The following is a 112,211-nucleotide window of genomic DNA, read 5'->3' on the forward strand; positions in this document are numbered from 1 at the left end:
GCCCGACAGCGTCATCAGGCCGTTGATCATGCCGCCCCATGACGGCATCCACAGCATGATCGAGAACACCATGCCGAGCGTCTGCGCCCAATCGGGCAGGGCGGTGTAGTGCAGGTGATGCGGCCCGGCCCAGATGTAGAGGAAGATGATTGCCCAGAAATGGACGATCGAGAGGCGGTAGGAATAGACCGGCCGGTTGGCCTGCTTGGGCACGAAATAATACATCATGCCGAGGAAGCCGGCGGTGAGGAAGAACCCGACCGCATTGTGGCCGTACCACCACTGCGTCAGGGCGTCCTGAACTCCGGAAAATGCAGAATAGCTCTTCGAGCCGAGAAAGGAGGCCGGCATCGACAGGTTGTTGATCACATGCAGCATCGCGATGGTCACGATGAAGGAAAGGTAGAACCAGTTGGCGACGTAGATGTGCGGTTCCTTGCGCTTCAGGATCGTGCCCAGGAACAGGATCAGGTAGGCGACCCAGACGATGGTCAGCCAGATGTCGACATACCATTCGGGTTCCGCATATTCGCGGCTCTCGGTGATGCCGAGCAGATAACCGGTCGCGGCCATGACGATGAAGAGCTGGTAGCCCCAGAACACGAACCAGGCGAGATCGCCACCGAACAGCCGAGCGNGTCGCGGCCATGACGATGAAGAGCTGGTAGCCCCAGAACACGAACCAGGCGAGATCGCCACCGAACAGCCGAGCGCGGCAGGTGCGTTGGACGACATAGAGAGACGTGCAAAGCAACGCGTTGCCGCCGAAGGCGAAGACGACGCCCGAGGTGTGCAGAGGCCGCAAGCGACCGAAGTTGAACCAGGGCTGAATGTTGAGATCGGGATAGGCAAGCTGTAGCGCGATGACTACCCCGACCAGCATGCCAACCACACCCCAGAACATGGTGGCGATGGCGCCGTAGCGGATTGGACCATCCATGTAGGCGGACGGGTCGATCGGAACGGCACCTTCGAAACTCGTGTTGCGGAGCAGGATGGCGACAAAACCGAGCAGCACAAGAAACAGCACCCACATATGCTGCCGGAAGGGCTCGTCCACTCCGAAACCGGCGGCCACCAGGGCGGCAAAGGTAAAAAGGGCCAAAGTGAAGACTTGCGTGCCGAACTTCATGACCTGTCCCCGACTTCGGATTCCTTGCGCGGACGTCAATCCGCCTGACACCAATCCAGCAGTCACGCGGCTGGCGCCTTGATCCATGTCAAAGCCATTTGATTTTGGATTGGGCAGCGTTGAATTTGCAGAAGATCGGAAGGCTGTCGTTGAACAGGGAGAGGGAGCTGCGATCGTCGCTGTTCGAAACGAGCCGAGACAGGTCGATGCCGATAGTTCGATCTGGGAGAGAAGCAGTCCCGGTTGCGCTCATGAAACGTGCGCATCTGGAAAAGCTGCAGCTCTGCGATGCCTTGGAAAGAATAGCCGACACCCTGCCCAGGGTCGATAGCCTGGCATGCCTGGCTGCGGCAAACGCGATCGTTCCGCTGTTGCGCAACATTCATCAATATGAGGAGACGGTGATCTTTCCGGCCTACGAAGCTGCTTTGACCGGCAGGGATGCCAACCTTGCTTCAACTCGTCGACTGCGCGCCGAGCACGTGGAGGACGAATGCTTTGCCGGCGAGGTGACTGAAATCCTGCTGGCGATCGGCCATGGAGAGACGGTTGAGAACGCCGAGGCTGTCGGCTTCATGCTGCGCGGCTTCTTCGAAAGCTTGCGCCGGCATATCGCCTTCGAACGCGAGCACGTCTTGCCCATGATCGGGGTCGTCGATGGCGGTTAGACGCCGGAGCGGCGTTCCAGCTGGCCCATGTTGTCCACCGTCACGTGCCGACTATTGTCGATCCGGATCACGCTGTCTGTTCGCAGCCTGGTCAGTTGGCGGCTGACCGTCTCGATCGTCAAGCCGAGAAAATCGGCGATATCGGCGCGTGTCAAAGGCAGGTCGAAGGTCGTCGACTGCGCCGCCGGGTCCAGCGTGGGATCGATGTTCCTGGCAATCATCAGGAGAAAGCTCGCCACCTTTTCCGAAGCACTCTTGAGCCCGAGCGTCACCATCCAGTCGCGGGCTTCGTCGAGTTCGTTGAGCGCCTGTTTGAGCAGACGATGCTCGAATTCCGGAGATTCCTTCATCATCCGCTCGATGGCGGCCTTTGGAAACGAACACACGGAAACCGCGGTTGCGGCTTCGGCGTTGATCGCGCTTTCCACCTTGAAGGGCCTGCCCAGAAAATCGGGGGCGAACTGGAGGCCGACAATCTGCTGGCGCCCGTCCGAAAGGCTCTTGGTCAGCTTCACAACGCCGGAAAGCACGTTCGAATAGCTGTCGACGGTCTCGGCGTCGCCAATCAGTTCTGTGCCCGGTTCAACGGTATGCCTCGATGAGGTCTTGGCCAGGCTTACCAATTGGTCGGGACCGAGCGCACCGCAAACGCCGCGGTGCCGTGCCTCGCAAGACTGGCAAAGCACTGGAATGCTGGAACTGTGAACGTCTTGGCGCACCGTCATATTCATCGTCCAGAGATTCCATGTGTCCGGAAGGTAGCATTGGCGGACGAAAGAACCTTGCGGCAGTTTGTCCGCGGGCGGCCTTGACCGAAATCAAGGCCGCTCGCGCCCAATGTGATCAGTGTCGCGCCATGCAAAGGTGATCGGATAGGGACATGCGGCCAGAATTAGTTGCCAGGCTCGGTGAGAACGTTCCACGCTACACGAGCTACCCGACCGCGCCGCATTTCCATCCAGGCGTTGATGCTGCCGTTTGTCGTGGCTGGCTGCAAGCGCTCAACGAGGGCGACGAAATCTCGCTGTATCTGCACATCCCATACTGCGACAAGCTTTGCTGGTTCTGTGCCTGCCATACCAAGCAGACACGCCATTACGAANGCAAAGGTCGTGTGCGTGCCGTCCATTTCGGCGGTGGTTCGCCGACGATGCTCAAGCCCGAAGATATGGTGGCACTGGGAACCGCCCTGCGCAACAGCTTCGGTTTTCTTCCCGGCGCCACGATCAGCGTTGAAATCGAACCCAACGATATGGACGATGCCCGCCTCGATGCGCTTGCCGAAATCGGCATGACCCGTGCGAGCCTCGGCGTCCAGGATTTCGATCCGAAGGTGCAGAAGGCAATCAACCGCGAGCAGAGCTTTTTGCAGACCAAGTCTGTAGTCGACGGTGTTCGTTCGCGCGGGGTCGAGTCCGTGAATCTGGACCTGCTCTACGGCCTGCCGCACCAGACGACGGAGAGCGTCTCCTCCACCGTCGCGCAGGCGCTGACCTTGGAACCCGACAGGATAGCACTGTTTGGCTACGCGCATGTACCGTGGTTCAAGAAACATCAGACGATGATCGACGAGGCCTGGTTGCCGGGTCCNAGAACATGCCTTCAACCAGCGAATATAGACGCATGGTTGATGACGGTGGACTGGCCGCTGTTCGGGGTATCGCCCTTTCCGCCGACGACCGCGTTCGCGGCTGGATCATCGAGCGGCTGATGTGTGATTTCGCCTTCTCGGCGATTGAGCTGGTGGAGCGCTTTGGCGAAGCCGGCCAAAGACTTCTCGTCAAGGCGAGTTCCACGGCCCTCCACGATCCTGCGCGATTGCTTGAGCTCGATGGTGACCGCTTCGTCGTGCCAGCGGAAAGCCGTCCCTTTGTCAGGAGCATCGCGGCGAAGTTCGACAAATATTTCGAAACCGGCAAAGCCAGGCATTCGGTGGCGGTCTGAGCATTGGCTACTGTCAGAATTGTTCGCCGGCCGTGAACGGCCGATGCGGGCGCCTGCCGCGATCGGATAGGGGTCGACCAGCCGATCAGCAAGAACCCCTTTACGCCCTCCAGCGCCGCCAGGACACGCCACGCATGGGCGGGCACGATGTCGCCGTAGTGGACGGTCGAAAAAGTAATGGTCGAAAATAGAGTCCAGTTCGAAATCAGCGAAGATATCAAGCAACCGGTACAGGCCAGCCCAGAGCCAGACCTCAGCGGTCATAACGGCAAAGAGGCCCGTCACCACGCTGATCTTAGCGACGATACGACTGGCCGGGAGGCTCTCGTGCCGGCGCCGATCCGGAGCACTCTCCGGCGGACAATGACGCCAGAGGGGGGTCACAGCCCAGTGCCGCAGCGACCCGTTCCTGGAAATACTGCACTCCCCGCTCATGCCGCCCCGAGAGCGGCCCCGAGCTATAGGCCCCTGCGGCATAGTTGCGATGTGTATCGGCGCAGATCGCGTAGTCCTCGCGTACCACGGCCAAAGTGCCTTGCACAGATTTCGCCCTGTTCTCGGATGCTTCTGCAGCGATATCAGCAAAGAAGAAATGGTAATGCTGGTCTGTATGATGCGGTGAGGTCGGGTTGATCCGGCTAACATTCATGCCACCATCGAAAAGCGACAGCGTCCAGTTCGGCCACATCCAAAGCCATTTGCCGCGATAGAACAGACCGTCTTTCGGCGGTGCGGTCATCCGGACATAACCGGGATGGGCGGTGGTCTGGAAAGCTTCGAAGTCGATGGCAGCGTAGAACGAGGGATGCGTGCCAGGNGACATAACCGGGATGGGCGGTGGTCTGGAAAGCTTCGAAGTCGATGGCAGCGTAGAACGAGGGATGCGTGCCAGGGATGTGGTAGCCTTCGACGAAATTGTCGGTGTAGATCTTCCAGTTCGCCGCAAAGCTGACAGTGGCCTGATCGGTGGCCGCATAGGTCTCCAACGGCTCGTCCGCCAGTTCGGCAGGCAGAGAGCCAAGTTGATCCAGAAGACTTTCCTTCGGGTCAAGTGCCGCGAAGAGCAGCCCGCGCCATTCAGACAACTGCACCGTGTCCAGCGGCCAGTCTTCGGCGATGATCGCGGGATCCTTGCCATACCATGGGGCCTGCACCAGCAGCCCGGTGTCGGCAAATGACCATTTGTGATAGGGACAAACGATCAGCCCACATTTGCCGGCGCCATCGGCCAGAAGTTTCGCCCCCCGATGACGGCAGACGTTCTTAAATCCGCGCAAGGTCCCGTCCCGGCCCCGGATGGCGAAGATCGGCGTGCCGGCGATGTCGATGGCAAGGTATTGACCGGACTTCGCGACCGAGGCGACAGGCCCCATGAACTGCCAAGTGTGCGCGAAGATGTTGCACCGTTCCTGCTGCCAGATATCATCGCGGACATAAAGCGACGGGTCCAAGTTCAGGTATTGCACAGGCGGAGTGTCGAGTGGCCGGTGGTCGGGTCGCAAGGTATCTGGCGTCATAGGCTAACCTCCAGTTGCGGCAATCCTGTCGCAAGCGGGGCGACATCGCAAGCGAATGGGCTCTGCTGCGCACAGCCTGTAAGCCGGCGTGCAATTTGCTTTAACGCAGATTTGCTGCAGTTGCGGTTCAATCGCCGACCTAGTTGTCGACCGCGATCATCACGTCGGATGCCTTAACCGCAGCACAGGTTCCAGGCCGACTTCGAGCCCAGTCCTGGTATCAGAATGGTGCGGTTCGCGCGCGAACGACGCGGATGGTCGGTTGCCGAACGGCAGCTATCCGCGAGCGCGACCGAAACCTGACAGTCAGCAGCCGGCCCCAAAGTTGCCGGACTGGAATGCGCCTGTTTGCGGTCATTCCGAACTGAGGCTCAAGCTCCCAGAAGCGGACTTTGCAATGAGGTCTCTGGCACCGATCACCGAATGCCCCCGTGCGACGAGAGCCTGAAATTCGTCCCGCAGACGGATATGACGGCCCGGGTCTCTGCGAAGGGCTTCCGGTACTTCGTCTCCGTGACGAAATGCTATCCGGGGTGGAACTTCCATTTAAGTCTCGCCACTCAAGATGAGTGTCAGGAATAAACTCAAACCTGTTCGGCGCTGGGACTAACTGCGGCGTCAAACAGATCCACTGGTCGCTTATGACGGCAATTGAGTGAAGGATTAGGTCTTCGCCGTGTGGCAGCCAACCAGAGACATGCCTGCTTTTGCCGCATGAATCATTGGCTGCTTGGTCACGGCAATTGCGGTGGCAGTCGTAGTGGACAAAGCCTGCCGCCAATAGATCCTCTGCGGGCGGCCGGTAAACAACCACGCGCGGCAACGCGCTCACCTCCGCGTAGATGGCCGCTTCCTTTTCCGATGGTGGGAAAGCCATGGTTCCACATTTCGCGGGATTAGAGCTGTTAGATCACTGTCCATCACATTCCTCGCGGTCATCTGTTTATTGTCCCCGCGGGGCCGTTCAGCAACCCGCCAGCCGGTAATCGACCGCGTCACTATCCTCCACATTGGCCATGTCGACCAATGGGAGAAGTGTTATGGTTATCTCACAGTATGACCCGGTCGCTGTACTGCTTGCTACGAGTTCTCGGCACGAGCGACTCAATCGCAGACATGTGTGAGAATTCTTTCGATCGGCGTGGTTCCGGGTTAAGGTTCCTCTCCGAATTAGGGGGCAGGCCCATACGGAATTTGCCAATTCTGTTTCAAACAGTAACTTCTGCTTTGTGTCGCTTTTGGGAGGCGTCTAGGTGGTCATTGACATCTTACTGGTTGCCCCGACCGATCTCCATCGGGTCCGGGACCTAGCCTTGGTCATCTGGCAGGCCCACTATACACCCCTGATCGGCGCAGACCTGGCGGCGGGCATCGTAGCCGATATCTATTCCATGCCCAGTCTCTACGCGGACATGCACGAGCGACGGCAAAGCTATTGGATCATTACGACAGACGGGAAGGACGCAGGTTATGCCTCCGCGTATGTCCAAGGCGGAACCCTGTGGATCAAGAAGCTGTATCTGCTGCCTGAAACCCGAGGGCTGGGATTGGGCAAACTCCTGATCGAGACAGTTCGCAACTACTTCGGCGTAGGCTATCCGCAAGCGCTCTTTGTCGCTGAAAAAAACCAATCCGCGATCGATTTCTACCGTTCCCAGGGGTTTTCGATCGAGCGTCTGGAGCCTGTAATGATGGGTCCACACCAATTCCACGACTACTTGATGACCAGAGCGGGTTCACCGGACGCAGCAGGAAAATAATGGCGCGTGACCCGGCTGGCGGCTATCGGCTTATTAATCCAATATATCTGTGGGCAGGCTCGTGTCCTCCCCTGCCTTGTCCCAAGCTTGCGCCGCAATCTTCCAGTTGCCCTGATCCTTCACCAAAAGCATCATTTCAACCACTCGCTCCAAGTTGATCTCGTTTTCGACATTCTCACAGGCGATAACTGCCACTGCTACATTGCCAAACACCTGTATCTTGCTGCCGAGAACCCTTTCATCAAGCGACAACAGGTCGCTTCCTGCGAGAGAACTCATTCGCTTGATGAACGCGGGGACGGATTGGGGCCGGGCCGGCCGCGATGAAGGAAACATTTGCGCATCCGGAAAAAAATCGGATCGGAATTTCTCCCAGTCGGGCTCGCCCGCCGCCTTCCAACTCATGCTTGCAAACTGGCGCGAGATCAGAGCCCGTATGGCGTTACAGTCGCTCTCAACCGTTGTGTCCATTGCAGAAACCTCCTCAGATCATACTCAGGGGTTAGCAGAGGCTTCCCGGGCCGATTGGAACGCTGCACCCTTTGCGATAGCTGCTCCAAAACCTGGTCCAATAATATGCTTTCCGCAACATCATTGGCATGCCATCCGAAACAGAACCGCTTCCTCCTGTTTTAGAACAAAGTTGCATTACAGCTGATGCCGGAGGGGACAAACGCATCTCTGATTGGATCCCCGCAGGAGGGCAGCTTCGATCTGCCGCCAGCTAACAGTGGACGTTCAGCTCTCGGCCCCAAATTAGTCATCGGCAAAGCTCGATTTGCACTATCCGTGCCCAATCCGGTCAAAATCGGTTTTTGTCACTGATCTATGCTACAGACGTGCTACCTTTGATAAAAATAAGCTAACGAAATCAACCGTTAAGGCGACGGGGCGTTGCGTCTCTTCGGGCGCGCCATTTCCGCCGAAACTGTGATTTCCTGCGATCCGCTAGCCGGTCTTGGGCTCACATATGAAGAGCAGGTCGCGGAACACGTTGCCGAGCACCGCCTCATTCGAGTGCTGGAGAACTGGACGCCGCCTATTCCAGGCTTCTTTAAATATTACCCCAGTCGCCAGCATCAGCCTGCCGCACTAACTGCGCTAATCAACGCGCTGCGGTGTTCTTGAAATGGCCGGTACGTGGGGACTGTTATCTGGGCGCGGCGACGTCAGAACGCTCGCGCGCGCCGCCGCGCAGCAGGCTCACTTTTCTTCCGCTTTCCCGGTCAGGGCCCAATCGGCCTCGCCCCAGCCAGATACCGCTCATTGTCGAACGGCTCGGCGTGGGTGCTGTCCGGGCTCCACATGTGGCGGTGGGTCTCCGTCAGATTGCCGAGATAGACATGCAGCGCGCCCGAGCGGGCGCTGCCGGTGTTGGCGACCGCATGCACCGTATCCGGGTTCATATGCACCACCGCGGGCGCCGCGATGTCGTGGCGTTCCGGCGCATCGATCTCGCTGCCGTCAACGGGATAGATGAAGTTGGTCTCGCTACCCTTGTAGATGCCGATCAGCGCATCCATCAGATGGTTGTGCGGCGGGTACTGCAGGCCGGGCGACAGCGTGATGTGGTAGATGGTCAAGTCAGGGCTGGCATGCAGCAGCACCTCATCGTCGTCTTCCTCATGCGCGAGCACGCCTGATGCATGGAAGCGATCGGTGTGTTCGCGCAGCACCGCCTTGACCCGTTCGAAGGCATGAGCACCTTTGGCTGCGTTGACGATATCGGAGGTTACGGCGTAGAGAGGCGAGTTGGCGGCAAGAGACATTTGTCGTCATCTCCATTGGGAAGCTCAACCAATACAACTGAGATGCTCAGGCTAGCGAATGCCGGCAGACCCGTCAACCGGATGGTCGAAACGGGCAAGCAGACTACGCGGGCAGACCACGCGGGCAGACCAAACGGGCAGGCAGATATGGCTCTTCCGAAATCAGTGTCACCGTCCGCCGTCAAGGCGCCGTCGACCGCCGACATATTGCGCAGCGAGGAAGCTTATGAGCAGCTGAAGAGCGACATCGTCGCCTGCGTCCTGCAACCCGGCGAAAGCCTGACCGAAAAGCAGATCGGCGACCGCTACCAGATCAGGAAGGCGACGATCCGCTCGGCTTTGGCCCGCCTGACGCAGGAAGGGCTGATCAAGAGCGAGCCGCGCCGCGGCTATGTCATCGCACCTCTTAGCCTGCGCGACGTCAACGAGATCTTCGACGTCCGCAGCCTGATCGAACCGGAAGTGTTCCGGGTGGCCGCGGCAAACCTCACCGAACGCGGGCTCGACGACATCAGGCTGGCGGCGCAGAAGGTGCTGAAGCCGGAGACGCTGCGCAGCCATGTCGCCTTTCTGGCGGCCGACCGCGCCTTTCGCCTGGCCCTGGCCGAACTCTCCGGCAATCTGCGGCTGGTTCGCCTGCTCGATCAAACGCTCGACCAGTCGGAGCGTGTCCTCCATCTCGGCTTCAAATCGCGCGACTTCACGCAAGCGATCATCGGCCAGCAGAAGGAGTTGGTGCTTGCCTGCGAGCTGGCCGAAGTCTCGGCCATCGCAAAGCTTGCCCGCTCGCAGTGCCTGTCGCTCAAGAAGCAGGTGCTCGAGGCCCTGCTTGCCGGCTCCAAGCTGCAGGACGCCAATTTGCAAAGCTTCGCCTGAGGCCTTTCCCTTGTGCGATCAGTTGCAGGCGTTCGCCAGTCGCTTTGCTCCGCCTGTTCTGACCCAATCGTCGACCGGGTTGCTTAAAAGCGTTTGAGCTAGGCCGCAAATAGCCGCCGCGCTCAACGGCGCTCATCGTCGAGGCTAGTCAGCGCTACAACACCGCGTTAGGCTTAAGTATGAAGCTAACCGATCTGTTGCCTGGCCAATTTGAGAACTTGACCTTTGATCTTTTGCAAGCGGCTGGCCTTAGAAGCCTTGTTTGGCGAACACCTGGGGCTGATGGCGGGCGAGATATTGAAGGCGTCTTGAGCGCAGTTGATTTCAGCGGCCACTATCAAAATCAAAAATGGTACGTTGAGTGTAAGCTGTATAGTTCATCGCTCGATTGGCCAACCGTCTGGAAGAAAATTGCCTATGCAGAAAGTCGCGGCGCCGATTTTCTTCTGATAGTGACGAACTCCAATCCATCGCCTGCCTGCGAAACCGAGATCTCGAATTGGAATCTGAACAAGAACCGCCTGGTAGTTCGATCGTGGCGTGGCTACGAGCTGCTGCATATTTTGTCGAGCTATCCTGCTGTGGCTGCAAAATACGGTTTACTGGAGAAGCTGACCGAAGCCGAAATTAGCTTACAACCACTTATGGCGGAAGTGATGAAGGCTGCCCAAGCAGCGCATGTTGCTCACCAGTTTGGGCGTTCTTTTTCGATGCCATTGGAGGCCAGTGCAGCGGTCGCTGAGCTGATTTCCATGAGGCAAGACCAACTTCATGTATACGGCAAGATCGTTGCGTCGAGGTCCGCAAGCGAGCCACCCGATTTTGAATGGCTTGAATGGACCGGCGCGGCGAATGGCTGGGAGGACGTCGGTCTCAGGTCGCTATTGACTATGATGAGGTATACCTCTGGATCGAAAAATATCGTTGCCAGAGCCGAGTCCGGTCATCTGCATATGGATATGATCCATCCGCGGTTTGCGCTGACACCTTCGACTAGAAAGACCCTTGTGGAAATCGCTCTCTGGGCAAACATTGAAATAGTGGAACTATCAGACGAAAGTGCAGTTCTTCAAAACCGTAGCTGATATCTATTGCGGGGTAAGTATGGAAAACGAAGAAAAAATGGACAACCTCGACCTAACTCTTCTCGCCAATTTTGTTCATCAGGTTGTCAACCCTCTAAATGGTGTAGCAGGCACGCTAGATAACCTGGCGAATGGTTTAAACGAAGGTGAATCGAGAAGACTGCAAAGATTGAATGCAGCGCGCGCCCAACTTGAGCAGTGCATCACTCTTATACGAAATCTAGCCTTCCTCGCTCAGGGCAGTGGAGGGGTGGCAGACGATGATCGTCGCAAGATCGTAATTCCACAAGTTATTATTGAATCAGCCATGTTCTTCCAAGAGGACGGAAAGTCAAAAGGTATAGAGATAAAATTGAACGATAGAGTTACTCAAAATACGATTAATGGGCACCCGGAGTTAATACGGCAGGTGCTTATGAATATTTTTGACAATTTTATCAAATATGGAAAGAAAGGACATAATGTAGAGATTGACCAAAGAATACAGAAGTCATCCGGCATGCTTATTATCGAGATAAGGGGTATTTCGGAATATCGGATAGACCAAGATGAATTAAAGAAGATCGGTACTCTTGGGTTCAGGGGTCAAAACGCAAAGAAAATCATAGCGTCTGGAAGTGGCTTGGGAATGTCCATATGTAAGAAAATTATAGAGGAGCAGGGCGGGAGTATTTACGTAGAGGCTGGTGCTATGGGCAAGGTTCTATTTGTCGTAAAGCTGCCGGCATAATGGGGGCGATAGAGTGGCAAAGACGACGAAACACGATACGGTGGTCGTAATAGACGACGAGCTGCACAATATGAGCTGGATGATTGACTATCTTCAATCTGAGAAAATTAAAACAATTACTGCCTCAAGTGTAAATGAGTCTATTCTGGTGCTTGATAAGGAGATTTATCGCGCTGTTATTGTTGACTTAAATATACCTGTGCTAGATCCTATGTTGGGTAGCGTGGCAGACCGAGGTGATGTTTACGTAAAGTACCCCGGACTCTATGTGGCATACTATGCTCGGAACAGAGGACACCGAGGTAGACAGGTGGTTATTTACTCGGTCCACAGGGATCCTAGCGTATCCGAGGAGGCAGCAAAGATTGGTTGTACCTATATTATCAAGGGGCGGCCCAAAGAGATAAAGCGGGAGCTTGAAGAAATCTTGAGCTTCGATCCGACGGCAGATTGATGTGCCTAACGCCACCTGCCTTCCTTCGACGCTGTACTCATTCGTCGATGAAGCGGATCTCCGCGTCGGCAAGGCAATAGGGCGCGTAGCGGAAATCGCGGATCTGGCTGACCTTCTCGTCCTGCCAGTCGACCAGCATGAAGCCGCGGACGGCGTCATCTCCCGCCTCCGGGTTGCGGATCAGGATCGCCGCCCTGCCGTCGACGAAGCCGAGTGACAGCGTCCAGTCGCTGACCCGGTCGTAATTGCCGAAATAGTTGGAAACCTGCGCCTTGCCGCGCATGCGGGTGCGGTTGACGACTTCAAGCTGGATGTCCTCGGCGATCAGCGCGCGCACGGCGTCGAAATCGCGCGCGTTGAACAGGTCGACATAGCGGCGCAGGCGCCGCTCGTCCTCGGCGTCGAGTTTTGGAACGGGCGTCTGTTCATCCTGCAGAGCCAGCAGGCGCAGCTGCGCCCGCCCGCGATGCAGCGCCGCTTTGGTCGCGGCCAGTGTCGCGCCGGACACTTCGCAAGTCTCATGCAGGCTGAGGCCAAGCACGTCGACCAGGATCACGGCGCCGCGCTGCGCCGTCGCAAGCTGCATGAAGCTGCGCAGGCTGGCGGCGGTGGCGAGCCTCGCATCGGCGCTGGCGGAGGGGTCTTCGATCGTCGTCATGTCGGTCTCGCTCATGCGCGCCTGCTCCCGCTGGCGCCGGCGCAGATGATCTTGCGCGGCATTGTGGGCTATGCGGAAAAGCCATTGCTCCGGACGCTCGACGGCGGCGTCGCCGTCGATGGCCTGCAGTGCCTTGATCAGTGTCTCCTGGACGATGTCCTCGCCATCGATCACCGAGCCGGCCATGCGGGCGCAGTAGCGGTGCAGCTTCGGTCGCAAGGAGCCGAGCATCGCCTCCAGGGCAACGCGGTCGAGTTTTGCTGTTTTCATCCTGTCCGTTCCCAAAATGCCGGTCTTTGCATTCAAGCCGGCACGACCTCGCCGGCCAGCATACGATAATTGCCGACGATCTTTGCCGGCGATCTGGCAAGCGGCGTCGAGCGGCGTCCGGCATGATCGGCGCTGAAGGCCTTGAAGGCTGCGAGCCCGGTCAGGCCGTCGCCATCCTGGCTGACAAGATGGATGAACTCGCCATTCTCCAGTTCCAGGACGAGGTAGCGCACGGATTGCGGCTTCGTGTCGTCGAGTGCCTCGAACACCTGTGCAACCAGCATACGGTTCTCGGCGATGCTTTCGTCCTTCACGCCGTAGCGGATGAGATTGTAGCCCATTGTCGTCTCCTGTTTTCAACTCTGCACGGAGAAGACGTTTCGCGGCCTCGAAAAGATTCGTCGGCCGGCGAATCTTTTCGATCGTCCGGATCGTCTTTCCCGTGGACGGTTGCGCGGCAGCTGTCGAGGAGCAGGAGAGATCCATCATGCACATCCAGTTTGCCGAATTGCCGGTGTTCGACCAGGACCGCGCCAAGGCCTTCTACACCGGCCATCTTGCTTGCCAGGTGGCGGAGGACCAGCTGATGGGCGACAGCGGCTGGCGCTGGATCGAGCTGACATTTCCCGGCGCCGTCACCAATTTGCATTTCGTCAAACGCCCCGATGACACGCCGGGCACTGAGCCCGTGCTGGTGCTCGTTGATGGCGATGTCGAGGCAACGGTCGCGGGCCTGAAGGCGCGCGGCGTCGAAATCATCACCGAGCCGCAGGAAGCGCCTTGGCAGCCGGGCCGCACGGTCGCCGAATTCCGCGACAGCGAGGGCAACCGCATGGTTGTCGCCGGCAAATGATCGGACCCGGCGCAAAGCCGAACTTTGACATGAGAACAACAGGAGAGATGGACATGACCCCCCAAACGTCGACGCTGAAAGTACCGGGCGCCAGCCTCTATTATGAGATGCGCGGTTCCGGCCCCGTACTGTTGATAATCCCCGGCGGACCGCAGGACGCCGGCGTCTTCGCCGATGTCGCGGGCCACCTCGCCGACCGCTACACGGTGGTCGCCTATGATCCGCGCGGCAATTCGCGCAGCACCTTCGACGGAGAGCCGCAAGAGCAGGACCTCGATGTCCATGGCGACGATGCCGCGCGATTGATCGAGGCGCTTGGCGCCGGACCGGCCTATGTGTTCGGCACCAGCGGCGGCGCCCAGATCGGGCTCAACCTCGCCGCCCGCCATCCCGGCCGGGTTCGTGCACTGGTGGCACATGAGCCGCCCAGCATGATGCTGCTCGACGACCCGTCGCCGTCACTGGCCGGCATGCGCGACCTGCACGACACCTATCGCAGCCAGGGTGTCAAGGCGGCGATGCAGAAATTCTTCAGCGAGAACAGCCTGTCGGAAGGGCCGGGTCAGGATGAAGCCGGGCCGCAGGACGGACCGCCTTCGTTCGAACCGTCGCCCGAGGAGGCCGAGACCTTTGCCAGGGTCAGCGGCAATTTCGAATACTGGCTGGCGCATGGCGTCATGCCGCTGTCGCTCTACCGTCCTGATATCGAGGCGCTGCGCGGCCGCCCGGTCGTGGTCGGCATCGGCGAAGAGTCCATCGGCCAGCCGATCGACGGCATGGGCAAGGCGCTGGCCGACAGGCTCGGCAGCAAGCGCGCCGCCTTCCCCGGCGACCATATGGGCTTTGCGCCCTATCCCGATCGCTTCGCCGAGACCTTGCACCTGACGCTCAGAGGCGCGTGAGATCGTCAGTCCAATAGGAAAGGGCGTCCGCATGCACAATGCGGACGCCCTTCTCCCATGAAATTACCGGCTAAGATTGGTGTATCAGACGGCTTCCCAGCCTTCCTTGCCGCCGGCGCGGAAGATGGCGTCGATGACCTTCTGGTTGAGCACGGACTCCTCCAGCGTGAAGACACGCTCCTTGCCGCCCTGTGCCGCCCTGGCAAACGTCTCTACCTCGCGCCGGTATTGCTGGGTGCCGGGAAAGCGGAACACCTGCGCCTCCGTATGGTTCTGGTTGTGCAGTTCGATGCGGTGATGGTCGTAGAGCCCGGCATTGAACGGCGAGAACACCTCGATGAAACCTTTCTCGCCGTGGAACACCATCACCTGCCGCGCCGCCATCTGCGTCGACAGATAGAAGGACAGTTCGAAATCGCCGAAATCGGCGCGGATCGAGGAATAGATGTCGGTGCCGAATTTCTTGTCGCGCTCGATCGTCGCCTGCACGCGCAGCGGCTCCTTGCCGGTCGAAAACCGCGTCGACACCGTCGGATAGACGCCGATATCAGGCAGCGCGCCGCCGCCGAGATCGAGCTGGTTGCGCATGTTGGTGGGATCGACATTGTAATAGGAGAAGGCGCCCTGCACATGGCGCAGCCGGCCGATGGCGCCATCGGCGATGAGATCGCGCACCTTGATCCATTGCGGGTGGTAGATGACCATGAAGGCCTCGCAGACCAGCACCTTCTTCTGGTCGCGCAGCTTGATCAGCGGCGCGATGTCCTTGGCGTCGAGCGCCAGCGGCTTCTCCACCAGCACATGTTTTCCCGCTTCGATGGCCTTGGCCGTCCATTCGACATGCTGCGAGGTCGGCAGCGGGATGTAGACGCCGTCGACGTCTTTCGAAGCGAGCAGCTCCTCATACGAACCAAAGGCATGTCTGGCGCCGAACCGCTCGCCCAGGGCCTCGGCCTTCGACAGGTCGCGGCTGGCGATCGCGGACAAAACGCCATTCTCGGCCTCGACGATTGCCGGCAACAATTGCTCGCGGCCGATCTTGGCCGTCGACAAAACACCCCATCGGAACATCAGGCTTCTCCTATCGATTTACAGGCGAGGAGGTTTGCCCGAAATTGCGGGAAAAGCCAATGCGGATCGCTGGTCCTGCTAGCCTCGCTTGCCCGTCAGCGTCATGTCGAAATTGACGATATTCGAATAGATCGGCGTGCCGACATCCATGCCGTACCGGGAGCGCAGCACCTTGCCGGTGACGTGGAATTTAATGACGCCACCCTTCAGCCCGCCGAGCTCGGCAGTGAACTTTTCCGCAAACGTCTTGCCGCGCGCCGTCAGCCGGCCGCTGACCAGCGCCGTGGTGTCGCTGGTTCGGGTTACGCTGGTCGAGCGGAACTGGATTTCGGGGCTGTTGGCCACGTCGAACACCGCATCGGAGCGCAGGAAGGCGTCGATGCGGCCCTGGCCGGTGCCGACGCTTTCGGGATAGATGGTGAAGTTGACCGCGGAACGGCCGACATCGCTGTTGTCGATGCGGATGGAGCCCTTGAAGCGGCCAAAGGCGCCGTCGAGGCCGCCGCCACCGACCTTGCCGATGGAGAAGCGAATGCTGGAGCTGGCCGGGTTGACCGTGTAGCTGCCGGCAGCGTCGCCGAGGTCCACAGCGGCGGAGACAGGCATGGCAAGGCAAGCGGCAACAGCCGCCAATCCGAAGATGCGCGCATACATGGGTTTTGTCCTTCTGGGGCAGGCGAAGTGTTGCGCCCTCACTCCAATGAACGAATGCGCGGCGCGCCCTATTCCATGTCCTGATCTGACGAAGGCGTGATCATGCGCGTGAGCACGCTGTCGCGCAGCCAGAAATGATGCCGCAGCGCCGCCAGCGCATGCAGCGCAACCAAGGCAATGCCGGCATAGGCGAGATACCAGTGTGCTGCCGCCCAGAAGTTTTCCGCCGCATCGGACACGCCGAGCGGCAGGTTCGGCATCACGAAAAGGTTGAACGGCATGCTGGGGATCTCCAGCATCGACACCGAAACCAGTGCCCAGCCGGACAGCGGCACCGCGAGCTGGAAGCCATAAAGTGCCAGATGCGCCAGCGGCGCCGTCCGACGCTCCAGGCCTCCGACCGAGGCCGGCAAGGCCGGGGCCGCATTGCCGAGCCGCCAGGCAATGCGCAGGATGAGGAGGCCGAGCAGCAGGAAGCCGAAGGATTTGTGCAGCTGGATCAGCTCGAAGGCGGTGCGCTGGCTGGTCAACCGCACCATGATGAAGCCAAGCATGAACTGGCCGATGAACAGGATGCCGATCAGCCAGTGGAGGACGATCGCCGCCCAGCCGTAGCGGGTTGAGTTGTTGGTGATGAATGCCGGCATGGCTGGTGAACGAATGGCAGCTGGGCTTTCTTCCACCCTCCCCCTTGTGGGGAGGGTCGGCGCGAAGCGACGGGGTGGGGGGTAGCGCCCTACGAAGACTCCCACCCCGATCCGCTACGCGGATCGACCCTCCCCACTAGGGGGAGGTGGCTAAGCACCGACCTTGAAGAAATCAACAAACGCCCGCAGCGCCGGGCGCATCTGGCGGCGGCTGGGGTAGTAGACGAAGAAACCGTCGAAGGGCGGACACCAGTCTTCCAGCACGCGGATCAAGCGACCGTCGGCGAGCGGCGCGCGCACATAATCGTCGAAGACGAAGGCGAGCCCAGCGCCGTCGACCGCCGCCTGGGCGATCAGATGGTCTTCGTCGAGGATCAGCGGCCCTTGCGCCGCGATCTCGATCTCTTCGCCATCCTTCTCGAATTCCCAGCGGTAAAGAATGCCGCTGGAAAAACGGAAGCGGATGCAGCGGTGGTCGGCAAGATCGCGCGGATGGCGGGGTCTTGGCATGGTCGCGAAATAGGATGGCGCGCCGACCACGGCGCCGCGAAGGTCCGGTCCGATGCGCACCGCGATCATGTCGCGCTGCAGGCTCTCACCGAGCCGCACGCCGGCATCGAAGCCGCCTTCGACGACGTCGGTGAAGCGATCCTCGATGACGATTTCCAGCACGATGTCGGGATAGGCCGCGGCAAAGCCGCCGAGCCTGGGCGTCAATGCCAGGTGGGCCGCGGTGCGCGGCACGGTCAGCCGCAGGTTCCCGGCCGGCCGGTCGCGCGCCTCGATCGCCGTTTCCAGCGCCAGATCGATCTCGGACAGCGCCGGCCGCAGCCGTTCGAGCAGCTGCGCGCCCTCCTCCGTTGGTGCCACGCTGCGGGTGCTGCGCGCCAAAAGCCGCACGCCGAGCCGCGCCTCCAGGCTGGACACGGCATGGCTAACTGCCGAGGGCGCGATGGCCAGTTCGCGCGCCGCGCCGCGAAAACTACCGCATTGGGCGACTGTTGCCAGTACAGCGAGTTGAGAAAGATGCGCTCGGTTCATTGCTCTATTTTATAGAACAGCCCGTGCGAATGACAGCCAATTATCGAACGTAAAGCTAGGCGCTATCTCTGTTTCATCGCAACAAGGAGATGCGCCATGAAAACCCGCAAACTTGGTACTGAGCTCGAAGTCTTCCCCGTCGGCCTCGGCTGCATGGGCATGAGCTTCGCATATGGCGGTCAGGCCGAGGTTGACGCAATCGCCACGCTGCGCCGCGCTGTCGAGATCGGCGTGACGTTTTTCGACACCGCCGAAGTCTATGGTCCCTTTGAGAACGAGATCCTTCTCGGCAAGGCATTGAAGCCGGTGCGCGACAGGGTGACGATCGCCACCAAATTCGGCTTCAAGATTTCCGAGGAAGGCTCAGGCCTCGAACGCATGGTCGGCGTCGACAGCCGCCCGGAGCACGTCAAGGCGGTGGCCGAAGCCTCGCTGAAGCGGCTCGATACCGATGTTATCGACCTCTACTACCAGCACCGCGTCGATCCCGACGTGCCGATAGAGGACACGGTCGGTGCCATGGCCGAGCTGGTGCGCGATGGCAAGGTGCGGGCGCTGGGCCTGTCGGAGGTCAGTGCCGCCACCATCCGCCGGGCGCACGCCGTGCATCCGATCGCTGCCGTGCAGAGTGAGTACTCGCTTTGGAGCCGCGACCCTGAAGACGAAGTGTTCGATGTCTGCCGCGAACTCGGCATCGGCTTCGTCCCCTACAGCCCGCTCGGTCGCGGCCTGCTCACCGGCACCATCGCCAAGCCCGAGGCCCTCAGCGACGACGACTGGCGCCGCACCTTGCCGCGTTTCCAGGCCGACGCCATGGCCGCTAATGCCAAGGTCGTTGCGACGCTGGAAAAGCTGGCGGTGGAAAAAGGCGTCACCTCGGCGCAGCTGGCGCTGGCTTGGGTGCTGCACCAGGGCGACTTCATCGTGCCGATCCCCGGCGCAAGAAAGATCCGCCATCTCGAGCAGAACACAGCGGCGGTCGGGATCGAGCTGAGCGCGGCTGAGGTCGCGGCGATTGGAGATGCGCTGTCGCCGGACAAGGTGGTTGGCAAGCGCTACACTGAGGAATTGCTGGCGCTGGTGAATGGGTGAACAAGCGGGGGAGCTTGGCGCCCTGAGAAGTCAGCGCGCGGCACCCCCCTCTGTCCTGCCGGACATCTCCCCCGCAAGGGGGGAGATCGGCTGTCGTCGCTGTTTTCGCCAATCACCAACGTTGCAGAAAGTGCGCCAACGATGAAGCTGCCAATCTCCCTCCTTGCGGGGGAGATGGCCGGCAGGCCAGAGGGGGGTGCCTCGCGCCGCCATTTCGTATTACCAAGGCACCACCGTAATCTCCGGCCAGCACGCCTTCGCCCTCGCCCCCTTGGCCTCATGCGTGCGCCTGTTATCCATCAGCCGGTTGGGCGTGATGCGAAACGCGAAGAGGTCATCCAGCCCGAACGGCGCCACGACCTCAAGCTGCCCATCGGCATCGTATCGCACCCCGACCGCATGCGTCTTCGAGGCGAAATAGCTCACCGACTCGCTGGAACTCGTATAGCGCGGGCAGGGCTGGCCGAATTTCTGCGGATACCACAGATGCACCCGTGCCTGGTTGCGCACCTCGGCCGGCAGAGCCAGCCCCTCGAAATGCTGCGCGGCTCGACGGATGACCGTTCCTCGGCCTCGTAGGACAGGTCGCTGTCATCGAAGTAGAAGAGATCGACATCCTTGATGCCGTAGCCCGGCGGCTTGCCGGTCAGGTGGTTCCAGACGCTGTTGTAGAGCGCGCCGGACACCACCAGCCAGTCCGGCAACGCCAGCGTGCGGGCCCGCTCCAGCGCGTCGCTGACGAGCGCATCCGCCAACACCATGGCGAGAAACGCTTCGCGCTGGGCTTCGAACGGCAGACCGGAATAGCGCAGATGGTCCATCGCCCTTTGGAGAGCGATTCGCAACTGCCGGCAATCCTCAGAAGCAATTCCAGGAAAAGTGTGTAGCGGTTTTACTGGGAAGCGCGCCGCGCTTTCCCTAAGACGCGCTTTCCCTAAGAATTGCCTGAAGTCGAAATACGTAGGGCGGCGTTAGCCGCTCTACGTTCTCAGCATGCCGCCCGTTTGCTTGCCAACATTGTCGACGATGCGCTTGGCCAGCGCCTCGAAATCCTCGTCGGTGAGCGTCTTTTCAACCGGCTGGATAGATACTTCGATGGCAACCGACTTCTTGGCGGTCCCGAGAGATGCCCCCTCGAACACATCGAACACCGAAACGCCGGTGACCAGCTTCTTGTCGGCGGCGAGCGCCGCGCGCACCAGCGCGCCGGCCTCCACCGTCTTGTCGACGACGAAAGCAAAGTCGCGCTTCACCGCCTGGAAGGCGGACAGCTCCAGCTTTGGCTTGGTTTTCGTCGGCTTGGCCTTCGGCTCGGGCACGGCGTCGATATAGACCTCGAAACCGCAGATCGGTCCGGAAACGTCCAACCCCTCCAGCGTCTTCGGGTGGAACTCGCCGAAGGTGCCGAGCACTGTCTTCGGGCCGAGCTTGATCGTGCCGGAGCGGCCGGGATGATACCAGGCCGGACCGCCTGGCTCGATCTGCAGCCTGTCGACCGGCGCGCCGCAGGCTTCCAGCGCTGCAATCGCGTCGGCTTTGGCGTCGAACACGCCGACCGGACCGGAATTGCCGGCCCAACTGCGGCCGGAACCGTCGAGCTTGGCGGTGCCGCGGCGCACACCGGCGGCAACGCGCCGCTGCTGGTCGGGGCCGTCGCCCTCATAGGTACCGGAGACCTCGAACAGCGCGACATCGCCGATCCCCTTGTCGGCATTGCGCTGCGCGGCGACGATCAGGCCGGGCAACAACGAGGGCCGCATATCGGACATGTCGGCTGCAATCGGATTAGCGAGCTTCAGCGCCGTCTGGCCGCCGCCGAACAGTTCGGCGTGTTTGGCCGGGATGAACGACCAGGTGAGAACCTCCAGCATGCCCCGCACGGCGAGCGAGCGCTTGGCAATGCGGGTGCGCACCTGCAGCGTCGTCAGGATCTTGGAATTGACCGCGTCATGAGCGCCGAGCGGCTGCGGCGCGATGTTGTCGACGCCGTGAATGCGCATGACTTCCTCGACCAGGTCGGCTTTGCCATCGACATCGGGCCGCCAGGACGGCACCGCCACATCGACGATGTCGTCCGAGCCCTGCGGCTCGAAGCCGAGGCGCGAAAGGATGTCGAGGCTTTCCGCCTTCGGCACTTCGGTGCCGGTCAGCCGCTTTACTTCCGAGATCGGGAAGGAAACGATCTTAGGCTTGTAGCCGGCATAGCCAATGACCTCGGTTTCCGTCGGCTCGCCGCCGCAGAACTCCAGCACAAGCTTTGTCGCCAGCTCGACGCCGGGCACCATGAATTCTGGGTCGACGCCACGCTCGAAACGGTAACGGGCATCGGTGATGATGCCGAGCGTACGGCCAGTGCGGGCCGTGGTGATCGGATCCCAAAGAGCGGATTCGATCAGCACGTCCGTGGTGCTCTCGTCGCAGCCGGAATGCTCGCCGCCCATGACACCGGCGATCGATTCGACGCCATTATCATCGGCGATCACGCACATCTGCGGCGTCAGCGTGTATTCGCGCCCGTCGAGCGCCAGCACCTTCTCGCCGTCGCGTGCGCGGCGCACGACGAGATTGCCGGCGACCTTCTTGGCATCGAACACATGCAGCGGCCGGCCACGGTCGAAGGTGACGTAGTTGGTGATGTCGACCAGCGCGCTGATCGGGCGCAAGCCGATGGCGATCAGCCTTTGCTGCAGCCATTTCGGCGACGGCCCGTTCTTCACGCCTTTCACCAGGCGCAGCGCGAAACCGGGGCAGAGCTCCGGCGCCTCGATGGTCACCTTGACCGGCGTTTCACCTTTGCCAGGGACCGCTTCGACCGGCGCGGTCTTGAGCCGGCCAAGCCCGCTTGCCGCCAGGTCCCGGGCTACGCCGTAAATGCTGGTCGCATCCGGCCGGTTCGGCGTCAGATTGATCTCGATCACCGGATCGTCGAGATGCGCGTAAGCCGCGAAGCTGGTGCCGACAGGCGCATCGGCCGGCAGGTCGATAATGCCATTGTGCTCATCCGACAGCTCCAGCTCGCGCTCGGAACACATCATGCCATGGCTCTCGACGCCGCGGATCTTGCCGACGGTCAGCGTCACGTCGATACCGGGCACATAGGCGCCGGGCGCGGCGAAGGCGCCGATCAGGCCGGCGCGGGCATTCGGCGCACCGCACACCACCTGGACAGGGGCTGCGCCATTGCCGGTGTCGACGGTCAGCACCCGCAGCCGGTCGGCGTCGGGATGCTGCACCGCCGTCAGCACCTTGGCGATGACGAACGGCTTCAGGCCGGCCTTGTCGTCGACATGCTCGACTTCGAGGCCGATCGAGGTCAGCCTCTCGACGATCTCGTCGAGCGTGGCGTCGGTGTCGAGATGATCCTTGAGCCAGGAAAGGGTGAGTTTCATCACTATGTTCCGTTTTGTCTGTACCCGCCCGGACCTTGTCCATCGGGTCTGGGCACGCTTGTCTTCAAATGGCGCGGCAAGTCGTCGGGCATATGCACGAAGGGCAGCTGCTCGCGCACATAGGCATGGTGCGTCGGCCGGAAATAAGCCGGCATGTCCATGGCGCCCAGCATGAAATAGATGTGGTCTTCCAGCCGCTCGTCGACATAGGCGATAGGCGAGCCGCAAATGCCGCAGAACGAGCGTGTAACCGGGCCGTTCTCGTACATCTTCAGTGCCTTGCCGGTGAAAGCCACCTGCTCGGTAAGGAAGCCGACAAAGGCCGACACCGGCGCGCCGCTGGCGCGCCGGCAATCGCCGCAATGGCAATAGCTGACATGGTGCGGTTCGACCGAGGCCTCGAACCGTACCGCGCCGCAGCGGCAGCCACCGGCGTGCGGCGCCGTCATGCGGAAAGACCTCCGAACAGCGTCGGCATGTCGAGCGGCCGGAAACCGTAATGCGACAGCCAGCGGACATCGGCGTCGAAGAAGGCGCGCAGGTCCGGCATGCCGTATTTCAGCATGGCGATGCGGTCGATTCCCATGCCCCAGGCAAAGCCCTGATATTCGTCGGGATCGAGCCCGCCGGCGCGCAGCACATTGGGGTGGACCATGCCGCAGCCGAGGATCTCCATCCAGTCGGAGCCTTCGCCGAAGCGCACTTCGCCGGGCCACGAGCGGTCGCATTGGATGTCGACCTCGAGGCTTGGCTCGGTGAACGGGAAGAACGACGGCCGGAAGCGCATCTTGACCTGCGGCACCTCGAAGAAAGCCTTGCAGAATTCTTCCAGCACCCACTTCATGTTGGCGACATTGGCCGATTTGTCGATCACCAGCCCCTCGACCTGATGGAACATCGGCGAGTGGGTAGCGTCGGAATCCTGGCGGTAGGTCTTGCCGGGAATGACGATGCGGATCGGCGGCTTCTGCTTCTCCATGGTGCGGATCTGGACCGGCGAGGTGTGGGTGCGCAACAGCTTGCGCTCGCCCTTTTCGTCCGGCTGGAAAAAGAAGGTATCGTGCATCTCGCGCGCCGGATGCCCTTCGGGGAAATTCAGCGCGGTGAAATTGTAATAGTCGCTCTCGACATCGGGACCTTCTGCGATGGCAAAGCCGAGATCGCCGAAGATCGCCGCGATCTCGTCGATGACCTGGCTGATCGGATGGATGCGGCCGCGCTCGGCCGGCGATTGCCGCACCGGCAGCGTCACGTCGACCGTCTCGGCGGCAAGGCGCGCCGTGACCGCCACATCCTTCAGCTCGGCCTTGCGTGTCGTCAGCGCTTCGGTGACGCGGTTCTTCAGGCCGTTGATCGCGGGGCCCTTGACCTGGCGCTCCTCGGCGCTCATCGCGCCCAGTGTCTTCAGCAATTCCGAGATCGACCCCTTTTTGCCGAGAGCCGCGACGCGCACGGCTTCGATAGCAGCCTCATCGGCGGCCGACGCGACGTCGGCCATCAGGGAGTTTTCGAGAGTATCCAAGCCGGTAGCTATGTCGTTCACGGTCAAACTCGCTGTGTTGGGAGTCAACTTTGAGGTGAAAGTCACTTTCAAGTTGAAAGTTCAGCCATAAGAAAAACCCGCGCCAGCCGTGCCAGCGCGGGTTCCCCAATCAGAATTGCGAATGCTGGGAAGCGCTGGGCTCGGAGCCCGATCCCGAAAAGTTGCAGACTTTTCGGAAAGATCGCGCTCCTCGCTAAATTTCCCTGAGCATGATGTTGTCCAAAAAGTCAGCAACTTTTTGGCATCATGCTCTAGGCGACAGCGCTTTCAAAAGCATTCGGGGTGGTGTTCTTCAGATATTCGAGCGCGACCTTGGCCTTGGCCACGAGTGCGGCGAACGCCTGCGGTTCATGGATGGCCATGTCGGACAGGATCTTGCGATCGATCTCGATACCGGACTTGTTGAGGCCGTCGATGAAGCGGCCATAGGTCAGGCCATGCTCGTGCGTCGCGGCGTTGATGCGCTGGATCCACAGCGCGCGGAACGAGCGCTTGCGGTTCTTGCGGTCGCGATACGCATACTGCATCGACTTTTCGACCGCCTGCTTGGCGATGCGAATGGTGTTCTTGCGGCGGCCGTAGAAGCCTTTCGCGGCTTTCAGGACCTTCTTGTGCTTGGCGTGCGAGGTGACGCCTCTTTTTACGCGTGCCATGTCATGATCTCCTTAAACGCTGTTCCTGGAAACCGAATGCTCAGAGGCCGTTCGGCAGAAAATTCTTGATGACCTTCTTGCCATCCGGTTCAGCCAGAACCATCGTGCCGCGGGCATTTCGAATGAACTTGTTGGAACGCTTGATCATGCCGTGACGCTTGCCGGCCGCAGCCGACAGGACTTTACCCGTACCTGTGATCTTGAACCGCTTCTTGGCGGCCGATTTGGTCTTCATCTTGGGCATTTTGCTACTCCGTATTGGTGGCGCACAATCGCGCTTCTTGTTCGCTTCGGGCGGACCAAAAGCCCGAAAAGCAAATGAAACCGCCACGGCATGCCCTGCCGGGCGGTTTTCTTGGAACGGCGGTCCTATACTTCAAAGCGGGCTGGCGCGCAACACCCGAGCGGCTGCGACGCTCTGTCCGCGATCAGGGCAGCCTGAACAGCACCGGCAGAATGCCCGATTGCTGGGCGCCATCGACGGTCTCGAACACCGGCAACGCCACCAGAAACACCAGCCCGTCGAGCAAGGTGGTCAGCAAGAGGCGCGGCTTGAAGCTGCCGGTGTCGCCTTCCTGGTAGAGCGACAGCTGGGGGAAGAAACGCGGCACCCGCGCCAGATAGGCTGTGTAGGGCGCGCCGAGAACCTCCTTGAGATACCGTTCCTCGCGCAGGATGACGATGTGGAAGGCGCCGGCGCACAACAGCGCAAACAGGACGATGCCGGAGAACGAGCCGATCTGCGCCCCGACGCCGGCGGCGGCAACGGTCGAGAACACGTAGAGAGGATTGCGGGTGATCGAATAGGGTCCGCCGGTGACCACTTCGGAGGATTTGCGCCCCCCGATATAGAGTGTCGACCACAAGCGGCCGACGACGCCAAGGAAGATCAGCAGCACGCCGACCATCTCGATCGTTTCATGCACCGGGGTATCGGGCGGGAAGGTCGACTGGCCGAACAGCAGTGCCGCAAACAGCACCACCACCAGCACCGCAAGCACCATCCGGCGCATGTGCTGGTAGCCGCCCAGCTCCTTGATGGGCGCAGGGTTGATTTCATTGGCCATGTCGGGAATCCGATCGTCGAGAAGCTTTGCCGGCGATCGCGGCGTCTGGACAGGAGAATCGGCGTCCCGCCGATCGCCGGGACGCCATGAGACAGGATTCAGGCGGATTTAGAGCGCAACGCCCGAACTGATCTAGCGCGGGGCCAGCACCATCATCATCTGGCGGCCTTCCAGCTTCGGCTCGGCTTCGACCTTGGCGATGGTAGCCGTCTCCTCGCGCACCTTGTTCAGGAGCTGCATGCCGAGTTCCATATGCGCCATCTCGCGGCCGCGGAAGCGCAGCGTCAGCTTGACCTTGTCACCTTCCTCGAAGAAGCGCCGCACGGCCTTCATCTTGGTTTCGTAGTCATGGCTGTCGATGTTCGGGCGCATCTTGATCTCCTTGATCTCGATGACCTTCTGGTTCTTGCGCGCCTCGGCCGCCTTCTTCTGGTTGGCGTATTTCAATTTGCCGAGATCGAGAATTTTGACGACAGGCGGCACCGCATTGGGCGAGATCTCGACCAGATCGAGCCCTGCCTCTTCGGCGAGCAGCAATGCGTCGTTGATGGAAATATCGCCGCGGTTCTGGCCATCGGCGTCGATCAGTTGGACCCGGGGAACCCGGATATCACGGTTGGAGCGCGGGCCATCTTTGGTGGGCGCCGCTGCTTTGAAAGGTCTGCGAATGGTCGTGGTCTCCTTGGCCGTTTCGTTCAGGGTTTCAATCTAGAAATGTTCAGGACGCGCCAATGTGGTGAGCGCGCGGGCGGAGTCAATAGCACAGCGCTGACAGAAAATCACCCTGATCGCAGGCCTGCACCAAACAAAGGATGTCGCGAGCACTTTCCGCCTCGCCTGTGCCTGTGTCAAAAGACCGGCGAGTAAAATCAGGCTCCCGCAATCAGGCCCCCAGAACCAGGATTGATCCACAGCCATGACCGCGACCACCCCAACCCTGCTGGATGTCGACGGCATTGATATCGCGGTTCGCCATTCCTCGGGCGCAACGCCCGGCATCGTCTGGCTCGGCGGCTATAAATCCGACATGCTGGGCACGAAGGCGCAGACGCTATCGGATTGGGCGGCAAGGGAAGGCCGCGCGTATCTGCGCCACGATTATTCCGGCCATGGCGAATCCGGCGGCGCCTTTGCCGACGGCACCATTTCGAAATGGCTTGGCGAGAGCCTCGCCGTCTTCCGGCGTTTCACCGAGGGCAAGCAAATCCTGGTCGGCTCGTCGATGGGCGCCTGGATCGCGCTGCGCATGGCGCAGGAACTGCGCAAGGCGGGCGACAGCAATGTGGTTGGCCTGGTGCTGCTCGCGCCGGCGCCGGATTTCACCGCCGAGCTGGTCGAGCCGGCTCTGACGGAGGAACAGAGGCGCGACCTCCGGGAGAAAGGCTTTTTCGAAGAACCTTCGGACTATTCCGCCGAGCCTTACATCTACACAAGCGCGCTGATCGAGGACGGCAGGGCGAACCGGGTCATGACCGGGCCGATCGATACCCATTGCCCCGTCCACATCCTGCAGGGCCTGGCCGATGCCGATGTGCCGGCAAGCCATGCGCTGAAGCTGGTCTCGCTGCTGCCGGCCGACGACGTCACCTTGTCGCTCATTCCCGACGGCGACCACCGGCTGTCGCGGCCGCAGGATCTCGACATGCTGCTGAGGGCGGTGGGCGACATGGTTCAGCGGGCGGGGTAGGCAAGAATGCGCATTTCCATCCCGATATCCGCCTTTGTCGCGGCAATCGTCGGCTTCGGCGGCACGCTGGCCGTCGTCATTGCCGCCGCCAAGGCGGTTGGCGCCACGCAAGCCGAAACCGCGAGCTGGGTGACGGCAGTGTGCGTGGCGATGGCGATCGAATGCTTGTGGCTGTCCTGGCGCACGAAAATACCCATCATCACCGCCTGGTCGACACCGGGCCTGGCGCTGATGGCGGCATCGAGCGGGTTTACCATGGCTGATGCGGTCGGCGCCTTCATCGTCACCAGCTTGATGTTGATCGCCACCGGCCTGTTCAAGCCGCTGACCCAGCTGATATCAAGGATACCGGCGTCAGTCGCGTCCGGCATGCTGGCGGGCATCGTCGTCACCTTCGCGCTCAATGCCGTTAAGACCATTCCGGTCGATCCCTGGCTGATCCTGCCGCTGATCGCGGCCTTCTTCGTCATTCGCCTGTTCAACCCGGCGCTGTCGGTGCTGGCGGTGCTGATCGGCGGCGGCATCGCCGCATTCCTGACAGGCCGTGTCGGCGGACTGCCGGCGCCGGAACTGTCGACGCTGACGCTGATTGCCCCGCATTTCAGCGCCGCAGCTGTCATCGGCCTGGCGCTGCCGCTCTACCTCGTCACCATGGCGTCGCAGAACCTGTCGGGTCTCGCCGTCTTGCGCGCCGCCGGCTATCACCCCGAACCCGGCCCGCTGATCGGCGTCACCGGCCTGTTCTCGCTGCTGTCGGCGCCGTTTGGCGGCTCGACCACCAATCTGGCCGCGATCTCTGCGGCGATCTGCACCGGGCCGGACGTCCATCCCAACCCGGCCGAGCGCTGGAAGACCGGACCCTTCTATGCACTTGCCTATCTGATTTTCGCGGTTTTCGGCGCCTCGCTGGTGGCTATCTTCGCCGTCCTGCCGCAGAGCCTGATCGTTCTGGTAGCCGGCCTGGCGCTGATGGGATCGCTCGCCAACGCGCTGTCGATCGCGCTCAAGGACGAGGACCAGCGCATGGCCGCCACGGTCACCTTCGTGGTCACCGCGTCAGGGCTGACCTTGTTCGGCGTTGGCGCCGCCTTCTGGGGTCTGGTCGCTGGCCTGGTCGTGCTTTCCCTCGAAGCGCTCAAAAAGCGATAATCATTTCAGGCCCTTGTCCGGTTTTGGCGGACGTTGTCTTGAATCGCCGTTTTTCTCATCCCATTTCGAATCCACGCAGCCACTCTTGGCTGTCTCCAACCGAAGGAATGGGAGAAATGAACACATCCGCATTGATCCGCCCGGCCTGGACGCCGGCGACCATCGCGCTGATGGTGATCGGCTTCATGGTGTTCTGGCCGCTTGGCTTCGCCATGCTCGCCTACATCATCTGGGGCGACCGGCTTGACGGCTTCAAGCGCGACGTCAACCGGGCCACCGACGGCATCTTCGCCGGCTGCCGCCGCGGTTCCGACAAGGCCGCGCGCTGGGGCCACGGTTCGGCCCGCACCGGCAATGTCGCTTTCGACGACTGGCGCGAGAAGGAACTCGAACGCCTCGCCGAAGAGCGTCGCAAGCTCGACGAGATGCTGAGCGAGTTCGATGAGTACGCCCGCGAATTGCGCCGCGCCAAGGACCAGGACGAGTTCGACCGCTTCATGGCCAACCGCAACAAGTCGACGGCGCCTGCGAAAACAGGCTCGGCCGAAACGGCCAAGCCCGCGACCCCCAAGCGCAAGGGCCCGAACCTGCTTGACGACTGAGGCTGCGCGCATGACCCCGAAAATCGAAATCGATTTTCGGAANCGACCCCCAAGCGCAAGGGCCCGAACCTGCTTGACGACTGAGGCTGCGCGCATGACCCCGAAAATCGGAACCGATTTTCGGGGTCATGCGCCGAATTAGAGTGCTACAGCGTCCTTTGCGCGTCAGAGACGCGCGGCGCTGTAGGACAGGCCTTGGCATGATGGACGGCGTCGCGCGAGCGGCGCCGTTTCTTTTTTGTTCTGGTCGTTTTCCTCGAATCGCGTATCGTTCAGCCATGTCCTTCGGCTTTTTCCGCAACCTGACCAAACCAAAACCCTCGCCTGTCGAAGAGCGAGAGCACGTCGTTGCCGGCCGCACACTGCCGCTCAGGATCGTCGAGAGCGCCCGCGCACGGCGGCTGACGCTGCGCATCGATTCGGGCGGCCAGGGGCTGCGCATCACCGTGCCGCCGGGCCTGCGCCGCGGCGAGGTGGAGAAATTCCTTCACCGCCACCAGGACTGGCTGGAGCAGCGTCTGGCCAAGGTCCCGACACGGCCGCAAGTGCGCCCCGGCATCAAGATCCCGATACGCGGCGTCGCGCATCGCATCGTCCACGAACCGTCGAAACGCGGCACCGTCACCGTGTCGCGCGACGAGCGCGGTCCGCTGCTGATCGTCCATGGCGAGCGCATACATTTGCCGCGCCGCATCGCCGATTTCCTCAAGCGTGAGGCCAAGAAGGACATCGAGAAGCTGGTGGTCAAGCATACCGAGGCCATCGGCAAGCGCGCCAAGGCGATCCGCTTCAAGGACACGTCGAGCCGCTGGGGTTCCTGCACTTCCGATGGCAATCTGTCCTTCTCATGGCGCATCATGATGGCGCCGACGCCGGTGATAAACTACCTGGTCGCGCATGAGGTGGCGCATCTCAAGGAGATGAACCACGGCCCGAAATTCTGGAAATTGTGCGATCAGCTCTGTCCCGATACCGACCGCTGCAAGGACTGGCTGAAGCGCAATGGCGGCGCGCTGCAGGCGATCGTGTTCGATTAGCCTGCGCCGGCGCCGCGCTCAATCATCATTGGCCGCATTAAGCTCTTCAGGCCGCAGCCCTTCGTCGCCATGGCGCGGCCATGGCAGGAAATTCTGCTCGAACGCATCGCTGCCGAAATAATCCAGGACCCGGTGCGCTTCTGCCCCGTCGAAGGCGGCCTTTTGCATCAGATGCGCGATGACGTCGCGCGCTTGCGCGATCTTCTGCCTGAGTTCGGCTATGCTCTGGTCGGCCATTCGTCTGCTCCGCCTTGCTTCTCCCATCAATAGGTAGCGCCTTTGGCGTTGCCGGCAAACAGCATGCTTTTTCTCGACTCTTGGCCGGTTTCGTGCCAATCCCCGCGCCATGGCGCTCGATATCAAGATCTGCGGATTGAAGACCGATGATGCAATGGCCGCGGCATTGGCCGGCGGCGCCAGCCATGTCGGCTTCATCTTCTTTGCCAGGAGCCCGCGCTATGTCGAGCCTGCGGCAGCCGGCCGCCTGCGCCAGGCGGCAATCGGCAAGGCCCTGGCGGTTGCCGTGACGGTCGATTCCGATGACGCCTTCCTGGACGAGATCGTCGAAAAGATGCGACCCGACATGCTGCAACTGCACGGCACGGAGACGCCCGAGCGGGTGGCCGAGGTGAAAGCCCGCTACGGCTTGCCTGTCATGAAGGTGTTCTCCGTCAGTGAGGCTGCCGATCTCGAGCGGCTAAAGCCGTTCATCGGCGTTGCCGATCGCTTCATGTTCGATGCCAAGCCACCAAAGGGCTCGCAACTTCCGGGCGGCAATGGCGTCGCCTTTGACTGGCGCATCCTGGCCGGCCTTGACGCCGGGCTCGATTACATGCTTTCCGGTGGGCTCAACGCCGCCAATATCGGCGACGCCCTGATATCAGCCAATCCGCCCGCGATAGACATTTCGTCGGGGGTGGAAAGCGGCCCGGGCGTCAAGGATCCGGCGCTGATCGAGCAGTTCTTCCGGGCCGTCAGGGCCGCGCGCGACGACCGCGCTGCCTGAGGCACTTCTTTCGAACCCGAGCATGTTCCGGAGAAGTGGGAACCGGTTTTCCGATAAGACATGCTCAGAACCAAGACCAGGAGATCGGCGATGAACAAGCCGGCGACACCCAATTCCTTCCGCACGGGACCCGACGAACAGGGCATGTTCGGCATCTTCGGGGGCCGCTTCGTGGCCGAGACGCTGATGCCGCTGATCCTCGACCTCGAGCGGCACTGGAACGAGGTCAAGAACGATCCGGACTTCAAGGCTGAGTTGACCAACCTCTCGACCCACTATGCCGGGCGGCCGTCAAAGCTGTATTTCGCCGAAGGCCTGACCAAACATCTTCGTGAGGTTTCCTCGGCGAAGGGCCTCGGGGGCGGCGCCAAGGTCTATTTCAAGCGCGAGGACCTGAACCACACCGGTTCGCACAAGATCAACAATTGCCTCGGTCAGATTCTGCTCGCCAAGCGCATGGGCAAGAAGCGCATCATCGCCGAGACGGGCGCCGGCCAGCACGGCGTGGCGGCGGCCACAGTCGCGGCGCGCTTCGGCTTTCCCTGCGTGGTCTATATGGGCGCCACCGACGTCGCCCGCCAAAGCCCCAACGTCTTCCGCATGAAGCTGCTCGGCGCCGAAGTGCGGCCGGTCACCGCCGGCCACGGCACGCTGAAGGACGCCATGAACGAGGCGTTGCGCGACTGGGTCACCAATGTCGAGGACACTTATTACCTGATCGGCACTGCCGCCGGCCCGCATCCCTATCCGGAGCTGGTGCGCGACTTCCAGTCGGTGATCGGCATCGAGGCGCGCGCCCAGATCCTCGAACAGGAAGGCCGGCTGCCCGACACCATCATCGCGGCTGTCGGCGGCGGCTCCAACGCCATCGGCCTGTTCCATCCTTTCCTCGACGACAGGCAAGTCCGCATCATCGGCATCGAAGCCGGCGGCCGCGGCCTCGACGGCATCGAGCATTGCGCCTCGATGAATGCCGGCGCGCCAGGCGTCCTGCACGGCAACCGCACCTATCTCCTGCAGAACGCCGATGGCCAGATCATGGACGGCCATTCGATCTCGGCCGGCCTCGACTATCCGGGCGTCGGCCCCGAACATTCCTGGCTGCGCGATTCCGGCCGCGTCGAATATGTGCCGATCCTCGACGACGAGGCGCTGGAAGCCTTCAAGCTGACGACGCGCGTCGAAGGCATCATCCCGGCGCTGGAATCCGCCCACGCCATCGCGCATGCGGTGAAGATCGTGCCTGATATGGACAAGGACCAGATCGTCATCGTCAACCTGTCGGGACGCGGCGACAAGGACGTGCACACGGTTGCCTCGATGCTGGGCATGGAGATCTGATCATGGTGACCCGCATCGACCGCCGCATGGCAAAACTGAAAGCCGAGGGCCGCCCGGCGCTCGTTACCTATTTCATGAGCGGCGACCCGGACTACGACACCGCTTTGTCGATCATGAAGGCGCTGCCGAAGGCCGGCGCCGACATCATCGAAATGGGCATGCCGTTTTCCGATCCGATGGCCGACGGCCCGGCGATCCAGGCCGCGGGCCTGCGCGCGCTGAAAGGTGGCCAGACCCTGGTCAAGACGCTGAAGACGGCGGCTGATTTCCGCGCCACCGACAATGAAACGCCGATCGTGCTGATGGGCTACTACAACCCGATCTACATCTACGGTGTCGATCGCTTCCTCAAGGACGCCATCGCCAGCGGCATTGACGGGCTGATCGTCGTCGACCTGCCACCGGAGATGGACGAAGAACTCTGCATCCCTGCGCTGAAGGCCGGCATCAACTTCATCCGCTTGGCAACGCCGACCACCGACGACAAGCGCCTGCCCAAGGTGCTGCAGAATACGTCGGGCTTCGTCTATTACGTGTCGATGACCGGCATCACCGGCTCGGCTTTGGCCGACACCGGCAAGGTTGCCGCCGCGGTCAAGCGCATCAAGGGCCACACCAACTTGCCAGTCTGCGTCGGCTTCGGCGTCAAGACCGCCGAGCAGGCGCGCATTATCGGCGCCAATGCCGATGGCGTCGTCGTCGGCACCGCGATCGTCAACGCGGTCGCCAATGTGTTGGGACCGAAGGGCGAGAAGACCGCCGACCCGGCCGAGGCCGTCGCCACCCTGGTCAGCGGACTGTCTCAGGGCGTGCGTTCGGCCCGCCTTGCTGCTGCCGAATAGTTTCCCTACTTAGGCCTTGTGCAAGTCGTTATCCCAAAACCGGTTCCCACTTTTGGGCGACATGCACGAGCCAACTCTTCGTCAGGACAGGAGCCGAAGCGATGAACTGGATCACCAATTACGTTCGCCCGAGGATCAATTCGATGCTCGGCCGGCGCACCGACATGCCCGAGAATCTCTGGATCAAGGATCCCGAGACCGGCGAGATGGTGTTTCACAAGGACCTGGAATCCAACCAGTTCGTCATCCCGTCATCGGGCCATCACATGAAGATTTCGGCCAAGGAACGGCTGAAATTCTTCCTCGACGACGGCAAATACGAGCAGCTTGAGAACCCCAAGGTCATGCAGGACCCGCTCAAGTTCCGCGACGAGAAGCGCTACACCGACCGCTTGAAGGACGCCAAGGCCAAGACCGGCCTGGAAGACGCCATCATCAATGCGCTGGGCACGGTCGAGGGCCTGCCGGTTGTAGTGACGGTGCAGGATTTCGCCTTCATGGGCGGCTCGCTCGGCATGGCCGCGGGTGACGCCATTGTGCACGGTTTCGAGGTCGCCTTGCAGCGCAAGCGGCCGCTGATCCTGTTTGCCGCCTCCGGCGGCGCGCGTATGCAGGAAGGCATCTTGTCGCTGATGCAGTTGCCGCGCACCACGATCGGCGTCGATCGGCTGAAGGAAGCCGGCCTCCCATACATCGTCGTCTTGACCAACCCGACCACCGGCGGCGTCACCGCCTCCTACGCCATGCTGGGCGACGTGCATATCGCCGAGCCCGGCGCGCTGATCGGCTTCGCCGGCCCGCGCGTCATCGAGCAGACTATCCGGGAGAAACTGCCGGACGGTTTCCAGCGCTCCGAATATCTGATGGAGCACGGCATGGTCGACATGGTGGTGTCGCGGCTGGAACTGCGCGAGACGATTTCACGGCTGTTGAAAATCCTGCTCAAACTGCCGCAGGAGCAAAAGCCGCTGGAGCCGGAAATCCTGCCGCCGTCGGTCATCCCGACGGAAGCCCGCCCGCAGGCCTGACGCGACATTTCTGGCCGCAAACCGCGATTGCGTGCACCTGCGCGCATGCGTAGGATTCGCTCATGACAACGCTTGCCGCAGATCGTGAAATCGAAGCCCTGATGGCGCTGCATCCGAAAGGCTTCGACCTTTCGCTCGACCGCATCACAAGGCTGCTCGAACGCCTCGGCAATCCGCAGGAGCGGCTGCCGCCGGTCATCCATATCGCCGGCACCAACGGTAAGGGCTCGTGCGCGGCCTTTTCGCGCGCGCTGCTCGAAGCCGGCGGCCACCTTGTCCATGTCCACACTTCGCCGCATCTGGTGAACTGGGCCGAGCGCTACCGACTGGCGGCCGAGGGCGGCGGCCGGCTGGTCGACGACGAGACCTTCGCCGAGGCCATCGCCCGCGTCGCCCGGGCCAATCAAGGCCAGAAGATCACCGTCTTCGAAATCCTAACCGCCGTCACCTTCATCCTGTTTTCCGAACATCCGGCTGCCGCCGCCATCATCGAGGTCGGCCTTGGCGGCCGCTTCGACGCCACCAATGTCGTTGCCCGGCCGGCGGTGTCGGTGATCATGCCGGTGTCGATGGATCACGAAGCCTATCTCGGCGACCGGGTCGAACTGATCGCCGCCGAAAAGGCCGGCATCATGAAGCGCGGCTGCCCGGTGGTCATCGGCGCGCAGGAGAGCGAGACGGCGCTGCAAGTGCTGATCGAAACCGCCGAGCGGCTGGATTGCCCGACCTTCGTCTACGGCCAGGATTTTCTCGCCTTCGAGGAAAACGGCCGCATGGTCTATCAGGATGAGGACGGGCTGATGGACCTGCCGCCACCGCGCCTGCCCGGGCGCCACCAGTTCGCCAATGCGGCGGCAGCGATTGCCGCCGTCAAGGCAGCCGGTTTCGAAATCAGTCATCGCGCCACTGAGAAGGCGATGGCGAGCGTCGCATGGCCGGGCCGCATGCAGAAATTGGCACAGGGCCGGCTGGCGGACCTCGCTCCCAAGGGCGCCGACATCTGGCTCGATGGCGGTCACAATCCGGGCGCCGGCGTGGTGGTGGCGGAAGCCTTGGCCGAGCAGGAGGAAAAGAACCCGCGGCCGCTGTTTTTGATTGCCGGCATGATCAACACCAAGGACCAGAGCGGCTATTTCCACGCCTTCAAGGGCCTGGTCCGCCATGTCTACACCGTGCCGGTGAGCATGAGCGACGCCGGTGTGCCGAATGACGAACTGGCGATCCGGGCGACCGAGGCCGGCCTCACCGCCGAGCCGGTCAGCTCCGTCGCCAGCGCGCTGATGCTGTTGCGCGACACCTGGGACGGCCCGGCGCCGCGCATCCTGATCGGTGGTTCGCTGTATCTCGCCGGTGCGGTGCTGGCCGAAAACGGCACGCCACCGACCTGAGTCCACACTTTCGCGAGGGAGCCGGTGATGATCAAGGTGAAGCAACTCGCCCATGTCTGCATCTTCGCGCATGATCTGGAAGCGACGCGGGCCTTCTACCGCGACGTGCTCGGCCTCGACACGCAGTTCAACTTCCTGCGCGACGGCAAGATCTTCGGCTTCTACCTCAATTGCGGCGATCGCAGCCATGTCGAGGTGTTCCAGAAGGACGGCACCAGCCATAGCGAGCTCAACCAGATCAACCATTTCTGCCTTGAGGTGGAAAACATCGATGCGGCGATCGCCCACATCAAGTCGAAAGGCATTGATATCACGGCCAAGAAGCATGCCTGCGACGACACGTTTCAGGCCTGGATCCGCGACCCCAACGGCGTGAAGATCGAGCTGTTCGAATACACCGCAAAAAGCGCGCAATTCACCGGCGGGGATCGCATCGCCGACTGGTAGTATTTTGGCCCGGGGAATCTATCGGGCGGTTGCCCCTCGGGCAGAAGCCCCGATATGCTTGGCGAAGCATGGAGGCAAGCTCGAATGGTTGTGAAGTGTCTTGTTACCGTCGACAACGACCCGCCGGAGGAGCTGATATTTGAATATGCTCCGCGGGTCGGCGATCATGTGATGTTACCGGGAGCCATCGAGCCACCGCACCCAATTGTTCGAGTGGCCCACAGACCGACGCGCCCCAATGATACATCCGGCCAGCCCAGTGTCGCGTATTTCGTAAGCCGAGAGACGTTTCTCTATCGTGTGTATACGGGCGCTATAGAGGGATATGGGCAGGTCCTGAAGCCCGCGACCGGACGGAAGCCCGGCAAGCCTAGGCAGGCCAAAAAAACCGTGGCTCAAACTAAATAGACATCGGCGGCCGCGGCACCAGTCTGAGGCCTATTTCAGCTCGATCTCGATGAAGGCGTATTCGCCGTCATTGGCGCTGATGACGTCGTGCTCGACGCCTTCCTTGCGGAAGTAGGGCGCGCCCTTCTTCATTTCAGCAAAACTCTCGCCGTCCTTGGTCACCAGCTTCACCTTGCCGTCCATCAGCGGCACCACGACACAGTCGTGGCCGTGGCGATGCCAGCCGGTGTTGTCGCCGGGCTGGAACCGATACTCGGTGACGATGACGCGCTCGTTGTCGATGAAGACGGTGGCCTTGGCGGATCCGGTCATTCTGTCTCTCCTGTCCAGCCTCAAGCAGAAGACATGGAGCCTTCAGGCGCGAGGGCCAGAGAGGTCAGGCGATAACGCCAAAGAAAAGCCCGGCGCCAGGGCCGGGCTTAACTTCAGAAACTCCTATAGGATCAGGCGAGGCTGCCATTGATCCAATGCGACAGCGCGGTCTTCGGCGCGGCGCCGACCTTCATGTCGGCGACTTCGCCGCCCTTGAAGATCATCAGCGTCGGGATCGAGCGCACGCCGAATTGGGCGGCAAGCTCAGGGTTCTCGTCGATGTTCAGCTTGGCGATCTTGATCTTGTCGCCGAGTTCGTTGGCGATCTCTTCCAGCGACGGACCGATCATCTTGCAGGGGCCGCACCATTCGGCCCAGAAATCCACGACGACGGGCTGCGAGGCGTTGAGCACATCCGCCTGGAAATTGCTCTTGTCGACCTTGACGGTGGCCATGCGAAAATCCTTTCGAAATTTATCTCGCACCAAATGTGGTGGTTGAGCAGCCCTTCTTCAAGCAGAACTTGTGTCACGCTCCCGTGAGTCGGGCAAGGGCGTCATCCATCGCCTGCGCCGGCAGTTCGATAAGCCTCGGTGCCTCGGTGAACAGCAGTGCTGCCGTCACCGCGCGGCCGGGGTAAAGCGGCTGGAGCAGCGCGCGGTAGAGCGCCAGCTGCAGTATATAGGCCGGCGGCACCTGGGCCAGGCCTGCGGGCGCCGGCCGGTTGGTCTTGTAGTCGACGATCGATACGCGCTCGGGCGTCACCGCCAGCCGGTCGATCTTGCCGGAGATCGAGCGCAGTCTGCCCTTGACCTCAAGGCTGCCCATCACAGCAACTTCGGCGCGGGACGACGGCGAAAACAGCCCGGCAAAACGCGAATCTCTGAGGATCGCCATCACCGAAGCCAGCGCCTTGTTGCGCTCGGCCTCCGGCCAGTCGGCGCCGGCTCGAATGAGATACTGCGCCGCCGCGCCTTGCCGTTCGTCTTCGGCAAAACCGGGCAGCATCTGCAGCAGCTTGTGCAGCGCCAGCCCGCGCATCACGGCAAAACCGGGCTCCGCTTCGCTGTCCAGCACCGGCGAACGCGTATCGACGACCGCCTCCTTGCCCTCGTCGATCAGCGCCGAAGCGCCAGAGGGCGATAGCGGGCGCGGCAGTTCTTCATAAGGCGGCAAAGGGCGAAACAGGTTTGCCGGCAAGAACGGCAAAAGCGGTTGCGGCAGCCGCGCCTCGTCGGCGGCTGCCAGCGCCACCGGCGGCAGCTTGGTGATGACGAAGCGATGCACCGGCTCGCCGCTGGCGGGATGATGGCGCTCCGTGCTTTCCGGCGCGGCAAGCAGCGCGCGGCTGACAATCGAATGCCAGGTGCCGGTGCTCGGCGAACGCTTGCCGTGATAGCCGCAGACGATCAGCCGGTCCTCGGCGCGCGTCATGCCGACATAGAGCAGCCGGCGGTATTCGTCGTCGGCAAGCTCCCGCGCCCTGGCCGAGGCCGCCTTGGAGAAGCCGTTCGCGACATCGGCGGCCGAGCGCCAGAGATAGCCCTTGCCGTCGAAATTGCGGCCCGAAGCGTCGAACGGCATCAGCCGCGGCAGATGCTGGTCGCTGAACGGCGCCGACCCGCCATCGACCAGGAAGACAACAGGCGCTTCCAGGCCCTTGGCGGCGTGCACGGTCATGACGCGGACCTCGTCGCGCGTCTGGTCCATCTCGCGCTTGATCTCCGGGCCGGTGTTCTCCAGCGTCGCCAGAAAGGCTTCCAGCCCCGGCAGTCCGGTGCGTTCCTCGGCCAGGCAGAAACTCAGGAATTCGTCGAGGATGTCGCCGGCTTCCGGTCCAAGCCGGGCGATCATCTTCTTGCGCAGGCCGTCGCGCGCCAGCACCCCGGCGTAGAATTCGAACACGGGCCGGAACGCCGCCTCGTTGGCCCAGCCGTCGAGCCGGGCAACGACATCGGTCAGCGCGGTATTGTCGCCAGCATGCTGGCGTAGTGAGGCGATCAGCGATGTTCCGGCTGGCCGTCCGGCGCCAAGCGTAAAAAGCGTCTCCTCCGACACGTCGAAAACCGGGCTGCGGAGCACGGCGGCGAGCGACAGATCATCCTGCGGCTGGATGAGGAAATGGCCGAGTGCGATCAGGTCCTTGACCGCAATGTGGCCGGGCAGGCTCAGCCGGTCGGCGCCGGCGACGGGAATATCGCGGTCCTTCAGCGCGCGCGACAGCGCATGGACGAAGCGGTCGCGCTTGCGCACCAGCACAAGAATGTCGCCGGCCCTCAGCCTGCGTCCCTTGCCCTCGATGATCTCGCGGTCCTTGAGCCAGGCCTGGATGGTCGCAGCCACGTGCTCGGCCACCCGCACAGCCGGCGCGCTGGCATGATTGACCGGCAACGTCCAGTCGTCGGGCTCCTCGACGGCGTCAGCGCCGAGCGACGGCCAGACCTCGACATAGCCAGGCGCGTCGTTGCGGATCGCCTTGTGGTCGAGCGGATCGGGGTCGTGGCTGATGCCGCGCCGCACGCCCGGATCGGCAAAGACGCGGTCGACGGCGGCAAGCACGTCGTCGGTCGAGCGGAACGACCAGGTCAGTTTCAGGTCGGCAAACGAAGCATTGGCGGCGTTCACGCGTCCGGAAAACAAGAGCCGGCTGTCGGCGAAGGAATCCGGCGCGGCACCCTGAAAGGAATAGATCGACTGCTTTTCGTCGCCGACGGCGAACACCGTGCGATTGGTCGTGCCGCGCTGGCCGTGGCCGGCAAAGAACTCCTCCGCCAGCCGCTTCACCACCTCCCACTGGTCGGGGCTGGTGTCCTGCGCCTCGTCGAGCAGGATGTGGTCGATGCCCTGGTCGAGCTTGTACTGCACCCAGGGGCCGGCATCCGGCCGCGCCAGAAGGTTAACCGTGCGGGTGATGAGGTCGTTGAAGTCTAGAAAGCCGCGGCCGCGCTTCAGGCGCTCGTAACGCACGATCAGCCAGTCGGCTATGGTCAACGCCGCGACCGTGCCTTCCAGCATTCGGAACAGCGCCAGCCGGTCGGAAACCTCTGATATCGCCTTGACGGCCGCCAGATAGCGCTCGGGAAGGTCGGGCAGCCGCTCGAGCAGCGCCTTCTTGAATGCCTTTGCCGGATCATAGGGGTCGCCATCGGCCTTGAGGAAGGCTTTGCCGAGCATCTGCAGCCGGCGGATCGGGTCCGTCTCGGCAAAGGCCAAGCGGGCATAGGGCAAGAGATTGTTGAGCACGGTGCGGGCGTCGGCGGCCTCGGCGGCACTGGCGAACACTGCAAAGAAGTCCGGCAGGAAACCCGGCAGCGGCCATACCGATGCCGCGATGTCTTCGGCGTTCTGCCCGGGGCGAAAATGGAATTCGTCGAACAGGGCCTGAAAGCTGGCGCCGTCGCGCCGGACCGCATCGATGAAGCCGCGCAGCCCGTCGCGCTTGCGCACGATTTCGGCGAGCAGCGCATCGAGCCCGTGTTCTCCGCCGCGCTCCAGCACGGTGGCAAAGGCCTCGGCCAGTCCGGCGTCTCCGGCTGACGTGCCCGAAATCATGTCGCGGCGGGCGCCGGCAAATAGCGAGGCCTCCATCTGCGGATCGAGCATTTCGAAATGCGCCGGGATGTTGGCCTCCAGCGGAAACTGGTGCAGCACCGATTCGCAGAAGGCGTGTATGGTCTGGATCTTCAGCCCGCCCGGTGTTTCCAGCGCTTCGGCAAACAGCCGGCGCGCCCGGCGCATCGTGTCGCGGTCGGGTCGGCGGTCGTCCACCGCCTCAATCCTTGTGGCAAGCTCGGCATCGCCGAGCGCCGTCCATTCCGAGAGGGTCGAGAACACACGGTTCGACATGTTGGCGGCCGCCGCCCGCGTATAGGTCAGGCACAGGATCTTCGACGGATCGGTGCCGTTGAGCAGCAGCCGGATGACGCGCTGGGCCAGCACATGCGTCTTGCCGGATCCGGCATTGGCCGACACCCAGGCCGAGTTCTTCGGGTCGGAAGCGCGCGTCTGGCTGGCGGCGGTTTCGCTGGGAATGGGATAGGCTTTTTTCATGCCTCCCCCGCCTCGTCATCGCTGTCGCCGCCGGCCGACCATTCGAGCACGCGCGCCAGGTGGTCGTAATCGCCATCGCTCTCGCCCTCGCGAAAAGGCAGCGCCCGCGACAGATAGCCGGTCGTCGGATCGGCATAGTGGACCAGCAGCTTTTCCAACCGCGCCCAAGCCTCCTCGGCGAGGTCTTCGGCGGTCCGAGGCTGGCGGTTGTAGTCGAGGATGGATTCCTCGAACACTTCGCCATTCGGCTTCAGCCGCACGAATGCGAGCTGGGAGGGCTCGCGCGCGCCAAGCCCCTTGAAGGCGCCGCGCCGGAGCAGCGCCCCTTCGAGCGCCAGCTGTGGCGCCAGCAGCGTGTGGGCCTGCGCCTTGGACGGGGACGAGCCGGTCTTGTAGTCGAGAATGTCGGCCATGCCGCCGGCCAAAAGGTCGACGCGGTCGGCATAGCCGGACAGCGTCACGCCGGTGCGGCCGACAGCGGTCTTTTCGGCGCGCTCCTCGGCATGCCGCCGGGCGACGGCGGGAGCGCGGCCGCGCTCCCATTCGATGATGTTGGCGGCAAGCTTTTCGAAGCGCGGCCACCACACAGCCTCGACGTCGGCGGGCAGGGCGATCTCGGCAAAGCAGGTCCGGCCGGCAGCGATGAGGCGTTCCAGAGCTTCGGGCGCGCGGGGATCCGCCACCTCTGTCGAGAACAGATGCAGGATGTCATGAAACAGCGTGCCGCGCTCGGCCGCACCGGGATCGCGGATCACCGGTTCGAGCGGCAGAAGGCTCAGAATACGCCTTGCATAGACCGCATAGGGGTCGCGTCGCAACGTCTCGATCGCGGTCACCGAGAAGTGGGTGGGCCGCATGCTCAGCGGCGGTTTCGGCTGCGGTCGCGGCGCGAAATGCTGCCGCTCGCCGGCATCGAGCGCGCGCGCCCAGGCAAGCAATTCGTCGCCGCGCCCGCGCAATGCGGCCGCCGGATCCTTGCCGATGAAGGTGAGGATGCGCTGCAGCCAGCGCGACGGCACCGCCGGTGCGTCGCCGGCTCGGGCGGAGCGCGTCAGCACCACCTTTTTCGCCCCCATCGCCATCTGGAAGTCGTGGGCGGCAAGGNACGGCGCTCCGGCGGCTCGAGATCGATGCCGGTCTTCATCAACCGCGACATGAAGCGATCGCTTTCCGGCTTGCGTGGCCACACGCCTTCGTTCAGCCCGCCAATGACAAGCGTGTCGACGCTCTGCAGCCGTGCCTCCAGCGCGCCCCATATCGCGATGTTGCGGTCTGTGCCTTGCCCCGGCTTGACCGTTTCCGGTGCTACCAGCGCGTCCATCACATCAGGCCATTCGTCGGCCGGGAAGTCGAACGATGCAGACGCGGCGACCACACCGCGCAGCAGCTCGGCGAGTTTCTCGCCGGCGTCGCCGGCATAAAGTTCAGCCAGGCTGCCCTCCGCCGTGCGGCCGAGATTTTCCAGCGCGGCGACGCTCGCTTTGGTCAACGCGACGAGATCGGCATTCTCTTCACCGCGAAAGGCAGTCAGCGGCGCCAGCGCCGCCACAAGCCGGCTCAGCATGTCGCGGGCATTGTCGATGCCGCGCACGCTCAGGCGCGAAAACCAGAAGGGCTGGCGCTTGTCCCCGCGCAGCCCGGCGAGACGCTCCTCGAACAGTGCTGGCAAAGAGGCGATGTCGGGGCGTCCGGTGCCGCCGCGCAGCGCCACGAGTTCGATGAGCTCGGCGGCATGGCGCACGCCTGTGCGCTCAAGTCCGAGCCCGAGCAGCGGATGCTTGAGCAGCGACAAAAGGCCGACGGGATCGCCGGGCCGGAATACCGCTTGAAGTGTGAGCCGCAGCAGGCTGGCGGCAGGCGTGTTGGCGAGCGGCGTGCCGCCGGAATCGTCGGCGATCACGCCGAAGCGCAACAGCTCGGCCGAGACGCGCCGCGCCAGCCCGCGGTCGCCGGTAACGAGCGCTGCCCTTAGTCCCGGCTGTTCCACGGCGGTTTTCAGCGCGATGGCGATCGCCGCCGCCTCGTCGCGTTCGCTGGCGGCTTCGACCAGCGTCACGTCGGCGAAGGCCTCGGCGATGTCTACGGCGTTGAAGCGTATGCGGGTCTCGGCCCATAATTCCGTGGTCTCGGCCGGCCGCAGCGCCTCGCCGACAAGGGCCGCGCGGAGCGCCAGTGCGGGCTCGGCGGAGACCACTTCCTCAACATCGCCACGCAGCACGCCAATCTTGCCGATCAGCTTGGCCATGCCGTATTGCGGGTGGCCAAGCAGTGCCGGCCGCGCACCGGGCGCCCCAATCGCGGCAAAAGACGGTTCGTCCAGCATCCCATCGAGCCCGGGCAGCACCACGGCGCCGTTGGGCAGGCTGGCGACCGTGGCAAGCAGTTCGGCCGTGGCGGGAATAGAGCCCGTCGAGCCGGCGGCGATCACCGGGCCTTTGGGCGGGTTGCGTTCCAGCCGCTTCGCCTCGCGCCGGATCAGCGCATTGCGGTGCGCGGCCGGGTTGGACCGGTCGCGCTCCTCCAGCAATTTCGGCCAGGCCTCGGTGACGATACGGAGGAAATCGAGCGTCACAAGCCACCATCCGGCAAGATTGCCGGTGACCAGATCGGCAAGCCTGCTCCAGTCCGTGCCTTCGGTTTCGATCTCGTCCATCAGCCGGGCGAGGTCACGCGCTAGCCAGATCGCATCGGCGGCGGAGGCCGGCACGACGATCTCTTCGTTGAACATATCAAGGACATGCGCCGGCAAGGTGCGCTTCCAGGCCTGCACCAGCGGCGCCAGCAGCAGCAGGCGTTCGATGGCTGCGATCGGCGGCGCCATTTCAAGCTCGGTCGGCGTGCCGGCGTCGAAGGCGGCTTCGTCCTCGTCGAACTCTCCGAGCGGGCGGATGACCGGCAGGATCGCCGAACGGCGGCTCCCTCCCGGTCCCGAAAGCGCGTCGACAAAAGCGCCGCGCAGCGCACGGGCCGCGCGCCGTGTCGGCACATAGATGGTGACATCAGCCAGCGCCAGCGGATCGCCGTCGAACCGGAAGCCGGGCACCAGCCGTCCGGCCAGCAAGGCCTCGGCCAGAGTCGGCAGGAATGGCGCTCCGGGCGGGATCGAAAGAACGCGGCGCGCGCCGCTCATACCACCTTCGCGAGAGCGTCGGCGACCGCCGCTTCCGCCTGCGGAATGGNGCGGCGCGCGCCGCTCATACCACCTTCGCGAGAGCGTCGGCGACCGCCGCTTCCGCCTGCGGAATGGCGTCGGGAGTGCCGACGGTGATCCAGCTTCCGCGCATCTGCATGCCGAACAGACGGCCAGAGGCGATTGCCTTGTCGAAATAGATGTTGAGCGAATGCGCCCCGGCCGGCGCATCCCTGAAGATGGCGGGATTGACGATTGCCGCTCCGGCATAGATCAACCCGGCCGGATCGCCTTTCGAGCGCCGCAGGCCGCCATCCGGCGCCATCAGGAAATCCGTGCCGACACCGTGTCCGGTGGCCGAGTCGAGATCGGTAAGCATCAGCAGAATATCCATTTTCGCGCCGTCCCATGCAAGGGCAAGGCGCTCGAGGCTGGGCTGCCCGCTGTCGATCCAGAACGTATCGGCGTTGATGATGTAGAAGGGGTCGCTGCCCAGCAGCGGCAATGCCTTGACGATGCCACCCGCCGAATTCAGCAGTGCGTCGCGCTCGTCGGAAATGACGATCTTTGGCGCCCGCCTGTGGGCTATATGGGCGACGATCTGGTCCGGCAGATAGTGCACGTTGACGATGGCTTTCTCGACGCCGGCCGCTTCGAGACTGTCCAGCCCCCAGTCGAGCAAGGTCCTGCCGGCGATCCGCACCAGCGGCTTCGGCATGGTGTCGGTGATCGGCTGCATGCGCTTGCCAAGACCCGCCGCCAGCACCATCGCTGTGGTCAAGGTCACGGGAGCCGTTCCTCCAGCAGGCCATGTGCCATGTAAAACTCCTTCAGCTGAGCCAGCGCCGGGTGCGCCAGCGCCCGCCTGAGATAATCGCGGATGCGCGGCAGGTGTCGGAGATAATAGGGCTTGCCGTCGCGCTTTTCGAGCCGCACGAAAATGCCGAGGATCTTTGAATTGCGCTGCGCCGCCATGATCGCATAGGCCGCGCGGAAGGCGTCCTCATCGAAGCCGACGGCGGCGTGGCGCGCAGCGACATAGGCGTCCACGGTCCGCTGCTCGATATCGGGCGAAACGGTGACGCGGGCATCCATGGCCAGCGACGCAACATCATAGGCCGCCGGACCCATCAGCGCGTCCTGGACGTCGACGATGCCGAGGCGGTCGTGGCCTTTGCGGTCACCGCGCCAGATGATGTTGGGCGAATGGAAGTCGCGCAGCATCAGCGTGTATTCCTGTGTGTCCAGCCGATCGAGAACCGCGTTCCATTCCCTGTGATAGCCGGCGCGTAAAGCCTCGCTTGCCGGGCTGCCGGTCACCATCGGCACATACCAATCGACCAAGAGATCGGCTTCGATCAGCATGGCGTCGCGATCGAAGGGCGGCACCTCGTGGAAGACGCCTGGGACGGCTTCCATGCGCGGCAGCCAGGTCTTGCCATGCATCATGGCCAGCAATTCGGCTGCTGCCGCGTAGCGCTCGGCCACCGGCTCACCATTGCCGTCGAGAAAACCTTCCGAGCCCAGATGCTCCAGCAGCAGAAACCCTTGCTCGAGATCCTCGGCATGGATTTTTGGGACACTGACACCTTGCGCCAGCAGCGCCTTGTCGATGGCGACGAAAGCGGTGACCGACTGCGCCGTGTGGGCGATCACGGCATAGGGCTTGCCGTCGCGCACCGGCGGCCCCAGCACCAGCCTTGGCGAATTCATCAGCACGCGCGGCGCAAGGCCGGCGAGCGAAACAATCTCGTAAGAGCGCGCCGAGGCGTCGCCGACGAAATGGCGCCGCGCGGCGTCGCCCCAACCGGCCGTTTTGAGGAAATCGCGCATCGCCAGCGATCGCGCCACGCGTTCGAAGGCAACGCCTTGGCCCGATAGTTTCGCCAATCGTCCTTCGTCCTGATGGACGAGTTCGATCCAGATCGACGTTCTCGGAAGAGCGGCCTCCGCCCGTTCCGGCCACTCGACAAGGGCAGCGCCCTGCAGCAGCGCCTCGTCGAAACCCAGCTCGTCCATCTCGCCGGCCGAGGACAGGCGATAGAGATCGAAATGGTGCACGGGGATGCGCGTGTCGTAGCTTTGCACCAAGGTGAAGGTAGGGCTCGGCACATCGAGGCCGGCATCATCGGCCAGCGCCCTGATCAGGGCCCGCGCCAGCGTCGACTTGCCGGCGCCGAGATCGCCCTTGAGCGCCAGCACGTCGCCCGGCCGCAGCGCCATGGCCAGGTCTTCGCCGAGCCTTGCGGTCGCAGCCTCGTCGGCGAGAAAACGCTCCAGCACAACAACAGTCATCGAGCGCGCTACTCGGCCGCGGCGCGGATGCCCGACGGTGCATCGGGGAAGGTGCAGATGACGGTGGTGCCCTTGTCCTTGCCGGTCTCGATGCGCACGCTGCCGCCGTGCAGCTCGACAAAGCTCTTGACGATCGACAGGCCTAAGCCCGCACCGCGCCGGCGCCCGCCATTGGTGCGCGGCTCGAAGCGGCGGAACACCGAATCGAGCAGGTCCGGCGGCATGCCGGGGCCGTTGTCATGGACGGAGAATTCCACACCTTGCTCCAAATGCCGGCAGGCAAGCGTGATAGTGCTCGCCTCCGGCGCGTAATTGGCGGCGTTGCTGAGCAGATTGTAGAGGATCTGGCGAACCCGGGTCTCGTCGCCGTGAAAACTCTTCGGCGCCGCAGCGGCGTCGATCCGGAGCTTGATCGAATGCTCTTGCAGCCGGTCGGCGACCAGTTCGGCCGCGGCCTCGATGGTGCGCTCGACGCTTACTTCCGAAATGTCGAGCTGCATGATGCCGGCGTCGACGGTGGCGAGGTCGAGTATGTCGTTGACGATGGTGAGCAGCACCGAGGATGACGAGCCGACATGCTCGACATATTCGCGCTGCTTTGGGCTGAGCGGCCCGGTCGCCGGCAGCGACAGAAGCTCGGTGAAGCCGATGATGTTGGTCAGCGGCGAGCGCAGCTCGTAGGAGACATGCTGCACGAACTCGTTCTTCAGCTGGTCGGATTTCTGCAGCGCTTCGTTCTTGTCCTTCAGCGCGCGCTCGACATTGACGCTGTCGGTGACGTCCACAAAGGTCATCATCACCTGGCCGTTGGGCAGCGGGATGACGGCGTAGCTGAGCACTGTGCCGTTCTTCAGTTCGGTCTGGCCATGGCGGTCGCGGCGCTCGTCGTCGAAACCGGTGATGGCGGCGACGAACCCGCCCCACGGGCTGTCGACGGCGCGCTGGTCGCTGAGATCGCGGATCGCCGAGACATGGACGTTGGGCTTGATCACATCCTGGCTCAGTCCCCACAGCGCGACAAAGGCCGGGTTCGACAGGCGCAGCCGCCCATCGGGACCGAACACGGCGACGCCTTCGGCCAGATTGTCGAGCGTTTCGCCCTGGACCCGCACCGCCGTCTGGTAGCGGCTTTCGAGGTCCATCTTCTCGGTCAGGTTCTCGAACACCCAGGTCACGCCGCCCTTCGGCTGCGGGTTGGCCACCACGCGGATGGTCTTGCCATCGGGCAGATGCCACCAATGCTCTTGCGATTCCACCGCGCGGTAGGCGCCAAGCAGGCCTTCTTTCCAGCGCCGCCATTCCGGCTGCTCGGCGATCTTGCCTTCGCTGCGCAGCCGGTCGAGCAGCAGCGCATTGTCGGGCGCGCTGTGCAGGAAGCCCGGGTCCAGCCCCCACAGTTTCTGGAACGCCTGGTTGAAGAAGCGCAACTTCTCGTTGGCATCGAAGATCGCCACCGCCGTGTTGAGCTGGTCGAGCGTGTCGGCATGGCTGCGCACCGTGCGCTCATATTCGCCGCGAATGGTTTCGGTGGCGCTGGTGTCGCAGGCAAGACCGGCCGAGCCGTCGGCACCGGCGAAGTCGGTGACGGCGAACACCCGGCGGTCGCCCTCGATCACCGTCGACAGCGTCTGTTCGAAGATCGGGCGCGATTTGTGCTGCGCGGCGATCTGTTCGCGCGCTTGGGCGCCGAGGAATTCCTTGGCTTCGCGCACCGCGGTCTCGGCGTTCGGTGCCTCGACCGCTCCGGCATAGGCACGGTTGACCCATTTCAGCCGCCCGTCGGTGGCGCGCAGCCAGGCCGGCATCGGCAAGGCGTCGAGCAGGCCGATCATCGTCTCGTAGTCGGCGGCCAGCCGCTGGTTCTCGATCTTCAGCCTGGCCTGGCTTCGCTGCGTCTCCGACAGCGAGACGAAGCGCACCAGCACATGCGCGGCGCTCTTGCGGCCATGCACTTCAAGCGGCGCCCCGGCCTGCGATTCGATCACGAGATCAAAGGGTTTCGCTTTCTCGCGCAGACCAGCGACGGCATTTTCGAGCGCCGCCGCCGAGCGCGGCATCAGCCAGCGGCCGAAGGCGAGGAAGGCTGCACGGTCGTCCGGCGCACCGCTTTCCAGCGGCAGCGTGCCGATCAGCTCCGGCTTCTTGTTCTCCGACGCCCAGACGATGACGCGCTGGTCACGCAGATTGAGCAGCGCCTCGGAGCGCTGCAGCGCCGCATTGATGTCGGCAATGCGGGCTCTGAGTTCGACATTCTGCGCCGAGGTGCGGGCTCTTTCGCGGATCAGGAAGATGGCCGAGACCAGTGCCGCGCCCATGACGCCGACGAACATGGCGAGCTGGATGACTTCGACCGCGCTGACCGACAGTCCGGCCTTCTGCGCAATGGCCGGCTCGGCATGGGCGGCAAACGAGGTGAGCGGGCCGGCAAGAGCTGAGGTGGCAAGAAAGCCGGCGGTGCGGGCGCCAACGCGCCTCTTCAGGCCACCGCCTGTCGTGACGGAGCCATTGCTATCGGAATCGTCATGGCCGCCGGAAACGGCCGATCCCGCGCGAGGCGGGTTTTCCCCCGGCATGCCTTGGTCCTCTTCGCCGCCTGAATGCAAGACCGCCTAGATCAGGATCACGTTTGATGGAAACGCCCTTCTGACCTAACTCTTTTCTAAAGGGCATGATCTTTTCCGAAAACCGCTTCCCACTTTTCGCTGACGCGGTCCTTCGGTTCGAATCATGCTCTCGATGCGTACGCCGGCCTCGTCCCCGGCCCACGAATCAGCACAATAGCGCGTGCTGGAATCGGCGTGAAGAATCATCCGCGCAAAAAAGAAGCCGGGCGAAAAGTCAATCGCCCGGCTTCAATATCTAGTGGTAAACGCCGCTTTGGCTAATAGCGGTAGTGTTCCGGCTTGAACGGACCCTGCGGGGTCACGCCGATATAGGCGGCCTGTTCGCCGGAAAGTTCGGTCAAGCGGGCTCCAAGCTTGTCGAGATGCAGACGCGCCACCTTCTCGTCGAGGTGCTTGGGCAGCACATAGACCTGGTTCTGGTACTGGCCGGGCTTGGTGTAGAGCTCGATCTGCGCCAGCACCTGATTGGTGAACGAAGCCGACATCACGAAGCTCGGATGACCGGTCGCGTTGCCGAGGTTGAGCAGGCGCCCCTCGGACAGCAGGATCATCCGCTTGCCGTCCGGGAAGGTTATCATGTCGACCTGCGGCTTGACGTTGGTCCATTGCAGGTTGCGCAGCGACGCGACCTGGATCTCATTGTCGAAGTGGCCAATATTGCCGACGATCACCATGTCCTTCATCGAGCGCATGTGGTCGAGGGTGACCACATCCTTGTTGCCGGTGGTGGTGATGACGATGTCGGCGGTCGGTGCGGCATCTTCCAGCGTGACGACTTCAAAGCCGTCCATCGCCGCCTGCAGCGCGCAGATCGGATCGACTTCGGTGACCTTGACGCGGGCGCCGGCGCCCTTGAGCGAAGCCGACGAGCCCTTGCCGACGTCGCCATAGCCGCAGACGACCGCAACCTTGCCGGCCATCATGGTGTCGGTGCCGCGGCGGATGCCGTCGACCAGCGATTCCTTGCAGCCATATTTGTTGTCGAACTTCGACTTGGTGACCGAGTCGTTGACGTTGATCGCCGGGAAGGGCAGCAGGCCCTTCTTCTGCAGCTGGTAGAGTCGGTTGACACCCGTGGTCGTCTCTTCGGTGACGCCGCGGATGGCTTCCTTCTGCTTGGTGAAAAAGCCGGGCGAAGCCTTCAGGCGCTTCTTGACCTGGGCGTAGAAGTATTCCTCTTCCTCGCTCTGCGGGTTGGACAGCACGTCCTCGCCGGCTTCGGCGCGGGCGCCGATCAGTATGTACATCGTGGCGTCGCCGCCATCATCGAGGATCATGTTGGAGAGGCCGCCATCGGCCCACTGGAAGATCCTGTCGGTGTAGTCCCAGTACTCCTCGAGCGACTCGCCCTTGACGGCGAACACCGGGATGCCGGCCTCGGCGATGGCCGCGGCCGCATGGTCCTGGGTCGAGAAGATGTTGCACGAGGCCCAGCGGATATCGGCGCCAAGCGCCTTCAGCGTCTCGATCAGCACCGCCGTCTGGATGGTCATGTGCAGCGATCCGGTGATGCGCGCACCTTTCAACGGTTTCTTGTCGCCGAATTCCTCGCGGCAGGCCATCAGGCCCGGCATTTCGGTTTCGGCGATATCGAGTTCCTTGCGGCCCCAGCCGGCAAGCGAGATGTCGGCGACCACATAGTCCTTGCTACCTGTCATGGCAGTGCTCCGGTGTGATTTGTCTTCAGAATGCGCCTGCGCCACACGGCGCGTCGAAGGGCGCGGAATGCCGGCCTGACTAGCAGATCGCCGCCAAGACGACAATGGGATATAAAGAAATCTTTATGCGCGTATGTGTTTACGGGGATGCATGCCGCCCAAAAGTATCCGGCGGTTTTGGGACAACGGCGTCCAAAGCAAAAACTTCAGCACTCTTCGCCGAAGCGCGAGGCGACCAGCTGCTCCAGCGCGTCCATCGCCGCTGCGGCTTCAGCGCCGCTGGCGGTGACGCGGATCGAATAACCGGGGCTCGCCGCCAGCATCATCAGCCCCATGATCGAGGTGCCGCCGACCTTGAGACCATCCTTCTCGACATGGACGGTGGCGTCGAAGCCGCTGGCGACCTGGACGAACTTCGCCGAGGCGCGCGCATGCAGGCCGCGCTGGTTGACGATCGGGAACTCGCGCACGATCTCACCGGGCGACAGCGCGTTCATTTGCTGCTCAGCAGCTGACTTGCGACGTTGATGTATTTGCGCCCCGCGGCCTGCGCCTCGTCGAGCGCGGTCGCCATGTTGTCGCCCTTGCGGATCGACGACAGCTTGATCAGCATCGGCAGGTTCATGCCGGCGATGACCTCGGTGCGACCGGATTCCATCACCGAAATGGCGAGGTTGGAAGGCGTGCCGCCGAACATATCGGTCAGAACGATGACGCCGGTCCCGGTGTCGACGCGGCCGACGGCGTCGACGATATCGCGCCTACGCTGCTCCATATCGTCGTCGGCGCCGATTGCCACGGTTTCGAAATTGTCTTGTGGCCCCACGACATGTTCCACGGCATGGCGGAACTCGGCGGCCAGTTGACCGTGCGTTACAAGCACGAGTCCGATCATTCTATGGTGGCTCCCGTCATCGCCGCTTCACAGGCGCTTTTTATGCTCGCCGGCCATCCCAGGCGGCGGGAGCGCTATCTTGTCGACGCGCGGCGCGTTGACAAGCCCAAAATTGCGTCGGCCATGGCCAATTTGACGCATTGCAGCAAAAAACCGGCGGCGGATCATACGAAAGGCGCAATCGCCAGCCGCGCCATTACCGCCGGCAAAGCCGCAGTGACGTTGCGCTGAACGAGGTCGATGCGCGGCACCACACAGTCGGCAATGGTCGCGCTCGACTCTTCCTGGAAACGCGCGATCGCGTCTGCGGAAACCATCCGGATTGCCAGGTCGATGACCCCCACAGGTTGGAACAAAAGCGGCTTCGGACCAAGCCCGGGCACCTCTGTGAGGCCGGCAATGCTGGCGGGCGCATGGCAGACCAGCCGCCCGAAACGCGCCGCGACAAACAGCTGGTCGTCGCCGATCAGCCGCGCAAACAGCCCGAGCCGGCTGAAATGGTCGATGAGCGCCAGCGCCAGCGTTGTCTTGCCCGAGCCGGACGGCCCGGTGATCAGGACGCCCCGCTCGCCAATCAGGACTGCGGTGGCATGGATGTTCTCGGGTTCCGCGGTGGGATCGGGCATGCGCAGCCGCGATCAGCCTTCGGCCGGCAGCGTAACGACGAAGCGCGCGCCCTTGATGTCGCCGGGCTTGGTGCCGGGGATGTTCTCGGCGGTCAGCGTGCCGCCATGGGCTTCGACGATCTGCCTGGATATCGACAGGCCAAGCCCCGAATTCTGGCCGAACGCCTCGCCGGCCGGGCGGTCGGTGTAGAAGCGCTCGAAGATGCGGTCGATGGCGTCGGCGCGGATTCCGGGGCCGTTGTCGTCGACGGTGACGATGTTGACCTTGCCGGAGCGTGCCAGGGAAATGGCGATATGGCCGTGGTCCTCCGGCACGAAGGAGCGGGCATTCTCGATCAGATTGGTGATGACCTGGCCGATCCTCAGATCATGGCCGGTGACGAAATAGCCTTTGACGCCTTGCGGCAGCTTGGCGGCCTTGAATTCGATCTCGACAGCCTTTTTGTTGCGCGTCGCTTCGCGCGACACGGCGACGAGATCGGTGATGAATTTCTTCAAATCGACCGTGGCGGCATCCTCACGCGCCAGTTCGGCGTCTAGGCGCGAGGCATCGGAAATGTCGGTGATCAGCCGGTCGAGACGCCGGACATCGTGCTGGATGATCTCCATCAGCCTGCCGCGTGAATTGTCGTTCTTGGCAAGCGGCAAGGTCTCCACCGCGCTGCGCAGCGAGGTCAGCGGGTTCTTCAGCTCGTGCGAGACATCGGCGGCGAAGCTTTCGATCGCCTCGATGCGGGCATAGAGCGCATTGGTCATGTCGCGCACCGCGACCGACAAATTGCCGATCTCGTCCTGGCGGTCGGAAAAGTCGGGGATCTCCTCGCGGCTCTTGACGCCGCGCCGCACCCGCACTGCCGCCGCCGATAGCCGGCGCAGCGGATTGGCGATGGTGGATGCGAGCAGCATCGACAGGATGGCGGTGACCAGGGCGGCGATGCCGAACACGCGCAAAATAGCCTTGCGCTCGGCGGCGACGATCTTGTCGATGTCGCCGCCTTCCGTCGACAGCATCAGCACGCCGAGAACGGCGCGGAAGCGCTGGATCGGCACCGCCACCGAAACGATCTGCTCGCCCTGTTCGCTCACCCGCACGATCGTCGACGGACTGCCGGTCAGCGCCTTGACCACTTCCGGGAAGGCCGCACCGTTGCCGCCGGGCTGCTCATGGTAGACGGGCAGGTCCTTGTTGCGGAAGAAGTCGAAGACGAATTTCTGCACGCGCTCCAGCATATCCGGCTGCTCGTCCTCGACCGGAGGCAGGTCGTAGCGCAGGATCTGGCCGCGCGAGTAGAGATGGCGCGAATCGAGCAGCAGATTGGCGTCGCGGTCATAGATGCGGGCCCGGGTGCGCGTCGGCGAAATCAGCCGCCGCAGCACCGGCGCGACGCGCTCGGGGTTGATCGGGAAATCCAGATTGTCGAGCTGGTCTGAGCCCGGCCCCAGGCTTTCACCGGCCTGCAGTTCGAGCAGTTTTTCCGGATCGATGCTGATCGAATCGGTCTCGACCGTTGCCGACGCGGCAATGGCGCCGGCGATGATCTCGCCCTGCGTCATCAGGCTTTCGACGCGGGCGTCGATCAGCCCGTCGCGGAAGGTGTTGAGATAGAGGATGCCGGTGACCAGCACGGCGAGGCCGGCCAGGTTGAGGAACAGGATGCGCCGGGTCAGGCTGGAAAAGATGTGGTGGCCGAGGAAGCGGCGCATCGGCACCGTCAACCTCGACAGGAATGCGGGCAGAATCCGCGACCGCCTGACAGCGCTCGTTCGTCTGCTCCGCTGTACATCCACTGCCATCGAATAGCAGCTCCCGCCTAGTCTTTGGTTTTATGCATGTCGTCGTCCCAAAAACCGCGACCACTTTTGGGCGACATGCATCAACTCAAGCTTCGCGGAACCGGTATCCGACTCCGTAAAGGGTTTCGATCATTTCGAAGTCGTCATCGACGGCCTTGAACTTCTTGCGCAGCCGCTTGATGTGGCTATCGATGGTGCGGTCGTCGACATAGACCTGCTCATCATAGGCGGAATCCATCAGCGCATCACGGCTTTTTACCACGCCTGGGCGCTGCGCCAACGAGTGCAGGATGAGAAATTCGGTGACCGTCAGCGTCACCGGCTCGCCCTTCCAGGTGCAGGTATGGCGTTCCTGGTCCATGACGAGCTGGCCGCGTTCCAGCGAACGGGCCTGCTGGCTGGGCGCCTTTGCCGCAGCTTCGCGGGCGCTGGCGCGGCGCAGCACGGCGCGCACCCGCTCGACCAGCAGGCGCTGCGAGAACGGTTTGCGGATGAAATCGTCGGCGCCCATCTTGAGGCCGAAAAGCTCATCGATCTCATCGTCCTTCGAGGTCAGGAAGATCACCGGCAGGTCGGACTTCTGCCGCATCCGGCGCAACAGCTCCATGCCGTCCATGCGCGGCATCTTGATGTCGAGGATGGCGAGATTCGGCGGCCGCGCCGCCAGGCCTTCCAGCGCCGACGCACCATCCGTGTAGGTCTCGACGCGATACCCCTCGGACTCGAGGGCGATCGACACCGATGTCAGAATGTTGCGGTCGTCATCGACAAGCGCGATTGTTGCCATTTCAAGCGGCTCCCTCATGAGCTGTCCCTTCTGTCGTAGAGAAGGGGCTTTTGCAGGACAAATTAGGTACAAAATGTGGCATAGGCTCCACCCGCTGTCGCGGACGGCTTGCCGGCGGCCCCATCGGAACCTCTACACGGGTTGGACGAACACTGTGTGCCAATCCTTTGGGCAACCACCGTGATTTTTTGCACATATAAACGATTTAAACAACTTTCAAAATTTTTAAATCGATTAATGATTTGATATCATTCGAGTTTTCTGGTTCTCACCGTCTCAGCCCCTAACGCGGGCTCGCCGGAAACGCGCCGGCAAAGTGCGGCGAATCCAGAAGAAGGGACCCTTGATGTCGGAAGTCGGCAAACGCAATTCTGCTTGCGCGATCGATCGTATCGGCCTGAAAACCACCGGCACGGTGCATTATAATTTTGGTGCGGCCGCCCTTTATGAGGCAGCGATCCGTCGTGGCGAGGCCCGGTTGACCGCCGGCGGCGCGCTGCTTGCCGAGACCGGCCAGCACACTGGCCGCTCGCCCAAGGACAAGTTTGTCGTCCGCGATGGCGCCACCGAGCCCCATGTCTGGTGGGACAACAACAAGGCGATTTCGGCGGGCCAGTTCGAAATGCTGCTCGCCGATTTCCTTGTCCACGCCGCGAATAGCGATCTCTATGTGCAGGACCTCGTCGGCGGCGCCGATGCCGAGCTGAAGCTGCCGACGCGGGTCATCACCGAATTCGCCTGGCACTCGCTGTTCATCCGCAATCTTTTGATCCGCCCGCAGGCCGCCGAGCTTGAGGATTTCGTGCCGGAGATGACGATCATCGACCTGCCGTCCTTCCGCGCCGATCCGGCCCGCCACGGCAGCCGCACCGAAACGGTGATTGCGGTCGATCTCACCCGCAAGATCGTGCTCATCGGCGGCACTTCCTATGCCGGCGAGATGAAGAAATCGGTGTTCACCATGCTCAACTATCTGCTGCCGGAAAAGGGCGTCATGCCGATGCACTGCTCGGCCAATGAGGGCCCGGCCGGCGACGCGGCGATCTTCTTCGGGCTTTCCGGGACGGGCAAGACGACGCTGTCGGCCGATCCGTCACGTACGCTCATCGGCGACGACGAGCACGGCTGGGGACCGCACGGCATCTTCAACTTCGAAGGCGGCTGCTACGCCAAGACGATCCGGCTGTCGGCCGAGGCCGAGCCGGAGATTTTCGCCACCACGCAGCGCTTCGGCACGGTGCTGGAAAATGTCGTGCTCGACGCCGACCGCGTGCCGGACTTCAACGACGGCCGGCTCACCGAAAACACGCGCTGCGCCTATCCGCTGGATTTCATCCCCAATGCCTCGAAGAGCGGACGGGCCAGCCACCCGAAAAACATCATCATGCTGACCGCCGATGCCTTCGGCATCATGCCGCCGATCGCACGGCTGACCCCGGCGCAGGCGATGTATCACTTCCTCTCCGGCTACACCGCCAAGGTGGCCGGCACCGAGAAGGGCGTTACCGAGCCGGAAGCGACCTTCTCGACCTGCTTCGGCGCCCCGTTCATGCCGCGCCACCCCAAGGAATACGGCAATCTGCTGCGCGAGCTGATCGCCCGCCACGGCGCCGATTGCTGGCTGGTCAACACCGGCTGGACCGGCGGCGCCTACGGCACCGGCAAGCGCATGCCGATCAAGGCGACGCGCGCCTTGCTGGCCGCAGCGCTTGACGGTTCGTTGAAGGCGTCCGGTTTCCGCACCGACGCCAATTTCGGCTTCGAGGTGCCGGTTGCTGTGCCTGGCGTCGACAGCGCCATTCTCGACCCGCGTTCGACCTGGGCTGACAAGGCAGCCTATGACCGGCAGGCAGCGCGATTGGTCGGCATGTTCGCCGTCAACTTCGAGAAATTCGAGAGCCATGTCGATGCCGTCGTGCTCGGCGCAGCACCCCGCCTGCAGGAAGCTGCGGAATAGTCGAGGCGTCTTCACCGAAGCATCCTTGAAAGGCGCGATCTCGATCGGGCCTTTTCTTTTTTGGTCCGCCGCGCCATGACTGCGGCATGCCTATCGACGACATCATCATATCAGACGAAGCCGTAATCCATCCGGGCGACCTGCACGAGGATTTCATCCGCTCGTCGGGTCCCGGCGGCCAGAACGTCAACAAGGTGGCGACCGCCGTCCAATTGCGCTTCGACGCCGCCAATGCGGCTGGCCTGTCCGAACGCGTGCGCGCGCGCACGATCAAGCTCGCCGGCCAGCGCGCCACCAAGGACGGCGTCATCGTCATCGAGGCCGGCCGCTTCCGCACCCAGGAGCAGAACCGGGCCGATGCCCGGGTAAGGCTGACGGCGCTGGTCGCCAAGGCCGCGGAACCGCCGCCGCCGCCGCGCAAGAAGACCAGGCCGTCGAAAGGCTCGGTGGAGCGGCGGCTGCAAAGCAAGGCAGGGCGCGGCACGATCAAAAAGCTGCGCGGCCGGGTAGAGAACGACTAAGGACCGTGCCGACTGCGTGCATAAAGCGGCCTTCCCTTCGGAGCCGCAGCCGCAAGGTTTCACCATTGCCACAGAAAGGGAGACCGACAACGGTGGCTTTCGGGTCGCTGTTTCTGATTGGCGGTGGCATGGTTTCAGTATCAACCGGAGGCGAAGTCATGCTCGTTCTGCCCAAAGGCGTCCGCCATATGCCCGGCTATCTGTCCCGCGCGGCGCAGGAAGCGCTGGTGGAAGAGGTGAGGACCATTGTACAGCGGGCGCCGCTGTACGTGCCGGCGATGCCGCGGACCGGCAAGGAGATGAGCGTGCGCATGACCAATTGCGGCTCGCTCGGCTGGGTCACCGACAAGGAGCTGGGCTATCGCTACCAGCCAACGCACCCACTCACCGGAGAGCCATGGCCGCCGATCCCGGACGCGCTGCTGCAATTGTGGCGGGAGGTCGCCGCCTATCCGAATCCGCCGGAGGCCTGCCTGGTCAATTTCTATACGCAGGACGCCAAAATGGGTCTGCACCAGGATCGCGACGAAGCCGATTTCTCGGCCCCAGTGGTCTCGGTGTCACTTGGCGATGATTGCCTGTTCCGGGTCGGCCAAGTGACGGGCAGGGGGGCCACACGCGACGGCGGTACCAAATCGTTCCGCCTGAAAAGCGGCGACGTCGTCGTGCTCGGCGGCGAAGGCCGGCTCTGCTTCCACGGCGTCGACCGCATCTATCCGTCGACCTCGGCGCTGCTGAAGAATGGCGGCCGCATCAATTTGACGCTGCGGCGGGTCAACCGTACCCTGGAGCAGTAGAGGTATTCTTCGACTTACTGTTTGTTAAAGTATAGGTGCGACACAAAGGAATGTTCTCAAAAAGATTGGGGCCGTTCCTATGGCTTCTTCTGAAATCGTGCAAAGTCCATCGCATGTGGACCGGTTTCCCGCATGGCTCGCGCGTGAGGGCCGCCGCAGTGCAATGATCTTCGCATTTGTCGTGTTGACCTTTCTCATCGCGACAATCAGGGGCGATTCGATCCTGCCCCATATTGTTGAATATACCGGTCGAATTGTGCGCTTTTTGCCTTTGCTGGGCTCTATCCTTGTTGCCGTGGTTGGTTCCTGCGCGCTCGTTCAGGGTCGCCATGGGTCACCAGTCAGCATCGCGGTCGCTTCCCTCGGAGGCATGTCGAATACCCTTGCGCGGGGTTTCTGCGCTAGCGTCGTGTTGGCTCTCTTCATGGCGGCATTCCTCTACAACAAAATGATGATTCCGATTGTCGCCCCCTTCCAGTGGGACGAAACTTTCTCCCACTGGGATGCAAATCTCCTGGGTGGGAATCAGGCGTGGCAAATCATTCAGCCGGTCGTCGGCATGCCTTGGGTAACTCGCCTGTTGGACATAGTGTACACTCTGTGGATGCTGCTGGTGTTCTTGTTCTGGGTGGGGTTGCTTGTCAGTCCGCGCGTGCCTGAGCGGATCCGCCTTCGCTACTGGCGGGCGACGGTCATTTCGTGGATCCTGATCGGCCTGGTCATAGCAACGTTGTTCTCCTCGGCAGGACCTTGTTACTTTGCGGAAATGGTGCCGGGCGCACCCTCGCCATATGCCGATCTGATGCGCTATCTCGACGAGGTTGCCTCGATCTATCCGCTGTCGTCATCCTTGACACAGGATTTTCTTTGGGAGGTCTATACTGGCCGTGTCGATTTGCCCGGTGGCATTTCGGCCATGCCCAGCATGCACAACGCGCAGGCGGCGCTGTTTGTGGCTGTCGCGTACTCAATTGATCGCAGGTTCGGTCACGCCATGCTGGCCTTTGGCGTCTTGTTGTTCTTCGGCTCGATTCACCTCGGGTGGCACTATGCCGTGGACGGAATTGTCGGCATTGCCGCGGCGCTCGCCATCTGGTGGGGCTGTGGCAAATTGGGGCTGGCGAATGACGACACTTTCTTGAGCGAGCGCGTCCTCGCACAGCACTAACCGATTCTACAGATTTTCCTTATAAAGTGCCCGGGCATTGCAACGTCGGCTCGGGACAATGACAAAGAGCAGTGTGGTTTTCCGTCAGTTGTGGGCAGTCATCAAACAAGCGATCCCGCTGATTCGCCGGGATTCAGGCGTTTATCTGTTCATCGTCGTCTACACATTGGCCGGACTGGTTTTTCTGTATGCAATAGGCGCGGCCGACCGCAGCGCGTATTCGATATATTTCGGGCGGTGGATATTGTTGAACGGCCTGATGCTGCCGACCTTCGCCATTATTGTTGACATAAGCCTGCTTATACATCGCACCGACATCAGGCGCCGTCTGGCGGCGAAATATGTGTTCTCGACATCGCGGCTGGCATATTCGCTCTCGGGTCTATGCCTCCTCATGGCGCTCATGATCTTTCAAGGCACATTCACCTCGGTGAAGAACGGAATGCCGGTCTGGCAGGACGGCTTTCCATTTGACGTGCTGCATGCCGACATCGATGCGTTCCTGCATTTCGGCGCCGATCCGTGGCGCTGGCTCTATCTGGTGGCCAAAAACGATTTCGTGCGGGCTGCCATCGAGTGGAATTACAACGTATTCTGGTTTGTCCTCAATTTTGGCGCCTTGTTCTTCGTCGCGACATCGCCCCGGACGGCGTCGGTTCGAACGCGCTATGTCATCTGCTTCATGGTGGTTTGGATCGTCGTCGGCAACATATTGGCTGGACTGTTCCTGTCGGCTGGTCCGGCGTTTTACGGGATGGTCACGGGCGACACGGCGCGGTTTGGCGAACAGCTCGCATTCCTGGCCCGCGGCGCCGAATCCTCCAATTCCGCTGTTTCCTACCAGCAATATTTGTGGAGGCTTCATGAGGCCAGGCAGACCGGTTTCGCGTCAGGCATCTCGGCCTTTCCCAGCGTGCATGTCGGCTTGGCGATGCTCAACGCACTTTTTGCATGGGAGTACAATCGCCGTCTCGGCGCTGTAGCGTTTGTCTATGTGGCCTTTGTTGCCGTCAGCTCGGTTTATCTGGCGTGGCACTATGCAATCGACGGCTATGCCGCAGCTGCTGTCTCGGTGATTGTCTATGTCGCGGCGCGCAAACTCGTCCCGGCCGACCGGCGCTATGTCCGGCGACCGGCGCAGGATACGCAATCGGCCGATATCGCGACCAGCCCGGAGGCGGCGGTCACAGTTTCCTGAGCGCCACTTCCTCGACCAGATGATTGGCGCCCTTGCGCAGGATGAGGTCGGCCCGCGCCCGTGTCGGCACGATGTTCTCGCGCAGGTTTTTCAGGTTGATGTTGGCCCACAAGCCTTCCGCAATGGCGCGCGCGGCGTCTTCCGAAAGCTGCGAATAGCGGTGGAAGAAGGAGTCCGGATTGCGGAAGGCCGTCTCGCGCAGGCGCATGAAGCGGGCGATGTACCATTGGTGGATCAGCTTCTCGTCGGCATCTATATAAATGGCGAAATCGAAGAAATCCGACAGGAACGGCACGATCTTGCCGTCCTTCGGCAATTTGCCGGGTTGCAGAACGTTGATGCCTTCGAAGATCAGAATGTCTGGCCGGTCGATGGTGACGAACTCGCCGGGAATGACGTCATAGGTCAAATGCGAATAGACGGGCGCGCGGACATTGCGCTGCGCCGACTTGATGCCCGAGAGGAAACGCAGCAGCGCACCGACATCGTAGCTGTCGGGAAAGCCCTTGCGCTCCATCAGATTGTCGCGTCGCAACACCTTGTTGGGCAGCAGGAACCCGTCGGTAGTGATGAGATCGACCTTGGGGCTCGACGGCCAGCGCGCCAGAAGCTCCTTCAGCACGCGCGCCGTGGTCGATTTGCCGACCGCAACCGAACCGGCAATGCCGATGATGAACGGTGTCTTGACCACATCCAGCGCGTTGAAGAAGGCCTGGCGCTGGCGAAACAGCAGCTGGCTGGCCTCAACATGCGCCGAAAGCAGCCGCGAGAGCGACAGATAGATGCGCTTGACTTCTTCCAGGTCGACCGGATCGTTCAGTGAGCGCAGACGGTTGATCTCGTCTTCGCCCAGCGTCATCGGCGTGTCGGCGCGGAAGTTCGACCATTGCTCGGCCGAGAAGAAACGATAGGGGGAATATTTCTCGGTCGGAGCGAGCTGGTCCATCGAGTTTCCTGCCCTCTAGAGCATGAGGCCGAAAAGTGTGAAGCGGTTTTCGGGCGACATCATGCTCCCTCTATCAATTTAAAGACGGATTCAGATTTAAGGCCTCGGCCCGAAATCATCCGGCTCTCGCGGTCAGCCTTTCGGCCGGGATGCCTTTTCAGTGACGCCCGAACGGCCGGTACGGCCCTCAAGCTCCTTCAGCACCTCGCCCAGCGAAACGCCGGCCATGCCAAGCACAACGAGCCAATGATATATGAGATCGGCACTTTCGGAAACGAGGGCTTTCTCGTCGCCCTTGACGGCGGCAATGACGGTCTCGACTGCCTCTTCACCAAGCTTCTGCGCCGCCTTGTCGATGCCTTTGGCGAACAGTTTTGCCGTCCACGAGTCCGGGTCGCCGGAACGGGCGCGTTCGCCAATGATCGTTTCCAGATCGGACAGCGAAAATTCAGCCATGGCGCAGCCTACAGCCTTTGTGGAGTGGATTGAACCGGATAGTCCAGGCGCATCGGCAGCCCGGCCTCGGCCATATGCGCCTTGGCTTCCGTAATCGTGTAAGTGCCGAAATGGAAGATCGAGGCGGCGAGCACGGCGCCGGCATGGCCGTCGCGAATGCCCTCGACCAGATGGTCGAGCGTGCCGACGCCGCCCGACGCGATGACTGGCACGCGAACCGCATCGGCTATCGCGCGGGTCAGCGCAATGTCGTAGCCGGCCTTGGTGCCGTCACGGTCCATCGAGGTCAAAAGAATCTCGCCAGCGCCGCGATCAACCATTTTTCGCGCGAACTCGACCGCATCGATGCCGGTCTTTTCGCGGCCACCGTGGGTGAAGATCTCCCAGCGGCCGGGCTCTTTGGGCGCCGACACCCTCTTGGCGTCGATGGCGACGACAATACACTGGTTGCCGAACTTGTCGGCGGCTTCGGCGACGAAATCGGGATTCTTCACCGCCGCAGTGTTGATCGACACCTTGTCGGCGCCGGCCAGCAACAGTTTGCGGATATCGGCGACCTGGCGCACGCCGCCGCCGACGGTCAGCGGCATGAAGCATTGTTCGGCGGTGCGGGCGACGACGTCGAAGATGGTTTCACGGTTGTCGGACGACGCGGTGATATCGAGAAAGCAAAGCTCGTCTGCGCCGGCCGAGTCATAGGCTTTGGCCGCCTCGACCGGATCACCGGCATCGATGAGGTCGACGAAATTGACGCCCTTGACGACGCGGCCGTTCTTGACGTCAAGGCAAGGGATGACTCGGGCCTTCAGCATCAGCCCTTCTCCATCGTCGCCAGCAACTCGCTGAGCAGTTCGCCGACCAGCGGCGGAACCTCGGCCTGCGCATCGAACGCCGGATCGTAGGCGGAAATGGTGATGCCGGAAATCGGCAGCAGGCCGGCCATGCCGCAGACAGCCTGGCGCAGCTGTTTCGGCTCCGGGCCGCCGGGCGTGGTGTAGCGGTTGGCCTGCAGCGCCCCGGGGTCGTGCACGTCGAGATCGAGATGCAGGTGCACCCGCTTCGCATCCGGCGCCTTCAGCCTGCCGCTCGCCGTCGCCCAGTCCGGGCATTCGGTGCGGATGACCGGCAACGTCTTCAACAGCTCCGTTTCGGCCGGATCGAGATCGCGCGCGTTGACCAGCACGCAGCGCGCCGGATCGATCGGCCGGAAGCCGGGGATGGCCGAGGCCATCGGCTTCCAGCACAGGCCGAGAACCGTGGCCAGCGCCATGCCGTCGAGAAAGCCGAAGATGGACGTCTCCGGGGTGTTGAGATCGCCATGCTGGTCGGCCCAGATGATCGCATCGGCATCCTCGCCGGCAACCGCACCGGCCGATGTCAGACAATTGCCGGCCAGCACGATGGGAAGCCGGCCGCGGTCTATGGCGATGCGGACCTCGCCGGAGACGGCACCGCACACGGCAAAGCCGGTGGCGATCTCGCGCTGCTGTTCGTCGCCAACCCTGCCGATATCGGTGACGACGACGTCGTGCCCGGAGAGCGTCAGCGCGTCGACAAGCCCGCCGGCGATGAGTGCATCCGGGCCTCGGCCCATGCCGCCGTGATAGTGGCCGCTGTCATAGGAGGCCAGGATGATGGAGATTTTCACGGCCGGGTCTCCATCGCCTTGCCCTGCAGCACCGCAAGCGCCTCGGCCGGGTCGATACGCCCGTCATAGAGCGCGCGGCCGGAGATGGCGCCTTCCAGTTTCTTCGCGTCGGGCATGGTCATGCGCACGATGTCGGCGATCGAAGCCAGCCCGCCCGAGGCGATGACCGGGATCGAGACGGCGTCGGCGAGATCGATCGTGGCATCCCAGTTGATGCCGGTCAGAACGCCGTCGCGGTCGATATCGGTGTAGATGATGGCGGCAACGCCGGCGCCTTCGAATTTCCGCGCCAGTTCGATGACGCCGAGGCTGGAGGCCTCGGCCCAGCCTTCGACCGCCACCTTGCCGCCCTTGGCGTCGATGCCCACGGCGATCTTTCCAGGAAATTCCTTGCAGGCTTCCCGGACCAGGTCGGGATCGCGCACCGCCACCGTGCCGAGGATGACGCGGGCCAGCCCGCGGTCGAGCCAGTCCTCGATCTGCGCCAGCGTGCGGATGCCGCCGCCGAGCTGCACCGGGTTTTTCGTCGCCTTGAGGATGGCGCCGACCGCCGCGTTGTTGACGCTCTGGCCCTTGAAGGCGCCGTTGAGGTCGACGACATGCAGCCATTCAAACCCTTGCTCTTCGAAGGCCTTGGCCTGGGCCGCAGGGTCGTCATTGTAGATGGTCGCGGTCGCCATATCGCCGTGCTTCAGCCGCACGCACTTGCCGTCCTTGAGGTCGATGGCCGGAAACAGGATCACCGTTCAGACCCCTTCCACAATGGCGAAATGCGAGGTCGAATAAGCGCGCCGGAATTTCAGCGCTGCCTGGTATTCGGGGGAATGGAAGCAAGCCAGCGCGACCTCGTAGCTTTCGAACTCGACGATCACATGGCGATTGCCGGATGGCCCTTCCGGGCTTGACGACTGACCGCCTCGCGTCAGGAATTTCGCGCCGTATTTGTCGAACGCCGCTTTGTTGGCGGCGATGTATTTCGGATAGTTTTCCGGATCGGTCACATCGACCATCGCCATCCAGTAGCCCTTCTTGCTCATCTCAAGGCCTCCAGCGCAGGAAGTTGGTGATCAGTGCCAGGCCGAGCGCCTGGCTCTTTTCCGGATGGAATTGCGTGCCGGCAAGGTTGCCGTGCGCGACCGCCGCCGTTACCGGGCCGCCATAATCGGCGACGGCCAGCACTTCGTCCGGCCTTGTCGCGTCGAGATGGTAGGAATGAACGAAATAGGCGTGCAGACCCTTAGGCCCGGTCGCAATACCCGAAAACAGCGGGTGCTTGCGCTCCAGATCGATGGTGTTCCAGCCGATTTGCGGGATCTTCAGTGCCGGATCGGCGGGCGTGATCTCCTTGACGTCGCCGGCAATCCAGCCGAAGCCCTTGGTCACGGTCTTTTCCAGGCCGCGCTGCGACATCAGCTGCATGCCGACGCAGATGCCGAGGAACGGCCGCGCCTTGGCGATCGCTACCTCTTCCACCGCTTCCCACATGCCGGCGACGCCGCGCAGGCCCGCCGCGCAATCGGCATAGGCGCCGACGCCGGGCAAAACGATTCGGTCGGCGCTGCGCACCCGCTCGGCGTCGGCGGTTAGCTCAATGGCAGCGGCAATGCCGGCTTCATGCGCGGCGCGCTCGAAGGCCTTGGTGGCCGAGCGCAGATTGCCCGACCCGTAATCGATGATGGCAACCCGCATCTCAGGCTTTTCCCGGCGTATGGCTCAGGCCCAGCGTCAGCCCGGTCTGCGTCGGCCGGGCCAGGCTGGCGTCCGGCACGATGCGCGGCAGCGGCGCCGGCTCGTCGGCAAGCGCCTCGGCGTCCAGTGTCTGGCGGATGTCGGCATCGTCAGGATTGTCGGCTTCGACGACGCCCCATTCATGCCAGCCGCGGCGGCGCAGCGCTGCGATCCGCAGCCCTTGGCCTTCCAGCCCGATATAGAGCGAGACCAGTAAAGACAGTGCGGAGCCGGCCCAGTCCAGTCCCAGCCATTGGCCGAGCACCGAGATGAGCCCCATGGCGACGAAGGCGAGCGCCGCCTCGATCCACAGCCTGTGCCAGGCGAGCCACAGCGGCGCCACCAGGAAAGCCAGCCAGGAAAAACCGTCGCGGACCAAAACGGTTGCGTCGGCCGCCTCGGTGCGGCCTGGCGGTTCCATCACGACATAGATGGCCATCAGCCTACCCTTTCAGAGATCCCTTGGTGGAGGGAACCGCTTCCGGCTGGCGCGGGTCGCGCTCCAGTGCGAAACGCAGCGCGCGCGCCACCGCCTTGAAGCAGGTCTCGGCAATATGGTGATTGTTGGCGCCATAATGATTGGTGACATGCAGCGTGATACCGGCATTCTGCGCCAGCGCCTGGAAGAATTCACGCACCAGTTCGGTGTCGAACGTGCCGATCTTCGGGGACGAGAAGGCGACATTCCAGACCAGGAACGGACGGCCCGACACGTCGATCGCGGCCCGCGTCAGCGTCTCGTCCATGGCAAGGTCGACAGAGGCATAGCGCATGATGCCGCGCCGCTCGCCCAGCGCCTTGGCCAGCGCCTGGCCGATCGTAATGCCGGTGTCCTCGACCGTGTGGTGGTCGTCAATGTGCAGGTCGCCTTTCGCCTTCACCGTCATGTCGATCAGCGAGTGGCGCGACAGCTGGTCCAGCATATGGTCGAAGAAGCCGACGCCGCTCGACATGTCGGATTTTCCGGTGCCGTCGACATGGACCGAGACACTGATCTCGGTTTCCTTGGTCTTGCGGCTGACTTCGGCGGAACGGGACGCCATGACCTTGTCCTTGGCTGAGGGGTTCGAAACTCAAGACGGGGTTCCAAGCTGTCATTTGCTTGAAAACGAGTGCCTTCTAGCAGCATGAACCGGCGATTGCCAGTTGCGATGCGGACAGCCACCGGCCAAGGCGGACGCCGTTTGCAATCACCCGCCCCATGCATACATATGGCCGATCGAAATCACTCGTACCGCGCGCCAATCGCCTTATCGGGATCGCGCGAATCGGAGCTAAAAATGTCGAATGAACTGAGCATGCACGCCACGACCATCGTGACGGTGCGCAAGGGCAACAAGGTGGTGATCGCCGGCGACGGCCAAGTCAGCCTTGGCCAGACCATCATGAAAGGCAACGCCAAAAAGGTGCGCCGCATCGGCAAGGGCGGCAATGTCATTGCCGGTTTCGCCGGCGCCACGGCGGACGCCTTCACCCTTCTGGAGCGGCTCGAAGCCAAGCTCGAACAATATCCCGACCAGTTGACGCGCGCCTGCGTCGAGCTCGCCAAGGACTGGCGCACCGACCGTTATCTGCGCCGGCTGGAAGCGATGATGCTGGTGGCCGACAAGTCGGTTTCGCTGGCGCTCACCGGCATCGGCGACGTACTGGAGCCCGAATTCGGCGTCATGGCCATCGGTTCCGGCGGCAACTATGCGCTGGCCGCTGCCCGCGCGCTGATGGACAGCGACAAGGATGCCGAGGAGATCGCCCGCAAGGCGATGCAGATCGCCTCCGACATTTGCGTCTATACCAACAACAACTTTGTTGTCGAAACGCTCGATGCCGGCTAACCCGCTGGTGCTCTATGATTTTCGACCGGTTACCGAAAAAGACCTGCCGATGATCGCCGGCTGGCTGGCCGAGCCGCATGTCGCCGAATGGTGGGACGATCCGGAGACGGAAATCGCCGAAATCCGGGAGCACATTGACTCTATTTCTGTAGAGCCGCTGATCGTCGAGCTCGACGGCAGGCCGATCGCCTATCTGCAGAGCTACGATCCGCATCTGGAAGAGGACCATCCCTATGCCGACCAGCCGTTCGGCACGCTCGGCATCGACCTGTCGATCGGCGTGCCTGACCTGGTTGGCAAAGGTCATGGCTCGGCGATCGTCAGGCAATTCGTCGAGCAACTGTTCGAGGAAGGCGCGCCGCGCGTCATAATCGATCCGCATCCCGGCAATGGCCGTGCCATCCGCGCCTATGAAAAGGCCGGATTCCGCGTCATTGATCGCAGGCACTCTAGATATGGCGACGCCGTGCTGATGGCTGTCGATGGCAAAGAGCGCGACGTGGAAGAAGGGGAATGAGTTGATGGCGACACCGGGCACTGCCAAAAATTACTCGGCCTACGAAGACAGCTGGCGGATGGGGCTTCTGCTCGTGCTCGCTCTGCTCATCTTCCAGGCCGGTGCGCTTTATGGCATGGGCCGCACGCCGATCTGCACCTGCGGTTACGTCAAACTCTGGCACGGTGTGGTGAACAGTTCGGAGAATTCCCAGCATATTTCCGACTGGTACACCTTCTCGCACATCATCCACGGCTTCCTGTTCTACGCCTTGGCCTGGTTCCTGTTCCCGCGCTCGCCAATCGGTCTGCGCCTGGCTTTCGCCGTCGTCATCGAGGGCGGCTGGGAACTCCTGGAAAACAGCCCGTTCATCATCGAGCGCTACCGCGCCGGCACCATTTCGCTGGATTACTATGGCGATAGCATCATCAATTCGGTGTCCGACACGCTGGCCATGGTGCTGGGGTTTGTGATGGCCAGAAAGCTACCTATATGGAGCATCGTCGGCCTCGCCCTCATCTTCGAACTGGGTGTCGGCTACCTCATCCGGGACAATCTGACGCTCAACGTGATCATGCTGCTGCATCCGTTCGAGTCCATCAAGCAGTGGCAAAGTGGAATCTAGTGATATGACCACCTTCTCTCCCCGTGAAATCGTTTCGGAACTCGACCGCTTCATCATCGGCCAGAAGGACGCCAAGCGCGCCGTGGCCATTGCCTTGCGCAACCGCTGGCGCCGCCAGCAGTTGGAAGGCCAGATGCGCGAAGAGGTGATGCCGAAGAACATCCTGATGATCGGCCCGACCGGCGTCGGCAAGACCGAGATCTCGCGCCGCCTGGCGCGACTCGCCGGTGCGCCTTTCGTCAAGGTCGAGGCCACCAAGTTCACCGAAGTCGGCTATGTCGGCCGCGATGTCGAGCAGATCATCCGCGATCTGGTCGAGATCGCCATCGGCCTGGTGCGCGAGAAGATGCGCGAGGACGTGAAGGCGCGCGCGCACCTCAATGCCGAGGAGCGCGTGCTGGAAGCCCTGGTCGGCAAGACGGCGAGCCCGGCGACCCGCGATTCCTTCCGCAAGAAGCTGCGCGACGGCGAGCTCGACGACAAGGAGATCGAGATCGAGGTTGCCGACACCGGTACCGGCGGCATGCCCGGCTTCGAGATCCCCGGCATGCCGGGCGCTAATATCGGCGTGCTCAACATCAACGACATGCTGTCGAAGGCGATGGGTGGCAAGAAGACCAAGGCGCGCAAGACGACGGTCAAGGAGTCCTACGCGCTGCTGGTCAACGACGAGTCCGACAAGCTGCTCGACCAGGACGAGGTGGTGCGCCGGGCGCTCGACGCGACCGAAAATGACGGCATCGTCTTCCTCGACGAGATCGACAAGATCGCCTCGCGCGAAGGCGGCATGGGCGCCGGCGTCTCGCGCGAAGGCGTGCAGCGCGACCTGCTGCCGCTGATCGAAGGCACGACGGTGGCGACCAAATACGGACCGTTGAAGACCGACCACATACTGTTCATCGCCTCGGGCGCCTTCCATGTCTCCAAGCCCTCCGACCTGTTGCCGGAATTGCAGGGCCGCCTGCCGATCCGTGTCGAGTTGCGGGCGCTGGAGAAGGACGATTTCATTCGCATCCTCACCGAGACCGAGGCCAGCCTCATCAAGCAGTATATCGCGCTGATGAAGACCGAAGGCGTCGACCTCACCTTCACCGACGATGCCATCGATTCGCTGGCCGGCATCGCTGTCGACCTCAACGCTAGCGTCGAAAACATCGGAGCGAGACGCCTGCAGACGGTGATGGAGCGCGTGCTGGACGAGATCTCCTACGACGCGCCCGACCGCAACGGCACCAGCGTCGCCATCGATGCCGCCTATGTGGAAAAGCATGTCGGCGACCTCTCGCGAAACACAGATTTGTCGCGATTCATCCTTTAAACGAGGGCGCCGGTTCATCCGGCGCCGGTATTAGAGCGCCGCGCGTCCTTTGGACGCGCAAAGGTCGCTCTAACAGTATTGAATCGACGCATCGGACTTTCCAAAAATCGGTTTCGATTTTTGGGCCGATGCTTAGGCACCAATTTCCGGCAAACATCATCGTGTGTGGCCGGATGGTATCATGCGGCCACCTTTCGTCTTGCCGGCTGCAAGGGCGCTCTCGACTCGACCGGGAGCTTTACCTAGTTTGCGCGGCAATTCTCTAGGCGGCGGCGCATGAAAAAACTGATCCTGCTCATTCTCGGCTTGACGCTGGCGGCGACGCTGTTCGCGGCTGACGCCGCGACATTGGTGCCGGCGGGCAACCGCAATGTCGTGCAGCCTGACATACCGGGCGCCTCCAGCCGCCGCACCCAGGCCACCAACACCACCTTCCAGGCCAAATACCGCAAGGTCTACGCTCTGTTGCAGAACGACGCCGAATTGCGCGCCAAGATCAGGAAGGCGGCTGCCGCTTACGGCATCAACCCCTTGCACATCGTCGGCGCCATCGTCGGCGAGCACACCTACAATGTCGATGCCTACGACCGGCTGCAGACCTACTACGTCAAGGCGATCTCCTACCTCTCCAGCAAGCTGTCCTTCGCCTATGACGGTGAGGACATCACCGATTTCGTGCAGCGGCCGGAATTCAAGAAGTGCACAATGTCGGACAGCTACGACCTGTGGGAATGCCGCGAGCAGGTGTGGAACCGCTCCTTCCGCGGCAAGACCGTCGGCGGCACCAGCTTTCCCAACGACCGCTTCGGCGCCACCTTCTTCCAGCCCTATTATGCCGGCCAGACCTTTGGCCTCGGCCAGCTCAACCCGCTGACCGCGCTGCAGATGAGCGATCTCGTGCACAAGGTGTCGGGGCTGCCCGAGCTCGATGTCGGCGATCCCAATGGGGTCTACAAGACGATCATGGATCCGGACCTGACATTGCCCTACGTCGCAGCGACGATCAGGAAGTCGATCGACGCCTACAAAAACATTGCCGGCTTCGACATCTCAGGCAATCCGGGGCTGACCGCCACGCTCTACAATGTCGGCAATCCCGAGCAGCGCGCCTATGCGCTGAAAGCAGAGAACGACAAGCGCCGCGCCGCGGGTGAGACGGTCAAACTGCCCGAGGAGAATTATTACGGCTGGCTGGTCAACGACAAGCTGGACGAGCTGAAGGCGCTGTTTTAGGGCTGGGGCCCTTTACCTCCCCCTTGTGGGGAGGTCGGACCAAAGGTCCGGGTGGGGGTCGGTGCCGCACCCCCGCCCCGCTGCTTCGCAGCGACCCTCCCCACAAGGGGAAGGGTAAAACTTACGCTGCCAGCAACGACTTCAGCTTCACATCCGGCGACCCCAACGCCTCCGGCGCCGGCTGTGCCCGTTTCGCGATCAGCATCTCGGCCAGCCTGATGTCGCGCGCCACGGCATTGCCCGTACCGATGCCGCTCGCCGCCACCAGCCTGCCGTCCTCGGCCAGGTGAAACAGAATAAAAGCGCCGTCGCCGAGATCGCGACGCACCGCGGTGTGGCCCTCGTCCGAAAGGCCGGCGATCTGCAGCGACAAACCATACTGATCCGACCAGAACCATGGCACCGCGGCATGCGCTTCGCGGGCACCCAGCATGTTCTTCGCGGCCAGCGCACCCTGTTCCTGCGCATTGCGCCAGGCTTCCAGCCGCACCCGCCGGCCAGCATAGACAGCGAGCGGAAACGAGCAGCAGTCGCCGGCGGCAAAGATGTCGGGATCGATTGTTTGGAGTTCGCCATTGACGGCGATGCCGTTATCGACGGTCAGGCCCGCTTCCGCGGCAAGCCCGGTCACCGGCACGGCGCCGATGCCGATGACGGCGAGATCGGCGACGATGTCCTGCCCATCGGCGAGCATGATGTGCACCTCAGCGCCGTCGTCGGCGATATCAGCGATGCCCTGACCGGTGAGCACGGTCACGCCTTCGGCCTCATGCGCCTGATGGATGATTTCAGCGATCTCCGCCGGCACCCCGCGCATGAGGATGCGCGGCTGCGCCTCAATGACCGTGACGCTGGCCCCGAGCTTGCGCGCCGAAGCGGCGAGCTCCAGGCCGATAAAGCCACCACCAATGATGGCGATGCGGTTTGCCGGGCTGAGGTGGGCACGAATGGCCAGCGCGTCGGCAAAGGTGCGGAGGTAGACGCAGCGCGACCCCAATCCCGGCATCGGCAGCTTGCGCGGTGTCGAGCCGGTCGCCAGCAACAGCTTGTCGTAGGGCAGGGCCGAACCGTCCGACAGCCGCACCATATGCGCCGGGCGGTCGATCGCCACCGCTTGAACGGAATGGATATGCCGGATCGATTTCTCGGCCAGAATTTCGTCGCTGGCGATCGTCTTGATCTCGGCCGCGTCGCTCGTCATTGCGTCCTTGGACAGGGGCGGCCGCTCATAGGGCAGATGGGGTTCGTCACCCACCAGCGTCACCGGCCCGTCATAGCCCAGCTCGCGCAGTGTCAGCGCTGCCCGCCCGCCGCACTCGCCGGCGCCAATGATGACCATTCCCGCCTGCATGGTCCTATCCGATCTGGATCAGCACTTTGCCGGCCTCGACCTTTACCGGATAGGTGGCGAGATTGACGCAAACCGGCGCGCCCCGTGCCGCCCCCGTCTTGTAATTGAAGCGGCCATTGTGCTTGGGGCACTCGATGATGTCGTCCATCACCAGCCCGTCGGCCAGATGCACCTTTTCGTGCGTGCACAGGCCATCCGTGGCGAAATAATCGTCGTCAGGGCTGCGATAGATGGCGAAGGTGCGGCCGCCATGGTCGAAGCGCATCACATCTTCTTCGTCGATGTCGCCGGCGGCGCAGGCCTCGATCCAGTCGCTCATGTGTTCCTCCCAAAAGCAATTCCAGGAAAAGTGCGTTGCGGTTTTCCGTTCGGAGTTGCGACAAAACAAAAGCTTAATCGCGCGATCATTCCGCCGCGGCGGCGACGGCGTCGTTGTGGAGTTCCTCGCGATAGGGCCGCGCCGTTGGCGGCAGTTCGCGCTTGAGGAAATAGTCCTCGTTGCGCAGCTGGCGCAAAAAGGCCGGGATCATCTCGCGGTAGCCGGCCAGGATCGACGGCGTCGGCGCCGGCAGATCGTGCTTGATCAGCGCATGCAGTTTAGGCAGCGCATGATAGGGCACCATCGGGAACATGTGGTGTTCGACGTGATAGTTCATGTTCCAGTAGATGAAGCGGCTGACCGGGTTCATGTAGACGGTGCGGCTGTTCAGCCGGTGGTCGATGACATTTTCCGCCAGCCCGCCATGCTGCAGCAGGCCGACCATGACATGATGCCAGGCGCCGTAGAGCCGGGGCAGCCCGACCAGCATCAGCGGCAGCCATGAACCGAAATAAAGCGCCAGCGCGATCGTCACGGCATAGATCGCCGTCCAGATGCGGGCGATGCGAATGGCCTTAGGCTGCTCCTGTTCGGGGATAAAAGTCTTTTCCGCCGCGCTGATATTGCCGGCGGCATTGCGCAGCATGTCCGACATCGCATGCCAGGCATCCAGCACGCCGATAAAGCCAAGCGCGACCCGGAACAGATCCGGCGGCCGCATGACGGAGATTTCCGGGTCGCGGCCGACGATGATGGTGTCGGTGTGGTGGCGGGTGTGGCTCCAGCGCCAGGTCACCGGATTGCGCATGATCATGAAGCAGGCGATCTGGTAAACCGCGTCGTTCATCCACTGGGTGCGGAAGGCGGTGCCGTGGCCGCATTCGTGCCAGCGTGAGTCGGTGGAGGAGCCGTAGAGCACGCCATAGACGAAGAAGAACGGCACGCACCACCAGCTGCCCCAGAACCAGGCGCCGCCGGCGGCACTCAGGATCAGCGCGGCCAGCCAGATCGCGGTGTCGCGGATCGCCGGCCCGTCGGAGCGCTGCATCAGCTCCTTCATCTGCTTGCGCGGAATATCGGTGTGATACCACTCGGCCGCCGCCAGCCCGGTCTCGACGGCGAGCTTGGAATCGCGGCCCATCAGGCTGTAGTCGCGCCGAAACGGTGGTGTGGATAGTGTCGCTTCCATAGGGGCTGCCTCCGTCGGCCACAGCATCCGTCAGGACGGATATGTCCATTACAGGCGCTTGTGTCCGAGCGCAAAATAGCGCCATGCGGTGATAGTCTCAATATCACAAAGATAGTTTCTATCATTTTCCATCAGAACGATGTAAGCAGTTGCAGGCACTCATGCGGGACAGTCATGGCAAAACGGCCAACCATCACCGATCTGGCGCGCATCTCCGGCGTTAGCGTCGCCACTGTCGACAGGGTGCTGAACAACCGGCTGCCGGTGCGCGAGGAAACCGCGCGCCGCGTCTATGAGGCGGCGACCGGCATCGGCTACCACGCCGCCGGGCTGATCAAGCGGCGCATGCGCCAGGAATTGCCGGAATACCGCCTCGGCTTTCTGCTGCTGCGGGGCAATGATGTTTTTTACGGCGATTTCGCGAGGGAGCTAGAAATGGCGGTCTCGCAATCGCAGCGCTTCCGCGGCGTCGCCACCATCGATTTCGCCAGCTCGCTAGCCGCCGACGAGATCGCCGCCCAGATGCGCAAGCTGGCAGCGAAATCCAGAGCAATCGCCGTTGTCGGTCCGGACCATCCGACGCTGACGGCGGTCGTGGAGTCGCTGAAAGCGAGGGGGCAACCTGTCTTCTCGCTGCTGTCCGACTTTGCCGCTGGCATCCGTGAGGGATATGTCGGCCTCGACAATCGCAAGGTCGGTCGCACCGCGGCCTGGATGATCGCCAGGGCGGCAAAGAACCCCGGCAAGGTCGCCCTTTTCGTCGGCAGTCATCGCTTCCACGGCCATGAACTGCGCGAGATCGGATTCCGCTCCTTCTTCCGCGAACATGCGCCGGACTTCACGGTGATGGAAACGCTGGTCAATCTGGAAGCCAACCAGGTCACCCACGATGCGATGATCGATCTCCTGGTGCGGTATCCGGATCTTGCCGGCTGCTATGTCGCCGGCGGCGGCATGGAAGGCGCGGTGTCGGCGCTGCGCGCAGCGAAGCCCGCAAACATGCCGGTGGTCGTCTGCAACGAGATCAACGCCGAATCGCGCGCGGCACTCGCCGACAACATCCTGACAATGGTGATCTCGACGCCGCTCGCCGCCTTGTGCCGCGAGCTTGTCGACCTGATGGCGCATTCCATCGAGGCCGGCGCCGCCAACGCGCCGGGCCAGACCTTTCTGCCCTTCGACATCTATCTGCCGGAAAATATCTAACGCGTTGCCGCGCCGATCCGTTCGGCGCGGGCTCTCCGGCGATGATAGAATCTATCAGATTCTGCCTTCAGACTCGGCCTGGGCCGCTGTCGGCCTCGATTCGACGTGAAATTGCGGCGCGGCGACCGAAAATCCGCTTTCCGACTTAGGAATCGCTCTTGACGTCTCGCGAAAAAATGGAATAAATATTTCATCAGATTGGTATTTTGGTTCTTTCGTTCCGGAACATCTGTTTCAAACTGGGAGCCTGGCGTTCCATCCCTTGGACAAAACGCCATACGGAACAGGAAGGCATCAGGGAGAGATTCCTCGGGCTATCGGGGATTCCGGGTAGATCGGTGCAGCCGGACACCAATGTGGAGGAGAAACACAATGAAGAAACTGATTTTGGGCGTCGCCTTTGCGGCGCTGATGAGTTCGTCCGCTTTTGCCGCCAAGGTCGGCGTGTCGATGGCCAAGTTCGACGACAACTTCCTCACCGTGCTGCGCAACGGCATGATCGAGCAGGCCAAGGCCATGAGCGGCGTGGAACTGCAGGTCGAGGACGCGCAGAACGACGTCGCCAAGCAGCTCGACCAGATCAAGAACTTCGCCGCCTCGGGCGTCGACGCCATCATCGTCAACCCGGTCGACACCTCGGCCACGCAGGCGATGTCGGACGCCGCCGCAGCCGCCAAGATCCCGTTGGTCTATGTCAACCGCCAGCCGGTCAATGTCGACACGCTGCCGGACAACCAGGCCTTCGTCGCGTCGAACGAGGCCGATTCCGGCACGCTCGAGACCAAGGAAGTCTGCCGCCTGTTCACCGAGGCCGGCAAGAAGGAAGCCAATGTCTATGTCATCATGGGCGAGCTTTCCAACCAGGCCGCCGTGCAGCGCACCAAGGACATCGAAGAGGTGATCGCCACGCCGGAGTGCAGCTTCATCAAGATCATCGACAAGCAGACTTCGAACTGGAACCGCGACGAAGCGCAGAACCTGATGACCAACTGGCTGTCGACCGGCAAGCCGTTCGACGGCGTCATCGCCAACAATGACGAAAGCGCCATCGGCGCCATCCAGGCGATGAAGGCCGCCAACATCGACATGAAGACGGTTGTCGTCGGTGGGGTCGACGCCACGCAGGACGCGCTTGCCGCCATGCAGGCCGGCGACCTCGATGCCACCGTGTTCCAGGATGCGGCCGGCCAGGGCGCCGGCGCGCTCGACGCGGCACTGAAGCTCGCCAAGGGCGAGAAGGTCGAGCACAAGGTCTACGTGCCCTTCCAGCTGGTTACGCCGGCCAACATCGACAAGTTCCTGAAGAAGAACTGAGCCGGCAACTCACGCGTAAGCAATTCCAGGAAAAAATGTGAAGCGGTTTTCCGTCCGGAATTGCGACAAACAAACAAGAGAGCGGCGCAACCGCGCCGCTCCCGTTTCCCCACCGCCCTGAGGGGCGGAAGGGCAAATGCGGCCTCACGGAGGACAAGGCATGTCACAGACATCTCATGGCGTCGGCGGGGTCAGCTATGACGCGAAGAGGCGGACATGGCCGGCCGAATTCAACGTCTTCCTGGCGCTGGTCATTCTGGTCGTCATCTTCGAACTGATCGGCCGCATCTTTCTTGGCGACAGCTTCCTGTTCAACACGCGCGACAACGTCGCCGGGATCTTCAATGAGGCCCGCCTGCAGATCATCATCCTGCAGGTGTCGATCGTCGGCATCATCGCCATCGGCGTCACGCAGGTGATCATTTGCGGCGGCATCGACTTGTCCTCGGGCTCGATCGTCGGCGCCACCGCCATGATCGCCATGAGTTTTGCCCAGGTGGCGACGGTCAACGGTAACCCTAACCCCAAGGCGATGTTCCTGGCGCAAGGCTGGACCGACCTGCCGGTGATCGTGCCGGTACTGGTCGCCATCGGCTGCGGTCTGCTCGCCGGTCTCGTCAACGGCTCCTTGATTGCATACACGCGCATTCCGCCGTTTATCGCGACGCTCGGCATGATGGTGACCGCGCGCGGCATCGCCAAATGGTGGTCCAAGGGTCAGCCGATCTCGTTTCCGACCGAAAGTTTCGCTGGTATCGGCAAGGGGCTGATGCCGGTCATCATCTTCCTGTCGCTGGCGGTGCTGTTCCAGCTGATCATGACCTACACACGCTACGGCAAGCATTGCTACGCCATCGGCTCCAACGAGGATGCCGCGCGCATGTCCGGTATCAAGATCGCCAACCACAAGATCCTCGTCTATGTCATTGCCGGCATCCTCGCCGCGCTGGCCGCCGTCGTGCTCTCCTCCAAGAACCTGACGGCGCAGTCCGGCATGGGCGTCATGTACGAGCTCGACGCCATCGCCATGGCGGTCATCGGCGGCGTCTCTTTGTCGGGCGGCCGCGGCTCGATCGTCGGCACCGTGATCGGCTCGCTGATCTTCGGCGTCATCATTTCCGGCTTCACCTTCCTGCGCCTCGACGCCTACTATCAGGAGATGGTCAAGGGCGTGATCATCGTCGGCGCGGTCGTTCTCGACCAATGGCGCCAGCGCATGCGGGCATTGAGGGCTTGACCATGCCAGATATCTCCACGACAGACATCGTCCTGAAGACCGAAAACCTGACCAAACGCTATGGCGGCGTCCATGCGCTGGAAGGCGCGAATTTCGAGCTGCGCAAGGGCGAGCATGTCGCCATCATGGGCGACAATGGCGCCGGCAAATCCACCTTCGTGCGCCAGATCACCGCCGTCGAGCAGCGCACCAGCGGCCAGATCTGGTTCGACGGCAGGGAAGTGAATTTCGCCGGGCCGATCGAAGCGCGCACGGCGGGCATCGAGACCGTGTTCCAGAATCTGGCGCTGGCCGACGATCTCGACGTGCCGTCGAACCTGTTCCTCGGCCGCGAAAAGGTGCTGTTCAATCTCGGGCCGTTCTCGATCCTCGACCGCAAATACATGCGCAAGGCGACCGAGGCGGCGCTGATCCGCACGGCAGTGAAAATCCCCAACCTCTCCAACACCATCCGCCACATGTCGGGCGGCCAGCGCCAGTGCGTTGCCATCGCCAGGACGGCGACCTTCGCCTCCAAGCTGATCATCATGGACGAGCCGACGGCAGCCCTTGGCGTGCAGGAGACCGCGCAGGTCGAAAACATCATCCGCACGCTGAAGGACAATGGCGAACCGCTGATCCTGATCAGCCACAACATGCGCCAGGTGTTCGACCTGTGCGACCGTATCGTCGTCTTCCGGCGCGGCCGCATCGTCGCCAACCTGCGCAAGGAAAACACCGACGGCAACGACATCGTCTCCTACATCACCGGCGCCAAGACCGGGGAGGCGGAACTCGCGGCCTGAACAGGATGGTCATCCTGTTTTCTGGCGTGCTCGAAAATTATCTTGCCACCTTTCTCAAAAGGAAGGTGGAGACACAACTCTCTCGAACCCATCCCCCTAGAGGAAAACCCCATGACTGTTCGTTTCGCCCTCCTCGGTGCCGGCCGCATCGGCAAGGTCCATGCCCGCGCCGTCGGCTCCAACCCGCAGGCCAGACTGGTGGCCGTTGCTGACGCTTTTGAAAAGGCGGCGACCGAGTTGGCAACCGCCTATGGCGCCGAAGAGCGCACCATCGACGCGATCGAGAAGGCCAACGACATCGACGCCGTGGTCATCTGCACGCCGACCGACACCCATGCCGATCTGATTGAGCGTTTCGCCAAGGCCGGCAAGGCGATCTTCTGCGAGAAGCCGATCGACCTCGACGTCAAGCGCGTCGAGAAATGCCTGGCCGTGGTCGACAAGGCCAAGGCGACGCTGATGGTCGGTTTCAACCGCCGCTTCGATCCGCACTTCGCCGCCGTACGCAAGGCGATCGACGACGGCGCCATCGGCAAGGTCGAGATGGTCACCATCACCTCGCGCGACCCGGGCGCGCCGCCGGTCGACTACATCAAGCGCTCGGGCGGCATTTTTCGCGACATGACCATCCACGATTTCGACATGGCGCGCTTCCTGCTCGGCGAAGAGGTGGTCGCGGTCAGCGCCCATGCCTCGGTTCTGGTCGACAAGAAGATCGGTGAGGCCGGCGATTTCGATTCGGTCAGCGTCATCCTCGAAACCGCGTCCGGCAAGCAGGCCGTCATCTCCAATTCGCGCCGCGCCACCTATGGCTACGACCAGCGCATCGAGGTGCATGGCTCCAAGGGCATGGTCGCCGCCGAGAACCAGCGGCCGGTGTCGATAGAGGTCGCCAATGAGAAGGGCTATACCCGCCCGCCGCTGCACGATTTCTTCATGACCCGCTATCTCGACGCCTACGCCCTCGAGATCGCCGCCTTCATCGCTGCCGCGACGTCGGGCAAAAAGGCATCGCCGAGCGGCGCCGACGGCCTCGTTGCGCTAAAACTGGCCGATGCGGCGCTGAAGTCGGCGACATCGGGCAAGACCGTCCGCCTCGACAAGTAAGAACCGGAACCAAGGCACAGGAGCAGAGCGATGAGCACATCAGCCGATCGCAATTCGAACACGCGCGCCATCGTCACCGGCGGCGCGCAAGGCATCGGCTTTGCCGTCGCCGAAGCGCTGGCCGACGAGGGCTGCAAGGCGCTGGCGCTCATCGGCCGTTCGCAGGAGAAGGGCGACAAGGCGGTCGCCCACTTCAAGAAGGCCGGCGTCGATGCGATCTTCATCAGCGCCGACGTCTCGAAAGTGGCGGACTGCAAGCGCGCGGTGGCAACCGCGATCTCGCATTTCGACACCATCAACGCGCTGGTCAACGCCGCCGCCACGTCCGCGCGTGGTTCACTTGTCGAAACTTCGGAAGAGGTGTTCGACCAGATTTTCCACACCAATGTGCGTGGTCCCTTCTTCCTGATGCAGGGCGTGGTGGCGCATCTGCTGGACAAGAAGGCGCCGGGCTCGATCGTCAACGTGCTCTCTATGTCGGCGCATTGCGGCCAGTCCTTCCTGGCGCCCTATTCATCGAGCAAGGGTGCACTGGCGACACTGACCAAGAACGTCGCCAACGCCTATCGCTCCAACCGCATCCGCTGCAACGCCGTTCTGCCGGGCTGGATGGACACCGAGGGCGAGGACATCGTGCAGAAGAAATGGCACGGTGCCTCCGACGACTGGCTGGCAAAGGCAGAGGCCGGCCAGCCCATGGGCCAACTGGTGAAGCCCGACCAACTGGCGCGGCTGATCAGCTACATGGCCAGCCCGCAATCCGGTGTCATGACCGGCTCGCTGGTCGACTATGACCAGAACGTCGCGGGGACCTCGCCGGAGTAGCTTCAAACCCTGTTGCAGCAACATCGCCATTCCCAGATAGTCATGATAGTCATGATAGTCACGAGGGATGCGATGCTAACGTCATCCAAAGGCACCAACTGGACGGTTGCCGGGGCAAAAGCCCGGCTCTCCGAGGTCATCGAGCGCGCGCAGTCCTCGCCGCAGACGATCACCAAGAACGGCAAACCAAGCGTGGTTGTCGTCTCGGCCGAGGAATGGCAGCGCAAGATCGCACGCAAGGGTACGCTTGCCGAGTTCCTGCTGGACTCGCCGCTGCGCGGCGCCGATCTCGACCTTGAACGTCAGCGCGACGAACCGCGTGACCTGCCGCGGTGAGACTGCTGCTCGACACGAATGTCCTGTCCGAGGTGACGAGGCCAGCGCCTGTCGCACGTGTCCTGGGCTGGCTGGACGAGCTTGATGAGGACCGCTCCTTCATCAGCGTAGTGTCGATCGCCGAGATCCGGCGCGGCGTCTCTCTGATGGATGAGGGCCGCAAACGCGAGGCGCTGGCCGAATGGCTCGCCCGGGACCTGCCCCAGCGCTTCGAACAGCGGGTTTTGCCGGTGGACGATGCGGTTGCCTTGCCTGGGGCGACCTGATGGGTCTTGCGAAGCGCCGCGGTCGTGGTCTGTCGTCGATGGACGGCCTGATCGCAGCCACTGCGATTGCGCACGAGCTCACCTTGGCAACGTGCAATACGAAAGATTTCGAAGGCTTTGGGCTTGAACTCTTCGATCCCTGGACCGCATGAGCCGCTCCGCGTTATACGTGTTGGCGATTGGCGAACCGCCGGCACTTCGTCATCCACGGGCGGAGCAAGGAGCGTGGCGACGCAGCGCAGACCCGAGGATCCACGCCGCGACTTCAGAGCGCTGCTACGGTCCAGAATTCTGCTCCGCCGCACTCCACGGCCCAGGTCACGGAATGGATCCCAGGGTCTCCGCGACGGAGCTTCGCTCCTGCTCCGCCCAGGGATGACGAAATCGCGAGGATTCGGCCCATCCCGAATTGTCTCCGCATACCCCACGTGACAAACACCCCCGCATCGACTATATGAGCCTCATGATCAACCTGACCGCCACCTATTGGTACTTTACGAGCTCGCTGGCGGCGGGAGGATTGCGCTCGATCTGAAGATTGCAGCAACAAGTCCGAACAGCCGCCAGACCTGGCGGCTTTTTTGTATCAGCCGGCAGGTCTCCTAAAAACAGGAGCAGAAAGCCGTGTTGACCACCACAGACGATCTTCGGGTCAAGGAAATCCGAGAATTGAGTACGCCGGACGAGGTGATGCGGGAGATCCCGCGCACGCTGACGGCAACGCGCACCGTGAGCGCATCACGCAACGCCACCCATGCCATCTTGAACGGCACCGACGACCGGCTGCTTGTCATCGTCGGCCCGTGTTCGATCCACGACCCGGTCGCGGCCGTTGACTATGCCAGCCGGCTAGTGGCGCTGCGCGAGACCCTGTCCGACCGGTTGGAGATCGTCATGCGGGTCTATTTCGAAAAGCCGCGCACGACTGTCGGCTGGAAGGGCCTTATCAACGACCCCGATCTCGACGGCAGCTTCAACATCGACAAGGGGCTGCGGATGGCGCGCAACGTGCTGTCGGCGGTCAACAATCTCGGCCTGCCCTCGGCCACCGAATTTCTCGACATGACGACGCCGCAATACATTGCCGACCTCGTCGCCTGGGGCGCCATCGGCGCGCGCACCACCGAGAGCCAGATCCACCGCGAACTGGCTTCCGGCCTGTCCTGCCCGGTCGGCTTCAAGAACGGTACCGACGGCAATCTCAGGATCGCCGCCGAGGCGGTGAAATCCGCCGCCCAGCCGCATCATTTCATGGCGGTGACCAAGGGCGGACGCAGCGGCATTGCGACTACTACCGGCAATGAGGACTGCCACGTCATCCTGCGCGGCGGCGTTCAGCCGAATTACGATGCGGCGAGCGTCGAGGCGGCCTCGGTCGAACTTGCCCGCATCGGCGTCGCCCCCCGTCTGATGATCGATGTCAGCCACGCGAACTCGAGCAAGAAGCCGGAGAACCAGCCGAAGGTGGCGGCCGATGTCGCCGGCCAGGTGGCAGCAGGGGACGAGCGTATCATCGGCGTCATGATCGAGAGCAATCTCGTCGCCGGCCGGCAGGACGTGGTATCAGGCAAGCCGCTCGTCTATGGCCAGAGCATCACAGATGGCTGCATAGACTGGGCGACCACAGAGACGGTGCTGCACGGCCTCGCCGGCGCCGTAGAATGGCGCCGCTCAGCCCGCCGCGCCATGATGGAGAACCGGCCGGGCGCCGCCTGATACGAGGCGATGCGCGGGAAGGACGCTGCGGCTCCCTTGCACCCCGGCAACCGGTCTGCTAAATACTGAACCATATGGTTCAGTATACCGACTTGGATTCCTCGTTCGCCGCGCTCTCGGACGCCACCCGGCGTGGCGTTCTGGAGCAGCTCGGACGCGCAGACGCTTCGATCACCGAGCTTGCCGGAAAGTTCCACATGACCCTCACGGGCATGAAGAAGCACGTCGGCGTCCTGGAGCAGGCGGGGCTCGTCACCACGCAGAAGGTTGGCCGCGTGCGGACCTGCAAGCTCGGCCTGCGCGGACTGGAGGAAGAGGCGGCCTGGATCGAGCGGCACCGCCTGCTCTGGGACGCACGCTTCAACGAGTTGGACAAGGTTGTCGAGGAATTGAAACGGAAGGAGAAAGCCGATGCGCCAAAGAACCGAGAGTGAGCCCACGAACAGCCGCACCACGGTCGAACGGAAGTCCGAGCGCGAGCTGGTCGTCACGCGAACAGTCAACGGTCCGGCGCGCATCGTGTTCGAGGCGTGGACCAAGCCCGAGCTGTTCAAGCAGTGGTGGGTGCCGAAGTCGATGGGCATGTTCCTGCGTTCATGCGAGATGGATGCTCGTACCGGAGGCACGTACCGCCTGGTGTTCGGCCACGACGCCTCGGACCTTCACGAATTCTTCGGCAGGTATATCGAAGTGACACCCCACTCACGCCTCGTCTGGACCAATGAGGAAGGTGGTGACGGTGGACCCGTCACCACGCTGACCTTCGAGGAAAAGGGTGGCAAGACGCTGCTGGTCATGCACGAACTCTATCCCTCGAAGGAGGCTCTCGACGCGGCCGGTACCGGGGCGGCGGATGCGATGGGCGAGACGTTCGAGCAATTGGACGAGCTTCTCGTCGTCTTGGGCGAGGGCGTGAGGCGGTCATGACGTCATCGGTCTCGCGGACGGGGTAGCTGCCGCCCTCGACGACGAAAAGACCGGGACAGTGATCCGCAAGCGCCGCGCCGAGGCGAAGAAACGCGGCGTCATCGCTTGATCGGGATCACGCTGCCCTCAACCCTTCCCATGCCGTAAACACCGAGACCGCAAACAGCAGCAGTCCGGCCGCCCGGCCCGCAAAAGCGGTCGCCCGCGGATTGGCCACCAGCAGATTGCGGCTGCGGCCGGCGGTGATGGCGAGCCCGCCATAGATGGCGGCCTGCGTCAGCATCGTCAGCAAGCCCATGACCGTCGCCTGCATCCAGATCGGGCCGTAATCCGGCTTCAGGAACTGCGGATAGACGGCAAATATGAAGAGATAGGCCTTCGGGTTGATCAGGCAGGTCACCAGTCCCTGGCGAAAGGCCTTCCAGGCCGTACGGCTGCCGGCGGGCCCGTCGTGGCCGACGGTGATGGAACTGCGCATCAGCGAGATGCCGATGAAGGCCATGTAGGCGGCGCCGGCTATCGGCTTGTACAGGATCGGTACGAAATGCATCAGCAGGCCGACGCCGATGGCGCCGTTCAGCGTGTGCACGATGCCGCCGACCATGATGCCACCGGTGGCGGCGAGGCCCCGGTCGCGGCCGCCGGTGAGCGCATTGGCAAGCACGAACAGCATGTCCATCCCGGGTACGATGATGATGCCGGACAGCAGGATAAAGAACAGCCAGAGATTTTCCGCGTAGCTCATGTCAGTTGCCTGTCGCTTCCTGCTGGGGTGCCGTGGAGGAATTTGTTGATTTTCAACCCGATAGGCAGTCCAATAAATCATCCCAACTGACGGGGATGTGTCAGTAGCGTTCATCAGGGAGAGGAAATGCGCAAGGCGTCGCGGCTGTTCGAGATTATCCAGATCCTGCGGCTGGCGCGGCAGCCGGTGACGGCGGCCATGATCGCCGGGCAGCTGGAAGTCACGATGCGTTCGATCTATCGCGACATCGCCGCACTGCAGGCGATGCGCGTGCCGATCGAAGGCGGGCGTGGCATCGGCTATATATTGCGGCCCGGCTTCGACCTGCCACCGCTGATGTTCTCAATCGAGGAGATGGAGGCGATCGTCCTGTCGCTCGCCCTGCTGGAGCGCACGGGAGACAGCGAACTCAAGCAGGCGGCCAAGCGCGTCAGCGCCAAGATCGCCGGCGCCGTGCCGCCGCCACTACGCCAGGCGTTCGACGCCAACGCACTGCATGTCTGGGGGTTCGCTGCACCGGCAATCGGCACCATCGATCTGGCGCTTGTGCGCCGCGCCATCCGTGACGAGGAAAAGCTCGACCTGTCCTATCGCGACGAAATCGGCCGCGCCTCCGAGCGGCTGATCCGTCCAATCGCGCTGATCTATTATTCAGAAACCGCCAACATCGTCGCCTGGTGTGAACTGCGCCAGGCGATCCGCAATTTCCGCAGCGACCGCATCGCCGATTGCCGGGCGACCGGGCTGCGCTTCAAAGGCGAAGGCGATCGCCTGCGCCAGGTCTGGGTCAGTGGCTGGGAGGCGAACGCTGTCGCTGGCCGCTGAAGCGAGCGGGTTTACCGCACATCCACCCAGCGCTCTTCCTCGAACGACCTCGCCATCGCGTGCACGGTGCGCTCGATCTCCAGCCCTTCGGCAAATTCGATGACCCGTGCCGGCTTGCCGGCAAGCCGCGTCAGCAATTCGTGGCACTCGATGATCTTGAGGTCGTTGAAACCGAGCCCATGGCCCGGCGCCGGGAGGAAGGCGTCGTAAGGCTTGTGGTGCGGCGCCACCAATATGGTGCGGTAGCCCTGTTCGGTCGGGCGATCGGCGGTGACGTAGAGCTGGATTTCGTTCATCCGCTCCTGGTCGAACAGGATCGATCCCTTGGAGCCGAAAATCTGTATGGCGATGCGGCCCTTGCGGCCCCAGGCCGAGCGGTTGACCAGCAGCGTGCCGGCAATGCCGTTTTCCAGATGCATCAAAACGCTGGCGATGTCGTAGGTCTCCACCGCACGGCGGCCGCCGCTGGCCAGCTTGCGGTCGACATAGGGTTTGGCCATGTCGCAGATGACTTTTGCGACGCGGCCGAACAGCGTCGAGACCAGCGACAGCGGATGCACGGCGAAATCGTCGAGCGCGCCATAGCCGGATGCGGCCTCATGCTTCCAGAAGAACAGCGCTTCGGGGTCGGCCATGAAGTCCTCGTCCATCTCGATGCGCAGATGGTTGACCTCGCCGATGATCTTTTCCTCGAGCAGCGCGCCGATGTGGCGGATGGCCGGGCTCTGTATGTAGTTGTAGCCAAGCGCTGCGACCTTGCCGGACTTCTTCGCCGCGGCCGCCATCGCCGCTGCTTCGGCAAAGCTCGGCGCCATCGGCTTCTCGCACCACAGATGCTTGCCGGCTTCAAGAATAGCGATGGCCATCTCCGGATGGAACTGATTGGGCGTGGTCAGCGAGACGATATCGACCTCGGGGTCGTTGACGACGGCACGCCAGTCGCCCGACGCCTTGGCGAAGCCGAACTCACCGGCCTTGCGCTTGGCCAGCTCCTCGTTGACCTCGCCGAGATGGACCAGCTTCGGCTTGGCGACATCGGGAAAGACGGCGCCGACGGCGCTCCACGCAATGGCGTGGCATTTGCCCATGAAACCCGTGCCGATAAGACCAACGCCGACCATTTCTTTCTCCCAATACCTGAAGCGATCGATGGATGAATTAGTCCATTTCTTCTCCGAATGGAATGTCTGCCTCATTTTTTATGGCCTTCTTGCGCAGGCTCGCTATGATGGGGCAGAGAGGACGTCACTTGAGTTAAAGAGAGCATGATGTGTCCGAAAACCGCTGCACACTTTTCGGCATCATGTTCTAGATGAGCTTGGACGGGGCGACGATGGACGAACGGGTACCTCGCGACTTCGAGACGCTGCGCGCCACGATCCTCGATCGCCGTGAAACCTTGCCCAAGCGCATCGCCCAGATCGCCGCCTATGCGCTCGACAATCCCGATGACATCGCCTTCGGCACCGCCGCCAGCATCGCTGCTTCGGCGGGCGTGCAGCCGTCCACCCTGATCCGCTTTGCCCAGCAACTAGGCTTCGACGGCTTCACCAGCTTGCAGCAGGTGTTTCGCGAGCGGCTGCGCGAGCGCAATTCCTCTTATGACGAACGCCTTCAGGCGCTGCGCGCCAAGGCCGATGCGGGTGCTGGACACCGCGCCATCTTCGACGGCTTCGTCGCCGCCGCCAGCACTTCGCTCAACGACATCTCACGCTCGCTGGACGAGGCCCATCTGGAAGACGCAATTGCGCTGCTGGCCAAGGCCGAGACCATCTATGTCCTGGCCAAGCGCCGCTCCTATCCGGTGGCGAGCTACATCGCCTATGCGCTGGGCAAACTGAAGATCCGCAACCAGCTGATCGAATCCGCCGGCGGCCTCAATGCCGAGATGGTCGCCTTCGCCACGCCGGCGGACGCCGTCATCGCCATCAGTTTCTCGCCCTATGCGCCGGCCACCATCGAGGAGGCCCGCACCATTTCCGAACAGGGCGTGCCGATCGTCGCCATCACCGACAGTTCGTTTTCGCCACTAGCGCAGTTCGCCAAGGTTTGGTTCGAAGTCGCCGAGGCCGATTTCGCCGGCTTCCGCTCGCTGTCGGCCACCATGGCGCTGGCCATGGCGCTCACCGTCGGCGTCGGCGAGAAGCGGCGCAGCACGGGCAAGAAGCGCAAAGCCTAGGCCGGCGCCCGGCGCTCGAATTCGCGGAAGGAATGCTCATTCCATATTGACTATAGATTGGAATTATTATTTCATATTCCCGGCGCCACGCTGCCGCTCGCGCGTGTCCCCCAACTACGTTGCTCAAGACAACAAGACCGACGGGAGGTTCCAATGAGCGAAGCCGTGGACGCCAAACAGGCGACGCTCGATGTCATCACCATCGGTCGCGCTTCCGTCGACCTTTACGGCCAGCAGATCGGCTCGCGGCTGGAGGACATCACCTCCTTTGCCAAATCGGTCGGCGGCTGCCCGGCCAACATCTCGGTTGGCACGGCGAGACTAGGCCTGCGCTCGGCGCTGCTCACCCGCGTCGGCGACGAGCAGATGGGCCGCTTCATCCGCGAGCAGCTGCGGCGCGAAGGCGTCAATGTCGACGGGCTGAAGACCGACAAGGAACGGCTGACGGCTCTGGTGCTGCTTTCGGTCGAGAGCGAAGGCGTCTCGCCGATGATCTTTTATCGCAGCGACTGCGCCGACATGGCGCTCGCCGAAGAAGACATCGATGAAGCCTTCATCGCCTCGGCCCGTTCCATCGTCGTCACCGGCACGCATTTTTCCCGACCCAACAGCGACGCCGCCCAGCGCAAGGCGATCCGCATCATCAAGGCCAGGGGCGGCAAGGTGGTGTTCGACATCGACTACCGCCCCAACCTCTGGGGACTCGCAGGCCATGCCGAGGGTTTTGAGCGCTATGTCAAATCCGACCGCGTCTCGGCCCAGCTGAAGACGGTGCTGCCCGATTGCGACCTCATCGTCGGCACCGAGGAAGAGATCATGATCGCCTCGGGCGCCGACGATTGCCTGAGTGCGTTGAAGACCATCCGCGCTCTGTCCAAGGCAATCATCGTACTGAAGCGCGGCGCCATGGGTTGCATCGTCTATGACGGGCCGATCAGCGACGATCTGGAAGACGGTATCGTCGGCAAGGGCTTTCCGATCGAGATCTACAATGTGCTCGGCGCGGGCGATGCCTTCATGTCCGGTTTTCTGCGCGGCTGGCTCGGTGGCGAAAACCTGGCAACGGCGGCGACCTGGGCCAATGCCTGCGGCGCCTTCGCCGTGTCGCGGCTGCTCTGCGCGCCGGAATATCCGACCTTCGAGGAATTGCAGTTCTTCCTCAAGAACGGCAGCAAGCACTTAGCGTTGCGCAAGGACGAGGCGATCAACCACATCCATTGGGCGACGACCCGCCGCCGCGATATCCCCTCCATGATGGCGCTTGCCTGCGACCACCGTGTGCAGCTTGAGGACGTCGCGGCAAAGACCGGCGCCGATCCGGCGCGCATCCGCGATTTCAAGGTGCTGGCGGTCAAGGCTGCGGCGAAAGTCGCCGCCGGCCGCGACGGCTGTGGCATGCTGATCGACGAGAAGCATGGCCGCGAAGCGATGTTCGAATTCGCCCGCCACCCCTTTGCCTGGCTCGGCCGTCCCGTCGAACTGCCGGGCTCGCGGCCGCTGCGCTTCGAGTTCTCGCAGGACATCGGCTCGCAACTGGTGGAATGGCCGGTCGACCACTGCATCAAATGCCTGTGCTTCTATCACCCCGACGATCCGGCAGCGCTCAAGGAAGAGCAGCAGCAGAAGCTGCGCTCGCTGTTCGAAGCCGCGCGGAAGGTCGGCCGGGAGCTTCTGGTCGAGATCATCGCCGGCAAGCACGGCAAGCTCGACGAAACGACCATCCCGCGCGCCCTGGAAGAACTCTATGCGCTTGGCATCAAGCCGGACTGGTGGAAGCTCGAACCGCAGGCCTCGGCCGGCGCCTGGGCCAAGATCGAAGCGGTGATCCTGAAGCACGATCCCTGGTGTCGTGGCGTCGTGCTGCTGGGTCTCGAAGCGCCGCAGGACGAACTGGAAGCGGCCTTTGCCGCCACCGCCAAGGCGCCGATCGTCAAGGGTTTTGCTGTCGGCCGCACCATCTTCGTCCACGCCGCCGAACAATGGCTGGCGGGCAAGATGACGGATGACGAGGCTATCGCCGACATGGCCGCGCGCTTCGAACAGTTGACCGAAGCGTGGCTTGCCGCGCGTGGCCGTAAAGCAGCATAAAGGCGCGGCAAGAGGACTGCGGAGGAAAACACCATGAGCAAGACAATCCGCCTGACGATGGCGCAGGCGCTGACCCGCTTTCTCAGCAAGCAGATGACCGAGANCCGAGATCGACGGCAGACGAGTGCCCATCTTCGGCGGTGTGTGGGCGATCTTCGGTCACGGCAATGTCGCCGGCATCGGCGAGGCGCTGTACCAGCTGCGCGACGAATTGCCGACCTTCCGCGCCCACAATGAGCAGGCGATGGCGCATGCGGCGATCGCCTATGGCAAGGCCAATTTCCGCCGCCGCTTCATGGCCGCGACCTCTTCGATCGGCCCCGGTGCGCTCAACATGGTGACGGCGGCGGCGCTCGCCCACGTAAACAGGTTGCCCGTCCTGTTTTTGCCGGGCGATGTTTTCGCCAACCGCATCCCCGATCCGGTGCTGCAGCAGGCCGAGGACTTTTCCGACGGCACCGCGACGGTCAATGACTGCTTCCGTCCGGTGTCGCGCTATTTCGACCGCATCACCCGTCCCGAGCAGATCATCCCGGCATTGGCGCGGACCATGCAGGTGCTGACCGATCCGGCGGAATGCGGCCCGGTGACGCTGTCGCTCTGCCAGGACGTGCAGGCCGAGGCCTATGACTATCCCGAGAGCTTTTTCGCCGAGCGCGTCTGGCACCAGCGCCGGCCGCGTCCGGACCGGCATGAATTGGCGGCGGCGGTCACCGCGCTGAAGGGTGCGAAAAAACCGCTGATCATTGCCGGCGGTGGGGTGCTCTACTCGCAGGCTTCGGATGAACTGGCGAAATTCGGCGAGAGCGCCGGCATTCCGGTCTGCGAGACGCAAGGCGGCAAATCCTCGCTGCCCGACACACATCCGCTCAACATGGCGGCGGTCGGCGTCACCGGGACGTCCGCGGCCAACCGGCTGGCGGAAGAAGCCGATGTCGTGCTCGCCATCGGCACCCGCCTGCAGGATTTCACCACCGGCTCGTGGGCGCTGTTCAAGAACTCCGGCAAGACCATCATCGGGCTCAACGTGCAGCCTTTCGACGCCGGCAAGCACCGCGCGCTGCCGCTGGTCGCCGATGCGGCCGAAGGGCTCGCCGAACTCGGTGCTGCGCTGGGGAACTGGAAAGCACCGGCGACATGGACCGACAATGCGACCCAGGGCAAGAAGGCTTGGCAGGCTGAAGCCTCCAAGGTGACGGCGTCGACCAATGCCGCCTTCCCTTCGGATGCGCAGGTGATCGGCGCTGTGCAGCGCGCGCTGGGATCCGGCGTGACCTTGCTGAACGCGTCAGGCGGCCTGCCGGGCGAGTTGCACAAGCTCTGGCAGGCAGGCGCGCCCGGCTCGTACCATGGCGAATATGGCTTCTCGACCATGGGCTACGAGATTGCCGGCGGGCTCGGCGCCAAGATGGCCAAGCCCGACCAGGAGGTCGTCGTCATGGTCGGGGACGGCTCATACCTCATGATGAATTCCGAAATCGCCACGTCGGTGATGCTCGGCCTGAAGCTGACCATAGTGGTGCTCGACAACAGGGGTTATGGCTGCATCAACCGGCTGCAGATGGCCACCGGCGGCGCCAACTTCAACAACCTCCTGAAGGACGCGCGCCACGAGATCCTGCCCGACATCGACTTCGCCGCGCATGCGGCGAGCATGGGCGCTATTGCCGAGAAGGTGCCGTCGATCACCGGCCTGGAGACCGCGCTGCAAAAGTCGAAAACCAACGACCGCACCACCGTGCTGGTCATCGACACCGACCCGCTGATTTCCACCGATGCCGGCGGCCATTGGTGGGATGTCGCGGTGCCGGAAGTCTCCGCACGGCCGCAGGTCAACGCAGCCCGCAAGGCCTACGACGAAAAGCGGCAGATGCAGACAATCGGCGATTGATGTACATGCACCCGGCCCCTACCTCCCCCTTGTGGGGAGGTCGGACCGAAGGTCCGGGTGGGGGTCTGGCGCCGCACCCCACCTCGCTGCTTCGCAGCGACCCTCCCCACAAGGGGGAGGGTGAACAAGAAACCGGAGCTAAAACTTGAAAGCCAAACTGGGCATGTCCCCCATTGCGTGGTGGAACGATGATCTTGCCGAACTCAGCGACGACGTCTCGCTGGAAGAGTGCCTGCGCCAGTCGCGCTCGGCCGGCTTCACCGGCATGGAAATGGGCCGCCGCTTTCCCAATGACCCCGAAATCATGCTGCCTATCCTGAAAAAGGCCGACGTGACGCTGTGCGGCGGCTGGTTCTCCGGCACGCTGGTCGATGAGGACATGGGCAAGAACAAGGATCGCATCCAGCCGATGATCGACCTGTTCAAGGCGGTGAATGCGCCTTGCATCGTCTATGGCGAGGTCGGCCGCTCGATCCAGGGTGATCGCTCCAGGCCTCTCACCACGAAGCCGAAATTGTCCAACGACGAGATGAGGGCCTATGCCAGGCGCCTCACCGAATTCGGCGAATGGTGCGCCGAGCAAGGCATGCCGCTGTCCTATCACCATCACATGGCGGCGGTGGTCGAGACCGAGCCGGAGCTCGATGCCTTCATGCGCCATTCCGGCGAAGGCATTCCGTTGCTGCTCGATGCAGGGCATCTCGCCTTTGCCGGTGGCGACGTGCTGCGCGCCATCGACAACCACCACAAGCGCATCAGCCATGTCCATGTGAAGGATGTGCGCATGGGCGTGATCGACGGGCTCGACCGCACAAAGCAGTCCTTTCTCGACGCCGTGGCGCTCGGTGCCTTCACGGTGCCTGGCGACGGTTCGCTCGATTTCGGCGCCATCGTGCAGCGCTTCGCCGACCATGGCTATGAAGGCTGGTTCGTCGTCGAGGCCGAGCAGGACCCGAAAAAGAACCCGCCGCTGAAGATGGCCCACGTGGGTTACAAGGAGCTGATGCGGGTGATGACGGCGGCCGGCTACACGGTCGAGACGCAAGGCTTTCCCAATGCGTAAGCCGGTCCGATGAAGGATTACGAGCACCCGTTCTTCCGGCCGCTGTGGCGGCGCGTTGCCGTCGTCGCCGTCTGCGTGATCTGGGCCGGAATAGAATTCGCCTCCGGCACCCCATTCTGGGGCATCATTGCGCTCGGCTTTGCCGCCTACGCGGTGTGGCAGTTCTTCTATCTTTACAAGCCGGTGGAGGAGAGCAAGGCTGCGCCTGATCGACCGAAGACCGGCGAAGCGAAGGCGGACGCCGAACCGAAGGAATGAAGCGGCCGTGGCTCGGAAGGGCTTGCGGGTCGGACACTCGACACCTGGCGTATCGCCTACGTCGGTGATTGGCCGGAACGTCCCTCGCTTCGTCATCCTAGGGTCTTCGCGACGGAGCTTCGCTCTAGGATGACGAAGTTGAGAGGCCGACCTCGAAGACTTGCGATAGGAGAGACAAAACATGTCGAAACTGCTCGTCAAAGCCGACAAGGGCCATGGCCGCGTCGCCCATGTCACGCCCAAAAGCGCCGGATGGACCTATGTCGGCTTCGACCTGCACCGCCTGAAGCCGGGCGAGACCGCATCCGGCAAGACGCAGGATCGCGAAGTCTGCCTGGTGTTCGTCACCGGCAAGGGCACGGCAAGGGCCGGCGGCCAGGAACTCGGCCTGCTCGGCGAGCGCATGTCGCCCTTCGAGGGCAAGCCGTGGTCGGTCTATATTCCGGAGGGTTCGGACTGGTCGGTCACCGCCGACACCGATCTCGAACTCGCGGTCTGCTCGGCGCCGGGCCTGGGCGGCGGCTTGCCCGTTCGCGTCATCGCACCCGACGACCTCGGCCAGGAGACTCGGGGCAAAGGCACCAACACGCGCTACGTCACCAACATATTGCCCGAGGGCAAGCCCGCCGACTCGCTGCTGGTGGTCGAGGTCATCACGCCCGGTGGCCACACATCGAGCTACCCGCCGCACAAGCACGATCAGGACAATCTGCCGGCCGAATCCTATCTTGAGGAAACCTATTACCACCGCCTCAACCCGCCGCAGGGCTTTGCCTTCCAGCGCGTCTACACCGACGCCGACAAGTCGGGCGCCCGCGAACTGGACGAGGCGATGGCGATCGAGGACGGCGATGTCGTGCTGGTGCCCAAGGGCTATCATCCGTGCGCGGCCTGTCACGGCTACGACCTCTATTACCTTAACGTCATGGCCGGGCCGAAGCGGACGTGGAAGTTCCACAACGCGCCCGAGCACGAATGGCTCATGAAGGCCTGATCGGCCTTCGCTTGCGCCGGAAGAAAAATCGTCGGCTAACGATCCATGGGGTCGATTTGCCTTCGAAAACTCGCATAAGCTTCGTCAATCCGTCATGGAAATCACCTATGGCAGCGGGCTGACGAGGATTTTTTTCGATGCGCTACGCCATCTATTTCACCCCGAGGCAGGACGAGCCGTTGGCGCGGATCGCCGCCAACTGGCTGGGTCGCGACCCCTTTGGCGCCGCCACCAGGCCGGTCGAGGCGGTGGGCGAGCTGTCGGCGGCCGAAGTCGCCTTTCACACCGCATCGGCGCGGCGCTACGGTTTTCATGCGACGCTGAAAGCGCCCTTCCGGTTGGCCGCCAACGAAACCGAAAGCTCGTTGCGCGCGGCGCTGGACGCCTTTGCCAAAGCAACGCCGACGGTCACCATCCCGCGCCTGGTCGTCAGCCAGATCGATGGTTTCTTCGCTTTGGTGCCGGAAGGTCCGCTGCCGCCGCTCAACCGTTTCGCCGATGATGTCGTGCTTAGCTTCGACCGTTTTCGCGCGCCGCTCACCGAAGCGGAAATCGAACGGCGCAGCCCGGATTCGCTGAAACCGGCCGAGTTCCGCAATCTCTGTCAGTGGGGCTACCCCTACGTGTTCGAGACCTTTCGCTTCCACATGACGCTGTCCGGCCGGGCCGGGCCGCAGGAAAGCCAACGTCTGCGCGCGGCAATCGACAGCCTGTTCGCCGATGTGCTGCAGCAGCCGGTGCTGGTGGATGCGCTGACGCTGTTCGTCGAAACCGAACCGGGCGCTCCGTTCATGGTGCTTTCGCATCATGCGCTCGGCCGCCGCGCTGCCCGAAAAACCGCCTAACCGCAATTCGTCCGAGTAACCAGGGACCGCCTGAAATGACCGCCGAAACTGTTCTCCACAACGCCCGCATCGTGCTTGCCGACGAGATCGTCGAAGGGTCGCTCGTGCTGCGCGACGGTTTTATCTCCGGCGTCGACGCCGGCACCGGCCACACCGGCGGGGGCATGGGCGGCGAGGACATGGGCGGCGACTACATCATTCCCGGCCTGGTCGAGCTGCACACTGACCATCTCGAAGGCCACTATGCGCCGCGCCCGAAAGTGCGCTGGAACCCGATCGCCGCCGTCCTTGCCCATGACGCGCAGGTGGCCACCGCCGGCATCACCACCGTGCTCGACGCTTTGCGTGTCGGCATGGACGAGGACGCGGATATTACCTCCGACGACATCCGCAAGCTCGCCGGCGCGATCGAGGACAGCGTCGCGAAAGACCGGTTGCGGGCCGACCATTTCTTGCACCTGCGCTGCGAGGTCTCGGCGCCGGATTGCTTGCGGGCTTTCGCCAATTTCGATGGCGACGAGCGGGTCAAACTGGCCTCGCTGATGGACCATGCGCCGGGACAGCGCCAGTTCGTCAATCTCGAGACCTACGCCTATTACTACCAGCGCAAGCTGAAGCTGACCGATCGCGACTTCCAATTGTTCTGCGAAAAGCGGATGTCGGAATCAGCGAAGAATTCGGGACCGAACCGGGTGGCGATATCAGCCGCCTGCAACGAGCGGGGCATTGTGCTGGCGAGCCATGACGACGCCACATCGGGCCATGTCGACGAAGCGATCGAGCAGGGCGTGCGCGTCGCGGAATTCCCGACCACGCTGGAAGCCGCCAAGGCCTCGAAGGATGCCGGGCTCGGCGTGCTGATGGGCGCGCCCAACGTCATGCGCGGCTCCTCGCATTCGGGCAACGTCTCGGCCCGCACGCTGGCCGGCGACGGCCTGCTCGACATATTGTCGTCCGACTACATTCCCTTCAGCCTGATCCAGTCGGCCTTCTTCCTCGGCGACGTCGTCGAGGGCATTTCCCTGCCGCAGGCGGTTGCGATGGTGTCGAAGAATCCGGCCGAGGCGATCGGCCTAAACGACCGCGGCGTCATCGAACAGGGCCGCCGCGCCGACCTCGTGCGTGTGCGCGTCGACGACCATGTGCCGGTCGTGCGCACTGTCTGGCGCCAAGGGCGCCGGGTCGCCTGATGGTCTCGGCGTCGATCGAGCGCGAACTCAGCAGCGAGGCCTTTCCGCTCCGCAACGGCGTGTTTGTCGCCGTCGTCGGCCCGAGTGGCGCCGGCAAGGATACGGTAATCGGTTATGCCCGCACCTTGTTTGCCGACGAGACGAGGCTGGAGTTCGTCCGCCGGGTCATCACCAGGCCGAGCGATGCGGCAAGCGAGGATCACGACACGCTGGCCGACGCGGCCTTTGTCGAAGCCGAGGCCGACGGCGCCTTCGCCATTTCCTGGGAGGCGCACGGCCTGCGCTACGGCATTCCGGCCGATGTCGACTCGTCCATCGCCAACGGCTATGTCGCGGTCGCCAATGTCTCGCGCGCAGTCATCCCGGTGCTGCGGGAGCGCTATGCCAATCTGGCTGTCGTCGAGATCACCGCCTCGCCGGAAATCCTCGCCGAGCGTCTCGCCCAGCGCGGCCGCGAATCGCGCGGCGAAGTGCTGGCTCGGCTCGCCCGCAGCGCCAATATCGCTTTGTCCGGCTCCGGCGTCACCTCGATCGACAATGGCGGCCAGCGCGAAGCCGCCGGAGAACGCTTCGCCGAGGTGCTGCGCAATGCGATGGCCTTCTCGGATATATCCGGCGTGATGTAGCGCTACTCCGCCGCGACAGTCTTCCGGCTGGCATCGAGCATCAGCCGCCTTGCGCGGAACACGCCCCATTGCTGGTCGACCAGCACGCCGATCAGGATCACGCCGCCCATCACCGCGAAGTTGAGCGAGGACGGGATGCCGAGCAGATTGACCAGGTTCTGCAACTCCTGCAGCAGCACGGTGCCCAGGATGACGCCGACCAGCGAGCCTTCGCCGCCGCGCAGCGAGAAGCCGCCGAGAACGGCGGCGGCAATGGCGTAGAGCTCGTAGAACTGGCCGTGGCTGGCCGGCGAGATCGAGCGCGTGTACATGGCGAAATAGATCGCCGACAGCGCCGTCAGCACGCCGCAGATGACATAGGCGGCCATGACGACACGGCCGGTGCGAATTCCCGAATATTTCGCCGCCTCTTCGTTCTTGCCGATGGCATAGAGGTAGCGTCCGAACACCGAGCGGTGCAGCACCACCCACATGACGATCGAAATGACGATCAGTGCGATGAAGCTGTTGGGCACGCCATAGCTGCGGCCCGCGGTGAGGAATTCGAGCTCGGGAAAATTCTGGCCGAAGGCGAAGCCGGCGGTGCCGTCGGCGGTATAGAAACGGGCGACCCCGCGATAGATCAAAAGGCCGCACAGCGTGACCACGAAGGGCTGCAATTTCAGCCTTGTGATCAGCCAGCCATGCGCCAGTCCGATGATGCCGCCCAGCACCAGGATCAGCGGCAGCGCCAGCGGCCATGGCATGTCGCGCACGGCGATGAAATCGATGAATAGCGTGCCGAGCAGCGCCACCAGCGATCCCACCGACAATTCGATGCCGCCGGTAATGATGACGAAGGCCTGGCCGATGGCGAGGATCCCGAACAGGCCGATCAGGTTCGAGGTGTTGGCGAGGTTGATCGGCAAAAGAAAGCGCGGGTTGATGGCGGTCACCACGGCGCCGACCACCAGGATCAGGATCAGCAGGCCGAGATCTTTTTTGCTCATCGTCTTCTCCCCAATGCGCCGGACCGGCAATCGCCTGAAGCCCGCTAGTTTGCCGGCTTGCCGACCGCCAGCAACAGCACGTTTTCCTGGCTGAATTGTTCTTTGTCGAGAATGCCCGAGATCTGGCCCTCATGCATGACGGCGATGCGGTCGGACACGCCGATCACCTCTTCCATGTCGCTGGAGATCATCAGCACGGCCACGCCGGCATCGGCCAAGGCTCGCATCAGCCCGTAAATCTCGGCCTTGGCGCCGATATCGATGCCGCGCGTAGGCTCATCGAGGATCATCACCTTCGGGTTCATCGCCAGCCATTTGCCCAGCACCACCTTCTGCTGGTTGCCGCCCGACAGCGTGCCGGTTCGCGTCTGCACCGACGGCGCCTTGATGCCGAGATTGCTCTTCTGCTTCTCGGCGGTGGCGGTCTCGGCGCTTGCCGACACCAGTCGACGCTTCGCATGCGCCGGCAGGTTGGGCAGCGAGATGTTCTGCGCGATCGACAGGTCAAGCAAAATGCCGGTCAGCTTGCGGTCTTCCGGAACCAGAAAAATGCCATGCGCGACCGCATCGGCCGCCGAACCCAGCACAAGCGGCTTGCCGTCGAGTTCGAGCCCACCGCCAAGCGTGCTGTCTATGCCGAAGAACACCCGCGCCAGTTCGGTGCGGCCGGAGCCGACAAGGCCGGCGAGGCCGAGGATTTCACCGCGCCTGATGTCGAGGTCGACCGGCCGGGCAGGGTAGGCGGGGGTGCGGATGGCTTTGGCCGAGAGCGCAGTGGCGCCCGGCGCCCGAGCCGCCTCGGAGGCCTTCTCGCGCTCCTTCAGCATGCGGCCGATCATCAGCTTGACCATCTGGTCGTGGTTGATGGCGCTCTTCGGCAAGGTGCCAGCCAGCATGCCGTCGCGCAGCACCACGACGCGGTCGGCGACGCGCTCGACCTCATGCAGCCGGTGCGAAATGAAGATGACGCTGATGCCATCGGCCTTCAGCGCCTTGATGACGTCGAGCAGCTTGTCGGTTTCGGCGAGCGGCAGGCTCGACGTCGGCTCGTCGAGGATCACCAGCCGCGCCTTGATCGACAGTGCCTTGGCGATCTCGACCATCTGCTGCTGCGCCAGCGACAGCGAGGCAACCGGCGTATCGGCGGAGAAATTGGCGCCGACGCGCTTCAGCAGTGGCGCCACCATTTCGCGCAGCTTGGCGCGGTCGACCAATCTCAGCGGCCCGCCGCGCAACGGCTCGCGGCCGAAGAAGATATTGGCGGCAACATCGAGGTTTTCGAAGAGATTGAGTTCCTGGTGGACGAAGGCGATGCCCGACCCCAGGCTGCCTTCGACGGTGAGCCCGTCATGCGCAACGCCGTCGACGGTGATGGCGCCGCTGTCCGGCCTGGTGACGCCGCCGAGGATCTTCATCAAGGTCGATTTGCCGGCGCCGTTTTCGCCGACCAGGCCGATCACCTCGCCCGGCCTGACCTCCATGGAAAAGCCGTCCAGCGCCACCACGCCCGGATAGGTCTTGCGCACGTTCTCGAGGCCGAGGAACGGGGTGGTTGCGACGATAGATGGGTCGGAATAATTCATCACGCCATATTTGATCAGGCTTGCCAGCAGCCGGTGGGCTACAGACTGACGGGCCTTGGCCGACCCGTCAACACGATCGCCGGCTCAAGGCGAACCCTGAGCCGGCGCAACTGCTCGTGGTCTCAGTTTCCGGACATCGCCTTCAGATTGGCGGCATAGGTGTCGACATCGTCCTTACCGATGATCTTGGTCGGGATGATGATCAGGCCGCCTTCCGGAATGCCTGATTTGTCGCCCTTGAGATAGGCGGCCATCAGCTTCATGCCCTGATAGGCCCATTCGAAGGGCTGCTGCACGACGGTGGCCGCCACGGTGCCTTCCTTGACGCCGCCCAACGTGATCGGATCGTCATCGAAGCCGACGACGGTGATCGAGCCGAGCTTGCCGGCGTCGCGCAGCGCTTCATAGATGCGCGGCGTGTTGTAGGAATAGAAGCCGACCATGCAGGTGATGTCGGGGCTGGCGACCAGCGCGTCCTCGACATTCTTCTTGGCGCGCGCCTGGTCGATGTCGTCGCCGCGCACGTCCACCAGTTCGATCTTGCTGCCGGCGAGGCCGTCCTTCATGCCCTGGATGCGTTCCTTGGCATTGTCGGCGCCGAGCAGGCCGACGAAGCCGAGGCACTTGCCGCCGTCCGGCATCGCTTTCTTGGCGATCTCGGCCGCCTGCTTGCCGGCGTCGACATTGGACGAGCCGATATAGGCAACACGCTTGGTCTGCGGGGCATCGGAGTCGGTGGTGAACAGCGCCGTTTCCGACGCTATCTTGTTCAGACCGTCGGTCGAGGTCTTGGGATCGACGGCCGAGACCATGATGCCCTTGACGCCGGCGGTCACCAGATCATCCATCAGCCGCTGCTGGATGGCGACCGAGGACTGCTCGGGATATTTGAGTTCGAGATTGTAGTCGGGCAATTCGGCCTGCGCCTTCTTGACGCCGGCTTCGGCGGCCTTCCAGAAATCGGAAGCGCCGTTGACGACGAAGGCCAGCGTCGGCTTGTCGTCGGCGCGCGCAATGGCTGTCGCGGTCAGGCCAAGCAGCAGGGCTGCGGTGGCCACGGATGCATGTCGTATCAAGGATTTCATGTTCAACCTCCCGTTTTGGCTCAGTCGTCGGACTGAACCGATCTTGCATTCACTGACTTGCCGCTCGCGATTTGGACGCCCTCCTCCTCAGGGGTTCCCGGCGCTGAAGAATGGCGTCGTCGGTCGCGATCACGGACATTAGAGACTCATCCCGTGCTCGTAAATAGTCTGATTTGTCTGACATATCACATGTCCGAGACCACGCTTGCGGAGGCAAACCCCGCTCGCCATCGGGCCATTCACGTGCACTTCTCGCCGCACGGGTCCCACCTGACCGGACACGGCGGATTGACGTTACAGCGTCGTTTTGTATTAGTAAACACTATTAGCAGAGGTCCCGCGCGGACACTCGGCGGTGGCCCTAGGTCTAGTTTTCCCGAACAGGTGCAGCACCGCTTCGCGCAAGCAGATGCCTTGCAGTCCTCGAATTTCACGCGGCCCGCAGCGGCATGGCGGGGAACTTCAAAGCTGCTAATAAAGATAAACGCCTTCGACTATTTCCATCGGTCGACGGCGCGACACCATCTTGTCGGTGTGGCAGGCTTGCGACTAGACAGGCTGGGGATTGGGACGCAATGCCATGAGCGAGACGAGGGATCCGGACGACACGGCGAAGCGGCGCAAGGCGCCGGCGAGAGCCGCCAAGGGCGGCCGCGTCACCATGACCGACATCGCCAGGGCAGCCGGGTGCTCGCAGGCGACCGTCTCTTTCGTGCTCAACGATTCGCCCGGCATCCGGCTGTCGCAGCAGACGCGCGAGCGGGTGATCGACGCCGCGCGTGCGCTCGGCTACGCAGCACCCGCCTTCTCGGCGCTGCGCAAACCTGTTCCCGCCTTCGATGGACTTGACAGTGTCATCGGTTTCGCCGTCGACCAGCTGGCGACAAGCCCGGAAGCCGTTGTCGCCATCGAGGGCGCGCGCCAGGCGTCGTGGAACGCCGGCAATGTGTTGCTCGTGGCGCAGACCATGGGCGACTCCGTCATGGAGCCGCGCGCCATTGCGGCGCTCACCAGGCGCGGCATCTCGGCGCTGGTCTACATGACCATCTTCACCCGCGAGATCACGGCACCGGACTTCCTCTACGGCCTCGACATCCCGGTCATCCTGCTCAACTGCTACACGGCCGATTATGCCTTCCCGGCCGTGGTGCCGTCCGAGATCGCCGGCGGCCAGAACTCGACCCGGCATCTGATCGGCCACGGCCACCGCCGCATCGCCACCATCACCGGCGAGCCGTGGATGCAGGCCGCGCAGGACCGGCTGAAAGGCTACCGCAGAGCGCTCGCCACCGCCGACATCCCGTTCGATCCCGAACTGGTGGTCGAGGGCGACTGGTCGGCGAGCGCCGGCTATGCCGCGACCGTTAAGCTTTTGGCGCTCAAGGAGCGCCCGACCGCCATCTTCTGCCAGAACGACCGCACAGCCATCGGCTGCTACGAAGCGCTGAAGGAGGCGGGCCTGCACATCCCGCAGGACATCTCCGTCGTCGGCTATGACGACGAGGAGATCGCCCGCCACCTGTTCCCGCCGCTGACAACATCGATCCTGCCGCACATGGCGATGGGCCAATGGGCGATCGAACAGCTCGAAGTGCCGCCGCCTCCCGGCCGCGGCCGCTATCCAATCACCAAGCTGGAATGCCCGCTGGTGCAGCGGGATTCGGTGGCAGCTGTGGCTGGATAAAGCTGAACCAGCCCATCCCGATGCAAATCGGGATGGGTCTGTTTGGTGTTTGCGCCTCAGGGCAGGGTCAATCCGGGAACGTGCCGCGGTTAGAACCGCAAGACGACGAAGGAGCGCCTGCGATAGCAGCGCCGGCGCAACCGGCCATGCCGCCAGAACGTGCGGCAGTGCCGTCTCCAGACATGCCGCCTGTGGTGGCGACGATGGTGCCATCGCCGATGCGAGATCTGCTCGACATCGCCAGCGCCTTCGTCGTCATCAAACGAATTGGCATCCTGCTTGTCGAGTTCATCGAGAATGCCGTTACCGACATTGGGAACCCCGGCCACGGCCTCGAGAGGCCGAACCGCGGTAGCAAGCGCCGCGGCCCCCGCAACGCCAAACAATGCTGTCAAGAATGATCGCCGATCCATCAAAACCTCCATCAGCAAGACAAGGCTAACATGACGAGCCTAACACAAAGCAGCTAGAGCGGGTGATACAAAAGGCCAGAGGCGAATCTTCGAGCCGGCCCAAACGGGTGACCGGACGGACGGCAGAGGTCGGAGCAAGGCCGCTACCGGGCGGCGCGCTTCCTTCGGCTCGGCGACCAAGCCATGCGGAATGCCGCCGATGAAAGCGCACAGCCTGAGCGGTTCCGCCTTTCCGCGAAACTCTGAACCGCTTGGCAAAGCTACCCCCTAAGAATGCCCGCCACCTTGCGGCAGTGGCTGGCTGAGAGACTGACGCCCCACGGCAGATGCGATGTTGCGGTACTCAGCGCCGCGCCAATATCCGGCAGAGCTCCTTCAGGTCCCGGTCGTAGGTGCCCTTGCCGCTGAGCACGCTGGCGCAGCGTTTTTTCATCTTGGCGATCTGGCCGGCCGACATGGCGCTGATGGCAACCACCGCCGGTCGCGCCGGCACCGCCGGCGTGTTGGGATCCCTGGGGCTGGTGGTCGTTGTCTGTGTGCCAATGCCGACGCCGACCCCGGCCGTCACTCCACTGCCCACCCCGACCCCGGCGCCGACCCCGACACCGCTGCCGACGGTTGCGCCGACCCCGACCCCGACGCCCGCGCCGACCGATACGCCTGCGCCGGCGGTAACGCCGCTGCCAACCGAGGCGCCGACACTGGCGGTGGTGCCGCTGGTGCCTCCGACCGTCGCTCCGGCATTGACGCCCTTGCTCCCGCCGACCGAGACACCGACGCCAAGCCCGCCGCCACTGCCGCCGACCGAAACACCCACCCCACCGCTGCCGCCGATGCCCACACTGAGCCCGCCCGCGCCAGCCGGAAAGCACAAAGCTACGGAAACCGCGCCGCCGGCCAAGACCTTTGTTAAACTTTTAAAGAAATCCATAACGCCGCTCCCCGTGCTGGTTGCCTGGACGCAGGTTGAACAGCATCCGTTACCAATATGATTACGCGAGTGTAGCGTTTTTAGTTTCTGCAAGAATAGGTAGTATTGGAAATCGTTGTTATAGCTTCTTGCGGCGACCGGAATATATATTTTGGAATTGGCGGAAAAAATCGAGGATTTGCGGTTAGACTCGGAACCTTAGACAGGCAGGACGAGTGCTCGCATGCGGGAATTTACCGGGCGCATGCCTCAGGCCATGTTGCGACGCCGCTTCGCTAGGCTGCGGTGGAGAATGGACCCTCGAGAATGGGGCTCGTACTGCAGAAAAGGGGACGATCCAAGAAACCCGTGACGATCTCCACCGATGTCGGGCGCGTTGTGCGCCACATCGTTCCGCTGCTCGCAGTCGACGGCGTCAGCGCTACCCTTGCGGGCATACCTTCGCCCCGTTTGGCGTTTCTGCCCTTTGGATCGGATGCCGATCGTCCGCTGGCGTTTCGAATCTCTTCAACTTACGCCGAGTTTCGCAAATCCACTTTAATCCCGGCTAACGTTCGAAGGGTTCGCCAAGCGAGGCGACACCGTTCAGCCTGAGCAAGCGGCGGTCCGCCGAGATGACACCGAGCACGACGATCGTAACGAGATAGGGAAGGCTGGAAAGCAGTTGCGATGGCAAGTCCAGACCGGTCGCCTGGGCGGCGAGGCTCATCAGCGAAACCGCACCGAAGAGGCAGGCACCCAGGAAGATGCGGCCAGCGAGCCACGTACCAAAGACAACGAGTGCGATCGCGATCCAGCCACGTCCGGCAATCATACCGTCCGCCCAAAGGGGCGTGTACACCGCCGCCGCATAGGCGCCGGCAAAACCCGCCATCATGCCACCAAAAGCTATGGCCGCGATACGGATAGCGATGACCGGATAGCCGATGGCATGGGCTGCCTTGGGATTCTCGCCGATTGCCCTCACGACAAGGCCGACTCTCGTATAGGCAAACATCGCCCAGATCGCAAACGTCACGGCAAGGGAAAGCCATACGACGACGTCCTGGACAAACAGCCTGCCGACTACCGGGATTTCCGAGAGGCCGGGAAAGGCAAGTTTCGGGAGCCCCTTGACCGTCAAGCTCTCGTAGCTTTTGCCGAACAGCGCCGAAAGGCCCTGGCCGAGAATGCCGATCGCAAGGCCTGTCGCGACCTGGTTTGCCCGGAATCCGAGTGCCAGCACTGCAAAGACGAGGGACAGGACGGCGCTACCGAGGCCGGCGGCAACGAACCCCAGCAGGTGTCCACCGCCGTGGTAGACGACGATGAACGCGAGCACCGCGCCGAGGGCCATCAGGCCCTCTACGCCGAGGTTAAGAACGCCGGCGCGCTCGACCACCAACTCGCCGAGTGCGGCAAGGAGAAAGGGGGTTGCCGCTGCGAGCATGCCCGAAATAATGAACTCGACGGCGTTCATGGCTGGCTCAGGTGATGGGGGCGGCGCCACTCGATGCGGTAGCGCACGAAGGCCACAGCGCCGAGATAGGCGAGCAGCAAGCTGCCTTGGAAGACGCGGACGGCGGCGATCGGCAGGTTTGCCGACACCATCGCATTGTCGCCGCCGATATAGAGGACAGCCATAAAGAGCGCGGAAAAGATGATGCCGACTGGATGCAAGCCGCCGAGATAGGCGACAATGATGGCCGCATAACCGTAGCCGGTCGAGATCGAGCGCTGCAGCTGGCCGAGCGGCCCCGCGACTTCCGCCGCGCCTGCCAGTCCCGCCGCCAAGCCACCGATCAGAAGCGATAGCCAAATCGCACGCCCTTCGCTGAAGCCGGCGTAACCGGCCGCGCGCGGGGCAAGGCCGCCGACCTTGAGCTTATACCCCATGAAGCTTCGCTGCATGAAAACCCAGGCCACCAGCGAGAGCGCAAGTGTGATGAGCAGCGAGACGTTGACGCGGGTACCGGTGATCAGGGTCGGCACCATCGCGTCGTTCTGAAACATGACGGATTGTGGGAAATTGAAGCCGGCCGGGTCCTTCCATGGGCCGAGCAGCAGGTAGTTGAGGACTTGCGCCGCAACGAGGCTCAGCATCAGGGAGACCAGGATCTCGTTCGCATTGAGCCTGACGCGCCAGAAGGCGGTGATAGATGCCCAAAGTGCACCGCCGAGGGCACCGAGAAGCAGCATCAGCGGCCAGATCCACTGCCCGGTCGCCTGCGGAAACCAGACGGGGATCGCCGAGGCGAAAATAGCGCCCAGGATAAACTGGCCCTCCGCGCCGATGTTGAACACTTTTGCGCGGAAACCGATCGCCAGCCCCTGCGCAATGAGGAGAAGGGGCCCCGCCTTCAGCAGCACCTCCGCAAACGATGCCCAGGAGAGGAACGGCTCGAGAAGCATCGCGTACAGGACGGCCGCCGGATCTCGGCCTATCAGCACATAAAGGCCCAGATTGAGGATGATCGCCATGCCAAGCGCGACAGCCGGGGCCAGCATGGCCGCGACGAGCGAGGCATGCTCCCGGCGGACGAGCGCGGGGAGGAACGGCGCGGCCCAAACGCTCATGCAGGAACCTTCTCTGGCGAGGCATGTGCTCCGATCATGTATCTGCCGATGTCTTCGGGGCGCGTGTCCCGCGTGACCAGAGGCGGACTCAGCATTCCATGATGGAGCACCTGGATGAAATCGCAGAGTTCGAAAAGTTCCTCGAGTTCCTCGGAAATTACGAGGATCGCCACGCCCAGGTTGCGCAACGCGATGAGCCGCCTTCTGATGGCGGATGCAGCGCCAATGTCTACACCCCAGGTCGGCTGCGCCACGAAAAGCAGTTTTGGCGACAGCATCATCTCGCGACCGACGATGAATTTCTGCAAGTTGCCGCCGGACAGCGAGCCCGCTTCGGCATCCGGGCCGGAGGCGCGGACGTCGTACCGACGGATGCATTCGCTGGTGAAAGCCGTCGCTCCGGCGCTGTTGATGAGGCCGCGCCTCACGAGATCGAAAGGATGGGCGGTAAGAACGGTGTTGAGCACGAGCGACATTTCAGGGACCGCGCCGCGTCCCAGCCGGTCTTCGGGCACGAAGGCGAAGCCAAATCTCCTGCGCGCGGCCGCATCGAGTGCGCCTACGTCGCGGCCCATCATGTAAATCCGGTCGCGTTGTTCCTTCAGCAGCATCGCTTCGCCCGAGATAAGCGCGGCAAGCTCGCCTTGGCCATTGCCCGATATTCCGGCTATGCCAAGGATCTCGCCTGATCGTACCGTGAGGCTGATGCCGGAGAGCGGCGTGGCAAAGGGGTCGTCCGGCGTGTAGTCCATGCCGATTATTTCCAGCCGCTTCTCCCCCTCGGGCATGGCCAACGCGGGCATCACCTCGGGCATGTCGCGGCCGATCATCATCCGGGCGAGGTCGTGCGCATCATAGTCGCGCGGGTCGACGGTGCCGATAACGCGCCCTCCACGCAAGACCGTCGCCTGGTCACAGATCGTGCGAATTTCCTCCAGTTTGTGGGAGATGAACAGGATGGACACGCCGCGGTCGCGAAGGCGCCTGAGCGTGTCGAACAGCTTCTTCACCGCCTGCGGCGGCAAGACCGAGGTCGGCTCGTCGAGAATGAGCAGCTTCGGGTCCGTCATCAGGCAGCGGATGATCTCCACCCGCTGCCGTTCGCCGACCGAGAGCGCGTGCACATCGGCGAGAGGATCCACTTCAAGGCCAAAATCCTGGCCGAGGCTGCGGATGCGCCCCGCCAGCTCCGCCTTGCCGCCGGGGACGACGAGCTGGATGTTCTCGACGACAGTCAGCGTCTCGAACAGCGAGAAATGCTGAAAGACCATGCCGATGCCCCTGCGCCGTGCCTCAGCCGGCGAGGCAAGGCGCAGATGCTCTCCGTTCCAGACGACGGTGCCTTCGTCCGGCTGTTCAACGCCATAGATGAGCTTCATCAGCGTCGATTTGCCCGCCCCATTCTCCCCGAGAATCGCATGGATCGATTGGGGCGCCACGTCCAGATCGATGGCTTGGTTGGCCCGGACTTGGCCGTAGCTCTTCGAGATGCCGCGGAGCGACAGAAGGGGCGGGGTCATGACTTACTTCGGCAGTGGTGTGGTGACACCCTTGACGTGCCAGTCCATCGCGACGATCTCGGGATCCGCTATCGTCGCACCGGCGGCGGCGGCTTCGCTGCCGTCGGCCTTGGTGATTGGACCTGTGAAGGGCGAGAAGCTGCCGTCGGCGATCTTCGCCGCCACTTCCTTGATCTTCGTCATCGTGTCGGCTGGGATATCTGAGTTCCAGTCCACGACCTCCACCACCTTTTCGGCGACGCCGAGGAAGGTGTTGGCGCCCTTGAAAGTTCCGGCGAGATGGGCATCCACGGAAGCCTTGAAGAAGGGCGACCAGTCTGTCGCGATGCAGCCGAGATATTTCTTCGGTGCATATTTCTTCATCGACGAATTGAGGTTGAACGCGTAGACGCCAGCCTCCTCGCAGGCCGAGATCACGGAGGGTGTGTCCTGCGCGTTCGAGAAGATCACGTCGCAGTTCTGTGCCATCAGCGCCTTGGCGGCTTCCTGTTCCTTGGCCGGGTCGAACCAGGAGTTCACCCAGACGACCGATACCTCGATATCGGGATTTACGGTCTGTGCGCCGAGCGTAAATGCGTTGATCGAGGTGATCAGCTCCGGAATGGCGAAGGCCGAGACGGAGCCGACCTTGCCGGTCTTGGAAAGAGCTGCGGCGGCTATGCCGAGCAGGTAAGTGCCCTGGAAATACTTCGCCGCGAAGGGCGAGAAATTCGGCGCGGTCTGGAAGCCGGAGGCATGCAGCACGGTGACCGCAGGATCGCGGCGGGCGATCTGTAATGCACCATTCTGGTAGCCGAATGAGCCGGCGATCAGGAACTTGTTACCGTCGGCGACGGTCTTGTTCATGATCCGGTCGGCGTCCGGCCCTTCGGCGATGTTCTCGATGACGGTGATCTTCACCTTGTCGCCGTATGCGGCCTTGACCGGCTCGAGGCCGGCGGCGAGCGCATGGCCCCAGCCGACATCGCCGACCGGCGACGGGAGCACGAGCGTGATACCGAGCGGCTCGTCGGCCGCAAAGGCGGGACGGCTGCCAAGCGCGCCGGCAAGCCCTGTCGCGGCAAGGCCCTTCATCAGAGTTCTGCGGGTCAGATAGTTCAGCATGTCAGTTCCCCTGTCTTAAGTTGTTAGAATTCCACCGCGGCAAAGGCGGCTTCCGCGTCCGCAGCAAGCCGGGCCTCGTTCAGCCCGGTAAACGCACCCTTCTCCCAGACGATGCGGCCGTTGATCATGGTCATGTCGGTGGGCATGCCGATACCGACCTTGGCGATCAGGCTCAATGGATCGTGGCGCGTGCCGACATAATCCATGCGGCGCGTGTCGATCGCGAAGAGGTCGGCGCCCATGCCGGGCGACAGTCGGCCGATGTCATTGCGGCCCAGAAGCGCGGCCCCGCCCGTTGTCGCATAGCCGAGGAAATCGACCGGCGCAGGCACGGGATGAGCGCGCGTCGAGGCCGCCAGGCATTGCAGCATGTAGGCGGAATGGATGCAGTGCATGAGGTTGGAATTGTCGTTCGAGGCAGCACCGTCGCAGCCGAGACCGACGCGCAGGCCAAAGGCGGACATGGCGGGAATATCAGTCACCTCCGCACCCACCAGATAGACCGGCTCCGGGCAATGCGAGACACCGGTGCCGCTCGCCGCCATCAGCCGCAGTTCGTCATGCGTCAGCTCCCAGCAATGGGCATAGAAAGTGTCTCGGCCGGCAAATCCGAGGTCCTCGAGATAGTCCACCGTACGCATGCCATGGCGGGCCTCGATGATCGGGCTTTCGCCCTCGCCGACATGGGTGTGCATCCGCACCCCGCGATCACGCGCCAGCGAAACCGATTCCACGAAGGTCTCGCGGTAGCAGTTGACCGGCTGGCAGGGAGCGACCACGACCTGACGCATGCTGAAGGGACTGGTGTCGTGATAAGTGTCGATGAGGCGTGCGCAGTCGGCAATGAATTCGTCCGTGGTCTCCAGCATCTCGTCTGGAATGGTCGAGCCTTCCGATTTTGGCAGCGTGTTGCCGCCGCGGCCGGCATGGAAACGCATGCCGAGAAGATCGGCCGCTTCGAACTGCCGGTCGATGAGCCGTTTTCCGGCATGGCGCGGAAAATTGTACTGGTGGTCGAAGGCCGTCGTGCAACCGTGCTTTATCATCTCTGCCATCGCCGTGATCGAGGCGTGGTAGAAACAATCCTCGTTGAGCCGGGAGAAGATCGGATAGATCCGGTCGAGCCATTCGATGACCGACAGCTTCGTCCAGTCGAGTTCGGCACGGTTGCGCACAAAGCACTGAAAGAAGTGATGGTGCGTGTTGACGAGGCCGGGATAGACGAACCAGCCGTCGGCGTCCTGCACGATAGTACCGGCCGGCAACTCGCTTCTGTGCAGGCCTTGCCCGATTGCCTCGATCTGCGGGCCATTCGTCAGCACATCGACATTGCGCCGGACGCTCGGACCCCTGCCCTCGTCGGTGATGACCGCTGCGCAATTCTTCAGGAGATAGCCGGTCACCTCACGCCTCGTCCAGCATGGGTCGCGGTTCGGGCTTCAACTCGTGCAGCCGGTGGATACCGGGCATCTCGATGAAATTGTCGAGGCTGCGGAGCGCTCGCGACCAGAGCCGGATCGTGGGATACGAATCGAGGGAAACGCCGCCGTCGGGCGCGAGCGCGACATAGGGAAAGCAAGCAATGTCGGCAATCGTCGGCCGGTCGGAAGCGAGAAACCGGTCGCCACGCATTTTTTGTTCGAAGAGGCCGGCTTCCAGCTCACGTAGTGCCGCTATGCCATTGGCCTGAAGCGCACCGATGTCACCGGGGCGCAGCAGCATCTCATGCAGGCGCGCGCCGCCGAGGTTGGCGGTCAGCCTGTGCGAGAAGGAAAGCCATTGCTGGATGCGCGCCGTCTCCTCGGGGGCGCCGCTGCCGAGCCAGGCCGGTGCTGCCTTCGCGGCGAGATAGCCAAGCATGGCGGAAGACTCGGTCAGGATCAGGTCGCCGTCTTCAAGGATCGGGATGGAGCCTCCCGGATTAAGCGCCATAAGCTCGGGGCCACGATGCTCGGCGCCGGGATGGAAGTCGACCGGGCGGATTTCGAGCTTCACACCTGACAGCGTCGCCATCAGGCGCACCTTGTAGCAACTTGGGGAGAGGATGTAGTCGTAAAGCTTCACTGTGCCACCAATTGCGCGCCGTAGGTATAATTGTGGCGCTTCAGCCAGCGGCGATAGGCGACCGAGGTCAGGTCGGCGCGCGTCGGGATTTCCATGCCGGGATCGAGCGGCAGAAGACGCGGGATCTGGTTTTCGAGGATCGAGCGGTCCTGCAGGAAAATCGTCTGCTGGAAATGGATGAGGTCGGTCTGTGGCGTCTCGTCATCGAAAAGCGCCATCCACGGCCAGACGTCGCAGAGATCCTCGGCAAGCGGTTGGACGAATAGCGTAATGACATCCCATTCGCCCGGGCGCGGCGGGCAGGTCTTGTAGAGGACTGAGCAGGTCGGAGCCGGCACGCGGTACATGTATTCCGTCGTGATACCTCCGCTCGCGGATTTCGCCGCCTGCGGCTGGTAGAACTTCACCTGGGTCGCCCAGACCTCGTCCTCTTCCTCGCGGATCTCGACCTTGTAGTTTTCGACCTCGGTATGCGGCTCCGAGCCGAGGATGTCGGTATGGACGAAGGGGAAGTGTGCGATGTCGAGGAAGTTCTCGACGGCGCGGAGCGGCGAGCAGCGCACCCGCACCACGCCGACATCGACGAAGCGGCGCCCGGGCTGGTCTGCCTCGGGAATTGGGAAGACCGGTTTCTTCGGTTCGCCGAGCGACGACCAGATATGGCCATAGCGCACCGAAACCGGCAGCACGCGCCCGTTTTCGCCTGTCACTTTCGCCGCGCCATCGGCGTCGAGCGCAACCTTGATCGGCTCGTCCATCAGGGTGGTCTCGCGCCCATAGCGGTCGAGCCGGCTGAAAAGCCCGACCGGATACCATTCGTCGCGCATCGCATCGTCGATCATGGCACAGCCCCTTTCGCCTCGATCCCTTCGGCCATGCGCCGAAGGCTCTCGGCGGCTCGCGAGGCGGCGATGCGCTCGGACGCATCGCAATCGGCTGGAACAAGGACGTGGATCAGCGTCTCGCCGGCTTCCTGCGGGATAGGCACCAGGCGGATTGCCGGCGCGCCGGGCGCCTGCCAGACGTATCCTTCAACGGTGGCCTTCGTACCGGCAGCGACCGAGAGTGCCGAACATCCGGCGCGGGCCGTCAATGAACGGAGCGGGACGTAACCCTCAAAAAGGGGTGGCTTGCCGTCAGGCTCTCCATCAGCGACCCAGATGATCCCGCCCGCCTCTTCGACCAACCGGGTCGCAACGCGAATCGTCTCCGGCGGCGTGAGGCTGGGATGGGCAGGAATGCGCAGGCACTGACCGGCCTGCGAATAGGTCCAGCCGTGATAGATGCAGGAGAGCGCCTCGCCGCGCACGAAGCCATGGGAGAGGCGCATGCCGCGATGCGGACAGCGATCCGCCGATGCCGCCAAGCGCCCCGATTGGCTTCGCCAGAGGGCAATGGGACCGGCGGGCGTCCGCGCCGGCATTACCTGTCCTGTTGGCAGATCCTGGGTAAGGGCGACCGGCACCCAGGTGTCCGTCTTGTCGGACAGCATGACCTTACTTTCCGTACTGATACTACTGTTTCCCGACCAGAGAGATGCCGGCGCAAGGAGTTGGCGAACCGCTCGATGCGGCTGACGTATGCATAATAATTTCGCAATTGCAATATTGGTTAAATTAAGTGCAAACCGAGGTAACCACACGCAAAGCTATATGTTTTTTTGCTCGACAGGCGCGCGGTCGATCGTCTCGACCCAGACCTCAATGGGCCCAAGCGAACATCCCATCTCCATCATGTCGATCAGCTCCGCCGCACCGGCAATATCGAGTTCGATGCGATCGGTGCTTGCATGAGCGATGTGGTGCGCGAGACCGAGCTTGGCCGCATGGCGCATGATCCAGGGCACGAAGGACGCGGGTTCGAGGTGGCCGCGAATGGTCATCCGCTCATGCAAGCGGTGTTGACTTTGCTTCATCACGAACGGAACGCGCGCCTTGGTGTCACGGTCAGCAGCATAGCGTCTGACTGAACGGGCGGAAGTGGTAATCGACGCGCCAATAACACCGTATGGACTGATCGGCTATGCCTGCACCCGGGCACTGATGCATGTCGCCCAGAAGTGCCGCGGTTCTGGAACAACGACATGCATTAAACAAAGACTTTAAAGCGATCGCATGAATCCGTTTCAGCGCGACGCGCTTTTGGGTTATCTAAGCTAATGTAATACATCGGTAAGTTGGCGCACCCGACAGGATT

107 protein-coding genes and 6 pseudogenes are annotated in these 112,211 nt (G+C 62.8%); 53 read left to right on the forward strand and 60 right to left on the reverse strand.

Annotated elements, in window-relative coordinates:
* Window positions 1-1,132 (reverse strand): annotated as a pseudogene (locus tag X728_RS01000000167150) (cbb3-type cytochrome c oxidase subunit I); the annotation flags it as partial.
* A 251-nt stretch (window positions 1,133-1,383) separates the two neighbouring features.
* Between X728_RS01000000167150 and X728_RS0135995 the strand changes: the two are divergent.
* Window positions 1,384-1,800, forward strand: a complete 417-nt coding sequence (locus X728_RS0135995) for a hemerythrin domain-containing protein (protein ID WP_023832627.1) — start codon at window positions 1,384-1,386, stop codon at window positions 1,798-1,800.
* Here X728_RS0135995 and X728_RS142300 read toward each other — a convergent pair.
* Window positions 1,797-2,525, reverse strand: coding sequence for a Crp/Fnr family transcriptional regulator (locus X728_RS142300; RefSeq protein WP_031195810.1), 729 nt, complete (start codon window positions 2,523-2,525; stop codon window positions 1,797-1,799). The two genes, X728_RS0135995 and X728_RS142300, sit on opposite strands and share 4 nt — an antisense overlap.
* Before the next feature lie 155 nt (window positions 2,526-2,680).
* Between X728_RS142300 and X728_RS01000000167155 the strand changes: the two are divergent.
* Window positions 2,681-3,744 (forward strand): annotated as a pseudogene (locus X728_RS01000000167155) (radical SAM protein).
* Between the two features lie 638 nt (window positions 3,745-4,382).
* Here the strand turns inward: X728_RS01000000167155 and X728_RS142295 are convergent.
* Window positions 4,383-5,261, reverse strand: coding sequence for an aromatic ring-hydroxylating dioxygenase subunit alpha (locus tag X728_RS142295; protein ID WP_081732480.1), 879 nt, complete (start codon window positions 5,259-5,261; stop codon window positions 4,383-4,385).
* Window positions 5,262-6,514: 1,253 nt separating this feature from the next.
* Between X728_RS142295 and X728_RS142290 the strand changes: the two genes are divergently transcribed.
* Window positions 6,515-7,021 carry a GNAT family N-acetyltransferase gene (locus X728_RS142290; RefSeq protein WP_023740167.1) on the forward strand — a complete coding sequence of 169 codons (507 nt, stop codon included), beginning with the start codon at window positions 6,515-6,517 and terminating at the stop codon, window positions 7,019-7,021.
* A 33-nt stretch (window positions 7,022-7,054) separates the two neighbouring features.
* On the opposite strand, the gene X728_RS142285 is transcribed toward X728_RS142290, so the two are convergent.
* Window positions 7,055-7,492: a nuclear transport factor 2 family protein gene (locus X728_RS142285; RefSeq protein WP_023827599.1), complete on the reverse strand. Its 438-nt coding sequence runs from the start codon at window positions 7,490-7,492 to the stop codon at window positions 7,055-7,057.
* 755 nt (window positions 7,493-8,247) lie between these two features.
* Entirely contained in the window at window positions 8,248-8,790 is a 543-nt protein-coding gene (locus X728_RS142280; protein ID WP_023832633.1) for an autotransporter, read from the reverse strand.
* A 147-nt stretch (window positions 8,791-8,937) separates the two neighbouring features.
* Between X728_RS142280 and X728_RS142275 the strand changes: the two genes are divergently transcribed.
* The 4 genes from X728_RS142275 (at window position 8,938) to X728_RS142260 (ending at window position 11,935) form a co-directional block, all read left to right on the forward strand.
* Window positions 8,938-9,666, forward strand: a complete 729-nt coding sequence (locus X728_RS142275) for a GntR family transcriptional regulator (RefSeq protein WP_023714481.1) — start codon at window positions 8,938-8,940, stop codon at window positions 9,664-9,666.
* Window positions 9,667-9,845: 179 nt separating this feature from the next.
* Entirely contained in the window at window positions 9,846-10,751 is a 906-nt protein-coding gene (locus X728_RS142270) for a restriction endonuclease (RefSeq protein WP_023832635.1), read from the forward strand.
* Between the two features lie 19 nt (window positions 10,752-10,770).
* Window positions 10,771-11,481, forward strand: a complete 711-nt coding sequence (locus X728_RS142265) for a HAMP domain-containing sensor histidine kinase (RefSeq protein WP_023832636.1) — start codon at window positions 10,771-10,773, stop codon at window positions 11,479-11,481.
* A gap of 13 nt (window positions 11,482-11,494) precedes the next feature.
* The gene (locus X728_RS142260; RefSeq protein WP_023832637.1) at window positions 11,495-11,935 is read left to right on the forward strand and encodes a response regulator; all 441 of its coding nucleotides are present in this window, start codon (window positions 11,495-11,497) and stop codon (window positions 11,933-11,935) included.
* Window positions 11,936-11,972: 37 nt separating this feature from the next.
* On the opposite strand, the gene X728_RS142255 is transcribed toward X728_RS142260, so the two are convergent.
* Both X728_RS142255 and X728_RS142250 read right to left on the reverse strand, forming a co-directional pair.
* Window positions 11,973-12,863, reverse strand: coding sequence for a sigma-70 family RNA polymerase sigma factor (locus tag X728_RS142255; RefSeq protein WP_023832638.1), 891 nt, complete (start codon window positions 12,861-12,863; stop codon window positions 11,973-11,975).
* Between the two features lie 32 nt (window positions 12,864-12,895).
* On the reverse strand, window positions 12,896-13,204 hold the full coding sequence (locus X728_RS142250; protein ID WP_023681378.1) for a hypothetical protein: 309 nt from the start codon (window positions 13,202-13,204) through the stop codon (window positions 12,896-12,898).
* 146 nt (window positions 13,205-13,350) lie between these two features.
* Here X728_RS142250 and X728_RS142245 point away from each other — a divergent pair, with 146 nt between their 5' ends.
* On the forward strand, window positions 13,351-13,716 hold the full coding sequence (locus tag X728_RS142245) for a VOC family protein (RefSeq protein WP_023687448.1): 366 nt from the start codon (window positions 13,351-13,353) through the stop codon (window positions 13,714-13,716).
* 53 nt (window positions 13,717-13,769) lie between these two features.
* Window positions 13,770-14,618 carry an alpha/beta fold hydrolase gene (locus X728_RS142240; RefSeq protein ID WP_245266207.1) on the forward strand — a complete coding sequence of 283 codons (849 nt, stop codon included), beginning with the start codon at window positions 13,770-13,772 and terminating at the stop codon, window positions 14,616-14,618.
* An 84-nt stretch (window positions 14,619-14,702) separates the two neighbouring features.
* Here the strand turns inward: X728_RS142240 and X728_RS142235 are convergent, their stop codons facing one another.
* The 4 genes from X728_RS142235 to X728_RS142220 all read right to left on the reverse strand — a co-directional run bounded on the left by X728_RS142235 (window position 14,703) and on the right by X728_RS142220 (window position 18,031).
* The gene (locus X728_RS142235) at window positions 14,703-15,689 is read right to left on the reverse strand and encodes a Gfo/Idh/MocA family oxidoreductase (RefSeq protein WP_023693056.1); all 987 of its coding nucleotides are present in this window, start codon (window positions 15,687-15,689) and stop codon (window positions 14,703-14,705) included.
* Between the two features lie 78 nt (window positions 15,690-15,767).
* Complete coding sequence (locus tag X728_RS142230) at window positions 15,768-16,343, reverse strand: YceI family protein (RefSeq protein WP_023681381.1); 576 nt, start codon at window positions 16,341-16,343, stop codon at window positions 15,768-15,770.
* A gap of 68 nt (window positions 16,344-16,411) precedes the next feature.
* Entirely contained in the window at window positions 16,412-16,990 is a 579-nt protein-coding gene (locus tag X728_RS142225) for a cytochrome b (RefSeq protein WP_023681382.1), read from the reverse strand.
* A 150-nt stretch (window positions 16,991-17,140) separates the two neighbouring features.
* Window positions 17,141-18,031: a LysR family transcriptional regulator gene (locus X728_RS142220; protein WP_023687444.1), complete on the reverse strand. Its 891-nt coding sequence runs from the start codon at window positions 18,029-18,031 to the stop codon at window positions 17,141-17,143.
* A 96-nt stretch (window positions 18,032-18,127) separates the two neighbouring features.
* On the opposite strand from X728_RS142220, the gene X728_RS142215 reads away from it, so the two are divergent.
* Entirely contained in the window at window positions 18,128-19,123 is a 996-nt protein-coding gene (locus X728_RS142215) for an aldo/keto reductase (RefSeq protein ID WP_023681384.1), read from the forward strand.
* Window positions 19,124-19,342: 219 nt separating this feature from the next.
* On the opposite strand, the pseudogene X728_RS01000000167160 reads toward X728_RS142215, so the two are convergent.
* The 8 genes and pseudogenes from X728_RS01000000167160 to infC form a co-directional block, all read right to left on the reverse strand.
* Window positions 19,343-19,944, reverse strand: a pseudogene (locus X728_RS01000000167160) (nucleotidyltransferase family protein).
* A gap of 159 nt (window positions 19,945-20,103) precedes the next feature.
* A complete protein-coding gene (gene pheT, locus X728_RS142210) occupies window positions 20,104-22,512 on the reverse strand; it encodes a phenylalanine--tRNA ligase subunit beta (protein ID WP_031195816.1) in 2,409 nt (802 codons plus the stop codon).
* Between the two features lie 2 nt (window positions 22,513-22,514).
* Window positions 22,515-22,961, reverse strand: coding sequence for a GFA family protein (locus X728_RS142205; RefSeq protein ID WP_023681387.1), 447 nt, complete (start codon window positions 22,959-22,961; stop codon window positions 22,515-22,517).
* The gene (gene pheS, locus X728_RS142200) at window positions 22,958-24,010 is read right to left on the reverse strand and encodes a phenylalanine--tRNA ligase subunit alpha (protein WP_023832646.1); all 1,053 of its coding nucleotides are present in this window, start codon (window positions 24,008-24,010) and stop codon (window positions 22,958-22,960) included. Before pheS ends, X728_RS142205 begins: the two co-directional genes overlap by 4 nt.
* Before the next feature lie 296 nt (window positions 24,011-24,306).
* Window positions 24,307-24,708, reverse strand: coding sequence for a 50S ribosomal protein L20 (rplT, locus tag X728_RS142195; RefSeq protein ID WP_023672281.1), 402 nt, complete (start codon window positions 24,706-24,708; stop codon window positions 24,307-24,309).
* 40 nt (window positions 24,709-24,748) lie between these two features.
* Window positions 24,749-24,952: a 50S ribosomal protein L35 gene (gene rpmI / locus X728_RS142190; RefSeq protein ID WP_006201248.1), complete on the reverse strand. Its 204-nt coding sequence runs from the start codon at window positions 24,950-24,952 to the stop codon at window positions 24,749-24,751.
* A 184-nt stretch (window positions 24,953-25,136) separates the two neighbouring features.
* Window positions 25,137-25,775, reverse strand: coding sequence for an isoprenylcysteine carboxylmethyltransferase family protein (locus tag X728_RS142185; RefSeq protein ID WP_023832647.1), 639 nt, complete (start codon window positions 25,773-25,775; stop codon window positions 25,137-25,139).
* A 132-nt stretch (window positions 25,776-25,907) separates the two neighbouring features.
* Window positions 25,908-26,444, reverse strand: a complete 537-nt coding sequence (gene infC / locus X728_RS142180) for a translation initiation factor IF-3 (protein WP_023744911.1) — start codon at window positions 26,442-26,444, stop codon at window positions 25,908-25,910.
* 247 nt (window positions 26,445-26,691) lie between these two features.
* Between infC and X728_RS142175 the strand changes: the two genes are divergently transcribed.
* From X728_RS142175 to X728_RS142160, 4 genes are all read left to right on the forward strand, one after another.
* Window positions 26,692-27,462, forward strand: a complete 771-nt coding sequence (locus X728_RS142175; protein WP_023693062.1) for an alpha/beta hydrolase — start codon at window positions 26,692-26,694, stop codon at window positions 27,460-27,462.
* Window positions 27,463-27,468: 6 nt separating this feature from the next.
* Window positions 27,469-28,611, forward strand: coding sequence for a benzoate/H(+) symporter BenE family transporter (locus X728_RS142170; RefSeq protein ID WP_023832648.1), 1,143 nt, complete (start codon window positions 27,469-27,471; stop codon window positions 28,609-28,611).
* Between the two features lie 116 nt (window positions 28,612-28,727).
* The gene (locus X728_RS142165) at window positions 28,728-29,213 is read left to right on the forward strand and encodes a DUF2852 domain-containing protein (RefSeq protein WP_023672286.1); all 486 of its coding nucleotides are present in this window, start codon (window positions 28,728-28,730) and stop codon (window positions 29,211-29,213) included.
* Window positions 29,214-29,491: 278 nt separating this feature from the next.
* A complete protein-coding gene (locus X728_RS142160; RefSeq protein WP_023748271.1) occupies window positions 29,492-30,250 on the forward strand; it encodes a M48 family metallopeptidase in 759 nt (252 codons plus the stop codon).
* A gap of 18 nt (window positions 30,251-30,268) precedes the next feature.
* Here the strand turns inward: X728_RS142160 and X728_RS142155 are convergent, their stop codons facing one another.
* Window positions 30,269-30,487 (reverse strand): hypothetical protein, encoded by a 219-nt coding sequence (locus X728_RS142155; protein WP_023672288.1) that lies wholly within the window; start codon window positions 30,485-30,487, stop codon window positions 30,269-30,271.
* Between the two features lie 109 nt (window positions 30,488-30,596).
* Here X728_RS142155 and X728_RS142150 point away from each other — a divergent pair, with 109 nt between their 5' ends.
* From X728_RS142150 to X728_RS142125, 6 genes are all read left to right on the forward strand, one after another.
* On the forward strand, window positions 30,597-31,256 hold the full coding sequence (locus X728_RS142150) for a phosphoribosylanthranilate isomerase (protein WP_023739761.1): 660 nt from the start codon (window positions 30,597-30,599) through the stop codon (window positions 31,254-31,256).
* A gap of 90 nt (window positions 31,257-31,346) precedes the next feature.
* Window positions 31,347-32,597, forward strand: coding sequence for a tryptophan synthase subunit beta (gene trpB / locus X728_RS142145; protein WP_023687439.1), 1,251 nt, complete (start codon window positions 31,347-31,349; stop codon window positions 32,595-32,597).
* 2 nt (window positions 32,598-32,599) lie between these two features.
* A complete protein-coding gene (trpA, locus tag X728_RS142140; RefSeq protein WP_023693067.1) occupies window positions 32,600-33,439 on the forward strand; it encodes a tryptophan synthase subunit alpha in 840 nt (279 codons plus the stop codon).
* A gap of 101 nt (window positions 33,440-33,540) precedes the next feature.
* Window positions 33,541-34,467, forward strand: coding sequence for an acetyl-CoA carboxylase, carboxyltransferase subunit beta (accD, locus tag X728_RS142135; RefSeq protein ID WP_023687437.1), 927 nt, complete (start codon window positions 33,541-33,543; stop codon window positions 34,465-34,467).
* A gap of 62 nt (window positions 34,468-34,529) precedes the next feature.
* Window positions 34,530-35,855 carry a folylpolyglutamate synthase/dihydrofolate synthase family protein gene (locus tag X728_RS142130; RefSeq protein ID WP_023728840.1) on the forward strand — a complete coding sequence of 442 codons (1,326 nt, stop codon included), beginning with the start codon at window positions 34,530-34,532 and terminating at the stop codon, window positions 35,853-35,855.
* Window positions 35,856-35,882: 27 nt separating this feature from the next.
* The gene (locus X728_RS142125; RefSeq protein ID WP_023693068.1) at window positions 35,883-36,302 is read left to right on the forward strand and encodes a VOC family protein; all 420 of its coding nucleotides are present in this window, start codon (window positions 35,883-35,885) and stop codon (window positions 36,300-36,302) included.
* A 438-nt stretch (window positions 36,303-36,740) separates the two neighbouring features.
* Here the strand turns inward: X728_RS142125 and X728_RS142120 are convergent, their stop codons facing one another.
* The 13 genes and pseudogenes from X728_RS142120 to X728_RS142065 all read right to left on the reverse strand — a co-directional run bounded on the left by X728_RS142120 (window position 36,741) and on the right by X728_RS142065 (window position 54,881).
* On the reverse strand, window positions 36,741-37,022 hold the full coding sequence (locus X728_RS142120) for a cupin domain-containing protein (protein WP_023832649.1): 282 nt from the start codon (window positions 37,020-37,022) through the stop codon (window positions 36,741-36,743).
* A 131-nt stretch (window positions 37,023-37,153) separates the two neighbouring features.
* A complete protein-coding gene (gene trxA, locus X728_RS142115; RefSeq protein WP_023672297.1) occupies window positions 37,154-37,477 on the reverse strand; it encodes a thioredoxin in 324 nt (107 codons plus the stop codon).
* A 73-nt stretch (window positions 37,478-37,550) separates the two neighbouring features.
* On the reverse strand, window positions 37,551-41,072 hold the full coding sequence (gene addA, locus X728_RS142110) for a double-strand break repair helicase AddA (RefSeq protein WP_023832650.1): 3,522 nt from the start codon (window positions 41,070-41,072) through the stop codon (window positions 37,551-37,553).
* Window positions 41,069-44,202 (reverse strand): annotated as a pseudogene (gene addB, locus X728_RS01000000167165) (double-strand break repair protein AddB). Before addB ends, addA begins: the two are co-directional and overlap by 4 nt.
* A 64-nt stretch (window positions 44,203-44,266) precedes the next feature.
* A complete protein-coding gene (locus X728_RS142105; protein WP_031195822.1) occupies window positions 44,267-44,971 on the reverse strand; it encodes a nucleotidyltransferase family protein in 705 nt (234 codons plus the stop codon).
* Between the two features lie 14 nt (window positions 44,972-44,985).
* Window positions 44,986-46,497, reverse strand: coding sequence for a tRNA (adenosine(37)-N6)-threonylcarbamoyltransferase complex ATPase subunit type 1 TsaE (gene tsaE, locus X728_RS142100; protein ID WP_023828823.1), 1,512 nt, complete (start codon window positions 46,495-46,497; stop codon window positions 44,986-44,988).
* Between the two features lie 8 nt (window positions 46,498-46,505).
* Entirely contained in the window at window positions 46,506-49,070 is a 2,565-nt protein-coding gene (locus tag X728_RS142095; protein WP_023672300.1) for a PAS domain-containing sensor histidine kinase, read from the reverse strand.
* Between the two features lie 308 nt (window positions 49,071-49,378).
* A complete protein-coding gene (ahcY, locus tag X728_RS142090) occupies window positions 49,379-50,779 on the reverse strand; it encodes an adenosylhomocysteinase (protein ID WP_023681401.1) in 1,401 nt (466 codons plus the stop codon).
* A gap of 206 nt (window positions 50,780-50,985) precedes the next feature.
* Window positions 50,986-51,276, reverse strand: a complete 291-nt coding sequence (locus tag X728_RS142085) for an HPr family phosphocarrier protein (RefSeq protein WP_023672303.1) — start codon at window positions 51,274-51,276, stop codon at window positions 50,986-50,988.
* Window positions 51,273-51,674 (reverse strand): PTS sugar transporter subunit IIA, encoded by a 402-nt coding sequence (locus X728_RS142080; RefSeq protein ID WP_023672304.1) that lies wholly within the window; start codon window positions 51,672-51,674, stop codon window positions 51,273-51,275. The genes X728_RS142085 and X728_RS142080 overlap by 4 nt, the downstream gene beginning before the upstream one ends.
* A 164-nt stretch (window positions 51,675-51,838) precedes the next feature.
* Window positions 51,839-52,300, reverse strand: a complete 462-nt coding sequence (locus X728_RS142075) for an HPr kinase (protein ID WP_023832654.1) — start codon at window positions 52,298-52,300, stop codon at window positions 51,839-51,841.
* Between the two features lie 12 nt (window positions 52,301-52,312).
* Complete coding sequence (locus X728_RS142070) at window positions 52,313-54,094, reverse strand: sensor histidine kinase (RefSeq protein WP_023672307.1); 1,782 nt, start codon at window positions 54,092-54,094, stop codon at window positions 52,313-52,315.
* Window positions 54,095-54,179: 85 nt separating this feature from the next.
* The gene (locus X728_RS142065) at window positions 54,180-54,881 is read right to left on the reverse strand and encodes a response regulator transcription factor (RefSeq protein ID WP_010912942.1); all 702 of its coding nucleotides are present in this window, start codon (window positions 54,879-54,881) and stop codon (window positions 54,180-54,182) included.
* A 346-nt stretch (window positions 54,882-55,227) separates the two neighbouring features.
* On the opposite strand from X728_RS142065, the gene X728_RS142060 reads away from it, so the two are divergent.
* The 5 genes from X728_RS142060 to X728_RS142040 all read left to right on the forward strand — a co-directional run bounded on the left by X728_RS142060 (window position 55,228) and on the right by X728_RS142040 (window position 60,522).
* Entirely contained in the window at window positions 55,228-56,838 is a 1,611-nt protein-coding gene (locus X728_RS142060) for a phosphoenolpyruvate carboxykinase (RefSeq protein WP_023832655.1), read from the forward strand.
* A gap of 86 nt (window positions 56,839-56,924) precedes the next feature.
* The gene (gene arfB / locus X728_RS142055) at window positions 56,925-57,359 is read left to right on the forward strand and encodes an alternative ribosome rescue aminoacyl-tRNA hydrolase ArfB (RefSeq protein WP_023832656.1); all 435 of its coding nucleotides are present in this window, start codon (window positions 56,925-56,927) and stop codon (window positions 57,357-57,359) included.
* A gap of 158 nt (window positions 57,360-57,517) precedes the next feature.
* Window positions 57,518-58,156, forward strand: coding sequence for an alpha-ketoglutarate-dependent dioxygenase AlkB (locus tag X728_RS142050; protein WP_031195824.1), 639 nt, complete (start codon window positions 57,518-57,520; stop codon window positions 58,154-58,156).
* Between the two features lie 79 nt (window positions 58,157-58,235).
* Window positions 58,236-59,324: a phosphatase PAP2 family protein gene (locus tag X728_RS142045; RefSeq protein ID WP_081730953.1), complete on the forward strand. Its 1,089-nt coding sequence runs from the start codon at window positions 58,236-58,238 to the stop codon at window positions 59,322-59,324.
* Window positions 59,325-59,382: 58 nt separating this feature from the next.
* On the forward strand, window positions 59,383-60,522 hold the full coding sequence (locus X728_RS142040) for a phosphatase PAP2 family protein (protein WP_023694619.1): 1,140 nt from the start codon (window positions 59,383-59,385) through the stop codon (window positions 60,520-60,522).
* On the opposite strand, the gene coaA is transcribed toward X728_RS142040, so the two are convergent.
* The 9 genes from coaA to hisB form a co-directional block, all read right to left on the reverse strand.
* Window positions 60,509-61,468, reverse strand: a complete 960-nt coding sequence (gene coaA / locus X728_RS142035; protein ID WP_023672313.1) for a type I pantothenate kinase — start codon at window positions 61,466-61,468, stop codon at window positions 60,509-60,511. The two genes, X728_RS142040 and coaA, sit on opposite strands and share 14 nt — an antisense overlap.
* 132 nt (window positions 61,469-61,600) lie before the next feature.
* A complete protein-coding gene (locus X728_RS142030) occupies window positions 61,601-61,924 on the reverse strand; it encodes a phosphoribosyl-ATP diphosphatase (RefSeq protein WP_023681408.1) in 324 nt (107 codons plus the stop codon).
* Between the two features lie 8 nt (window positions 61,925-61,932).
* Window positions 61,933-62,739 carry an imidazole glycerol phosphate synthase subunit HisF gene (hisF, locus tag X728_RS142025; protein ID WP_031195830.1) on the reverse strand — a complete coding sequence of 269 codons (807 nt, stop codon included), beginning with the start codon at window positions 62,737-62,739 and terminating at the stop codon, window positions 61,933-61,935.
* The gene (locus X728_RS142020) at window positions 62,736-63,572 is read right to left on the reverse strand and encodes an arginase family protein (RefSeq protein WP_023702081.1); all 837 of its coding nucleotides are present in this window, start codon (window positions 63,570-63,572) and stop codon (window positions 62,736-62,738) included. The genes hisF and X728_RS142020 overlap by 4 nt, the downstream gene beginning before the upstream one ends.
* Window positions 63,569-64,315, reverse strand: coding sequence for a 1-(5-phosphoribosyl)-5-[(5-phosphoribosylamino)methylideneamino]imidazole-4-carboxamide isomerase (hisA, locus tag X728_RS142015; protein WP_023832659.1), 747 nt, complete (start codon window positions 64,313-64,315; stop codon window positions 63,569-63,571). Before hisA ends, X728_RS142020 begins: the two co-directional genes overlap by 4 nt.
* Before the next feature lie 3 nt (window positions 64,316-64,318).
* Window positions 64,319-64,609: a DUF1330 domain-containing protein gene (locus X728_RS142010; protein WP_023672318.1), complete on the reverse strand. Its 291-nt coding sequence runs from the start codon at window positions 64,607-64,609 to the stop codon at window positions 64,319-64,321.
* 1 nt (window position 64,610) lies between these two features.
* Window positions 64,611-65,261, reverse strand: a complete 651-nt coding sequence (hisH, locus tag X728_RS142005; protein WP_023832660.1) for an imidazole glycerol phosphate synthase subunit HisH — start codon at window positions 65,259-65,261, stop codon at window positions 64,611-64,613.
* Window position 65,262: 1 nt separating this feature from the next.
* Window positions 65,263-65,739 (reverse strand): DUF2628 domain-containing protein, encoded by a 477-nt coding sequence (locus tag X728_RS142000; protein WP_023710437.1) that lies wholly within the window; start codon window positions 65,737-65,739, stop codon window positions 65,263-65,265.
* A 4-nt stretch (window positions 65,740-65,743) separates the two neighbouring features.
* Window positions 65,744-66,343 (reverse strand): imidazoleglycerol-phosphate dehydratase HisB, encoded by a 600-nt coding sequence (gene hisB, locus X728_RS141995; RefSeq protein WP_023832661.1) that lies wholly within the window; start codon window positions 66,341-66,343, stop codon window positions 65,744-65,746.
* Window positions 66,344-66,580: 237 nt separating this feature from the next.
* Here hisB and hslV point away from each other — a divergent pair, with 237 nt between their 5' ends.
* The 5 genes from hslV (at window position 66,581) to X728_RS141970 (ending at window position 70,804) form a co-directional block, all read left to right on the forward strand.
* Window positions 66,581-67,132, forward strand: a complete 552-nt coding sequence (gene hslV, locus X728_RS141990) for an ATP-dependent protease subunit HslV (RefSeq protein WP_023832662.1) — start codon at window positions 66,581-66,583, stop codon at window positions 67,130-67,132.
* Window positions 67,122-67,649, forward strand: coding sequence for a GNAT family N-acetyltransferase (locus tag X728_RS141985; protein ID WP_023832663.1), 528 nt, complete (start codon window positions 67,122-67,124; stop codon window positions 67,647-67,649). The genes hslV and X728_RS141985 overlap by 11 nt, the downstream gene beginning before the upstream one ends.
* Window positions 67,650-67,653: 4 nt before the next feature.
* On the forward strand, window positions 67,654-68,253 hold the full coding sequence (locus tag X728_RS141980) for a DUF2585 domain-containing protein (RefSeq protein WP_023695986.1): 600 nt from the start codon (window positions 67,654-67,656) through the stop codon (window positions 68,251-68,253).
* 4 nt (window positions 68,254-68,257) lie between these two features.
* Entirely contained in the window at window positions 68,258-69,571 is a 1,314-nt protein-coding gene (gene hslU / locus X728_RS141975) for an ATP-dependent protease ATPase subunit HslU (protein ID WP_023672325.1), read from the forward strand.
* Between the two features lie 276 nt (window positions 69,572-69,847).
* The gene (locus tag X728_RS141970; protein WP_023739746.1) at window positions 69,848-70,804 is read left to right on the forward strand and encodes a DUF1402 family protein; all 957 of its coding nucleotides are present in this window, start codon (window positions 69,848-69,850) and stop codon (window positions 70,802-70,804) included.
* A 121-nt stretch (window positions 70,805-70,925) separates the two neighbouring features.
* Here the strand turns inward: X728_RS141970 and X728_RS141965 are convergent, their stop codons facing one another.
* The 3 genes from X728_RS141965 to X728_RS141955 all read right to left on the reverse strand — a co-directional run bounded on the left by X728_RS141965 (window position 70,926) and on the right by X728_RS141955 (window position 73,663).
* Window positions 70,926-72,155, reverse strand: a complete 1,230-nt coding sequence (locus X728_RS141965; protein ID WP_031195831.1) for an FAD-dependent oxidoreductase — start codon at window positions 72,153-72,155, stop codon at window positions 70,926-70,928.
* A 4-nt stretch (window positions 72,156-72,159) separates the two neighbouring features.
* A complete protein-coding gene (locus X728_RS141960; RefSeq protein WP_023672328.1) occupies window positions 72,160-72,474 on the reverse strand; it encodes a MocE family 2Fe-2S type ferredoxin in 315 nt (104 codons plus the stop codon).
* An 85-nt stretch (window positions 72,475-72,559) separates the two neighbouring features.
* Window positions 72,560-73,663, reverse strand: coding sequence for a fatty acid desaturase family protein (locus X728_RS141955; RefSeq protein ID WP_031195833.1), 1,104 nt, complete (start codon window positions 73,661-73,663; stop codon window positions 72,560-72,562).
* Between the two features lie 174 nt (window positions 73,664-73,837).
* Between X728_RS141955 and X728_RS141950 the strand changes: the two genes are divergently transcribed.
* The 11 genes and pseudogenes from X728_RS141950 to X728_RS141905 all read left to right on the forward strand — a co-directional run bounded on the left by X728_RS141950 (window position 73,838) and on the right by X728_RS141905 (window position 83,382).
* On the forward strand, window positions 73,838-74,869 hold the full coding sequence (locus X728_RS141950) for a LacI family DNA-binding transcriptional regulator (RefSeq protein ID WP_023684066.1): 1,032 nt from the start codon (window positions 73,838-73,840) through the stop codon (window positions 74,867-74,869).
* Between the two features lie 372 nt (window positions 74,870-75,241).
* Complete coding sequence (locus X728_RS141945) at window positions 75,242-76,183, forward strand: sugar ABC transporter substrate-binding protein (protein ID WP_023832666.1); 942 nt, start codon at window positions 75,242-75,244, stop codon at window positions 76,181-76,183.
* 160 nt (window positions 76,184-76,343) lie between these two features.
* Entirely contained in the window at window positions 76,344-77,420 is a 1,077-nt protein-coding gene (locus tag X728_RS141940) for an ABC transporter permease (protein WP_023684064.1), read from the forward strand.
* 2 nt (window positions 77,421-77,422) lie between these two features.
* The gene (locus X728_RS141935; protein ID WP_027049093.1) at window positions 77,423-78,205 is read left to right on the forward strand and encodes an ATP-binding cassette domain-containing protein; all 783 of its coding nucleotides are present in this window, start codon (window positions 77,423-77,425) and stop codon (window positions 78,203-78,205) included.
* A gap of 111 nt (window positions 78,206-78,316) precedes the next feature.
* On the forward strand, window positions 78,317-79,312 hold the full coding sequence (gene iolG, locus X728_RS141930; RefSeq protein ID WP_023832667.1) for an inositol 2-dehydrogenase: 996 nt from the start codon (window positions 78,317-78,319) through the stop codon (window positions 79,310-79,312).
* A 30-nt stretch (window positions 79,313-79,342) separates the two neighbouring features.
* Window positions 79,343-80,137, forward strand: a complete 795-nt coding sequence (locus tag X728_RS141925; RefSeq protein ID WP_023832668.1) for an SDR family oxidoreductase — start codon at window positions 79,343-79,345, stop codon at window positions 80,135-80,137.
* Window positions 80,138-80,209: 72 nt separating this feature from the next.
* The gene (locus X728_RS141920; RefSeq protein WP_023702090.1) at window positions 80,210-80,473 is read left to right on the forward strand and encodes a type II toxin-antitoxin system Phd/YefM family antitoxin; all 264 of its coding nucleotides are present in this window, start codon (window positions 80,210-80,212) and stop codon (window positions 80,471-80,473) included.
* Window positions 80,470-80,891: pseudogene (locus X728_RS01000000167170) on the forward strand (type II toxin-antitoxin system VapC family toxin). Before X728_RS141920 ends, X728_RS01000000167170 begins: the two are co-directional and overlap by 4 nt.
* 472 nt (window positions 80,892-81,363) lie before the next feature.
* On the forward strand, window positions 81,364-82,455 hold the full coding sequence (locus X728_RS141915) for a 3-deoxy-7-phosphoheptulonate synthase (RefSeq protein WP_023695981.1): 1,092 nt from the start codon (window positions 81,364-81,366) through the stop codon (window positions 82,453-82,455).
* A 74-nt stretch (window positions 82,456-82,529) separates the two neighbouring features.
* Window positions 82,530-82,889 (forward strand): helix-turn-helix domain-containing protein, encoded by a 360-nt coding sequence (locus X728_RS141910; RefSeq protein WP_023672338.1) that lies wholly within the window; start codon window positions 82,530-82,532, stop codon window positions 82,887-82,889.
* Window positions 82,867-83,382 carry an SRPBCC domain-containing protein gene (locus X728_RS141905; protein ID WP_023672339.1) on the forward strand — a complete coding sequence of 172 codons (516 nt, stop codon included), beginning with the start codon at window positions 82,867-82,869 and terminating at the stop codon, window positions 83,380-83,382. Before X728_RS141910 ends, X728_RS141905 begins: the two co-directional genes overlap by 23 nt.
* Window positions 83,383-83,497: 115 nt before the next feature.
* Here X728_RS141905 and X728_RS141900 read toward each other — a convergent pair whose 3' ends face one another.
* Window positions 83,498-84,127 carry a LysE family translocator gene (locus X728_RS141900; RefSeq protein WP_023832673.1) on the reverse strand — a complete coding sequence of 210 codons (630 nt, stop codon included), beginning with the start codon at window positions 84,125-84,127 and terminating at the stop codon, window positions 83,498-83,500.
* 126 nt (window positions 84,128-84,253) lie between these two features.
* On the opposite strand from X728_RS141900, the gene X728_RS141895 reads away from it, so the two are divergent.
* Complete coding sequence (locus X728_RS141895) at window positions 84,254-84,952, forward strand: YafY family protein (RefSeq protein WP_023832674.1); 699 nt, start codon at window positions 84,254-84,256, stop codon at window positions 84,950-84,952.
* Window positions 84,953-84,963: 11 nt separating this feature from the next.
* Here X728_RS141895 and X728_RS141890 read toward each other — a convergent pair whose 3' ends face one another.
* A complete protein-coding gene (locus X728_RS141890; protein ID WP_023687403.1) occupies window positions 84,964-86,073 on the reverse strand; it encodes a Gfo/Idh/MocA family oxidoreductase in 1,110 nt (369 codons plus the stop codon).
* Window positions 86,074-86,285: 212 nt separating this feature from the next.
* Here X728_RS141890 and X728_RS141885 point away from each other — a divergent pair, with 212 nt between their 5' ends.
* From X728_RS141885 to phnN, 9 genes and pseudogenes are all read left to right on the forward strand, one after another.
* Window positions 86,286-87,131: a MurR/RpiR family transcriptional regulator gene (locus X728_RS141885; protein WP_031195834.1), complete on the forward strand. Its 846-nt coding sequence runs from the start codon at window positions 86,286-86,288 to the stop codon at window positions 87,129-87,131.
* Window positions 87,132-87,284: 153 nt separating this feature from the next.
* Window positions 87,285-89,219 carry a 5-dehydro-2-deoxygluconokinase gene (iolC, locus tag X728_RS141880; RefSeq protein ID WP_023832676.1) on the forward strand — a complete coding sequence of 645 codons (1,935 nt, stop codon included), beginning with the start codon at window positions 87,285-87,287 and terminating at the stop codon, window positions 89,217-89,219.
* A gap of 33 nt (window positions 89,220-89,252) precedes the next feature.
* A pseudogene (gene iolD, locus X728_RS05055) lies at window positions 89,253-91,110 on the forward strand (3D-(3,5/4)-trihydroxycyclohexane-1,2-dione acylhydrolase (decyclizing)).
* Window positions 91,111-91,255: 145 nt separating this feature from the next.
* Window positions 91,256-92,173: a myo-inosose-2 dehydratase gene (gene iolE, locus X728_RS141875; protein WP_031195835.1), complete on the forward strand. Its 918-nt coding sequence runs from the start codon at window positions 91,256-91,258 to the stop codon at window positions 92,171-92,173.
* A 9-nt stretch (window positions 92,174-92,182) separates the two neighbouring features.
* On the forward strand, window positions 92,183-92,431 hold the full coding sequence (locus tag X728_RS141870) for a hypothetical protein (RefSeq protein WP_023672345.1): 249 nt from the start codon (window positions 92,183-92,185) through the stop codon (window positions 92,429-92,431).
* 181 nt (window positions 92,432-92,612) lie between these two features.
* Entirely contained in the window at window positions 92,613-93,425 is an 813-nt protein-coding gene (gene iolB / locus X728_RS141865) for a 5-deoxy-glucuronate isomerase (protein ID WP_023672346.1), read from the forward strand.
* A 137-nt stretch (window positions 93,426-93,562) separates the two neighbouring features.
* Window positions 93,563-94,270: a DUF1045 domain-containing protein gene (locus tag X728_RS141860; RefSeq protein ID WP_023739734.1), complete on the forward strand. Its 708-nt coding sequence runs from the start codon at window positions 93,563-93,565 to the stop codon at window positions 94,268-94,270.
* A 35-nt stretch (window positions 94,271-94,305) separates the two neighbouring features.
* The gene (locus tag X728_RS141855; RefSeq protein WP_023814494.1) at window positions 94,306-95,460 is read left to right on the forward strand and encodes an alpha-D-ribose 1-methylphosphonate 5-triphosphate diphosphatase; all 1,155 of its coding nucleotides are present in this window, start codon (window positions 94,306-94,308) and stop codon (window positions 95,458-95,460) included.
* Window positions 95,457-96,086, forward strand: coding sequence for a phosphonate metabolism protein/1,5-bisphosphokinase (PRPP-forming) PhnN (gene phnN, locus X728_RS141850; protein WP_023703740.1), 630 nt, complete (start codon window positions 95,457-95,459; stop codon window positions 96,084-96,086). The genes X728_RS141855 and phnN overlap by 4 nt, the downstream gene beginning before the upstream one ends.
* A 2-nt stretch (window positions 96,087-96,088) precedes the next feature.
* Here phnN and X728_RS141845 read toward each other — a convergent pair whose 3' ends face one another.
* The 3 genes from X728_RS141845 to X728_RS141835 form a co-directional block, all read right to left on the reverse strand.
* Window positions 96,089-97,075, reverse strand: coding sequence for an ABC transporter permease (locus X728_RS141845; RefSeq protein WP_023672350.1), 987 nt, complete (start codon window positions 97,073-97,075; stop codon window positions 96,089-96,091).
* A gap of 44 nt (window positions 97,076-97,119) precedes the next feature.
* Window positions 97,120-98,658, reverse strand: a complete 1,539-nt coding sequence (locus tag X728_RS141840; RefSeq protein ID WP_023672351.1) for a sugar ABC transporter ATP-binding protein — start codon at window positions 98,656-98,658, stop codon at window positions 97,120-97,122.
* 122 nt (window positions 98,659-98,780) lie between these two features.
* Complete coding sequence (locus X728_RS141835; protein ID WP_023672352.1) at window positions 98,781-99,743, reverse strand: sugar-binding protein; 963 nt, start codon at window positions 99,741-99,743, stop codon at window positions 98,781-98,783.
* 580 nt (window positions 99,744-100,323) lie between these two features.
* On the opposite strand from X728_RS141835, the gene X728_RS141830 reads away from it, so the two are divergent.
* Together X728_RS141830 and X728_RS1000000171105 are read left to right on the forward strand one after the other, a co-directional pair.
* A complete protein-coding gene (locus X728_RS141830; RefSeq protein ID WP_023832680.1) occupies window positions 100,324-101,427 on the forward strand; it encodes a LacI family DNA-binding transcriptional regulator in 1,104 nt (367 codons plus the stop codon).
* Between the two features lie 218 nt (window positions 101,428-101,645).
* Entirely contained in the window at window positions 101,646-101,828 is a 183-nt protein-coding gene (locus X728_RS1000000171105) for a hypothetical protein (RefSeq protein WP_196815106.1), read from the forward strand.
* A gap of 355 nt (window positions 101,829-102,183) precedes the next feature.
* Here the strand turns inward: X728_RS1000000171105 and X728_RS141820 are convergent, their stop codons facing one another.
* From X728_RS141820 to X728_RS141775, 10 genes are all read right to left on the reverse strand, one after another.
* Entirely contained in the window at window positions 102,184-102,771 is a 588-nt protein-coding gene (locus X728_RS141820) for a hypothetical protein (RefSeq protein ID WP_031195837.1), read from the reverse strand.
* A gap of 547 nt (window positions 102,772-103,318) precedes the next feature.
* Window positions 103,319-104,230, reverse strand: a complete 912-nt coding sequence (locus X728_RS141815; RefSeq protein WP_023710456.1) for an ABC transporter permease — start codon at window positions 104,228-104,230, stop codon at window positions 103,319-103,321.
* Window positions 104,227-105,327: an ABC transporter permease gene (locus X728_RS141810; protein ID WP_023671209.1), complete on the reverse strand. Its 1,101-nt coding sequence runs from the start codon at window positions 105,325-105,327 to the stop codon at window positions 104,227-104,229. The genes X728_RS141815 and X728_RS141810 overlap by 4 nt, the downstream gene beginning before the upstream one ends.
* Window positions 105,324-106,847, reverse strand: coding sequence for an ABC transporter ATP-binding protein (locus X728_RS141805; protein WP_023832682.1), 1,524 nt, complete (start codon window positions 106,845-106,847; stop codon window positions 105,324-105,326). Before X728_RS141805 ends, X728_RS141810 begins: the two co-directional genes overlap by 4 nt.
* 3 nt (window positions 106,848-106,850) lie before the next feature.
* On the reverse strand, window positions 106,851-107,948 hold the full coding sequence (locus X728_RS141800) for a BMP family ABC transporter substrate-binding protein (RefSeq protein ID WP_196814159.1): 1,098 nt from the start codon (window positions 107,946-107,948) through the stop codon (window positions 106,851-106,853).
* Between the two features lie 26 nt (window positions 107,949-107,974).
* Entirely contained in the window at window positions 107,975-109,354 is a 1,380-nt protein-coding gene (locus X728_RS141795; protein WP_023700478.1) for an amidohydrolase, read from the reverse strand.
* Between the two features lies 1 nt (window position 109,355).
* On the reverse strand, window positions 109,356-110,015 hold the full coding sequence (locus X728_RS141790; protein WP_023689145.1) for a glutathione S-transferase family protein: 660 nt from the start codon (window positions 110,013-110,015) through the stop codon (window positions 109,356-109,358).
* Window positions 110,012-110,857: an aromatic ring-hydroxylating dioxygenase subunit alpha gene (locus tag X728_RS141785; protein WP_023689146.1), complete on the reverse strand. Its 846-nt coding sequence runs from the start codon at window positions 110,855-110,857 to the stop codon at window positions 110,012-110,014. Before X728_RS141785 ends, X728_RS141790 begins: the two co-directional genes overlap by 4 nt.
* On the reverse strand, window positions 110,854-111,507 hold the full coding sequence (locus X728_RS141780) for a Rieske 2Fe-2S domain-containing protein (protein WP_023832683.1): 654 nt from the start codon (window positions 111,505-111,507) through the stop codon (window positions 110,854-110,856). Before X728_RS141780 ends, X728_RS141785 begins: the two co-directional genes overlap by 4 nt.
* A 156-nt stretch (window positions 111,508-111,663) precedes the next feature.
* Window positions 111,664-111,897: an acylphosphatase gene (locus tag X728_RS141775; protein ID WP_023832684.1), complete on the reverse strand. Its 234-nt coding sequence runs from the start codon at window positions 111,895-111,897 to the stop codon at window positions 111,664-111,666.
* Between the last annotated feature and the right edge of the window lie 314 nt (window positions 111,898-112,211).

Source organism: Mesorhizobium sp. L103C119B0 (genome assembly GCF_000502235.1).
GTDB lineage: Bacteria > Pseudomonadota > Alphaproteobacteria > Rhizobiales > Rhizobiaceae > Mesorhizobium.

What these genes read in the sequence shown, in the direction of transcription:
- X728_RS142095 (WP_023672300.1), bottom strand. Translation starts at nt 49,070, where the DNA reads ATGCCGGGGGAAAACCCGCCTCGCGCGGGATCGGCCGTTTCCGGCGGC.
- X728_RS141900 (WP_023832673.1), bottom strand. Translation starts at nt 84,127, where the DNA reads ATGAGCTACGCGGAAAATCTCTGGCTGTTCTTTATCCTGCTGTCCGGC.
- X728_RS142280 (WP_023832633.1), bottom strand. Translation starts at nt 8,790, where the DNA reads ATGTCTCTTGCCGCCAACTCGCCTCTCTACGCCGTAACCTCCGATATC.
- X728_RS141960 (WP_023672328.1), bottom strand. Translation starts at nt 72,474, where the DNA reads ATGAGCGACTGGATCGAGGCCTGCGCCGCCGGCGACATCGACGAAGAA.
- rpmI (WP_006201248.1), bottom strand. Translation starts at nt 24,952, where the DNA reads ATGCCCAAGATGAAGACCAAATCGGCCGCCAAGAAGCGGTTCAAGATC.
- X728_RS142080 (WP_023672304.1), bottom strand. Translation starts at nt 51,674, where the DNA reads ATGATCGGACTCGTGCTTGTAACGCACGGTCAACTGGCCGCCGAGTTC.
- hisB (WP_023832661.1), bottom strand. Translation starts at nt 66,343, where the DNA reads ATGGCGTCCCGTTCCGCCGAAGTCAGCCGCAAGACCAAGGAAACCGAG.
- X728_RS142285 (WP_023827599.1), bottom strand. Translation starts at nt 7,492, where the DNA reads ATGGACACAACGGTTGAGAGCGACTGTAACGCCATACGGGCTCTGATC.
- X728_RS142220 (WP_023687444.1), bottom strand. Translation starts at nt 18,031, where the DNA reads ATGAACCGAGCGCATCTTTCTCAACTCGCTGTACTGGCAACAGTCGCC.
- X728_RS142205 (WP_023681387.1), bottom strand. Translation starts at nt 22,961, where the DNA reads ATGACGGCGCCGCACGCCGGTGGCTGCCGCTGCGGCGCGGTACGGTTC.
- X728_RS142065 (WP_010912942.1), bottom strand. Translation starts at nt 54,881, where the DNA reads ATGGCAACAATCGCGCTTGTCGATGACGACCGCAACATTCTGACATCG.
- X728_RS141890 (WP_023687403.1), bottom strand. Translation starts at nt 86,073, where the DNA reads ATGGTCGGCGTTGGTCTTATCGGCACGGGTTTCATGGGCAAATGCCAC.
- X728_RS142160 (WP_023748271.1), top strand. Translation starts at nt 29,492, where the DNA reads ATGTCCTTCGGCTTTTTCCGCAACCTGACCAAACCAAAACCCTCGCCT.
- X728_RS142250 (WP_023681378.1), bottom strand. Translation starts at nt 13,204, where the DNA reads ATGGGCTACAATCTCATCCGCTACGGCGTGAAGGACGAAAGCATCGCC.
- addA (WP_023832650.1), bottom strand. Translation starts at nt 41,072, where the DNA reads ATGAAAAAAGCCTATCCCATTCCCAGCGAAACCGCCGCCAGCCAGACG.
- X728_RS141935 (WP_027049093.1), top strand. Translation starts at nt 77,423, where the DNA reads ATGCCAGATATCTCCACGACAGACATCGTCCTGAAGACCGAAAACCTG.
- X728_RS142045 (WP_081730953.1), top strand. Translation starts at nt 58,236, where the DNA reads ATGGCTTCTTCTGAAATCGTGCAAAGTCCATCGCATGTGGACCGGTTT.
- X728_RS142300 (WP_031195810.1), bottom strand. Translation starts at nt 2,525, where the DNA reads ATGACGGTGCGCCAAGACGTTCACAGTTCCAGCATTCCAGTGCTTTGC.
- X728_RS141835 (WP_023672352.1), bottom strand. Translation starts at nt 99,743, where the DNA reads ATGAAATCCTTGATACGACATGCATCCGTGGCCACCGCAGCCCTGCTG.
- X728_RS141775 (WP_023832684.1), bottom strand. Translation starts at nt 111,897, where the DNA reads ATGACCATTCGCGGCCACCTCGAACCCGCGTCCTTCGTGCCCTGGATC.
- X728_RS142175 (WP_023693062.1), top strand. Translation starts at nt 26,692, where the DNA reads ATGACCGCGACCACCCCAACCCTGCTGGATGTCGACGGCATTGATATC.
- tsaE (WP_023828823.1), bottom strand. Translation starts at nt 46,497, where the DNA reads ATGACTGTTGTTGTGCTGGAGCGTTTTCTCGCCGACGAGGCTGCGACC.
- X728_RS142265 (WP_023832636.1), top strand. Translation starts at nt 10,771, where the DNA reads ATGGAAAACGAAGAAAAAATGGACAACCTCGACCTAACTCTTCTCGCC.
- X728_RS142165 (WP_023672286.1), top strand. Translation starts at nt 28,728, where the DNA reads ATGAACACATCCGCATTGATCCGCCCGGCCTGGACGCCGGCGACCATC.
- trxA (WP_023672297.1), bottom strand. Translation starts at nt 37,477, where the DNA reads ATGGCCACCGTCAAGGTCGACAAGAGCAATTTCCAGGCGGATGTGCTC.
- iolG (WP_023832667.1), top strand. Translation starts at nt 78,317, where the DNA reads ATGACTGTTCGTTTCGCCCTCCTCGGTGCCGGCCGCATCGGCAAGGTC.
- X728_RS141885 (WP_031195834.1), top strand. Translation starts at nt 86,286, where the DNA reads ATGGACGAACGGGTACCTCGCGACTTCGAGACGCTGCGCGCCACGATC.
- X728_RS141810 (WP_023671209.1), bottom strand. Translation starts at nt 105,327, where the DNA reads ATGAGCGTTTGGGCCGCGCCGTTCCTCCCCGCGCTCGTCCGCCGGGAG.
- X728_RS141780 (WP_023832683.1), bottom strand. Translation starts at nt 111,507, where the DNA reads ATGCTGTCCGACAAGACGGACACCTGGGTGCCGGTCGCCCTTACCCAG.
- X728_RS142185 (WP_023832647.1), bottom strand. Translation starts at nt 25,775, where the DNA reads ATGGCCAATGAAATCAACCCTGCGCCCATCAAGGAGCTGGGCGGCTAC.
- X728_RS142275 (WP_023714481.1), top strand. Translation starts at nt 8,938, where the DNA reads ATGGCTCTTCCGAAATCAGTGTCACCGTCCGCCGTCAAGGCGCCGTCG.
- X728_RS142215 (WP_023681384.1), top strand. Translation starts at nt 18,128, where the DNA reads ATGAAAACCCGCAAACTTGGTACTGAGCTCGAAGTCTTCCCCGTCGGC.
- X728_RS142130 (WP_023728840.1), top strand. Translation starts at nt 34,530, where the DNA reads ATGACAACGCTTGCCGCAGATCGTGAAATCGAAGCCCTGATGGCGCTG.
- X728_RS142125 (WP_023693068.1), top strand. Translation starts at nt 35,883, where the DNA reads ATGATCAAGGTGAAGCAACTCGCCCATGTCTGCATCTTCGCGCATGAT.
- X728_RS141910 (WP_023672338.1), top strand. Translation starts at nt 82,530, where the DNA reads ATGGTTCAGTATACCGACTTGGATTCCTCGTTCGCCGCGCTCTCGGAC.
- X728_RS141925 (WP_023832668.1), top strand. Translation starts at nt 79,343, where the DNA reads ATGAGCACATCAGCCGATCGCAATTCGAACACGCGCGCCATCGTCACC.
- X728_RS142225 (WP_023681382.1), bottom strand. Translation starts at nt 16,990, where the DNA reads ATGCCGGCATTCATCACCAACAACTCAACCCGCTACGGCTGGGCGGCG.
- X728_RS142030 (WP_023681408.1), bottom strand. Translation starts at nt 61,924, where the DNA reads ATGGCTGAATTTTCGCTGTCCGATCTGGAAACGATCATTGGCGAACGC.
- X728_RS142245 (WP_023687448.1), top strand. Translation starts at nt 13,351, where the DNA reads ATGCACATCCAGTTTGCCGAATTGCCGGTGTTCGACCAGGACCGCGCC.
- X728_RS142155 (WP_023672288.1), bottom strand. Translation starts at nt 30,487, where the DNA reads ATGGCCGACCAGAGCATAGCCGAACTCAGGCAGAAGATCGCGCAAGCG.
- arfB (WP_023832656.1), top strand. Translation starts at nt 56,925, where the DNA reads ATGCCTATCGACGACATCATCATATCAGACGAAGCCGTAATCCATCCG.
- X728_RS1000000171105 (WP_196815106.1), top strand. Translation starts at nt 101,646, where the DNA reads ATGCGAGATCTGCTCGACATCGCCAGCGCCTTCGTCGTCATCAAACGA.
- X728_RS141785 (WP_023689146.1), bottom strand. Translation starts at nt 110,857, where the DNA reads ATGATCGACGATGCGATGCGCGACGAATGGTATCCGGTCGGGCTTTTC.
- X728_RS141940 (WP_023684064.1), top strand. Translation starts at nt 76,344, where the DNA reads ATGTCACAGACATCTCATGGCGTCGGCGGGGTCAGCTATGACGCGAAG.
- iolC (WP_023832676.1), top strand. Translation starts at nt 87,285, where the DNA reads ATGAGCGAAGCCGTGGACGCCAAACAGGCGACGCTCGATGTCATCACC.
- X728_RS141845 (WP_023672350.1), bottom strand. Translation starts at nt 97,075, where the DNA reads ATGAGCAAAAAAGATCTCGGCCTGCTGATCCTGATCCTGGTGGTCGGC.
- X728_RS142050 (WP_031195824.1), top strand. Translation starts at nt 57,518, where the DNA reads ATGCTCGTTCTGCCCAAAGGCGTCCGCCATATGCCCGGCTATCTGTCC.
- X728_RS142060 (WP_023832655.1), top strand. Translation starts at nt 55,228, where the DNA reads ATGTCGGAAGTCGGCAAACGCAATTCTGCTTGCGCGATCGATCGTATC.
- iolB (WP_023672346.1), top strand. Translation starts at nt 92,613, where the DNA reads ATGTCGAAACTGCTCGTCAAAGCCGACAAGGGCCATGGCCGCGTCGCC.
- X728_RS142230 (WP_023681381.1), bottom strand. Translation starts at nt 16,343, where the DNA reads ATGTATGCGCGCATCTTCGGATTGGCGGCTGTTGCCGCTTGCCTTGCC.
- pheS (WP_023832646.1), bottom strand. Translation starts at nt 24,010, where the DNA reads ATGGCCGACGTCGCGTCGGCCGCCGATGAGGCTGCTATCGAAGCCGTG.
- X728_RS142170 (WP_023832648.1), top strand. Translation starts at nt 27,469, where the DNA reads ATGCGCATTTCCATCCCGATATCCGCCTTTGTCGCGGCAATCGTCGGC.
- X728_RS141965 (WP_031195831.1), bottom strand. Translation starts at nt 72,155, where the DNA reads ATGCAGGCGGGAATGGTCATCATTGGCGCCGGCGAGTGCGGCGGGCGG.
- X728_RS141860 (WP_023739734.1), top strand. Translation starts at nt 93,563, where the DNA reads ATGCGCTACGCCATCTATTTCACCCCGAGGCAGGACGAGCCGTTGGCG.
- X728_RS141830 (WP_023832680.1), top strand. Translation starts at nt 100,324, where the DNA reads ATGAGCGAGACGAGGGATCCGGACGACACGGCGAAGCGGCGCAAGGCG.
- X728_RS142240 (WP_245266207.1), top strand. Translation starts at nt 13,770, where the DNA reads ATGACCCCCCAAACGTCGACGCTGAAAGTACCGGGCGCCAGCCTCTAT.
- X728_RS142270 (WP_023832635.1), top strand. Translation starts at nt 9,846, where the DNA reads ATGAAGCTAACCGATCTGTTGCCTGGCCAATTTGAGAACTTGACCTTT.
- trpB (WP_023687439.1), top strand. Translation starts at nt 31,347, where the DNA reads ATGAACAAGCCGGCGACACCCAATTCCTTCCGCACGGGACCCGACGAA.
- X728_RS141980 (WP_023695986.1), top strand. Translation starts at nt 67,654, where the DNA reads ATGGCGACACCGGGCACTGCCAAAAATTACTCGGCCTACGAAGACAGC.
- X728_RS142085 (WP_023672303.1), bottom strand. Translation starts at nt 51,276, where the DNA reads ATGAACGCGCTGTCGCCCGGTGAGATCGTGCGCGAGTTCCCGATCGTC.
- X728_RS141945 (WP_023832666.1), top strand. Translation starts at nt 75,242, where the DNA reads ATGAAGAAACTGATTTTGGGCGTCGCCTTTGCGGCGCTGATGAGTTCG.
- rplT (WP_023672281.1), bottom strand. Translation starts at nt 24,708, where the DNA reads ATGGCACGCGTAAAAAGAGGCGTCACCTCGCACGCCAAGCACAAGAAG.
- X728_RS142000 (WP_023710437.1), bottom strand. Translation starts at nt 65,739, where the DNA reads ATGGCCATCTATGTCGTGATGGAACCGCCAGGCCGCACCGAGGCGGCC.
- X728_RS142255 (WP_023832638.1), bottom strand. Translation starts at nt 12,863, where the DNA reads ATGAAAACAGCAAAACTCGACCGCGTTGCCCTGGAGGCGATGCTCGGC.
- X728_RS142040 (WP_023694619.1), top strand. Translation starts at nt 59,383, where the DNA reads ATGACAAAGAGCAGTGTGGTTTTCCGTCAGTTGTGGGCAGTCATCAAA.
- hisH (WP_023832660.1), bottom strand. Translation starts at nt 65,261, where the DNA reads ATGCGGGTTGCCATCATCGATTACGGGTCGGGCAATCTGCGCTCGGCC.
- X728_RS141815 (WP_023710456.1), bottom strand. Translation starts at nt 104,230, where the DNA reads ATGAACGCCGTCGAGTTCATTATTTCGGGCATGCTCGCAGCGGCAACC.
- X728_RS142010 (WP_023672318.1), bottom strand. Translation starts at nt 64,609, where the DNA reads ATGAGCAAGAAGGGCTACTGGATGGCGATGGTCGATGTGACCGATCCG.
- X728_RS142120 (WP_023832649.1), bottom strand. Translation starts at nt 37,022, where the DNA reads ATGACCGGATCCGCCAAGGCCACCGTCTTCATCGACAACGAGCGCGTC.
- X728_RS141840 (WP_023672351.1), bottom strand. Translation starts at nt 98,658, where the DNA reads ATGAATTATTCCGACCCATCTATCGTCGCAACCACCCCGTTCCTCGGC.
- X728_RS141920 (WP_023702090.1), top strand. Translation starts at nt 80,210, where the DNA reads ATGCTAACGTCATCCAAAGGCACCAACTGGACGGTTGCCGGGGCAAAA.
- hslU (WP_023672325.1), top strand. Translation starts at nt 68,258, where the DNA reads ATGACCACCTTCTCTCCCCGTGAAATCGTTTCGGAACTCGACCGCTTC.
- X728_RS141895 (WP_023832674.1), top strand. Translation starts at nt 84,254, where the DNA reads ATGCGCAAGGCGTCGCGGCTGTTCGAGATTATCCAGATCCTGCGGCTG.
- X728_RS141870 (WP_023672345.1), top strand. Translation starts at nt 92,183, where the DNA reads ATGAAGGATTACGAGCACCCGTTCTTCCGGCCGCTGTGGCGGCGCGTT.
- pheT (WP_031195816.1), bottom strand. Translation starts at nt 22,512, where the DNA reads ATGAAACTCACCCTTTCCTGGCTCAAGGATCATCTCGACACCGACGCC.
- coaA (WP_023672313.1), bottom strand. Translation starts at nt 61,468, where the DNA reads ATGGACCAGCTCGCTCCGACCGAGAAATATTCCCCCTATCGTTTCTTC.
- X728_RS142105 (WP_031195822.1), bottom strand. Translation starts at nt 44,971, where the DNA reads ATGGTGCTGGCGGCGGGTCTTGGCAAGCGCATGCAGCCGATCACCGAC.
- X728_RS141855 (WP_023814494.1), top strand. Translation starts at nt 94,306, where the DNA reads ATGACCGCCGAAACTGTTCTCCACAACGCCCGCATCGTGCTTGCCGAC.
- X728_RS142075 (WP_023832654.1), bottom strand. Translation starts at nt 52,300, where the DNA reads ATGCCCGATCCCACCGCGGAACCCGAGAACATCCATGCCACCGCAGTC.
- X728_RS141970 (WP_023739746.1), top strand. Translation starts at nt 69,848, where the DNA reads ATGAAAAAACTGATCCTGCTCATTCTCGGCTTGACGCTGGCGGCGACG.
- X728_RS141950 (WP_023684066.1), top strand. Translation starts at nt 73,838, where the DNA reads ATGGCAAAACGGCCAACCATCACCGATCTGGCGCGCATCTCCGGCGTT.
- ahcY (WP_023681401.1), bottom strand. Translation starts at nt 50,779, where the DNA reads ATGACAGGTAGCAAGGACTATGTGGTCGCCGACATCTCGCTTGCCGGC.
- trpA (WP_023693067.1), top strand. Translation starts at nt 32,600, where the DNA reads ATGGTGACCCGCATCGACCGCCGCATGGCAAAACTGAAAGCCGAGGGC.
- X728_RS141905 (WP_023672339.1), top strand. Translation starts at nt 82,867, where the DNA reads ATGCGCCAAAGAACCGAGAGTGAGCCCACGAACAGCCGCACCACGGTC.
- X728_RS141805 (WP_023832682.1), bottom strand. Translation starts at nt 106,847, where the DNA reads ATGACCCCGCCCCTTCTGTCGCTCCGCGGCATCTCGAAGAGCTACGGC.
- X728_RS141955 (WP_031195833.1), bottom strand. Translation starts at nt 73,663, where the DNA reads ATGGAAGCGACACTATCCACACCACCGTTTCGGCGCGACTACAGCCTG.
- X728_RS0135995 (WP_023832627.1), top strand. Translation starts at nt 1,384, where the DNA reads ATGAAACGTGCGCATCTGGAAAAGCTGCAGCTCTGCGATGCCTTGGAA.
- X728_RS142235 (WP_023693056.1), bottom strand. Translation starts at nt 15,689, where the DNA reads ATGTTCCGATGGGGTGTTTTGTCGACGGCCAAGATCGGCCGCGAGCAA.
- X728_RS142150 (WP_023739761.1), top strand. Translation starts at nt 30,597, where the DNA reads ATGGCGCTCGATATCAAGATCTGCGGATTGAAGACCGATGATGCAATG.
- X728_RS141820 (WP_031195837.1), bottom strand. Translation starts at nt 102,771, where the DNA reads ATGGATTTCTTTAAAAGTTTAACAAAGGTCTTGGCCGGCGGCGCGGTT.
- X728_RS142070 (WP_023672307.1), bottom strand. Translation starts at nt 54,094, where the DNA reads ATGGCAGTGGATGTACAGCGGAGCAGACGAACGAGCGCTGTCAGGCGG.
- hslV (WP_023832662.1), top strand. Translation starts at nt 66,581, where the DNA reads ATGTCGAATGAACTGAGCATGCACGCCACGACCATCGTGACGGTGCGC.
- accD (WP_023687437.1), top strand. Translation starts at nt 33,541, where the DNA reads ATGAACTGGATCACCAATTACGTTCGCCCGAGGATCAATTCGATGCTC.
- X728_RS141985 (WP_023832663.1), top strand. Translation starts at nt 67,122, where the DNA reads ATGCCGGCTAACCCGCTGGTGCTCTATGATTTTCGACCGGTTACCGAA.